Source organism: Lachnoclostridium phocaeense, from assembly GCF_959599685.1.
GTDB classification, from domain to species: Bacteria; Bacillota; Clostridia; order Lachnospirales; family Lachnospiraceae; genus Claveliimonas; species Claveliimonas monacensis.
Window position 1 is genome coordinate 1 of record NZ_CAUGIN010000012.1, and the last position, 87,234, is coordinate 87,234.

Annotated in this window: 93 protein-coding genes and 1 pseudogene; 3 read left to right on the plus strand and 91 right to left on the minus strand. The window is 50.5% G+C overall.

Annotated elements, in window-relative coordinates; translation table 11 throughout:
- Window positions 1-116: 116 nt before the first annotated feature.
- The 23 genes and pseudogenes from Q5911_RS07040 to Q5911_RS07150 form a co-directional block, all read right to left on the minus strand.
- The gene (locus tag Q5911_RS07040; RefSeq protein WP_076780834.1) at window positions 117-299 is read right to left on the minus strand and encodes a DUF4250 domain-containing protein; all 183 of its coding nucleotides are present in this window, start codon (window positions 297-299) and stop codon (window positions 117-119) included.
- A 35-nt stretch (window positions 300-334) separates the two neighbouring features.
- A complete protein-coding gene (locus Q5911_RS07045) occupies window positions 335-895 on the minus strand; it encodes a 5-formyltetrahydrofolate cyclo-ligase (RefSeq protein ID WP_303182006.1) in 561 nt (186 codons plus the stop codon).
- Complete coding sequence (locus Q5911_RS07050; protein WP_076777362.1) at window positions 873-1,094, minus strand: DUF896 domain-containing protein; 222 nt, start codon at window positions 1,092-1,094, stop codon at window positions 873-875. The genes Q5911_RS07045 and Q5911_RS07050 overlap by 23 nt, the downstream gene beginning before the upstream one ends.
- Window positions 1,095-1,142: 48 nt before the next feature.
- Complete coding sequence (locus Q5911_RS07055; protein WP_076777361.1) at window positions 1,143-1,529, minus strand: hypothetical protein; 387 nt, start codon at window positions 1,527-1,529, stop codon at window positions 1,143-1,145.
- A 60-nt stretch (window positions 1,530-1,589) separates the two neighbouring features.
- Window positions 1,590-3,251 carry a putative polysaccharide biosynthesis protein gene (locus Q5911_RS07060; protein WP_076777360.1) on the minus strand — a complete coding sequence of 554 codons (1,662 nt, stop codon included), beginning with the start codon at window positions 3,249-3,251 and terminating at the stop codon, window positions 1,590-1,592.
- A gap of 21 nt (window positions 3,252-3,272) precedes the next feature.
- On the minus strand, window positions 3,273-3,767 hold the full coding sequence (ybeY, locus tag Q5911_RS07065; protein ID WP_226394079.1) for an rRNA maturation RNase YbeY: 495 nt from the start codon (window positions 3,765-3,767) through the stop codon (window positions 3,273-3,275).
- Window positions 3,768-4,766 carry a PhoH family protein gene (locus tag Q5911_RS07070; RefSeq protein WP_076777358.1) on the minus strand — a complete coding sequence of 333 codons (999 nt, stop codon included), beginning with the start codon at window positions 4,764-4,766 and terminating at the stop codon, window positions 3,768-3,770. It lies immediately after the preceding gene.
- Complete coding sequence (locus tag Q5911_RS07075; RefSeq protein WP_303182014.1) at window positions 4,753-6,033, minus strand: sporulation protein YqfD; 1,281 nt, start codon at window positions 6,031-6,033, stop codon at window positions 4,753-4,755. The genes Q5911_RS07070 and Q5911_RS07075 overlap by 14 nt, the downstream gene beginning before the upstream one ends.
- A 19-nt stretch (window positions 6,034-6,052) precedes the next feature.
- Complete coding sequence (locus Q5911_RS07080) at window positions 6,053-6,340, minus strand: YabP/YqfC family sporulation protein (RefSeq protein ID WP_076777357.1); 288 nt, start codon at window positions 6,338-6,340, stop codon at window positions 6,053-6,055.
- A 73-nt stretch (window positions 6,341-6,413) separates the two neighbouring features.
- The gene (locus Q5911_RS07085; protein WP_076777356.1) at window positions 6,414-7,016 is read right to left on the minus strand and encodes a flavin reductase; all 603 of its coding nucleotides are present in this window, start codon (window positions 7,014-7,016) and stop codon (window positions 6,414-6,416) included.
- A gap of 2 nt (window positions 7,017-7,018) precedes the next feature.
- Window positions 7,019-7,618 carry an HD domain-containing protein gene (locus Q5911_RS07090; RefSeq protein WP_303182017.1) on the minus strand — a complete coding sequence of 200 codons (600 nt, stop codon included), beginning with the start codon at window positions 7,616-7,618 and terminating at the stop codon, window positions 7,019-7,021.
- 38 nt (window positions 7,619-7,656) lie between these two features.
- Window positions 7,657-8,217 (minus strand): DUF4854 domain-containing protein, encoded by a 561-nt coding sequence (locus tag Q5911_RS07095; RefSeq protein ID WP_303182019.1) that lies wholly within the window; start codon window positions 8,215-8,217, stop codon window positions 7,657-7,659.
- A 76-nt stretch (window positions 8,218-8,293) separates the two neighbouring features.
- Window positions 8,294-10,351, minus strand: coding sequence for a HelD family protein (locus tag Q5911_RS07100; protein ID WP_303182021.1), 2,058 nt, complete (start codon window positions 10,349-10,351; stop codon window positions 8,294-8,296).
- Between the two features lie 30 nt (window positions 10,352-10,381).
- Window positions 10,382-10,966 carry a hydrolase gene (locus Q5911_RS07105; protein ID WP_303182115.1) on the minus strand — a complete coding sequence of 195 codons (585 nt, stop codon included), beginning with the start codon at window positions 10,964-10,966 and terminating at the stop codon, window positions 10,382-10,384.
- Between the two features lie 236 nt (window positions 10,967-11,202).
- The gene (locus tag Q5911_RS07110) at window positions 11,203-11,619 is read right to left on the minus strand and encodes a pyridoxamine 5'-phosphate oxidase family protein (protein WP_076780828.1); all 417 of its coding nucleotides are present in this window, start codon (window positions 11,617-11,619) and stop codon (window positions 11,203-11,205) included.
- Window positions 11,619-12,053 carry a GNAT family N-acetyltransferase gene (locus Q5911_RS07115; protein ID WP_303182024.1) on the minus strand — a complete coding sequence of 145 codons (435 nt, stop codon included), beginning with the start codon at window positions 12,051-12,053 and terminating at the stop codon, window positions 11,619-11,621. Before Q5911_RS07115 ends, Q5911_RS07110 begins: the two co-directional genes overlap by 1 nt.
- A 115-nt stretch (window positions 12,054-12,168) precedes the next feature.
- Window positions 12,169-13,434 (minus strand): annotated as a pseudogene (locus Q5911_RS07120) (iron-containing alcohol dehydrogenase).
- 69 nt (window positions 13,435-13,503) lie between these two features.
- The gene (locus Q5911_RS07125; RefSeq protein ID WP_076777352.1) at window positions 13,504-13,881 is read right to left on the minus strand and encodes a DUF5655 domain-containing protein; all 378 of its coding nucleotides are present in this window, start codon (window positions 13,879-13,881) and stop codon (window positions 13,504-13,506) included.
- A 23-nt stretch (window positions 13,882-13,904) separates the two neighbouring features.
- Window positions 13,905-14,921, minus strand: a complete 1,017-nt coding sequence (locus Q5911_RS07130; RefSeq protein ID WP_076777351.1) for an aldo/keto reductase — start codon at window positions 14,919-14,921, stop codon at window positions 13,905-13,907.
- Between the two features lie 47 nt (window positions 14,922-14,968).
- Window positions 14,969-15,670 (minus strand): formate/nitrite transporter family protein, encoded by a 702-nt coding sequence (locus Q5911_RS07135; RefSeq protein WP_278320697.1) that lies wholly within the window; start codon window positions 15,668-15,670, stop codon window positions 14,969-14,971.
- On the minus strand, window positions 15,654-16,394 hold the full coding sequence (locus Q5911_RS07140; protein ID WP_303182028.1) for an HAD family hydrolase: 741 nt from the start codon (window positions 16,392-16,394) through the stop codon (window positions 15,654-15,656). The genes Q5911_RS07135 and Q5911_RS07140 overlap by 17 nt, the downstream gene beginning before the upstream one ends.
- A 99-nt stretch (window positions 16,395-16,493) precedes the next feature.
- Window positions 16,494-16,904 (minus strand): RNHCP domain-containing protein, encoded by a 411-nt coding sequence (locus tag Q5911_RS07145; RefSeq protein ID WP_087173878.1) that lies wholly within the window; start codon window positions 16,902-16,904, stop codon window positions 16,494-16,496.
- Window positions 16,888-17,286 (minus strand): RNHCP domain-containing protein, encoded by a 399-nt coding sequence (locus Q5911_RS07150; protein ID WP_226394089.1) that lies wholly within the window; start codon window positions 17,284-17,286, stop codon window positions 16,888-16,890. The genes Q5911_RS07145 and Q5911_RS07150 overlap by 17 nt, the downstream gene beginning before the upstream one ends.
- A gap of 411 nt (window positions 17,287-17,697) precedes the next feature.
- Here Q5911_RS07150 and Q5911_RS14825 point away from each other — a divergent pair, with 411 nt between their 5' ends.
- Entirely contained in the window at window positions 17,698-18,234 is a 537-nt protein-coding gene (locus Q5911_RS14825) for an FKBP-type peptidyl-prolyl cis-trans isomerase (RefSeq protein WP_331592051.1), read from the plus strand.
- An 85-nt stretch (window positions 18,235-18,319) separates the two neighbouring features.
- Here the strand turns inward: Q5911_RS14825 and Q5911_RS07160 are convergent, their stop codons facing one another.
- From Q5911_RS07160 to Q5911_RS07360, 41 genes are all read right to left on the minus strand, one after another.
- On the minus strand, window positions 18,320-19,297 hold the full coding sequence (locus tag Q5911_RS07160; protein WP_303182032.1) for a hypothetical protein: 978 nt from the start codon (window positions 19,295-19,297) through the stop codon (window positions 18,320-18,322).
- A 26-nt stretch (window positions 19,298-19,323) separates the two neighbouring features.
- Complete coding sequence (locus Q5911_RS07165; protein ID WP_226394093.1) at window positions 19,324-19,476, minus strand: hypothetical protein; 153 nt, start codon at window positions 19,474-19,476, stop codon at window positions 19,324-19,326.
- Between the two features lie 38 nt (window positions 19,477-19,514).
- Window positions 19,515-20,396, minus strand: a complete 882-nt coding sequence (locus tag Q5911_RS07170) for an aminoglycoside 6-adenylyltransferase (RefSeq protein ID WP_303182034.1) — start codon at window positions 20,394-20,396, stop codon at window positions 19,515-19,517.
- 29 nt (window positions 20,397-20,425) lie between these two features.
- A complete protein-coding gene (locus tag Q5911_RS07175; protein WP_303182036.1) occupies window positions 20,426-21,133 on the minus strand; it encodes a hypothetical protein in 708 nt (235 codons plus the stop codon).
- 74 nt (window positions 21,134-21,207) lie between these two features.
- Window positions 21,208-21,651 carry a hypothetical protein gene (locus tag Q5911_RS07180; RefSeq protein ID WP_303182037.1) on the minus strand — a complete coding sequence of 148 codons (444 nt, stop codon included), beginning with the start codon at window positions 21,649-21,651 and terminating at the stop codon, window positions 21,208-21,210.
- A gap of 132 nt (window positions 21,652-21,783) precedes the next feature.
- Complete coding sequence (locus Q5911_RS14930) at window positions 21,784-21,897, minus strand: helix-turn-helix transcriptional regulator (protein ID WP_334307016.1); 114 nt, start codon at window positions 21,895-21,897, stop codon at window positions 21,784-21,786.
- Between the two features lie 121 nt (window positions 21,898-22,018).
- Complete coding sequence (locus Q5911_RS07190) at window positions 22,019-22,345, minus strand: hypothetical protein (protein WP_303182039.1); 327 nt, start codon at window positions 22,343-22,345, stop codon at window positions 22,019-22,021.
- A 17-nt stretch (window positions 22,346-22,362) separates the two neighbouring features.
- On the minus strand, window positions 22,363-22,674 hold the full coding sequence (locus Q5911_RS07195) for a DUF7000 family protein (RefSeq protein WP_076777340.1): 312 nt from the start codon (window positions 22,672-22,674) through the stop codon (window positions 22,363-22,365).
- A gap of 329 nt (window positions 22,675-23,003) precedes the next feature.
- The gene (locus tag Q5911_RS07200; protein ID WP_303182040.1) at window positions 23,004-23,378 is read right to left on the minus strand and encodes a DUF3795 domain-containing protein; all 375 of its coding nucleotides are present in this window, start codon (window positions 23,376-23,378) and stop codon (window positions 23,004-23,006) included.
- 39 nt (window positions 23,379-23,417) lie between these two features.
- A complete protein-coding gene (locus Q5911_RS07205; protein WP_303182041.1) occupies window positions 23,418-24,125 on the minus strand; it encodes a GNAT family N-acetyltransferase in 708 nt (235 codons plus the stop codon).
- A 36-nt stretch (window positions 24,126-24,161) separates the two neighbouring features.
- Window positions 24,162-24,494, minus strand: coding sequence for a DUF3795 domain-containing protein (locus Q5911_RS07210; protein WP_076777337.1), 333 nt, complete (start codon window positions 24,492-24,494; stop codon window positions 24,162-24,164).
- On the minus strand, window positions 24,487-24,675 hold the full coding sequence (locus Q5911_RS07215) for a DUF6019 family protein (RefSeq protein WP_076777336.1): 189 nt from the start codon (window positions 24,673-24,675) through the stop codon (window positions 24,487-24,489). The genes Q5911_RS07210 and Q5911_RS07215 overlap by 8 nt, the downstream gene beginning before the upstream one ends.
- A 38-nt stretch (window positions 24,676-24,713) precedes the next feature.
- Window positions 24,714-25,439, minus strand: coding sequence for an AAA family ATPase (locus Q5911_RS07220; RefSeq protein WP_076780823.1), 726 nt, complete (start codon window positions 25,437-25,439; stop codon window positions 24,714-24,716).
- A gap of 307 nt (window positions 25,440-25,746) precedes the next feature.
- Window positions 25,747-25,941: a hypothetical protein gene (locus Q5911_RS07225; RefSeq protein WP_076777335.1), complete on the minus strand. Its 195-nt coding sequence runs from the start codon at window positions 25,939-25,941 to the stop codon at window positions 25,747-25,749.
- A gap of 132 nt (window positions 25,942-26,073) precedes the next feature.
- Window positions 26,074-26,490 carry a pyridoxamine 5'-phosphate oxidase family protein gene (locus tag Q5911_RS07230; RefSeq protein WP_076780821.1) on the minus strand — a complete coding sequence of 139 codons (417 nt, stop codon included), beginning with the start codon at window positions 26,488-26,490 and terminating at the stop codon, window positions 26,074-26,076.
- A gap of 193 nt (window positions 26,491-26,683) precedes the next feature.
- Window positions 26,684-27,154, minus strand: coding sequence for a hypothetical protein (locus Q5911_RS07235; RefSeq protein ID WP_303182046.1), 471 nt, complete (start codon window positions 27,152-27,154; stop codon window positions 26,684-26,686).
- Window positions 27,151-27,603, minus strand: a complete 453-nt coding sequence (locus tag Q5911_RS07240; RefSeq protein WP_303182049.1) for a DUF3990 domain-containing protein — start codon at window positions 27,601-27,603, stop codon at window positions 27,151-27,153. Before Q5911_RS07240 ends, Q5911_RS07235 begins: the two co-directional genes overlap by 4 nt.
- Window positions 27,604-27,625: 22 nt before the next feature.
- The gene (locus Q5911_RS07245; RefSeq protein WP_083582496.1) at window positions 27,626-27,979 is read right to left on the minus strand and encodes a DUF3784 domain-containing protein; all 354 of its coding nucleotides are present in this window, start codon (window positions 27,977-27,979) and stop codon (window positions 27,626-27,628) included.
- A 190-nt stretch (window positions 27,980-28,169) separates the two neighbouring features.
- On the minus strand, window positions 28,170-28,649 hold the full coding sequence (gene rlmH, locus Q5911_RS07250; protein WP_303182053.1) for a 23S rRNA (pseudouridine(1915)-N(3))-methyltransferase RlmH: 480 nt from the start codon (window positions 28,647-28,649) through the stop codon (window positions 28,170-28,172).
- 132 nt (window positions 28,650-28,781) lie between these two features.
- On the minus strand, window positions 28,782-30,170 hold the full coding sequence (gene gltA / locus Q5911_RS07255) for an NADPH-dependent glutamate synthase (RefSeq protein WP_281725460.1): 1,389 nt from the start codon (window positions 30,168-30,170) through the stop codon (window positions 28,782-28,784).
- Window positions 30,170-31,057: a sulfide/dihydroorotate dehydrogenase-like FAD/NAD-binding protein gene (locus tag Q5911_RS07260; RefSeq protein ID WP_076777329.1), complete on the minus strand. Its 888-nt coding sequence runs from the start codon at window positions 31,055-31,057 to the stop codon at window positions 30,170-30,172. The genes gltA and Q5911_RS07260 overlap by 1 nt, the downstream gene beginning before the upstream one ends.
- A gap of 159 nt (window positions 31,058-31,216) precedes the next feature.
- A complete protein-coding gene (locus Q5911_RS07265; RefSeq protein ID WP_281725461.1) occupies window positions 31,217-32,398 on the minus strand; it encodes an iron-containing alcohol dehydrogenase in 1,182 nt (393 codons plus the stop codon).
- 192 nt (window positions 32,399-32,590) lie between these two features.
- On the minus strand, window positions 32,591-33,328 hold the full coding sequence (locus tag Q5911_RS07270; RefSeq protein ID WP_076777327.1) for a tyrosine-type recombinase/integrase: 738 nt from the start codon (window positions 33,326-33,328) through the stop codon (window positions 32,591-32,593).
- A gap of 53 nt (window positions 33,329-33,381) precedes the next feature.
- Window positions 33,382-33,924 carry a stage II sporulation protein M gene (locus Q5911_RS07275; protein ID WP_303182055.1) on the minus strand — a complete coding sequence of 181 codons (543 nt, stop codon included), beginning with the start codon at window positions 33,922-33,924 and terminating at the stop codon, window positions 33,382-33,384.
- 66 nt (window positions 33,925-33,990) lie between these two features.
- The gene (locus Q5911_RS07280; RefSeq protein WP_303182056.1) at window positions 33,991-34,533 is read right to left on the minus strand and encodes an NUDIX domain-containing protein; all 543 of its coding nucleotides are present in this window, start codon (window positions 34,531-34,533) and stop codon (window positions 33,991-33,993) included.
- Window positions 34,534-34,624: 91 nt separating this feature from the next.
- Window positions 34,625-36,178, minus strand: a complete 1,554-nt coding sequence (gene rny, locus Q5911_RS07285; RefSeq protein WP_303182057.1) for a ribonuclease Y — start codon at window positions 36,176-36,178, stop codon at window positions 34,625-34,627.
- Window positions 36,179-36,250: 72 nt separating this feature from the next.
- Window positions 36,251-36,868, minus strand: coding sequence for a regulatory protein RecX (locus Q5911_RS07290; RefSeq protein WP_303182059.1), 618 nt, complete (start codon window positions 36,866-36,868; stop codon window positions 36,251-36,253).
- A gap of 3 nt (window positions 36,869-36,871) precedes the next feature.
- The gene (recA, locus tag Q5911_RS07295; RefSeq protein ID WP_303182061.1) at window positions 36,872-37,909 is read right to left on the minus strand and encodes a recombinase RecA; all 1,038 of its coding nucleotides are present in this window, start codon (window positions 37,907-37,909) and stop codon (window positions 36,872-36,874) included.
- Window positions 37,910-38,231: 322 nt separating this feature from the next.
- Window positions 38,232-39,245 carry a GH25 family lysozyme gene (locus tag Q5911_RS07300; RefSeq protein ID WP_303182063.1) on the minus strand — a complete coding sequence of 338 codons (1,014 nt, stop codon included), beginning with the start codon at window positions 39,243-39,245 and terminating at the stop codon, window positions 38,232-38,234.
- Window positions 39,246-39,344: 99 nt separating this feature from the next.
- Window positions 39,345-40,667 (minus strand): chitobiase/beta-hexosaminidase C-terminal domain-containing protein, encoded by a 1,323-nt coding sequence (locus Q5911_RS07305; RefSeq protein ID WP_303182065.1) that lies wholly within the window; start codon window positions 40,665-40,667, stop codon window positions 39,345-39,347.
- Window positions 40,668-40,723: 56 nt separating this feature from the next.
- On the minus strand, window positions 40,724-42,394 hold the full coding sequence (locus tag Q5911_RS07310) for a formate--tetrahydrofolate ligase (protein WP_076777319.1): 1,671 nt from the start codon (window positions 42,392-42,394) through the stop codon (window positions 40,724-40,726).
- Window positions 42,395-42,449: 55 nt separating this feature from the next.
- Window positions 42,450-44,945, minus strand: coding sequence for an FtsK/SpoIIIE family DNA translocase (locus Q5911_RS07315; RefSeq protein WP_303182068.1), 2,496 nt, complete (start codon window positions 44,943-44,945; stop codon window positions 42,450-42,452).
- Window positions 44,946-45,111: 166 nt separating this feature from the next.
- Window positions 45,112-45,840 carry a ClpP family protease gene (locus Q5911_RS07320; protein ID WP_076777317.1) on the minus strand — a complete coding sequence of 243 codons (729 nt, stop codon included), beginning with the start codon at window positions 45,838-45,840 and terminating at the stop codon, window positions 45,112-45,114.
- Between the two features lie 53 nt (window positions 45,841-45,893).
- Window positions 45,894-47,174, minus strand: a complete 1,281-nt coding sequence (locus Q5911_RS07325) for an O-acetylhomoserine aminocarboxypropyltransferase/cysteine synthase family protein (RefSeq protein WP_076777316.1) — start codon at window positions 47,172-47,174, stop codon at window positions 45,894-45,896.
- A gap of 22 nt (window positions 47,175-47,196) precedes the next feature.
- Window positions 47,197-47,961 carry a CFI-box-CTERM domain-containing protein gene (locus tag Q5911_RS07330; protein ID WP_303182071.1) on the minus strand — a complete coding sequence of 255 codons (765 nt, stop codon included), beginning with the start codon at window positions 47,959-47,961 and terminating at the stop codon, window positions 47,197-47,199.
- A 12-nt stretch (window positions 47,962-47,973) separates the two neighbouring features.
- Window positions 47,974-48,705, minus strand: coding sequence for a YebC/PmpR family DNA-binding transcriptional regulator (locus Q5911_RS07335; protein ID WP_076777315.1), 732 nt, complete (start codon window positions 48,703-48,705; stop codon window positions 47,974-47,976).
- A 47-nt stretch (window positions 48,706-48,752) separates the two neighbouring features.
- Window positions 48,753-49,553 (minus strand): hemolysin family protein, encoded by an 801-nt coding sequence (locus tag Q5911_RS07340; protein ID WP_281725467.1) that lies wholly within the window; start codon window positions 49,551-49,553, stop codon window positions 48,753-48,755.
- Between the two features lie 30 nt (window positions 49,554-49,583).
- Window positions 49,584-49,931 (minus strand): type II toxin-antitoxin system PemK/MazF family toxin, encoded by a 348-nt coding sequence (locus tag Q5911_RS07345; protein WP_076777313.1) that lies wholly within the window; start codon window positions 49,929-49,931, stop codon window positions 49,584-49,586.
- Between the two features lie 80 nt (window positions 49,932-50,011).
- Window positions 50,012-51,181 (minus strand): alanine racemase, encoded by a 1,170-nt coding sequence (gene alr / locus Q5911_RS07350; RefSeq protein WP_303182076.1) that lies wholly within the window; start codon window positions 51,179-51,181, stop codon window positions 50,012-50,014.
- A gap of 3 nt (window positions 51,182-51,184) precedes the next feature.
- On the minus strand, window positions 51,185-52,681 hold the full coding sequence (locus Q5911_RS07355; protein ID WP_303182077.1) for an NAD(P)H-hydrate dehydratase: 1,497 nt from the start codon (window positions 52,679-52,681) through the stop codon (window positions 51,185-51,187).
- Between the two features lie 134 nt (window positions 52,682-52,815).
- Window positions 52,816-53,469 (minus strand): redox-sensing transcriptional repressor Rex, encoded by a 654-nt coding sequence (locus tag Q5911_RS07360; protein WP_076777310.1) that lies wholly within the window; start codon window positions 53,467-53,469, stop codon window positions 52,816-52,818.
- A gap of 185 nt (window positions 53,470-53,654) precedes the next feature.
- On the opposite strand from Q5911_RS07360, the gene abc-f reads away from it, so the two are divergent.
- The gene (gene abc-f, locus Q5911_RS07365) at window positions 53,655-55,574 is read left to right on the plus strand and encodes a ribosomal protection-like ABC-F family protein (RefSeq protein ID WP_076777309.1); all 1,920 of its coding nucleotides are present in this window, start codon (window positions 53,655-53,657) and stop codon (window positions 55,572-55,574) included.
- 36 nt (window positions 55,575-55,610) lie between these two features.
- Here the strand turns inward: abc-f and Q5911_RS07370 are convergent, their stop codons facing one another.
- The 21 genes from Q5911_RS07370 to mgtE all read right to left on the minus strand — a co-directional run bounded on the left by Q5911_RS07370 (window position 55,611) and on the right by mgtE (window position 78,922).
- On the minus strand, window positions 55,611-56,522 hold the full coding sequence (locus tag Q5911_RS07370) for a magnesium transporter CorA family protein (RefSeq protein ID WP_076777308.1): 912 nt from the start codon (window positions 56,520-56,522) through the stop codon (window positions 55,611-55,613).
- A gap of 24 nt (window positions 56,523-56,546) precedes the next feature.
- Complete coding sequence (ppk1, locus tag Q5911_RS07375) at window positions 56,547-58,619, minus strand: polyphosphate kinase 1 (RefSeq protein WP_303182079.1); 2,073 nt, start codon at window positions 58,617-58,619, stop codon at window positions 56,547-56,549.
- 14 nt (window positions 58,620-58,633) lie between these two features.
- Window positions 58,634-59,524: a substrate-binding domain-containing protein gene (locus Q5911_RS07380; protein WP_303182081.1), complete on the minus strand. Its 891-nt coding sequence runs from the start codon at window positions 59,522-59,524 to the stop codon at window positions 58,634-58,636.
- A gap of 206 nt (window positions 59,525-59,730) precedes the next feature.
- Window positions 59,731-60,930 (minus strand): NADP-dependent isocitrate dehydrogenase, encoded by a 1,200-nt coding sequence (locus tag Q5911_RS07385; RefSeq protein WP_226394129.1) that lies wholly within the window; start codon window positions 60,928-60,930, stop codon window positions 59,731-59,733.
- A gap of 60 nt (window positions 60,931-60,990) precedes the next feature.
- Window positions 60,991-61,659: a GntR family transcriptional regulator gene (locus Q5911_RS07390; protein WP_226394130.1), complete on the minus strand. Its 669-nt coding sequence runs from the start codon at window positions 61,657-61,659 to the stop codon at window positions 60,991-60,993.
- Window positions 61,660-61,664: 5 nt separating this feature from the next.
- Window positions 61,665-63,068, minus strand: a complete 1,404-nt coding sequence (locus Q5911_RS07395; RefSeq protein ID WP_076777304.1) for a 2-isopropylmalate synthase — start codon at window positions 63,066-63,068, stop codon at window positions 61,665-61,667.
- 165 nt (window positions 63,069-63,233) lie between these two features.
- Window positions 63,234-64,454, minus strand: coding sequence for a threonine ammonia-lyase (ilvA, locus tag Q5911_RS07400; protein ID WP_076777303.1), 1,221 nt, complete (start codon window positions 64,452-64,454; stop codon window positions 63,234-63,236).
- A gap of 30 nt (window positions 64,455-64,484) precedes the next feature.
- Window positions 64,485-65,426, minus strand: a complete 942-nt coding sequence (ftsY, locus tag Q5911_RS07405) for a signal recognition particle-docking protein FtsY (protein WP_303182085.1) — start codon at window positions 65,424-65,426, stop codon at window positions 64,485-64,487.
- 15 nt (window positions 65,427-65,441) lie between these two features.
- Window positions 65,442-69,023, minus strand: a complete 3,582-nt coding sequence (gene smc / locus Q5911_RS07410; protein ID WP_303182087.1) for a chromosome segregation protein SMC — start codon at window positions 69,021-69,023, stop codon at window positions 65,442-65,444.
- Between the two features lie 7 nt (window positions 69,024-69,030).
- Entirely contained in the window at window positions 69,031-69,726 is a 696-nt protein-coding gene (gene rnc, locus Q5911_RS07415) for a ribonuclease III (RefSeq protein WP_076780815.1), read from the minus strand.
- Window positions 69,727-69,777: 51 nt separating this feature from the next.
- Entirely contained in the window at window positions 69,778-70,008 is a 231-nt protein-coding gene (acpP, locus tag Q5911_RS07420; RefSeq protein ID WP_033124620.1) for an acyl carrier protein, read from the minus strand.
- 31 nt (window positions 70,009-70,039) lie between these two features.
- Complete coding sequence (gene plsX / locus Q5911_RS07425) at window positions 70,040-71,062, minus strand: phosphate acyltransferase PlsX (RefSeq protein ID WP_076777300.1); 1,023 nt, start codon at window positions 71,060-71,062, stop codon at window positions 70,040-70,042.
- A gap of 85 nt (window positions 71,063-71,147) precedes the next feature.
- Window positions 71,148-72,047 carry a tyrosine-type recombinase/integrase gene (locus Q5911_RS07430; protein ID WP_303182091.1) on the minus strand — a complete coding sequence of 300 codons (900 nt, stop codon included), beginning with the start codon at window positions 72,045-72,047 and terminating at the stop codon, window positions 71,148-71,150.
- Between the two features lie 153 nt (window positions 72,048-72,200).
- Window positions 72,201-72,443, minus strand: a complete 243-nt coding sequence (locus Q5911_RS07435) for a hypothetical protein (RefSeq protein ID WP_076777298.1) — start codon at window positions 72,441-72,443, stop codon at window positions 72,201-72,203.
- A gap of 114 nt (window positions 72,444-72,557) precedes the next feature.
- A complete protein-coding gene (locus Q5911_RS07440) occupies window positions 72,558-73,421 on the minus strand; it encodes a YitT family protein (RefSeq protein WP_281725475.1) in 864 nt (287 codons plus the stop codon).
- 19 nt (window positions 73,422-73,440) lie between these two features.
- On the minus strand, window positions 73,441-74,361 hold the full coding sequence (pfkB, locus tag Q5911_RS07445) for a 1-phosphofructokinase (protein ID WP_076777296.1): 921 nt from the start codon (window positions 74,359-74,361) through the stop codon (window positions 73,441-73,443).
- Between the two features lie 76 nt (window positions 74,362-74,437).
- Window positions 74,438-74,617 (minus strand): 50S ribosomal protein L32, encoded by a 180-nt coding sequence (rpmF, locus tag Q5911_RS07450; RefSeq protein ID WP_033124613.1) that lies wholly within the window; start codon window positions 74,615-74,617, stop codon window positions 74,438-74,440.
- A gap of 3 nt (window positions 74,618-74,620) precedes the next feature.
- The gene (locus Q5911_RS07455; RefSeq protein ID WP_303182098.1) at window positions 74,621-75,148 is read right to left on the minus strand and encodes a YceD family protein; all 528 of its coding nucleotides are present in this window, start codon (window positions 75,146-75,148) and stop codon (window positions 74,621-74,623) included.
- Between the two features lie 44 nt (window positions 75,149-75,192).
- The gene (locus Q5911_RS07460; protein WP_076777294.1) at window positions 75,193-76,398 is read right to left on the minus strand and encodes an acetate kinase; all 1,206 of its coding nucleotides are present in this window, start codon (window positions 76,396-76,398) and stop codon (window positions 75,193-75,195) included.
- A 48-nt stretch (window positions 76,399-76,446) separates the two neighbouring features.
- On the minus strand, window positions 76,447-77,463 hold the full coding sequence (pta, locus tag Q5911_RS07465; protein WP_303182102.1) for a phosphate acetyltransferase: 1,017 nt from the start codon (window positions 77,461-77,463) through the stop codon (window positions 76,447-76,449).
- A 121-nt stretch (window positions 77,464-77,584) separates the two neighbouring features.
- The gene (mgtE, locus tag Q5911_RS07470) at window positions 77,585-78,922 is read right to left on the minus strand and encodes a magnesium transporter (protein ID WP_242943726.1); all 1,338 of its coding nucleotides are present in this window, start codon (window positions 78,920-78,922) and stop codon (window positions 77,585-77,587) included.
- A gap of 198 nt (window positions 78,923-79,120) precedes the next feature.
- Here mgtE and Q5911_RS07475 point away from each other — a divergent pair, with 198 nt between their 5' ends.
- On the plus strand, window positions 79,121-80,359 hold the full coding sequence (locus tag Q5911_RS07475; protein ID WP_303182104.1) for a nucleotidyltransferase: 1,239 nt from the start codon (window positions 79,121-79,123) through the stop codon (window positions 80,357-80,359).
- Window positions 80,360-80,400: 41 nt separating this feature from the next.
- Here Q5911_RS07475 and Q5911_RS07480 read toward each other — a convergent pair whose 3' ends face one another.
- The 6 genes from Q5911_RS07480 to polA are packed head-to-tail and all read right to left on the minus strand — an operon-like array spanning window position 80,401 to window position 87,015.
- Complete coding sequence (locus Q5911_RS07480) at window positions 80,401-81,258, minus strand: DegV family protein (RefSeq protein ID WP_303182106.1); 858 nt, start codon at window positions 81,256-81,258, stop codon at window positions 80,401-80,403.
- A gap of 17 nt (window positions 81,259-81,275) precedes the next feature.
- Entirely contained in the window at window positions 81,276-82,640 is a 1,365-nt protein-coding gene (locus tag Q5911_RS07485; RefSeq protein WP_303182107.1) for a PFL family protein, read from the minus strand.
- A gap of 16 nt (window positions 82,641-82,656) precedes the next feature.
- Window positions 82,657-82,929: an ACT domain-containing protein gene (locus Q5911_RS07490; protein WP_303182109.1), complete on the minus strand. Its 273-nt coding sequence runs from the start codon at window positions 82,927-82,929 to the stop codon at window positions 82,657-82,659.
- A 26-nt stretch (window positions 82,930-82,955) separates the two neighbouring features.
- Window positions 82,956-83,753, minus strand: a complete 798-nt coding sequence (locus Q5911_RS07495) for an MBL fold metallo-hydrolase (protein WP_076777288.1) — start codon at window positions 83,751-83,753, stop codon at window positions 82,956-82,958.
- 22 nt (window positions 83,754-83,775) lie between these two features.
- Window positions 83,776-84,387, minus strand: a complete 612-nt coding sequence (gene coaE, locus Q5911_RS07500) for a dephospho-CoA kinase (protein ID WP_076777287.1) — start codon at window positions 84,385-84,387, stop codon at window positions 83,776-83,778.
- A gap of 12 nt (window positions 84,388-84,399) precedes the next feature.
- Window positions 84,400-87,015, minus strand: a complete 2,616-nt coding sequence (gene polA, locus Q5911_RS07505; RefSeq protein ID WP_303182113.1) for a DNA polymerase I — start codon at window positions 87,013-87,015, stop codon at window positions 84,400-84,402.
- Window positions 87,016-87,234: the final 219 nt, after the last annotated feature.

The following is an 87,234-nucleotide window of genomic DNA, read 5'->3' on the forward strand; positions in this document are numbered from 1 at the left end:
TAATGACATATCTTATATCAGTTTTTTCAGTTTACACAAATCTTGAAACGCTCTCAAGCGATGAGAAAAACCACTGTTCAGAGTTATCCTGAACAGTGGCTTTTCTTTGACTTCTCTTATATAAACTGATTTCTGGATCTGTCATATTCGTAATCAATCCCTTTCAGGGCTTTTGTGATCTCCGCCTTATCCACCTGCATGTCGTCGCACAGGTCGTCCAGATCTCTGTAAAAATCCCGCAGCTTTGTATTTACCACACCAAGCATCAGCACCGGATCTCCCGGAAGTTTCTTCATCATCTGTCCTGTCTCTCCTTTTTCATTTTTTGTACGTCTCATCTGTTCTCGATCATTCTTTTGTCTGTGGCGATCACCTGCGCCCTTCTGTCATGGGCCTCATGGGGAATCTCCTCCAGCACCTGGAAATCAAAGGCAACAGCCATGGGCAAAAGCTCCGGGTGGAGCTGCAGATACCTGTCATAGTAGCCTTTTCCGTAGCCTATCCTGTATCCCTTCACATCAAAGGCACTGCCCGGCAGGATCAAAAGCCCCTCTTTTCCATCCGCCATCCGGCACTTCCTCGGATCCGGCTCCCTGACACCGAAATTTCCCGGAGCCGTCTCCTGCAGAGAACGGATATAGTAAAAATCCATTCTCTCCCCGTCAGTCTTTGGCACAGCTACAGACTTTCCCATTTCCCAGGCCTTTTCCATGAGATCTGCTGTCCCGACCTCATTTCGGAAATCCACATAGCAATAGATGGTATTTGCCTCCTGAAACCAGGGATGGGCAGTCACTTTATGAAAGATAGCCGCTGTCTTTTCCCGCCAGTTTAGGCAGTCCATCTCCTCCCTTAGACCCAGGATACGCTTTCTAATTTCCTTTTTTTCTTCCATATTTCTTTCCGAGATCTGTGACAGAGCCGTCTTTTTCCTGTATGGATATGTTGTTCAGCTGTCCTCTCAGATTTTCCCTGACAGATGCGATATACTCCTGACGCAAAAGCTGCTGCTCTTTCTTCTCCGCGTCAGTCAGCCCTTCTGCCTTGGATTTATGGTAGAGTTCATTGATCCGCTTTATCTTGTTTTCATCCATTTTTTCTTCCTCATGTATATTTTTTGTAAATTTGGGAGCGGCCTGCTCCTAGCTCGTGTAATTCTCAAGAAAGCTGTAGAGAAGCTCTGTGCTCTCAATATACTTTCCGTTTTTGACTTCATTTTGCACTGTAGCCGGAAGGGAGGAAACTTCAATGCTCGTGTAATCATAAGCCGTCTTTTTGTCACTCAGGAAAACCACTACATATCCATTGACTTCCATCAGATAGTAAGCGTCCTCCTTAACCGCGTCTCCCTCTGTGGTCACAGTCTGTCCGCTCTGCTGCTCCTCCTCTTCTTCCTCCTGTCCGGCGAGGGCCACTTCCTCCCGGGCCCGCTCCACCGCTCTTTCATAGGTAAAATGATAGGCCGCGGCCAGAATGATAAAGGCTGCCAGAGTGGCAGTGAAAAAACCGATACTCAACTTTCTCTTCATAAGGACAACTCCTTTTTTTAGTAAAGTATCGGCAGATTTTCCACAACTTATACACCGCCCTTAGCGGTATCTTCCCCTGATCAGATGCAGTTTCCTGCATATAGAAACAAGAGTGGCTCCCTTAGGTGCAGCCAGGATCTCCTCTTCTGTAATGCCTCCAAGTCCTACCAGACTGATGCCGTAAGCTATAACTGCCGCGATCACCGCCAGCACAGTGGCCGGCATCTCGCCAATGAACAGCACACCCAGAAGATGCACAAGAAGGGCAACAATACTCATGATCACAGACGCAATGGCCGGTATCACAAACGTCTGCCGCTGCTCCTGCACATATCCGCAGGTCTCCCGCAGGTCGTGGGCATTCAGGATACAGATGGACGCAGCAAATATGATCTTGCTGACAGGAATAGAATAAATTCCCCACTTAAAGACAACCAGCATGATGAACAGGGACGCCACATGGATCACCAGGGAGATAGCTGCATTCTTCACAGGTTTGCTCATCTCATCCAGTCCCTGAAGCGCTGCGTTCGTCACAGTAGACAGGCAGAAAAACACCACAGAGATGCCTCCGATCCTCAGCATGAGTGCCGGAATCGCATTATCCTGGGTAAAATACAAAAGGTCCAGAAGGGGACCTGCCAGGGAAATAAATCCAGCTGCGCAGGGGATCGCGATCATCATGTTAAAACGTGAGACCATATTGATCTTGCTGTGGATCTGCTTCCGGTTCCCGGTCTGGATGGTAGCCACCAGGCTGGGAATGAAGGAGGAAGCCAGGGCGCTTGACACACTCAGGGGGATGTTGGTCATTGTGTCATACTGCCCGTTCAGCATACCCAGAAGGGAGGAGTACTCTCTCTCTGCCATCCCCTGGGCGGACATGATGTTGGAAAACATGGTCTGATCCACAATGTTGCTGATATTGTAGACTGTGGCACTGAGTATGACAGGAGCGATGGTACAGAGGAGTACTTTGTACACCTGCCCCCTCGTCTCCAGCCTCCTGGTCCTGTCTCTTCTCATCTGCTTCTTCAGCCTTGTCTTGTAAGCCGCAAACACGAACAGCAGAAACAACAGTGCGGTCAATGCGCCGATAACCGTTCCCAGCGTTCCTCCGGCAGCGGCAAAGGCAGCGCCGTACATTTCCTTCTCCTCGCCGCTTGCCATAGCCCGGCCTGTCTGCATGAGAAGGTAGGCACCTACAACGCTGACAATGGCATTCATCAGCTGCTCGATCACCTGGGAGACAGCCGTGGGGATCATGGTACCGTAGCCCTGGAAAAATCCCCGCAGGACTCCCAGGAACGCAACGATCAGGATGCAGGGCGCCAATACGCGCAGAGCATAGACGCTCATGCCCATCTTCAGTATATCCGTGGAGATAAATCCGGCACCAAAAAACACAATGGCAGTCACGATGCCGCCGGCTGCCAGGGCAAACACCATCGCCCCCTGGAACACCCGGTAAGCGTTCTTATACTGTCCCACGGCCACTCTGGCGGACACCAGCTTGGACACGGCCATAGGAAGGCTGTAGGAGGTGAGCATCAACGCAAGGCTGTACACCTGGAAAACGACGCCGTAGTATCCGTTCCCCTCGCTGCCCATAATATTGGTCAGGGGGATGCGGTAGGCAAGCCCCACCACCTTGGTGATCATGGCGGCTGCGGCAAGTATCGTCCCCTGTGCCAGAAAGTTCGTTCCTTTTTTCTTAGACATAATATTGCTCCATATCTTTTCCTATCGTAAAATCTGGAGTTGTTCCAGAATATCCCTCTGCTTCTGTTCCATAACGAGCCGCTCCTGCTCCTCGATATGGTCATATCCAGTTAAGTGTAACACAGAATGGGCGATTAAGAAAGCATATTCTCTCTCCGCTGAGTGGCCGAAAGCCTCCGCCTGCTCCAGCACTTTCTCCTTGGAGATTACAATATCACCCAGGACAAGCTCTCCGCTTTCGGGATCAAAGCAGTCCTCTCTCTCTTCAAGGAAATCAAAGTCTCCAGGCTCTGCGTACTCCAACATAGGGAAAGAGAGCACGTCCGTGGGTCTGTCAATTCCCCGAAACTGCCGGTTCATCTCATGGATCTGCTCATTTGTGGTGAGGAGCAGGTTCACCTGCGCCTCGTAGGGGCACCCCACATAGTCCAGGGCCGCCTCAATAACTTTGCCAGCCAGTTCTTCACAGGGAAGAGGCAGTTTTACCGCCCCTTCCTCTTCAAAATAAAGTGACATTTATTTTCTCCTTCTGTCTCTTCCTCTGCTCTTTTTAGACTCCGCTTTTGCCTCATACTCCTCGTAAGCCTTGACGATCCTCTGAACAAGGGGATGGCGCACCACATCCCTGCTGGTCAGATGGCAGATGCTGATATCGTCAATATTCTTCACCACATTGACGGCCACGTCCAGCCCTGAAACCTGGCCGGACGGCAGGTCTTTCTGTGTGGCATCCCCGGTGATCACCACCTTGGATCCAAAGCCGATGCGGGTCAGGAACATCTTCATCTGGGCGGGCGTGGTGTTCTGGGCCTCATCCAGTATGATAAAGGCATTGTCCAGCGTCCGGCCTCTCATATAGGCAAGAGGCGCTACCTCGATGAGCCCTTTCTCTGAATTCTTCAGGAAACTCTCCGCCCCCATGATCTGATACAGGGCATCGTAGAGGGGGCGCAGGTAAGGATCAATCTTGCTCTGAAGATCTCCAGGCAGAAAGCCCAGCTTCTCTCCCGCCTCAATGGCCGGCCGGGTCAGTATGATCCGACCCACCTCGTTATTTTTAAATGCCGTAATGGCCATAGCCATGGCCAGATAAGTCTTTCCCGTTCCCGCCGGGCCCAGGCCAAAGACGATCATCTTCTGCCGGATGGCATCCACATATTTTTTCTGTCCGAGAGTCTTGGGCTTGATGGGCTTGCCCTGGAGGGTATGGCAGATCATGTCTCTGTCTATCTCCAGCACCTGATCCTCCTGATCCTCCATGGCAAGAGAGAGGGTGTAGTCCACATTCTGTTCCCGGATCTCATTGCCTCTACGTGCAAGCTCGGTCAGCTGCGCCAGAACGCTCCTGGCCTTCTGGGCCTGCCCTTCTTCCCCCAGGATCTTCACTGTGTCTCCCCTGGGGATCAGCGTCACGTGAAGTGTGCGCTCGATCTTTTTTGCAAAGCTGTCAAACTGGCCGAATACATGCATCTGATACTCAGCCGGAATATCGATGGTCAGTTCATTCATTCCCATTCGTCTGGTCTTCCCTTTCTGTCTGGTCTTCCGCCTGGGGCTCCGGAAGGATCTGCGTGGGGACTTCCCCCGCCACAGGCCCTCTCACAGTCAGTGTGCCCCGGGCACAGGCCGCATTTTGCTCTGTGTATATTTTAACATCATTCTCTATAATTTCCAGTCCCTTTTTTTCTATGTCCTGGCAGGCCTTCTCAAATCTCCTGCTCAAAAGCTGCTGCAACTGACTGTCCGTGTAGTTTTCCCGGCGGACACTGCAGGGAACGGCCGTCCTTCTTCCCCAGAAAAGCGGAAGGGAAAAATTCTCCCCCACAGTCAGCTGGCTCTCCTCTACATAGTAATCATACTCCTGATAATTGTTCTTCAGCCGCCCAAAAGAAAAAATTCTGTCTCCCGCCCGCAAAAAGAGCTCTTCCTGCCGCACCAGGTTATTCCGTTCATACTGATAGCTTCGTATCTCGAATTCTCTTTCCATGGTGTCCTCATAGGAGATCTGATACTCTCCTGTGATGTCAGCCTGGGCTTTGCAGTACCTGTATCCGGTCACTTCCCCCGCGTCATTTTTCAGATCCAGCCTTCCATTTACGAGAAGATCTCCTTTTTTCACCTGGTCCCCCTCATGGACCAGCGGCGTCCCCTGTCTTGTGACAATGGAGAGAATGGTGCAGTCCTGTGTGGCGGCCAGGTCCGTTCCTTCTGTTTCCTGGGCCCTGCCCCCTGTCTGCGCCGATAAGTGTTCATTTTCCTTCACCTGTATGACAAGCCTGGTCCCGTGCACAGAAGCCGAGACCCACACCAGATCTGCGTATGCGCCCCGCAGGTCATCTGCGATCTGGTCGCAGTCCACGCTCCCTGCTGTCATCCCACAGTAGACATCCCTGGAGCGCAAAAAGGAGAGGAGCGCTTCATCCGTCCTCCTTAAGTTCCCTCTGATGTCTATCTCCCATATAAAGAGGGTGAGAATATAGACAAGGCACACCGCAAGAAAGGCACCTGCAAAGAACAGCTTCCGCTTCCGGTATCTGTGTAAAAAAAAAGGAAGGCCATACCGCCGCCTGACCCTCACCTTTGTCCCGGTCTTCTTTGAAAGAGCTTTGATCTTTCGGAAATCTTTCAGTGTCATGTACATCTCGTAGGCGCCGCCAGCAGAGCGCAGCCCCCACAGTTCAATGCCTCTGTGGCTGCAGGCGTTCAGGAACCGCTCTGGTGAGTATCCCTCCACCCGGATCAGAAGATATCCCTTTATGTATCGGATCATGGACCAGATCAACTGTTCATCCTCCCATCTCTCATTTATATTCTATACTGTTGATCAGCCCGGTGATCTTCATCTCTGTGTTAGTGTAATATTCTATGGACAGGCGCTTCCCTGTCAGGCGGATCTGACCGCTCCTTGTATTGATGCGGATCAGCTCCTGGGTGTATTCCTGTATTCCCCGGTAGTTTTCCACCCGGATCTCCTGTCTGCCCGTAGCTGTGAGGACCGGGAGGGACAAAAGCAGTTCTCTGGGTACTTCCGCCGCACCTGCTATGCGGCTGCGAAGCAGCATATCCTCGTCTTTTCCTTCTCTTTTCATGCCGAATGCCCCACATAGCTTTATACCTAATCTATGCGGGGCATTTATCCTATATGCATATGCTGCTCTCTGATCAGATCTTCTCAAAGTCAGCGGCGCCGTGCTTGCAAACAGGACAGATAAAGTCCTCAGGCAGCACATCTCCCTCGTAGATATAGCCGCAGATCTTGCATCTCCAGCCTTTCTTTTCCTCCTTTGCAGGTGCCGGCTTAATGTTGGAGTGATAGTAGGCATAGGTGGCTGAAGCAGCGCTATCAAGCACCTCCCCGTCTGTAACGTCTGCCAGGAACAGCGTGTGGGTCCCCAGATCCATGGTGTCCACCACTTTTGCGGAGAGGTAGGCATTCGTGCCTTCTGTGATGTAGTACAGTCCATTGGCAGAGCGCTTTGCCGATCCGTAATCTGCGAACTTGTCCACATCCCGGCCGCTCTGGAAACCGAAATGGCGGAACGTGTCAAAAACTGCCTTCTCAGACAGGATGGACACATTGAAGACTCCTGTGCGCAGGATCATGTCGTGGGTATAGTTGTTCTTGTTCACAGCCAGTGTGATCCGATTCGGCGTTGTGGTCACCTGTCCTGCCGTGTTGGTGATACACCCATTGTCCTTTTCTCCCTCTTTTGCAGTCACTACAAACAGGCCATAACTCAATTGAAACATTGCTTTCATATCCATACTTATTTTCCTCCTTTGATCGTTCCCTTCTCCACATTGGGGTCAATCCAATTCTTCCTGGCGTATTCCCAAAGTATTTCCGAACCTGTGTGGGTATTTTGATTCCTGCCCAGGATCTGAGACAACTCCACCTGATGCTCCACCCAGCCCTTCCCGTCTGTGACAGCGTTGAGCATCATGGGTTGGAGGTTGTCCATGCAGCGGGCAAACCTGGCCTCCGGTGTAGCGCAGGCCTCAAATTCCTCCCACAGGCTTTTCAGCTTCTCTCCCTGATCAGAGGGCAGCAGACCGTAGAGTCTCTCCGCAGCCTTTCGCTCCCTCTCCTTCTGTGTCTTCTTCCCCTCCTCGTCGTAAGCGTAGGTATCCCCCGCGTCGATCTCCACGATGTCGTGTATGAGAAGCATAGTCACTGTCCTGAGCACATCGATCTTCTCATTGGCGTACTCCGAGAGGAGAACGGTCATAATGGCCATGTGCCAGGCGTGCTCCGCATCGTTCTCCTTCCTCTCCCCGTCTGACAGATACGTCTGCCTTCCGATAAATTTCTCCCTGTCGATCTCACGGATAAAAGAGAACTGCTTCTCGATTCTTTCCTGATCCATGGCTGTCACCCTTCCTTTTCGTCCTTTCGTATTTCCCGTCACTGGGGATCCTGCTGGGACGTGTATTCCCGGGCAGCGATCTGTGCCCCGTTCATGTCCAGGTACCGCACCACCACGGTGGGCTGCTCCACGTTGACCACATCCTTCAGGGAGTCAGCCACGGACTGCAGCGCATCGGCCTGTTTCTCCAGCTCCTCCTCCAGCACAGGGGGCATCTCCTCTGTCATAGCCAGGGTCTTGTAAGTGTACTCGTAAATCAGGCGGTTGCCCTCCCCCCGGATGGCAAAGCCGATCTCATCTGTTTTGTACTCCTCAAGCGCGCTGTTCACTATGTTCTGCACCAGATCCGAGGACGCATACTCTTCCATGCTGTCGTAGAAATAGTAAATCTCCTGCTCTGCCGTTGCCTGGGCCTGCTCAGCTGCTCTCTGTGCCTCCCGAGCCGCTTCCCTCTCTTCTTCGGCCAGGCGTTCTTCCTCCTCTGCCTGGGCCTTGGCCCTGTCAGACGCCTCATCTTCTGCCCCACATCCTGCGGCCGTAAAAACCAGTACAAAAGCCAATAGCGCGCACAGGAGCTTCCCTGTGCTCTTCCTCCTCATATGCAGTTCCTCCTCATAAAGATATTTGTATTCATCTTATAGCAGAAGAGGTATATTGTCAACAAATTGTATGTTTTCAAAGATAATATTCGGAATTTTCTTCAAACATATACAGTTCGTGGAGAGCTCGTGTTGCGCAGATATACTTTGCCTGCGTAAGAAGGGGGTTTACCTTCTTCTCATTCCACACAGTAAACACCTGATCAAATTCCAGCCCCTTGGCCAGGTAAAAGGTAGTCACTGTGAGCCCCGGCTTAAAGGCGTTGCTGTCCCTGTCAATATAGGACAACGGAAGTCCTCGTTTCTTCAGGAGCTGGCTGATCTCCCAGGCCTCCTCCTCGGTCATGGCCAGCACCGCAGCCGTCTCAAAACCGTCCTCCCCGCTGATCTTCAGGTTCTCCTCCACTTTCTCAAGGAGCTGTTCCATATTTTCAAAAGAGGCCTCCATCACCTCTTTTCCGTGGCGTTCCAGCAGTCCAGGCACTTCGCTTCCATGAATGCCGGCAGCGTAGGCCGCAATCTCCACCGTGTTCCGGTAGCTCTTGTCCATAACAATTTTCCGCACTTTCCTTCCAAATACTTTTGGCAGAAAAGGAAGCACATCCTGTACATGATCATCCATGGTCTGGAACTTGTCCCCCAGGATCGTCATACTGCAGGAAAAAAGCTCTGCCAGGATCAGATACTGGATATAGGAGTAATCCTGCATCTCATCAATGACAAGATGCTTCACCCGCCTGTGGTTCCCTCGTCCCATCAGCCTGTACTTGAGATACAGCATGGGGAAGACATCCTCGTACTCCAGGACCCGCTTTTCACAGGGGACATCCGCAAGACAGGGGTATCTGCAGTCTTCCATAAGCCAGTTATAGATGGTATAGATATCTTTTGTCACATACATGCGGTCAAATTTCTCCTGGACATACTCCCGCTCCTCATCGGAGAGATCCCGGTCCCTGAGCGTCTCAAACTCATCCACAAAATACTCCATCACCGCATCCATTCTTTTCAGCAGGGGAATATCCTGAAACTTAACGTAAAACAGCTGGATCAGTTCACTTTCCGTTTTCTTCAGTCCCTTAAATTCTACATCCTTAAAGTCCATCAGGCTGTCCTCGAGAAGTGCGAGAAATCCCTCTATCTGAGCCGCCATCACTTCTGACTGCTTCTCTTTATAGATCCGTTCCCTCTCCTCATCCGGGAATTTCATGGTCCGCTCCAGATGATGCCACCGGTCTTCACAGTCAGCTGCGGTGCCTTTCAGTTCTTTGTAGGCAAACAGATCAAAGCTCATCTCCTGCACCGGCTCCTCTCCCAGCTCCGGCAGAATATGGGAGATATAGTCTGCAAAGACGCTGTTCGGGGACAGGATCAGCACATCCGAAGATTTCAGATTTTCCCTGTCATGGTACAGAAGATAGGCGATCCTGTGGAGAGCCACAGAAGTCTTGCCGCTGCCCGCCACACCCTGGATAGCCAGGATCTTGTCCTTTGTGTTGCGGATGATCGCATTCTGCTCCTTCTGAATGGTGCTGACAATATTTTTCAGCTTTATATCCCCGTTTGTACCCAGCTCCGTCTTCAATATCTCATCATCGATCTTTGTGTCGCTCTCAAAAGCGTAGATCATCTTCCCTTTTCGGATCTTGTACTGTCTCTTGGCAGTGATCTCGCCCTCCAGGGTACCTGCAGGCGCCTGATAGGAGGCCGGGCCTTTGTCATAGTCGTAGAAAAGCCCGCTAACCGGCGCTCTCCAGTCGTAGATCAGAGGTGTCATACCGGTATCCTCGGCAAAATTCCCGATGCCGATATAAAAGACTTCTGCCTCCTCCTCACCGTCATAGACGAAATCAACACGCCCGAAAAAGGGAGAATCCAGCATCTTTCTGAACCGTCTTCTTTTAAGAAGCAGCTCATTGTTGGCATTTGTCTGACTAAGAAGAGCCTGCTGATTGTCATAATCCTCATAACCGTACTGGTCCATCTCAGTATAGTTCTCCCAGTAGTAGTCATGCATACTCTCAATGTCTTTCTGCCCTGCCAGGATAGACTGGTCCAGCTTTTCTATCCTCTCTTTTAATTTTTCTGTTACCTTTTCTAAAAAGGAAATTCCTTCTGTGTAGCAATAATCCATAAATGTTCTATTCCCTCTACTTTGTCTACCTTACATGCCTGCCATTTCTTCCTGGATCTCCTTCTCGCAGGACTGCATGGCCTGCAGGGTCTTGCCGAACAGATCATTCAGCTCCCAGCCAAGTATCTGCGCCCCTTGCCGTATGATATCCCTGGAGCATCCGGCTGCAAAACGCTTGTCTTTAAACTTCTTTTTGACACTGGACACTTCCATGTCCATTACGCTCTTCGAAGGCCGCATCAGAGCCGCCGCCCAGATCAGGCCCGTCAGCTCGTCCGCGGCAAAGAGAACCTTCTCCATCTCACAGGCAGGCTCCTCATCCGAGCAAATGCCGTATCCGTGGGAACACACGGAGTGGATCATGTCCTCCCCCACTCCTCCTTCTCTGAGAAGTTCCGGCGCCTTCTGGCAGTGCTGCTCCGGGTACAGTTCAAAATCAATATCGTGAAGGAGTCCTGTGATCCCCCAGTATTCTTCCTCATCGCCGTATCCCAGCTCGCGGGCATACCAGCGCATCACCTTCTCCACAGTCAGTCCGTGCTGGATGTGGAAGGGTTCCTTGTTATATGTTTTCAGAAGCTCCAGCGCTTCCTCTCTTGTCACCTTGCTCTTCATCATACTTGCCTGCCTTTCTTCTGTGTAGTCCGGTGAGTTTAAGTTTTATTATACCAGATGCTGACGCTGGTATCCAGATGTATATTATACTCTACATGTAAATGATAGAAGGATAAATACCAGAAGAAGTGGTCTTATAGCAAACACTAATTTTTACCGGCACACATAGCGATCTGTTTTGAAAACCCAAAAAGGCTGTCCTCCATGGACAGCCTTTTCTAAAGTGGACTTCCCCGTCAGATTTCAAAGTCCTCCGACTTCATATTGCTGTAGTAGCGCCCCTTCTCTGCCGTGAATTTGAGCACACAGTAATCCGGGTCCGTCACGCCCTCCTTGTAGAACAGCGTGTCTCCCTCCAGCCAGAGCCGCTCCTTCACCTCCGGGTCCTCCAGTACCTCCACTGTGCCGGACAGGCTGGCGCCTCTGAAATAGCGCCTGTCCATGAAGTAGATGCTGGCCTTCGGGTTATCCCGGAAGCATTTCACCTTGTTGGAGGATGTGTTTGTGGAAAACCAGAATGTCCTGATCCCCTCCCTCTGCCTTGGCTTCAGCATGGCCTTTGTCACCGGAAAGCCCTCTCCGTCCACGTAGCTTATAAAGCAGTTGCCCGCCTTGTCCGCCATATTTCCTATCGTCTTTTCTGCATCCCTCATCATCTTCCTTCTCCTTCCCACACCATCTCATACTCTCTTTCTCCGGTATCCGCATCCAGTCCCTCCTCCCGGATGCGGAACCCGTTTTTCAGATAAAAGTCCACTGCTCTCTCATTCTTCTGGTATACCCGAAGGGCGAGAGCGCTATGGCCTTTTTTAGCGAAGTCCAGCAGGGCGGTGCCGATACCGCCTGACCGCTTTTCACTTCTCACAAAAATACCCTCTATATAATCCCCGTTCAGACCTATAAATCCGTCCGGGCAGTCTGTCTCCCCCTCGTACACATAGAGGGCCGCGCCTGGCAGCAGGCTTCTAACAAACTCCTCCACGTCCTTCCAGTACTGCTCCGGGATAAAGCTGTGGGCCTGCAAATTGCCCGCGAGCCAGAGCTCCATGACCGCTTCTAGGTCCCTCTCCTCAAATTTTCTGACCATCCTCTCTTCACCCACTCCGCACTCAAAAAATCCTCTCTGATGCCATATTATACTGTATCAGAGAGGATTTCTCAACTATCCTATAAGTGTTTCTACTCCTTATACCATTCTGCCTTTACAGGGCTTCCAGGTAGATCCGGGACACTTCCTCCTCTGTGAACACCTTGGGGTGGTTCTGGAGGCCGGCCGCAGAGACCTTGAAGGCATTTTGGGTCATCCATTCCACATCCTCCGCAAGGACCCCCTCCGCCGACAGGGTGGTCCGCAGGTCCAGACGACAAAGGAGCGCCTCGATGACATCCACACAGTCCTTTTCATCCCTGCCTCCCAGACATTTTGAAATGACGGCAAATTTCTCCGGGGCTGCCTCTATGGTGCGCCTGTAGATGACCGGAGTGAGGGCTGCCAGGCCTCTGCCGTGGGTGATATTGCGCATGCCGCTGGCCGGATGCTCCAGCCCGTGGGGAGCGGTCACTCCGGCCTAGTTGATCACCATGCCGCCGTATGTGCTGGCAAGGCATACAGCGCTCCAGGCATCCATGTCCATGACAGTAAGGTCCGTGAGCCCCTTTTTCTTCTCTTCGTAGATTTTCACCAGATTTGCGCCGATGAGCCGGATGCCCTCCAGCGCTATGATTTCCGTGATAGGATCGCAGATTTTGCTCATATAGGCCTCCATACAATGGCACAAGGCGTCATATCCAACGGATGCCAGAACGCGGGCCGGCATAGTCGTCATCAGCTCCGGGTCAACGATGGACGCCCTGGCGATGACTGCATTATCCCGCAGAGACTTTTTGTCCCTCGTCCCGTCGTCTGTGAGCACGGCAAAGCAGTTTCCCTCGCTGCCTGTTCCGCAGGTGGTGGGCACAAGGACAAGGGGCAGGGCCCCGCTTCCTTTCTTTGTGCCGTAGATATAATCAAAAACAGGGCCCTCATTGCAGGCCGAGAAGGCCACCGCCTTGCTGCAGTCCATGATGCTTCCCCCTCCCAGGCCCACGACCACATCACATCCCTTCTCCCTGGCAATGGCGGCCCCTCTCATAGCAGTGGACGCAAGGGGATTGGGTTCCGCCTCGTCAAATACCGTCACTTCTAGCCCCTCTTTTTCCAGCAGTGCCTTTGCCCGGTCCAGCAGCCCGGATTTCTTTGTGCTGCCTCTCCCCGTCACGACCATGACCCTTTTACCGTATCTTGCTGCCTCCTCTCCCAGTACTTCTGCCTTACCGGTCCCGAAGATCAGATTGACCGGGAGATAATGGCTGAATGTTCTCCTCATGATAGCTCTCCATCCTTTCTGTGTCTCATTCTGAAAAATGTAAAAACAGAAAAGGAGCCGTGATATCATCTCACAGCTCCCTTGCCATATTTCCATATTCATTTCTCAATGAGCCTATTATAGATAGCTTTTCTTCCATCTGTCAAGACTCCGTCTTAAAAATCTTCCCTGTCACTTCGCAGCAGAGAAGGCAGCAGCCTCCTCCACCCATCCAAGCAGCTCCTCATCGATCTGCTCTTCCTCCGAAACAAGCACATGGTGGGTCCACCGGTTCGGATAAGGCTCTGTCGCAATGTCGATGCGGGGAGACTCTTTTTTGTATGCCAGCCCAAAAGTGACCACAATGTAGACTGGCGGCCGCTCCTTTGCCTTTCTTACTTTTGCAAAGGAGACACAGGCAAAGACATGCCTGTTGCTGTAGGTGATCTGCGTCTTCTGTACTTTGATGTGCACGTCTTCCACCCGGGAGAGAACTTCTCTTTCAAACTTCTGATACAGGGGAAGGGCCTCCGGCATCTGATCAAAAAACTGCAGCAATTTGTCATCCATTTTTATCTCTCCTGCTCCATCTCCTACTTCAGAAATGTCTTGTAATCCTCATAGTTCTTTGCCAGAAGTTCCGGCGTGTTCAGTCCGTAAGGACATTTGCTCATGCACTGGCCGCAGTGGAGGCAGTTCTCGATCAGCTTCATCTTTTCCTGCCACTCCTCGGAAAGCCATCCCTCCTGGGGAGCACGGCGCAGCATCAGACTCATTCTGGCGCAGTTGTTGATCTCAATCCCTGCCGGACAGGGCATACAGTACCCGCAGCCGCGGCAGAAATCACCGGAGAGCTGCTCTTTGTCCTTCTCGATCTCCGCAAGAAGCTCACCGTCAAGCTGCGGCGGACAGACCTGATAGGAGAGGAACTCGTCCAGCTCCGACTCTCTTTGCACACCCCAGATCGGCGCCACATGGGCAAACTGCGGCTGAGCCATGTAGGCGTAAGCACAGGCCGAATTGTGGATCAGTCCCCCGGCAAGACCTTTCATGGCGATAAATCCCATGTCCGCCTCCCTGCAGGCTTCCACGATCTCCAGATCCGCATCCGCCGCCAAGTAAGAGAAGGGGAACTGCATCGTCTCATAGAGTCCGGACTCTATCGCCTCCTTCGCCACAGCGATCCGGTGGTTTGTGATACCAATGTGACGAATCTTTCCCTGCTTTTTCGCCTCCAGAGCTGCATCGTAAAGGCCGGACTCATCTCCCGGCTTCGGGCAGAAGGACGGATTGTGGAACTGATAGATGTCTATGTAGTCTGTCTTCAGCTTTGTAAGACTTTCGTCCAGATCCTTCCACATATCCTCTGCTGTCTGGGCCGCTGTCTTTGTGCTGATGATGATTTTGTCCCTTGTGTACTCAAAGGCAGCCCCCATCTTTTCCTCGCTGTCAGAGTAGGCCCTGGCAGTGTCAAAATAATTGATGCCATTATAAAACGCTTTCTGCAGCAGGTAGACTGCATCTTTTTTACTAATGCGCTGAATAGGCAGCGCCCCGAAACCATTCTTGTTTACTTCAATCCCTGTCTTTCCTAAAATCACTTTGTCCATGCTCTGTTTCCTCCGTTTCATTTTGTATGTTTATCTTTTGCTGTCTTTTATTTTCTCTCTGAACCGCCGCTGCCCTTTCTCTGATCCAGGCTGCGGACCGCCCAGGCGATAAACATGCCGCCGGCCAGATTTCCTGCCGTGACAAAGGCCAGTACCTTCAAGGCCTCCAGTCCATTGATCCCGAACTGGAGCCAGCAGCAGGACAGGTAAAACATGTCCGCCACAATATGCTCAAACCCGCAGAATACAAAGGCGGTGATAAAAAGCCACACATAGAAGATCTGGGCAAAAGAGCCATTTTCATACCTGGCGCCGATGAGAACGGCAAAGGCCACAAAGAAGCCGCAGAACACAGCCAGAATAAACAGACTCAAAGGCCCGTCCTGGAGTTTTGTCTCGCTGATCCTGGCAAGGGGTTCCCGGATGGTCTCCTTAAATCTCGTCCCCTGCACAGCGGCCGCCACAGCCAGCGTCCCGATGCCGTTTCCCGCCCAGGCAATGGCCACATCTCCCCAGCCATATCTCCCGTCATACACCAGCAGAGGGCAGACCCTTGTCACAAGCATGTTGTGAAGATTAAGGACAAGGAGGATGCCCACCGCAAAAAAGAGACTTCCCACCAACGTATTGGGGATCGCAAGATAGGTCATGGCGCCCATGGAAATGAACACACCCGCCATGATACTGCTCATCCATTTTTCTTTCATCTTATTTTCCTCTTTTGTTTTCCTGTCAGTTCTTCTGTCCAAGAAGGATATCCTTAAGCTTTTTCATATCCATCTGCTCCAGAACATAGTCTGCCTCCGGCAAAGGCTCGTCCGGAGAGATATCGGTCCGCACGTAGACCGTGGCAAGCCCGGCCTGTTTCGCTCCCTCTATGTCGCAGGTTCCGTCATTTCCCGTCATAACCGCTGTCTCTCTGGCTACACCGCAGGCAGAAAGAAGTGTCTCATAAAAAGCCATGTCCGGCTTTTTGCAGCCATACTCCGACGAGATAAAAATGCCGTCAAAAAAGGGAGTGAGTCCCAGGGCCTGCATCTCATACTCCGTAAAAATCTTCTGGGCATTTGACAGAAGGTATATCTTCTTCCCATGTTCCCGCAGAGCCTGGAGCATCTCTTTTGTTCCCTCATAGAGCCGCAGGCGGTCCATGGAAAGGATGCGGAAAAACTGTCCCGCATATCTCACAAGGGGCTCATCTGCCTGCACGCCCTTTGCGCGGAACAGAGCCTCAAAGACATCCTCGATCTGTATCTCCGGGAACGCCTCATGGGCATCTTTTCTAACTCCTCGTTTTCCTGCGCTCAGCTCTTCTGTCAGCCTGCCGTAAGCCTCCCGCAGCTCCCCGGGCGTGTAGAAAGCTCCGTAAAACGCATAGAAGAGAGCCAGTTTTTCCCACAGTTCTTCTTTCTTTTCGTCTGTGTGTATATCCACCAGCGTACCATACAGGTCAAAAATACAGGTCTCGTACATCTTAAGGCTCCTCTCGTTTTGTCTTATTTATTATACCCTCAATTCACGGGATAGACAATATCACTCTCACGCAATCATCTTTTTTCCCGAATCCGCTGCCTAGCTTTCCATGGATACTGTCATATCCCGGATCTCTTCCCGTGAGACAGCGCTGCTCCCAAAGGGCCGCATGGCAAGCGCCATAAGCTTCATAGGATTATCATCTGCCGCAATGCGGTTTGATCCGATCTTTCCGCAGCGCAGACAGCGGTGTATGATGGCCCACTCTCCATTCTTTCTGACCCACACGCCTATGGGCTCCATCCGGCCGTGACAGTCTGATGCCCGGTCTCCCGGCTCCCTGTCCAGATGCAGACTGTACAGGCAGTTGGGACAGTGATTTCTGTGGCTGCTTCCAGCTCCCGCAGGCACGACCGGCCACCCGCACACCTTGCACGTAAAAGGATCCATACAGGGATGCGTCCGGAAATATTTCTTGTCATATTTTCGCTTTTTATTTTCTCTGTTCATTTTTCTTTTCTCCTTCTCTTCTTCTGAGCTCTCCTCGTCCGCCCATGATCCTTGTCAGCTCTTCCAGCCTCTCAATGGGAAAAGGCGGTGAGGACAGAGGTCTGGAGGCAATGGACATCACTTTTATGAGATTGTCTTTCTCCGACATCTCCACAGTGGTCATCTCTCCGCAAAACCGGCATCTCTCCACGATCTCCCAGGCATCGTTCTCTCTCACCCAGATCCCCACCGGCTCCAGTATACCGCCGCATGGCTCTCCCTCCTCGTCTGCACTGTGTATGCCTGACAGGCAGTTGGGGCAGTGATCCGGCCAGGGTTCTTTATCCTGTAAGTCTGATATCCAGCCGCAGCAGGGACATCTGTATTCTTTTTCTTCTTTCATGATCTTTCTCCTCTGATTTTGTATTCTGCATCTTTTATGACCACAAAAAAAAGACAACCCTTCCATCCGGGTTATCCGCATATCTGTCCTGTTCTGTATCAGACTTCACTTTTCCACAGTAAATAGAACTGCCTTTTAATCAAAAGCCAGCCTGATGCCACTATCCGCAGACAGATACAACAAATAAACCCATCTCCATAATATAGATGAGACAAAATCCGTTGTCCTTTTTATTAGCGAATAGCCGACATCAAGCCACCTCCCTTATTTTGCTTTTTCCATCATAGCACAGCGCTCCTCCACGCACAAGCCCTGATTTTTCTTATTTTCCTCCCGGAAATCACAGATTGATCATATTTTCCCTGTAAAATAATAAAAGACATTTTTAACGAAACGAGGTAAGAGTACACAATGAAAAAAGAAAATCGAAAAATGGCACAGCAGCGCAGAGCACAGGAACGCCGCAAAAAAGAACGCATACGCAAGCTCAAAAAATTCCTCACCATAGCAGTTCCCTGTCTTGCCGTCATCCTTCTCATTGCAGTCATAGCCCTCTCTTCCCGCTCATCCGGGGACGACTCATCTTCCGGCAGAACCGCAGAAGGCACCTCCGGCACAGACACAGCGGACACCAGCAGCGATGAGACGGGCAGCACCTCCTACTCAACTGACACATCACTCACTGTAGAGAGTGGCGACACAGTCAACATTGACTATGTAGGAACGGTGGACGGTGTGGAATTTGAAGGCGGAAGCACAGACGGCGCAGGCACAGACCTGGTGATCGGCTCTGGCTCCTACATTGACGGCTTTGAAGACCAGCTCATCGGTGCCCATCCGGGCGACACAGTGGAAGTCAATGTCACCTTCCCCGAGGACTACGGCGTAGAGGACCTGAACGGAAAGGCTGCTGTGTTCACGGTGACTATCAACGGGATTTACGAATAATCACACTTTTTAAAAGCCATATACCACCGCATTTTCCTATGCCTGGTATATGGCTTTTATATCCTGCTTTTGAAGAACTCCTTCTTTATGGCTGCTCTGGCAGTGCGCTTTTCTCCTGCTCACCCGCATGCAGCACAATCTGCTCCAGTTCCTGTGCCAGGTTCTCCTGCCTGGCCCCACAGGTCTCCACCACCCGAATAAGGCTATCCATGGCATTACCAATCCGTCCTCTGGTCCGGCGTGCCCGGTCCAACCCTTCTTTGATTTTGTCGTGGACGACCCAGTCAACAAGGAGACCGTCAAAGAAGTAGTCGGCAAAGGTAAGGAAACCTCCCAGATCTATCTGGATATCTCCGGAAATCTCCTCTTTCACGTCCGCCAGTTCTGTCCGAAAGCCCCGCAGGGCTCCCTGGAGTTCCTTTGTCATTTCCTGTATCTCATTCAGCCCGTTGTATTTCACAACATCTGTCAGAATGCTCCCGCCGATCAGGTCAACTGTACTCCATCCCTTTACATGCTCCAGTTTATCCACCACCTGCTCCGCAATGTCGTAAGCCTTCTGTCCTGCTTCCAGAGCCTCACTCACTTCTCTTTGCTGGTTTTCCAGGAACGCAAGCCGCTGCTCCAGCTCCAGGATCCTGGCCGCTGCACCGTCTCCTCGCTCTTTGATCTGTTTCTTTTTTTCTTCCAGCAGCCGGTCATACTCTTCCCTGGCCTTCCGAATCTGGGAGAGAGCTCTTTCACAATGATCAATATCCTTCTTTACCGCCTGCAGTTCACCATATGCCGCATCAAATTTCAAGGCAGCAGCCCGGGCCTCCTCCTCTTCTTTGGAAAGCTTCTCTTCCGCCCTGCCGGAAACCCTGTAAAAGAATGCCGCCAGGCTTCGCCCGTTCAGCCTGTCCACATCCTCCTGCTCGTCCAGCATGATCTTTTCAAGCTCCGCAGTCCGCTCTTCCAGTTCTTTCTGCTGCTCCAGAAGATCTGCATATTTTGCATCCAGCCTCTTTTTCTCCATGATCTTCTGCTGCAAGCGCTGCAGATCACTGTCATAGCAATTCATATCCGCCCCTCCTTTATTTTATCTTTTCATTCTTTTTTCCCGCTTATCACGCATCCAAATGCAACTCCAAGCGCAAGCCCCAGTGCCAGATTGTCTGTCAGCAGCCCGAAAACAAGGCCCAGACTAATCCCGATTGCAATGCCGCTGTCAGAATTTTTGTTTTCATCCATTTTCTTCATCGTGCAATCTCCTATATTCTCTTTACAGGTCCATCGGGTTAGTAGTCTGCTCCGGAGCCGCCGGACACTGCTTTCACATAGGTTATGAAGCCCTGCTCGTACTCCTCCGGATATACCACGCCAAGGCTCTCTGCCACCAGAACTGCCGTTTCGCGAAACAGACGGCAGGAAGCGTCCATGGACTTCCAGAAATGCGCATAGCTGCTGTCAGGGAACGTCTGCTGGTATAGCCGGTAGATCGTTTCCGGAAGATACCGTTTAAAATATTTATTCTGCTTGCCGCAGGAGACCGAATAGTCTGTCCTGCTCCCTATATACCACCCCAGCATAATTTCAAGCATATGGTGGGGCTGTGCATAATAGGTCGTCATGGCAAAGGGAAGTTCATCCCGGAAGATCCCCTTTGCCACATCACAAAGAGACCAGAAAAATTCATTGCAGCATCCCCGAAATTGCTCCTCTCCGGGCTTTCGGACATAAAAGTCTTCATCTGTCGGTGGCGGCAGCTTGGGAAGACATCCTGTTTTATCCAGAAGCGGGAGAAAAAGCTTGTTTCTGTTGCTCCCTTCCCGCATGGCCTCCACTGTCTCGACGCCGATGTCAATGCGGTTGCCGTCTTCAAATATGAGCAGCCAGGAATATGTCTTATCATAGTGGCTGCGCAGGCCAAAGCGATCGCCGTATCCAAACACATCATCCTGCTCCTGCTTCAGAATGACCTTGCCAAAGGGATCCATCCACGACAGATTCGCGCGGAAACTTTCCGTCTCCTTCACCACATACATAATATCAAAATCCTGGTAAATGTCCCTGAGAACATTGGGGTTTGCCCTTGATCCCTTCAGATACGCCGCCAGCACACGGTCGTCGGACCTGGCAGTGTTGATAATGATATGAAACATTTCTTCCTCTGTGCGCATATGTTCTTCCCTCACTTACAGCTCATCTGTCATTTCCTTCTCTTCGTAATGATTTTATCCGGATCGGTATGCCGCAAAAAATATGCGTCCATATCCTCGATTCCTGTCATATTGTCATTTAGTGACATATGTCTGGTTTTTGTGTAAACTTTGATCTTTTTCATTGTCTCCCAGCCGGAATCTATCCTGGTCTTCCGGATGATCCTGGTCACTTCATCCACATGGAAAGTGTATTCTCTTCCTGCTGTGGGTCTGACAGTTACAATGGCACCCTCAGTTGTTACCCGGAACCGCCATATCCGGAATCCCCAGGCAAGAAACGGGCTGGCCAGCAGAACAGATACACTGGCGAATACTATAGAAAACATCAGACTTGCAATATCCAGCACTGTAATCAGCACCACCGGGAAAATAAGAGAGAAAACTGCCACAGCCACAATGACATAATAGGTTTTTGACCAGTATACTTCCGTTTTTAGCCCGAGTTCCGTTTCAAACAGGACTTTACCGTCATCATCAAAAAAGAGTACTTTTTTACCACAGTTCTTTCCATACCGGGTAGCTTTATAGATCAGATCAAGCCTGTCCTGATCCGTCGCCTCTCCCGCATGCCGGATCCAACGGACAGAATCAGCGTATGCATAAAAGCTCCCAAGGCAGGCTTCCCCGTCAAACCTTGCAATGTTTCCATTATCATCTTCAATCTGCACGTATCCCTTCGTACCTGTAACCTTCAACTTACACCCGCCCCTCAAAGGCATTCTCTGCCATGAACAGACCTTTCACAGCCCCCGCTCTTAACGCTGTCTGATCATAAAAGCCCCATTTCTTCCAGTTCTTCGGCATCCTTCAGATTGCATATAATGACTGCAAAGTTCTCCGCAACAAATTCTGGTTCCTCATAAATATTTTCATTGATGCTTTCATCATAGTATCCTGTGGAAGTCCTCAGCAGAACATGTCCATATGTGTCTTTGTCAGAATTGCAGCTTAGTACAACAGTGCAGCCACAGCTCTCCAGCACAGGCAGCTGATACTCCTCTATCATTTTTTCCTCCCGGCAGTTTTTATATATTACCGGTATGTTGTCCGGCGTGAACCATTCTGATATTTCCAGCGCATTCCCTTCATCAGTGACATAGTATTTTCTTCCTGCTGGCTCAGGCTCACCCTTCTCTAAAAAAGAGAGATATTCTTGTGGAATCGGATAGCCAAACTCCCGGTCTGCCCAATCCTTAAAATTCTGACGCATCATATTCCACACCACCTTCCGGCGTATAATAAATGTATATTTTGTAATAACGACTTTCTCATCTGCATCTAATAATGGTGCGGACTGCTTTTCTCTATTATATCATCTGATTATTCCCCTGTCATTTTCATTCTCCTAATTTGAAATGGTCTGCCTTGATACAGAAACTCTTTCTGACAGTTCTTCCTGTGACAGATTTACTTCCGCCCGATATTTTTTTATCTGTTTACCAAGCTCCATCTTTTTCATCTCCTGGTATCCAAATCATAATTAAAGTGATGTTATATATCAATCAAATTTTGTTGACATACCAGTAAAAATGCTGTCAAAATCCTTTGACAGTAATACAAATAAGGCAATTCATTCCAACTCAGCTTACAAAATATGTTTCTTCTATTTTATGATACCTCCAGACAATCACAGCGATGCCCACAGTACAGGTCAGCGCAAAGATCAAAACCGAATAAGCTGGTGAAAAGAACGCAATAATCCCTCCTATAAACAGGGGGATGGCACAAACGCACCACATCTTACCTATTGCATGATTATAGGCTCTTACATCCTTTATCTTTGATTCAGGAATTTGAACACCGCCCCAAAGCCACATGGGCTTTTTCCTGTTCATGGCATAAATACCAATGAGTATAAACAGTACGGCTGCTGACCACATGATGATGAAATATATTCCATTATTCATAACCACTCCTCCAATCCTCAAGATCCCGATCCTGCGCGATTAATGACATTTTGGGTCATATTTTCTTTATCGCTAAAATCTATTTTAGTTTCTAAAATCACTTCTAAAACAGAATATTTTAGATTTTTATTTTTCAAATAGCCATTAGTGAAATAAAAATATGTATAGTAGAGATAACCAAATGCAACACTGCTCGTCGTATACGCTTTGGGGAAATTTGCTTTTAGCTCTGCAACATACTTTGTCAAAGTTACGTATGCCACTCGTATATAGCCATTATTGAGTTGCTCTTGGTATATCTCTAAACACTTTTGAATATCATCTGCCATTTTCAACCCCTCTATAAATTAGGATTCATAAATTAAGTTTCATATATATGGAAGTATCCATAGGGCTGTCATTATAGCTGTTTATCTCATAAAAACCAGTTAAACGGATTTAATAGTTCCAGGAAAAAATGCAGGAAAGTATCCTTGAACTTTTCTTTGGCATTTGCCTTCCCTTTCCTGGTACTAAAAAGTGCGCGTATGAGTGAAATCAATACAATTACTGGAATATATATAATCAGTACAAGAATGATAATTTGAATCAATTCCATAATTCCCCTTCTGATCAAAAGCTGTTACCTGCCTTTGTCCATACAAAAGCAATTCCAGATCTATCTATGTCCGGTTTTTATATATTCTATCAGCGCGTCCATGTCATCGAAATCGTCATAATCACCATTTATGCCTTCGCGGTGATAAATCACTCCATTTTTCTCATTCCTTTCAAGGCAGTCCAAAAGGTAATCCTCTCCATACCTTCTGGCAAATTCTGTGAATGCAAATGGTTTTATTTTACTTAACAAGCCTTTTGTGCATTTATCCTTGCACTCATAACAATGCTCAATCCCTTTAGAAATTGAACATTTCCTGTTTTCACACCACTCCTTATCCGGACATTCGCCCGAATCGCAGCCGGCACACGTCTCATTTTCAGAGCACAAACAACAGGCAAGGCCACAGCGGGCAATTCCTAACTCTCGTCTCATAAAACACCTCTCCATTTCAGATCTAAACTTTTATTCCTGCTATTTGCAAAATGAAATATCCCGAACACCAAATGTATCCGTCCATAAAGGCATATAACCGCTTCGGATGGCAACTGCCTGTGATGCGATATTGGTTACTGAAGCACTGTAAAACGGTATTTTCCCTTGTTTCAATATTTCAACAGTCAGATTACGTACCAGTAGAGAAGCCAGTTCTTTCCCTCGAAACTCCTTCTTAACATCAATTCCAACTTCCCGCAGTTCGCTATTTACATAGGACGCCCCTGCTAATGCAATAATATCCTTATCTTTCTTAGCGTAGAGAACAATGCATGTCGAAGTATTGCCATTTTCATCGAATGACAGTGAATTATCAAATCCTTTTATCCCATATAGTTTCCGTATTTCATCGGCAACGACTAATTCATACGTATAGCCTTCAATAAAAGGCAATCGTTCCATCTGGTTCATATCCGGGACATAATAAAGTGTCTGACCAAACACATAATGACTTTCATATAGCTCATCCCGGCTTTTTCCGTCAAGGTGCCTCTTTCCATCAGAAAACATATCTGAAGACAACGTAATAATATCTGTATCTCCAACACTGAGAATTTTTATATACTTCTCTGGTTTCGTAGCATCCTCAATAAAAACCGTTTCACCCGTATGTAAATCCTGCATGCTGCAATTCATTTGTTCCGCAATATATCTATAAACTGTCTCTCTGATATCCTGTCGCCGCATCTTCTGTCCACTCCCTGTCCAAAGACTTTGCTTCATTCATTCTTTCAAATTCTTCAAAGCAGCCGGATTGTTCTCCAGGATCGCTCCAACAGTAGGACAGCTTTCTAAATCCAGACAGTCGCCACAAGTAGCAACGCCCTTTTTCAATGCACACTGACGAATACCGCACATACTATCACAAAATACAGTTTTCGCTCCGTCGACACGACACCCCTGGCAGTTAATATGTTCGGGAAGAATAGGTGCATGATTCAGTTCAGCCCATTGCTTTGCCGTTTTTATTCGCAACTCCTGGTCATCATTAATTGTCGCAAGATATGCATCACAGTTTTCACAATTCAGTCCACAATATGCAATCATTTTATTCATTGTCTTCACCATTCTCTTTTTTCAGTAGTGCTTCAAGTTGTAAATCTTCTGATAGCTTTTTACCTGTTATATTTTTATAAGCTTCTTTTATTCCATTTTTTACAGCCCATTTAATAACAAAATATAATGCAATCAGTACAATGATCGCTGTACCGGCACTAATTCCTAATTCTTGAAACATTTTTATTTATCCTCCACAATTCCAGGTTTTCTGATTCTTTATAAGCTGTCCCTCTTTAATAGTCTGTCCAGTAATAAAAGTCTATTGTTTATGAACATTTCTGTAACTTGATAACTTTCTGTTTCCTCGTACTCACATAAATGTATTCTTCCATTGTCAAAACTGTATATATCGGCATCGGGTATCCCTAATAGAATGGGGGAATGCGTAACTATAAAAAACTGTGCCCCTTCCTTTGCGCACCTATGTATTTCCATTAACAATGTAAGCTGTCTCTGAGGAGACAATGCTGCTTCCGGCTCATCAAAAAGATATAAACCATTTGCCCGCAGATTATTCTGCGCTAGTGCCAGGAAACTCTCTCCATGTGACATTTTGTGATATTTAGCTGAGGGGTGACTTGCATCTGCATACTCCTCTTCCTGCGTTGCAACATTATAGAAGCTTTCAGCCCTAAGGAAATAGCCCCATTTTTCTTTCCTGTATCCTCTGGAAATGGTTATTGCATCATACAATTCTGAGTGCGTATCATATGTAGAAAAAACATAATTCTTTGTTCCACCTTCTGGATTAAATCCATAGGCTACAGCAAGGGCTTCCAGTAATGTTGATTTACCACTGCCATTTTCTCCAACAAAAAAAGTAACCGGCTTATTAAAATCAAGTCTCTCAATTCCCTTAAACGCTTCTATTTTCTTCAAGTAACTGTTGTTATCAATTTTATCCCAATTGAAAATCACCCTTTGTATAAACTGATTATTCATCGAGCCACCTTCTCTCCTGGAAAACGAAATTTCCAGTTCATGCAAATATAAAGGATCAATATCAATATAATCTTGTGTGCAGATAAATTCCAAGTTGTCAAGCCACTTTAGCTTATTATAACACTCTCTGTATTTCCCTGTCATTTTATTTCTCACTCATACAAAAAGGGAGTGGAACTTCACCTGTCCACTCTCTTCCAAATCCATATAAATACGCCAATCCCTACTTATTATATTTCATCATTGTACACCCGAATATTCCATCGATATAATTCTTCATCCTCTGCATTAAGCGAAAATGTCCCTGTCACCTTGGATATCGGTATTCCATAAGAAGCGCATATATACTGCCATATTCTTTTTCAGAAAGCATCCCGCCCCTATAATCAGAATATGCTTGACGGGATAATTCGTCTAATTCTTGTCTATTCTCTATTCCTGTTTTTTTCACTCTCTCCAAATAATTGATCGCCTTATCAGAAAATCTTTTATCATAGTTCACTTCATATCATCCTTCACAAAATTCTATTTGCTTTTGTCTAGTTTGCTAAACTGATTTTTTCATAAGTTCTTCTAACATTTCCAATCATATAATGAACATTTATCACTTGCCATACAAACCGAAAACCGAAGACTAAAACTCATACCTTATTCCATGTGAAAGTAACAGTCCATCTGTTAATTCTATGCATAAAATTATAGTATTCTCATCATCAAAATCATTATGTCCATTGTCGATCCACTCAGAAAACACATTTTTCAATTTGTCGGCAATCCAATTATTTTCCTCTTTACCAAAATATCCCAAATTGATACTCTTTCCATGTGCCGTGAACCATTCACCAGCTATTGCAACAGTAGAGTTGCTTTCCATTTGCTTCATTTTATTTGAAAGTGCATATGTAATAATATAAAATGCACCATTCTCATAATAAGCATTTACATAACGCGCAAAGGGTACCTCATTTTCCACTGTTGCCAATGCAATGATTGTATCTTTTCCAAATCGTTCCGCCATTATTTTTTCAGCGTCTTCACTTAATTTTTTCACAAGCTCATCCCCCTTACCCATTCAAATCAGCCGACTGATTTTTCTTCATTATACCATTCGTTTATTTCCCTGTCATTTCATTTCTAGTTCCTACGAAAAGAGAGCGGAACACCATCTGTCCACTCTCTTTCCAAATACTTTACATGCCTTACTATCTCACACCATATCACTTCCAAATGCGATCATCTGCTCTTTAAAATCCTCCATTATTATAGGCTCTTGTTATTACATAAGACGGTTCATAATATGCACTGCTGTTGTAATTATCAATCGTGTCACATATTTCATCATTATATACTCGGATCATTCCATCAATATAGTCTTCCTCCGGCTGTAGCGTTGACAGAATCAGTCTTGTATATACTTTCCCCATCTGTATTTCTGATGGGATCTCGTCTACCAGTTCCAAATCCACATTCGTTATATCAAAATTTCCTTTTACCAGCTTATACTCTTCAATCCATTCATCTTCAATTTTCAGAGGATTCTCACAATGGAGTACATTAGCCAGGCTGATCAGACGCACCCACTCATCTTTCGTTATAGAATTAACAACATATTTGTTTTTCTGATGCAATTTCCTTGCAACACGTTCTATCATATAACATAGAAAATAAAGATCATTCTCGGTTATCTGCTCTTCCGGGAAAAATTTGTTTGTCATAGCGAATAACTCCCTTCAAATTTGATAGTCTGTAATGCCTTCTCTGTACAGAATACAATCCGATGTGTCGGATACTTAAACTTAACCAGTTCCCAGAAAGCCTCTTTCGAAATTTGTTCAGTCATATAATCCTCAACATAATCCCAGATTGTATCATCCGCCATTGGTCCCTCAACAATGTCATAATCATGTTTTAAACCGAGCCGACAGTTTACAACAAATTGCAGCCACTCCTCTGTCATCTCACTAAACTTTTTTATGTTCAGGTCCTTATCAGGTAAATATTCATAAAAACTCACAATATGCTTTCTTCGTTTTGTCAAAGCCCAGCGTTTTGCCTGCTTTTCTAAAATTGTACAGTAAAAACCGTATCCAAAATCTTTGTAAAAACCATTTCCCAATATCTGCGGTTCTTGGACTATAACATTGCTTCCATGATATAAAATCATATACTTTTTACTCCTTTACAAGTTAGGATTTGTACTGACGATATTTTTTAGAATTTATCTTTGGTATTATAATTGATAGAATAATCATTATTGCAATTATACCAAGTCCAACACATAAAATATAATCATTGTGATTAAAGCTCCCATATAATAAAAGAAATGCTCCTATTCCACAGAAAACAACACATTTTCCAAACAAATGACATATTGCTTTTTCATTGTATGCTGCTTTTTCTTCTTTACTCATTGTATTCCATCCAGCAAGAAACCAAGTACCCTTTTGATTATAAATATTCACGCCCCATACTACTGCACCCAAAGAAATTGCCAATGTAAGTACTATCTCAAAGAAATTCATACTTTCAACTCCTTTCATAAAAACACCTTGATAACTTCCAATCTGTCGTCCCAGTTTACTTCATTATACCATTCGTTTATTTCCCTGTCATTGTCTTTCTTACCCATACAAAAAGAGCGGAACATCATCTGTCCACTCTCTTTCCAAATCATTTATAAATTATCCATTACCTCACGCCATATCGCACCCAACTGCGAAAAAACCGCACTTATTTATGATATGGTGATCCACTGATGATCCTGTAACTCCGATACACCTGCTCCAGCAGGATCACCCGCATAAGCTGATGCGGGAATGTCATTTTTGAAAAACTGAGTGCATAGTCAGACCTTGACAGCACTTCTTTTCCCAGGCCTATGGAGCCGCCGATCACAAAGGCTATGCTGCTCTTTCCCGCAAGTCCAAGGGAGTTGATCTTCTCTGCCAGCTCCTCGGAGGAGAGCATCTTGCCGCCAATCTCCAGAGTGACCACATACATATCATCTTTTATGTACTTCAGGATCCGCTCTCCTTCTTTTGCCCTGATCCCCTCCTCTACAGTCTCGCTGGCCTGGTCCGGTGTCTTCTCATCTGCCACCTCAATGATCTCCAGCTTACAATATCGGCTAAGGCGCTTGCTGTATTCGGCAATGGCATCCTTCAGATATTTTTCTTTTATTTTCCCCACTGTGATCAATGTGATCTTCATCTGCTCTGTTCCTCCTTAAGCGCCTGACTTTCCGGGACAACACCTGAAATCCAGTATATACAAAAGGGAGAGGCCCGGTACAAACCCGATCCCTCTCCCGATCAGCTCTTTTCTTATACTGCCTTTTACTTTTTATTTCTGTGACAGCAGCTCGTGGATACCTTTGGCTCCTGCTTTTCCTGCGCCCATGGCAAGGATAACTGTGGCTGCTCCTGTCACTGCATCTCCGCCGGCAAATACACAGGCTTTGGAAGTCTGTCCGTTCTCTTCCTCAGCCACGATACATCTTCTCCTGTTTGTCTCCAGACCCTCTGTAGTAGAAGCGATCAGCGGATTCGGAGATGTTCCAAGAGACATGATCACTGTATCTACCTCAATCTCGTATTCGGATCCCGGGATCTCGATGGGGCGGCGTCTTCCAGATGCATCCGGCTCACCAAGCTCCATCTTGATTACTTTCATGCCTTTTACCCAGCCGTTTTCATCTACGAGGATTTCTTTTGGATTTGTCAACAGGTTAAAGATAACGCCCTCTTCTTTTGCGTGGTGAACTTCCTCTACTCTGGCCGGAAGTTCTGCCTCGCTCCTGCGGTATACAACATGTACTTCAGCACCCAGGCGAAGCGCTGTCCTGGCTGCATCCATAGCCACGTTTCCACCGCCCACAACAGCCACTTTCTTGCCGGCCGCGATGGGTGTATCGTAAGAATCGTCAAACGCCTTCATCAGATTGCTTCTTGTCAGGTACTCATTGGCTGAGAACACGCCGTTGGCTGTCTCTCCCGGAATGCCCATGAACATGGGAAGTCCTGCTCCGGAACCGATAAATACAGCCTCGAAATTCTCTTCTTCCATCAGCTGGTCAATTGTTGTGGATTTTCCGATCACAACATTTGTCTCAAACTTAACGCCCAGCTCTTTTACTTTCTCGATCTCTTTCTTCACAACCTTTTCTTTTGGAAGACGGAACTCAGGAATGCCGTACACAAGCACGCCTCCAAGCTCATGGAGAGCCTCAAATACAGTCACCTCATATCCCAGCTTGGCAAGATCGCCGGCGCAGGTAAGACCTGACGGGCCGGAACCGATGACAGCTACTTTATGTCCGTTCATCTTCTCGGCTTTCTGGGGCTTGATATCATTTTCAAGGGCATAGTCAGCCACAAAACGCTCCAGCTTTCCGATGGAGACGGGATCTCCCTTAATGCCCCTGACACATTTGCACTCGCACTGGGACTCCTGCGGACATACACGTCCACAAATCGCCGGCAGGGCAGAGGACTCACCGATCACCTTGTATGCGCCCTCAATATCGCCGTCTTTTACCTTTGAGATAAATCCCGGGATATTGATAGATACCGGACATCCCTGGATACACTTTGCATTCTTACAGTTGAGGCAGCGAGCTGCTTCCTCCATTGCCTCTTCTTTATTATATCCGTAACATACTTCCTCAAAGTTTGTCGCCCTTACTTTCGCATCCTGCTCTCTGACAGGAACTCTTTTAAACATATCAGCCATTATTCGTCACCTCCACAGTTGCCGCATCCGCCATGATGGGTATCGCCTTCCTGCAATTTCAGCATCGCACGGCCCTCCTGGGTCTTGTACATCTGCTGTCTCTTCATGGCCTCGTCAAAATTCACAAGATGTCCATCAAACTCCGGACCATCTACACAGGCAAATTTGATCTCATCGCCCACGTGAAGACGACAGGCGCCGCACATTCCTGTTCCGTCTACCATGATGGGATTCATGCTGACAACAGTCGGGATCCCCAGTTTCTTTGTGAGCAGACAGGTGAATTTCATCATGATCACCGGTCCAATGGCAACACAGAGGTCATACTTATTGCCTCCATTTACCAGCTCCTCGATCATGCTTGTGACCATGCCTGCATGTCCATATGTGCCGTCATCTGTACATGGATAGTAATTCCCGGACACAGCCTTCATCTCATCTTCCAGAATGAGCATATCTTTTGTCTTGGCTCCGATGATGACATCTGCGTCAACACCATGCTCTTTCAGCCATTTTACCTGGGGATAGACAGGGGCAGAACCCACGCCGCCTCCCACAAAGAGGATCTTTTTCTGCTTCAGGCTCTCTATATCTTCATGGACTAATTCAGAGGGACATCCGAGGGGTCCTGTGAAGTCCTGAAAAGCATCCCCTGCCTTCAGAGCTGCAAATTTCTCTGTAGATGCACCAACCGTCTGGAATACAATGGTGATGGTCCCTTCCTCTCTGTCATAGTCGCAGATCGTCAGAGGAATTCTTTCTCCCTTTTCATCCAATTTCACTATCACAAACTGCCCTGGCTCACAGTGCCTTGCGACACGCGGCGCCTCTACATCCATAAGATAGATCTTATCAGCCAGTTTTTCAGCTTTCCGTATCTTATACATCTCGCATCCTCCTAATCATCAAACTTATTTTATAATAATCCAAATATGGAGAAATAGCAATGATTTATCCCTTATTTTGTTTTAATAATTTAAAATGAGACAGGCGCCTTTTGGAGGGCGCCCGTCCGCATGATCTTGTATAGCTGCTGTAAGATTATTTTAGAAGTCAACTTCTGTTCCATAATATGTACATGTGAGCAGTTTCTCCATGGCAGCCGGATCAATGGCACGCGGATTGGAACCTGTACATGCATCGCCCACAGCCAGCTCTGCAATATTCGCAACTTTCTCTTTGAACTCATCTTCATTGATGCCGAACTCTTTCAGCGTCTTCGGAATGTTCAGTCTGACATTGAACTCATCGATCTTCTCACACAGACTGTTGATGAGCGCTTTCTCAGATGTTCCCGGCAGTCCCATTCTCCGGGCGATCTCTGCATATCTCTTGGCCGCTGTCGCATCCTTTGCGTTGTACTTGATCACGTAGGGCAGATAGATAGCGTTTGCGCAGCCGTGCGGAATATGTCCTGTGGAGAAGGCAGCCCCTGTCTTGTGTGCCATAGAGTGAACAATGCCGAGGAGTGCATTGGAGAATGCCATTCCGGCCAGGCACTGTGCATAGTGCATCTGCTCTCTCGCCTCCATGTTGCAGTTGTAGGATGCAGGCAGATAATCCAGCACCATCTCAATCGCCTGCAGTGCAAGAGGATCTGTAAATGGTCCGTGGAGTGTGGACACATATGCCTCGATGGCATGTGTCAGCGCGTCCATACCTGTGTATGCAACCTGTTTTACCGGAAGTCCGGCTACCAGATCCGGATCAACAATGGCGATATCCGGTGTGATATTGAAGTCAGCCAGCGGGTACTTCACACCAGTCTGATAGTTTGTGATAACGGAAAATGCTGTCACCTCTGTAGCCGTTCCTGATGTAGAGGGGATAGCTGCAAATTTTGCTTTCTGTCTCAGTTCCGGGAAGTTAAAGGGAACGCAGAGATCCTCGAAAGTTGTATCCGGATACTCATAGAAAGCCCACATGGCTTTTGCAGCGTCAATGGGTGATCCTCCGCCCATGGCAACGATCCAGTCCGGCTCAAAAGCTCTCATTGCCTCTGCACCTTTCATAACAGTCTCAACAGACGGATCCGGCTCCACGCCTTCAAATGTCTGAACTTCCATACCGGCTTCCTTCAGATAATTGACCGCTCTGTCCAAAAAACCCTGACGCTTCATGGAACCGCCGCCCACTACAAGGATCGCTTTTTTGCCTTTCAGGTTTTTCAGTTCCTCCAGGCTTCCCTTTCCGTGATAAATGTCTCTTGGTAAACAAAATCTGCTCATTGTTCCTGCATCTCCTTTTCTGTGATTTGCTGTTTTGATTCAGCTTTGTTAATTATTTATCAATATTATAACTCTATTCTTGCGTACATGCAACAGGTTTCACACATATTTTCATTTTTCTCACATACATATAACAAGACCGGCCGTCTGCCGACTGCCGGTCCTTTACAAGAACTTTCTTGTTTGCTTTTATTAAGAATGACGGAGCATACTGGGAGTAATTGTCCCCTCAATACCAGCCTTGGCTGCATACCCCTTCAGAATCTTCCAGAATCCCTGACGGCTCATCTTCCTGCCGCTGATATTGGGGAAGAGCACATCTGATCCATGTCCCTTCAGCAGAGGCTCGCGTCCATTTTTCAAATACGCTTTCATAGCCTTCAGTGCCTGTTTGTCGATCGGATATGCGTTCTGGTTTCCAGGGAAATGACACTGCAGATACCCCATCTCCAGATTCACATCCTGTATCTTAAGACTTACGAGCTCTTCCACCATGATACCTGTGGAATACAGCAGTTCGATCATAGCCTTGTCCCGCAGAAGCTTGGGAGTCTTCCCGTTGGGAACAGCAAGAACCTTCTCCACGTCTTCCTTTGTGGCACTCTTGGGCTCTCTGCGCTCAATCTTCGGACTGGTCAGCCCCTCTGATACGTCTTCTTTTATATATTTTTTCTTAAACAGATAGTTAAAAAATCCCTTGATCGAAGCTACGTTTCTCGATATGGTCGTATTGGTGAGCTTCTGCTTCTCCATGTGAAGCATATAGGAATTTAGATTTGTCGCAGTAATCTGCCCCACTTCATGAATTCCCTGCGAGTCGAGGTAACGGACAAGCTTCATAAGGTCACGCCTGTATGCCATCTCCGTGTTCAGAGAAATTCCCTTCACTTCTTTTAAATACTCTACATACTCTAATACTATTTTTTCCATACTTTTTATCTCCCATCGTATACTCTAAATTATACGAAGAAATAACAAAAAAATCAAATTGTTTTTAGAAATATTTTCAGAAAAATCGGAGTTAAATAACTTTCCGATATAATTCCAACTCCAATCGTCAGAATAGTACCTATGGTTTTAGCAGAATTCCATGCTGAGCCCGGATAGGAGTAAAAATACCAGAGGACAATCCCGTACCCCGCTATATAAAATGAGGCCTGCGGAAGTATGGCTGCCAGGCAGAACACGATCCCCATCGGGCCCATCTTGATCACTGCTGCTGTGAAAAAGAGGCCGCCGAGGAAGCCTGTCCAGACCAATGCTGCAGACACGATCCACCTGCGTATCCTCTTCATCTGACCCAATAGCGCGATGACCGCCAGCAGCCCGGTGCGGACTGACAGTATATACCAGAAATAGTCCTGCGTCTGGATTTCCGCCTGGGCGTACTGTTCCAGGAAATAATCACTGAATATTCCTGTTGCCAGTATGTAATCCCGCGCCCCCATGTTGGCGTACAGGATCCCTGCCACAAAACCTGTCAGACATAAAAACAGGAATATCCTCCCGTGACCGCGCATACCCACTCTTCCTTCCTCCTGTCGCAAAGATATTTCATTATATGCCCGTGAGGAAGAAATATGCCCTCTGTCCTACTCTTTATTGTACTTTACCGCATATGCGAGAATAGCTGCCACTGTCTTTGAGTCCTGTATCTCTCCTGCGAATATTTTCTCTTTCAGTTCTGCCAGCGTGCAGGCCTGCAGATCTATAAATTCATCCTCGTCCAGGTGCTGCTTTGAAGGGATCAGATCTCTGGCTGCAAAGACCTCTATCCTCTCATTGCAGAACGCCACGGTTGTCCGAAGCACAAGCAGAGGCTCCAGGTGCTCACACCGGTATCCGGTCTCCTCCTCCAGCTCCCTGGAGGCACAGACAATCCCCTCTTCATGGGGATCGTCCAGTTTTCCGGCAGGAATCTCCAGCGTATATCTGTCAAGCGCATTTCTGTACTGTTTTACCATCAGTATCCTCCCGTCCGAAAGTACAGGTATCACTGCCGCTGCGCCGTCATGATGGATATAGTCCCATTTGGCCGTGTGCCCGTCCGGGAACTGGACTGTATCCTGGTAGACATTGATCACGGCTCCCTCATATGCCAGTTTTCGATCTATTCTTGTTATCTCTTTACTCATACTTTTCTCCTTTCGCTTTTACTGCTTTCATCAGATCTTCCGCAAAAAAAGACCAGCCTTTTAAGGCTGGTCTTCTGCTTTCGGTTTACATTTATTTGGCGTAATCTGTCACCCTGGATTCCCGGATAACATTCACCTTTATCTGCCCCGGATATTCCAGCTCATATTCAATCTGCTTGGAAATATCCCTAGCCAGTAATACCATATCTGCATCAGATACTTGCTCTGGAACTACCATAATACGAATCTCTCTACCTGCCTGAATAGCAAAAGATTTTTCAACACCCTTGAACTGGTTGCTGATATCTTCTAATTGTTTTAACCTGTTTGTGTATGTCTCAATCGTCTCTCTTCTCGCACCCGGTCTTGCCGCAGAGATCGTGTCTGCCGCCTGGACAATGCATGCGATCAGGGATTCCGGCTCAACATCGCCGTGATGTGCTTCCACTGCATTGATAACGGTCGGTGATTCTTTGTACTTTCTGCACAGTTCAACACCGATCTGAATGTGTGATCCTTCCACATCGTGGTCAATGGATTTGCCAATATCATGTAAAAGCCCTGCCCGCTTCGCAATGCGGACATCCAGTCCGATCTCCCCTGCGAGAAGCCCTGACAGCTGCGCAACTTCTATAGAATGTTTCAGCGCATTCTGTCCATAGCTGGTCCGGAATTTCATTCTTCCCAGAAGCCGTATCAGTTCCGGATGAATTCCGTGTACACCGACTTCAAGCGCCGCCGCCTCTCCTTCCTCACGGATCACTGCTTCTACTTCTTTCTGGGCCTTCTCCACCATCTCCTCAATTCTTGCCGGATGAATACGCCCGTCCACGATCAGCTTTTCCAGTGCGATCCTTGCAACTTCACGTCTGATCGGATCGAACCCGGATAATACAACCGCTTCGGGTGTATCGTCAATGATCAGCTCTACACCGGTGAGTGTTTCCAAAGTACGGATATTTCTTCCTTCACGTCCGATGATCCGCCCTTTCATCTCGTCACTGGGGAGCTGCACGACTGAAATCGTAGTTTCTGCCACATGATCAGCAGCGCATCTCTGGATGGCGGTGACAACGTATTCTTTCGCCTTCTTGTCCGCCTCCTCTTTTGCCTGCGCTTCCAACTCTTTGATCATTTTCGCAGTGTCATGTTTAACATCTTCTTCAACAGTTTTTAACAGATATTCTTTTGCCTGTTCGGAGGTTAGTCCTGAGATTCTTTCTAGTTCCTGTACTCTTTGTCTGCTCAGCTCCTCTACTTTCGCTTCGCGAGCTTTGAGCTGTTCTTCCTTTGCTGTAAACCCTGCTTCTCGTTTCTCCATGGCATCGGACCTTTTGTCCAAAGCCTCCTCCTTGGAGAGGACTCTCTTTTCATAACGCTGTAACTCTGCTCTTCTTTCTTTTGTTTCTTTCTCGAGCTCATTCTTTGTTCTGATAGATTCTTCCTTAATTTCCAAGAGGGATTCCTTTTTCTTGGCCTCTGCTGTCTTGACCGCGTCATCAATGATCTCGCGAGCCTTTGTCTCCGCACTTCCAATCTTTGACTCTGCATTGTTCTTCAGATTGGAGACTGTCACGAAATGACTGATAACCGCTGCTGCTATCACGAGAACCACAGCCACAGCAATGATTATAACATTCGGCACAGGAGCACCTCCTTATTAAATTTTCATTGTACAAATACAACAGTTAAATTTTATACTGTTTTCACAAAGATGTCAAGCATTCCAGTCAGAAACTTGTATCACTTGACGGACGTCCTCATAGCGGAAGCCTTTGCGCACAAGATAGGCGCATATTTTCTGCTTTTCCTGGGGTGTTGAACGCTCCGGATCATAGTGCTTTTTCTCCGCCAAACGCCGGATCGCCTCCTTTGCGTCGTCCTGTGTATAGGACTTTTCAAGTGCCTCCTGTGCCTGCTCCCTGGAAAGTCCCTTTCTGAGGAGGAAGGCCTGCAGCTCCGCCCTGCTCTTCTGTCCTTTGCGGCTGGCCACGATATGGTCCGCCAGACGTCTGTCATCCACATAGCCGAAAGACTTCACATAGGAAAGGGCATTTTCTACGATCTCCTCCGGGTATCCGCCGTCTGCCAGCTTCTTTCGCAGTGCTTCCTCCGAGCGGTCCGACATCTCCAAAAGCTTCATAGCCCGCATTCGGGCACGTTTTATGAGCATGTCACGGATATCCCCGTACTCTTTTTCTCCCAGGGGATATCCTTCCCGTATATGATAGTGGGACAGCTCGCCTTTGTATAAAACAAAGGCAGGCTGTCCGTCAAGATACACTCTGTATTTGGATTTCGATCCGAACATGGCTTCTATCTGTGTGACTGTCATCTTCTATTCCTCTGCCTCAGAGCTCTCCGCAGTCTCTTTTTCACTTCCGTCGATATGATAGTAAGCCCTCACTTTCGCCTCCAGCTCAGCCATCACCTCCGGATGCTCCGTCAGATAACTCTTGGCATTCTCTCTTCCCTGTCCGATCTTATCCCCATTGTAGGCATACCAGGCACCGCTCTTGCTGACAAGGTTAATGCCTGTGGCAAGATCCAGTATGTCTCCCTCCCGGGAAATTCCTTTTCCGAACATGATATCAAACTCTGCCTCTTTGAAGGGAGGTGCGATCTTGTTCTTCACGATCTTCACGCGCACGTGGTTTCCTACGATCTCTCCGCCCTGCTTCAGAGTCTCGGTCCTTCTCACATCCATGCGGACGGAAGCGTAGAACTTCAGCGCGCGTCCGCCTGTCGTGGTCTCTGGATTGCCAAACATAACGCCAACTTTCTCCCTGAGCTGGTTGATAAAGATCACCACACAGTTGGACTTGCTGATGACAGGAGTCAGCTTTCTCAGCGCCTGGGACATAAGTCTCGCCTGCAGGCCAACATGGCTGTCTCCCATATCTCCCTCTATCTCCTGTCTGGGCACAAGAGCGGCCACAGAGTCAATGACAATGATATCCATAGCTCCGGAGCGGACCATGGTCTCTGCAATTTCCAGTGCCTGGTCACCGCTGTCCGGCTGGGAAATATAAAGTTCATCAATGTCCACGCCAATATTCTTTGCGTACACCGGATCAAGGGCATGCTCCGCATCAATGAAACCTGCTATGCCTCCCCGCTTCTGCACTTCCGCGATCATATGCAGAGCCACGGTGGTCTTACCACTGGACTCCGGTCCATACACCTCAACCACACGGCCTCTGGGCACACCGCCAAGCCCCAGCGCGAGATCCAGGCTCAGAGAGCCTGTCGGTATGGTCTCCACATGGACCTGGGCCTTCGGATCGCCCAGCTTCATGACCGTGCCTTTCCCAAAATCTTTTTCAAGTTTTGCTATAGCGGCATCCAGTGCCTTCTTCTTATCTTCACTTGCCATAATCTCTTTCTCCTTATCAACACGAACGGATGTTCGCTCCTATGTACAATATAGTATTATAGTTACCCCCAAATGTCAATAAAGTTTTGACATTTTCTTTTTCTTCCGTCTGTCTTATTCTCTGTTCTGTGGAGCTCCGGAATTATGCCGCGCGATCACGCGCAGAAGACGCAGCAGTGCACTGCCGGTCAGAAATAAGATATACTGCCGGAATGAATTTCCGGCTGATCTGTAAACTGAGTATATCACAAGATTTCCCTATATGTCAACTCTGTTTTTAAAGCCAGAAGGCAGACAGCGGAGGTATATTCCTCCGCCGCTTTTAATGAGAATTCAGCCAGGACTGCCAGGCGGAAACCGTCTTCGGCCCCATACTGCCATCCCGGGCAACACCCAGAAAGGCCTGCATATGAAGGACCGTATCCCGCCCGGCCCAGCCGTCCACGGCCGCGCCGAATGCTCTCTGCATGGCCCGGACCATCTCTGAGCCGGGGCCATAACCTGTCTTCAGAAACTGCCAGCATCCCTCATAGGCAGAATGAAGGTACTTTTTGTTGGACATTGGCTGAAAACTCACAATTCCGTCTGCCACTGTCCCAAAATACTCCTGTGTCCTCCGGACTGTAGCCGGCCCGAAAGAGCCATCTACTTTCAGTTTTCCCGCATTCCCCGGTTTTACTGCCGGGGGAACGGACGGCTCCCCGCCGGCTTTGCCCGGACTGGCATACCGATCCCAGGCCGCCTCATCCATGTAGGCAATGTTCAGATCCAGATTGCCGCTATATCCATCCAGTCTTCCCGTGGAGCTGTACTGATAGACTGCCATTGCAGGGAAGGCGCCCATTCCCTTCTCATCTGTCCAGGGGGATTCCTGATATCCTGTAGGATCACTGTCTGCATACTGGGCGCACCACAGTCCATAGTCTCCGCCGGCTACGGCGCTCCAGTCGTATGTCCTGCACACGCTTTTACTCATATAGATCAGCGCCTTGACTCCTGTCAGTTCCCTGAGAGAGTCCAGAAACTCCAGCGCATAGGCAGGCCCTCTCTCCACGGCTCTCCCCTCCCAGTCCAAAGCCAAAAGAGACGTTCCCACATAGCCTTTGATCTGTCTGTAGAAGTAAGCTGCCTCTTCCCTGCCGGAGCTTTTTCCTGTGGCGTAGTGATACACACCTGTCTTTCTTCCTAATCCAAGCGCTGTCTGTATAAATCCATCACAGTATCTGTCCACAAAGCCGGTCCCTTCCGTGGCCTTGCAGATCACAAAGTCAAACGGAACCCTGGCAAGGTCGATGCCTGCCTGGTGGTTGCTGATATCGATACCTTTCATGCTCATCTGATCAGCTCTTTTTTATTTCGTCACATTATTTTATGCAGTTTCGCCTGTTTTTGACAAATATAGCGGAGGCAGTCTGTCTGCCTCCGCCGTCAGATACTAGTTCAGCACCAGCTCATAATTTCTTGTTGTAACACCTGTCAGCCTTCCCTTGCCATTGACCAGCACTGCTTTGAAAATGGTATTTCCCTCCGGCATGTCAATGGGGCCTGTATACTTCGTGGATTTTTCCGTAGGATCACTTTTGTCCATCGTATAGTAGGCTGTGTAGCCCTCCGGTACCTGAATTACGATCTGTGTCTGCTGCTCGTACTGACCCGTGGAGGGTGTCACTGCCGGCGCATCCTCTATAGGGAATTCCACTGTGTACTCTTTTACCACCGGAAGACTGGGAATGCCGGCTGCATTTACAGAGATAGCAGATACTGTGGTTGTTCCTTCCGGGATCTGGATCGGTTCTGAGTACTTCTGACTGGATGTGTCCGGGTCACTGCCATCGGTGGTATAATAGATAGCTTCCCCGTCAGACTCCAGAGACAGCTGCTGTACATCGTCGAACACTTCGCTGTCATCCAGGCTGAACGTCGGACCTTCTGAGACATACTCGCTCAGCTCGCTCCGCACATCCTCCGGGGCGTCTTCCAGGATTGCAGACACCTCCTGCGGCTGTTCTGTATCTACATAAAAAGCAATGCACGCCTCGTAGACAGGCACTTCGTCCGGATAGGACTCCAGGGCATTCAGAAACAGCTTCTCAGCTCCGTCCTCATCATCCCTGGCAAGATACACTTTGGAGAGAGCTGTGTAAGCCTCTCCCCGCTTCGGCTCCTTGTCCACTGCACGGTTAAAAAAGTTTTCCGCCTCCTCGTAGTTTCCTTCCGAGAAAGCCCGGTTTCCCTGCCTGATCTGTCCTGCATAGGAATTCCGGTACAGGAAAAAGACCGCAGCGGCCAGCGCCGCGATCAAAATAATAAACCCGATAATGATCTTTCTTCTCAGTCTCTTTTTCATTTCCCGCTTTTTTTCTGCCATCCGGCGCCGTCTCTCCCGGTCCGGATTCATATTCCCGGTTCCCTGGGAAGCCCGTCTTCCCGCGGTACCGGTACCGCGGGAGACCCGCCCGGTTCCAAAAGTCCGGGCGGTCTTTCCGCTCATGGCAGATGTATGGCGCATGCTGCGTGTCTGCTCTTTTTTCCTTCGCTCCGCTCTCTGCGCCTCTCCCCTGCGCAGATCAGATGTATAGGATTGCTCGTAATCGTAATCATCCAGAGGCCTCTCACCTCCGTCAATTCCTCCCTTTACCTGAGCTGTAAGGACATCGTCAAGAGGATTATAGTCCGGCACGATGCGGATTTCCCTGCCGCATCTTTTACAGTACAGCTCACCGTCCGGTATCTCATAGCCGCAGTTTGTGCACCTCATCTTGCGATACCCCCTATTATTATACTACTTTCCCACTGGGGCATTTTTATCTCTCCTTAAAACAGTCCTGTAATGTGCCCGTCTTCTGATACGTCGATGCCGTTGGCCGCAGGCACCCTCGGGAGGCCCGGCATAGTCATGACAGCTCCTGTGAGGGCTACTACAAATCCCGCGCCGGCATTCACATAGACCTCTCTGATATGGATATCAAAGTCTTCCGGACGGCCCAGCCTTGTGGCATCGTCGGACAGAGAGTACTGATTTTTCGCCATGCAGACAGGGAGATTGCCAAATCCCATGCCCTCGATCTTAGCCAGCTGCTTTTCTGCCGCAGGGTCATAGACCACTCCCCTTGCACCGTAGATCTCTCTTGCGATGGTCTCGATCTTAGCCTTCAGACAGAGATCATCTTCGTACAATGTATGGAAATGGCTCTCTTTGTTCTCCAGAGTCTCCAGCACCTTCTCCGCCAGGGCAATGCCGCCCTCTCCGCCTTTCTCCCAGACTTCTGACAGGGCAAACTCGCATCCCCTCTCCTCGCAGAAGCGGCGAACGTAAGCAATCTCTTCCTCTGTATCTGTGACAAAGGAGTTGAGCGTTACAATGACAGGTACATCATATTTCTGTACATTTTCTATATGTTTCTCAAGATTTACAATTCCTTTTGCAAGCGCTTCCAGATTCTCTCCGGACAGCTGATCTTTTGCAACTCCTCCATTATACTTCAAAGCCCGGACAGTTGCAACCAAAACTACTGCATCCGGTTTAAAACCTGCCATGCGGCACTTGATATCCATGAATTTTTCAGCGCCAAGGTCCGCACCGAAGCCTGCTTCGGTGATGGTAATGTCACTCAGCTTCAGGGCCATCCGTGTGGCGCGCACGCTGTTACAGCCGTGGGCGATGTTTGCAAAAGGTCCGCCGTGCACAAGAGCCGGTGTGTGCTCCAGAGTCTGGATAAGATTGGGCTTAATGGCGTCCTTCAGAAGCGCTGCCATGGCTCCTGTGGCGTGGAGATCATCTGCTGTTACAGGCTCCCCTTTGAAATTGTAGGCTACGATGATCCTTCCCAGCCTTTCTTTTAAGTCCTTAATATCATCTGCCAGGCAGAGGATAGCCATGATCTCAGATGCAACGGTGATGACAAAGTGGTCCTCCCTCACCATACCGTCGGCTTTTCTGCCAAGTCCGATGACAATGTTCCGGAGGTTTCTGTCGTTCATGTCCAGACACCTCTTCCAGACAACCTGTCTCGGATCGATCCCCAGCTCATTTCCCTGCTGGATGTGGTTGTCCAGGAGGGCGGCCAGCAGGTTGTTGGCAGAAGTAATAGCATGGAAATCACCTGTAAAGTGCAGGTTCAGATCCTCCATGGGAACCACCTGGGCATACCCGCCTCCGGCAGCTCCGCCCTTAATGCCAAAGCAGGGGCCAAGGGAAGGCTCTCTGAGGGCGATGATGGCTTTCCGGCCAAGCTTTGCCATGGCCTGTCCCAGTCCCACGGTAGTGGTCGTCTTTCCCTCTCCGGCGGGAGTGGGATTGATGGCGGTCACAAGGACGAGCTTCCCGTCCTTTCTGTCCTTGATCTCTTCCCAGAGTTCATCAGAGAGTTTTGCTTTGTACTTTCCGTAGAACTCCAGGTCCTCCTCCGGGATACCGATGGTGGCAGCCACATCTTTGATGTGCATCATTTCTGCTTCCTGCGCGATCTGAATATCTGATTTCATACGATCCATTCCTTTCCTTTTGTATTTTATTTTCAAAGACACACTGTGTCTTTTCTCACATGTTTTCTTCTATGTAGGCTTCAAATTCTTCCATGGACATCAGCACTTTCCGGGGTTTTGTCCCCTCCTCAGACCCTACCACGCCGGCCTCACAAAGCTGGTCCATGATCCTGGCCGCCCGGTTAAAACCTATGCGGAACATGCGCTGCAGCATGCCGATGGAAGCCTTTTCTTTTTCGATGATAAATCTTCCCGCCTCCGCAAAGTAGGCGTCTCTTCCGTCTCCTCCGGCAGAAGCGTCGCCGGAAGGAGCACTCCCTAAGCTGGAGGCAGTGGAATTGACTTCCGTGACAATCTCCTCACTGTAGGAGGCCTCGCCGTTCTGTTTCTTCAAATATTCCACCACAGCCTGCACTTCTTTGTCGGAAACAAAAGCTCCCTGAACCCGAGCCGGTTTCTGGTAGCCGGATGGGTAAAAGAGCATATCTCCCTTGCCCAGCAGCTTCTCCGCCCCATTCATGTCAATGATAGTCCGTGAATCCACTCCGGATGACACGGAGAAAGCAATCCGGGAGGGCATGTTGGCCTTGATCAGTCCGGTGATAACATTGACTGAAGGCCTCTGGGTAGCTACTACCAGGTGAATGCCTGCCGCCCTGGCAAGCTGGGCCAGCCGGCAGATAGCTTCCTCCACCTCCCCGGGCGCAACCATCATAAGATCCGCCAGCTCGTCCACAATGATGACGATCTGGGGCAGCTTTCCAGGCTTTCCTTCCCTCTCCTCCGGGGTCATATTCTCCGTCTTCTCGTTAAATCCCTTGATATCCCTGACATTGTATTTTGCAAAAAGCTCATAGCGCTTCATCATCTCCGCCACAGCCCAGTTCAGAGCGCCGGCCGCCTTCTTGGGATCTGTCACCACAGGGATCATAAGATGAGGAATGCCGTTATAAACGCTCAGCTCCACCACCTTGGGATCGATCATGATGAGCTTCACATCCTCCGGGGAAGCCTTGTACAGGATACTGATGATCATGGTGTTGATGCAGACGGATTTTCCCGAACCGGTAGCTCCCGCCACGAGAAGGTGGGGCATCTTCGCAATGTCCGCCACCACAGGCTTGCCGGCAATATCCCGCCCTGCCGCAAAGGCGATGGCGGACTTGCTGTTCTTAAATTCTCCTGACTCAAGAAGGTCCCTCAGGTGCACCACCGCGTTCTCCTTGTTGGGCACCTCGATGCCCACCGCCGCTTTTCCGGGGATAGGCGCCTCGATCCGGATATCTGCCGCTGCCAGGTTCAGCTTAATGTCGTCTGTAAGTCCCACGATCTTGCTGACCTTTACCCCCTGCTCGGGCTGCAGCTCATAGCGCGTCACCGCAGGGCCGCAGCTGACATTGGTGATGGTCACGTTGACGCCGAAATTGTGAAGGGTCTCCTGCAGCTTTCTGGCGGTCTCCCGCAGATGAGCATCCGAGTCTCCCCCTGTATTCTTCCCTTTCGTCAAAAGAGAGATGGGGGGCGTCCTGTACTCCTTCTTCGGAGCCGCATCCGCCTCGGCGGCCATCTGTCCTACCTGGGCAGCCTCCATGGCCACAGCCTCGGCCCCCATCTTAGTCCTGCGGGGCTTTTTCTCCTCTGCGGCAGCGGTCTCCCCGGAGATCTCCGGCTGTTCTTCCCGAACAGTCTCCTCAGGCATCTGTGCCCGGTTGATCACAAAGGACGGTTCCTCCGCCTGTACTGCCTCTTTTGTCTCCTCAAAGGGCAGCTCCATGTCTGCCGCCTCCTGGGCAAACAGATCCTCCCCTGCAGGGGGCGTGATCTCTTTTACATCGGGAGACTTTCCTTTCTCTCCCAGAGTCGTGTCAAAGGAGACGCCGGAAACATGTCTGTCTTTGCGGCGAAGGCTCTCCTTTTCTTCCTTCTCCAGGGCTTTTGCCTCTTTCTTAGCCTCCTCCAGCTCCCTCTGGGCCTCTTTCTGGCGGATCATCCGCCTTGTCTGGGCCAGCTCCTTGCGTCTGGCCGCGTCTTCTCTGGCTCTTCCGTAGGCCTGTCCGCCTCTCTCCTTCACGCCCTTGAGGGCTGACTTTCCGGTAATGATCACAGCACAGATGATCATCAGGATCACGTCCACCACATAAGTGCCTGCCGTCCCTATGGCTGGAACAAGAACGCCTGTGACCGCTCCGCCAAGGATTCCTCCTTCCTCCAGGAGCAGCTCCAGGAATGTCGTAATAAGGACAAACAGCAGGATGGCCGCGCCTGTCTTTACATAGGCCGCTTTATTCCCCCTGTTGGACAGGACGAAGGTCACAGCCCCAAACAGCAGGAATGGAACAAGGTATGTACTGTAACCAAAGAGATCAAACAGGACAGCGGATACAGCCCCTCCTGCGGCCCCTCCAAGCCCGAAGATGCTGAGCAGAAGAAGGATGCTCGCTGCCAGCGTCAGCCAGATGATGATCTCATCCGCCACAAAGCTCTGCTGAACATTATTCTTTTTTCTCCCCGTTGTCTTCTTTCTTCTTCCGGTCCGTGACTTAGATGCCATTTTCTCTCCCCCTTGTTGTTTCTTACCTGTATACTCTGCGGCAGGCCTCTCCCTTATCAATGCCTGTGGCAGAAAAAGCCGGGCCGCATTTTTCAAAGCGGCCGACTATCATATGCATATACATTCTTAGTATAACATTTCAAAAAAAAACTGTCATCAGCTATTTTCATGGTTTTTCCCTGCCGGATCTTCTCAAATCTATCATTTCATGCAATTTCCCCAGTGCGTCGGAAAGTCCCCCCACCTCGTCGATAAGGCCTTCGCGTACAGCCTCCTCCCCCTCCAGGAGAGTCCCCACATCCTTCACAAGCTGAGTGGAATTGAGCATCAGCTCCTCGATCCGCTCCTGGCTCATGTGGGAGTGCCTGGCCAGAAATCCTGTGATCCGATCCTGCGTCCTCTCCATATTTCGGAAACTCTGCATGACACCGATGAACATGCCGCTGCTGCGCACCGGATGGATGATCATGGTACCGCTGGGCACAATAAATGAGTAGTCCGCTGAGACAGCCAAAGGTCCGCCGATAGAATGGCTTCCTCCCAGCACAAGTGAGACCGTAGGCTTGCTCAAAGAGGCGATCACCTCCGCAATGGAGAGCCCCGCTTCCACGTCTCCTCCCAGTGTATTCAAAAGGATGAGCAGCCCGTCAATGCCGGGACTGTCCTCAATCTCCGCCAGCATGGGTAGCAGATGTTCATATTTTGTCGCCTTGGTGTTCCCTGACACCGCCTCGTGGCCTTCTATCTCCCCTATGATAGTGATCAGCTTGATCCTGTGGGGATCTCCCCCCTGCCCGTCTCCCTCTTCCAGATCCACGGTGCCCATCTCTTTGATCTCTTCATTTTTCTCTTCCTGGGTTTTCTCCGCCTCGCTGCTTTGTCCTTTTATCTCCATAAAAAAGCACCTCCATAATAATTAGTATGGAAGTGCCTTTCTGTTTTTATGCATTAAATCTGGGCAAGCGCCTGCTCTACATCGGCGATAATATCCTCTGCGTTCTCGATTCCAACGCTGAAGCGGATCAGTTCAGGCTGTACACCTGCCTCCCGCAGCTCCTGGTCATTCATCTGACGGTGGGTATGGCTTGCCGGGTGCAGGACACAGGTCCTGGCATCAGCCACATGGGTCACGATGGCTGCCAGTTTCAGATGATCCATCATCTTCTCCGCAGCAGCTCTTCCGCCCTTCAGTCCAAAGGTGAGGACACCGCATGTGCCGCCGGGCATGTATTTCTGTGCCAGCTCATAGTAGGGATCTCCCTCCATGGACGGGCAATGTACCCAGTCTACCTTTTCATGGTCTTTCAGATAGCGTGCCACCTTCAGAGCATTCTCACAGTGTCTGGGCACACGCAGATGCAGGGTCTCCAGGCCGATGTTCAGAAGGAAGGCATTCTGGGGAGACTGTATGGATCCCAGATCACGCATGAGCTGGGCTGTCGCCTTTGTGATGTAGGCACCCTTTCCGAATTTCTGCGTGTATACGATCCCGTGGTATGTCTCGTCGGGCGTGGTAAGTCCCGGGAACTTCTCTGCATGAGCCTCCCAGTCAAAGTTTCCGCTGTCAATAATAGCTCCGCCCACGCAGGTAGCATGACCGTCCATGTATTTTGTGGTGGAGTGAGTCACAATGTCAGCTCCCCACTCAAAAGGCCTGCAGTTGATGGGCGTGGCAAATGTATTGTCCACGATCAGCGGTACCCCGTGGGCATGAGCTGCCTTTGCAAATTTCTCAATGTCAAGGACAACAAGAGCAGGATTCGCGATAGTCTCACCAAAGACCGCCTTTGTGTTGTCCTGGAACGCCGCGTTCAGCTCCTCCTCGGTGCAGTCCGGGTCTACAAAGGTCGCCTCCACGCCCATCTTCTTGATGGTGTGGGCATACAGGTTGTATGTACCTCCGTAGAGGGCGGAAGCGCACACAATGTGGTCTCCCTGCTGGGCAATGTTCATGACAGCGTAAAAGCTGGCCGCCTGTCCGGAGGAGGTCAGCATGCCCGCATATCCTCCTTCCAGGTCGCAGATCTTGGCTGCCACAGCGTCGTTGGTGGGGTTCTGGAGTCGTGTGTAGAAATAGCCTGACTCCTCCAGGTCAAAAAGTCTTCCCATCTGCTCGCTTGTCTCGTATTTGAATGTTGTGCTCTGGTAAATGGGAAGAACTCTCGGCTCCCCGTTCTTCGGTGTGTATCCGGACTGGATACATTTTGTCTCTATCCTGTAATCGCTCATGTTTCCTTCCTTTCCTGCTTTTCTATGAAAACAAATATTTTTTCTCCAGATCCTCCACCATGGACGCATACACTTCCCTGCACTCCTCCATCTCGTCCGCCCGGATCAGCTCAATGCAGCGTCGCAGATAAGAACTGTATATATCGTCGTATATCCGGGCCGCATCCTCCTGCCTGTTGATGCGGTTGACAATGGTAGGAGCCACATTGTAGTACTCCTCCACGATCCGCTCTCCCTCTTCTGTGGAGCTTAGATAGTGGTCTCTGTAATCCCGCAGAAGGTTCAGCTCATAGCAGTTGTCCCCCTGGTTCCTGCTGGCGCAGACAGCCGTTGTGATGTAACAGGGGTGGGACTTAAAGCCGCTTTGTAGGCTCTCAAAGTCGGAGCGGCTGATCTTCATGGTCACCGGAGGCTCATTCCACCTCTCCACCATCCGGTCGATGACTCTGCTGCAGTACACATTTTTAGCGTAATCCAGCACAGGAATGACAAATGTGACCATCGTCATATTGTAGTCAATCTGCAGTCCTTCCTTCTTATTTTTGCTCTTTACGCTCTCGATCTGTCCGTGGGCATAATCGGGGATCGCACCCGCCAGTGTCTCCACCGCTTTTTCCTGATCGTCAGCTTTCTCGCAAGCCTCAGCAATATCTGCCACCAGTCCTCTGTGCTTCTCATAGCATTCCTTAAAGGTGTCTGCGTAGAGCTTTCTCTTAAAAAACTGACGGTAATCCTGCATCTCCACAAAAAAATCAATTAACTTCTGCTGTAATGCTTCCAATTCCATAGTACATCCCGCCTACATATCCCAGTTATGGTATACATTCTGCACATCGTCATCATCGTCCAGAAGATCCAGTGTCTTCTGGATGTTCTGAATATCCTTCTCGTCAGACAGTTCCACCCAGGTCTGAGGGATCATCGTCACTTCCGCCTGAGCCATGGGGATGCCCGCCTCTTCCAGTGCAAGACGCACACCGCTGAAATCATCTGGATCTGTGATGATCTCATAGCTGTCCTCTTCCTCGGCAAAGTCCTCGGCGCCTGCATCCAGAGCCTGCATCATCAGCTCGTCGGGATCTCCCTCGTACTCTTCTTTTGCCACAAGGATCTGTCCTTTCCTGTCAAACATAAAGGACACACATCCGGGAGTTCCCACGTTTCCGCTGCCCTTTGTAAATGCGCTCTTTACGTTGGAGGCTGTACGGTTTTTATTGTCCGTCAGCGTCTCCACGATGATGGCTGTGCCGCCGGGGCCGTATCCCTCATATGTAATGTGCTCGTAGTTGGACGCATCTGCATCCCCTACAGCCTTTTTGATATTTCTCTCAATGGTATCGTTGGGCATATTGTTGGCCTTCGCCTTGGCGATCACGTCCCGCAGCCTGCTGTTGTTGGCCGGATCCGCGCTGCCGCCTTCCTTGATAGCCACTACAAGTTCCTTCCCTATCTTTGTAAAGATCTTCCCTTTTGCCGCATCATTTTTTTCTTTCTTATGCTTAATATTGGCAAATTTTGAATGTCCTGACATTTTTCTCTCTCCTTGTATCTTCTATAATTCGCACTTTTTCTATTTTATCACTCCCCGTCCGTTTTTTCAATCCTGACTGACTGGATGGCATTATTATCAACCTTCAGTACGGTAAACCTGTATCCTTCAAACTCCACCACACAGTGCTCGTCCTCCCCGGGGATCCGGTCCAGCTGGCCGGTCAGGAAGCCGTTGAGAGTTTCATACTCCTCCGTATCCAGAGAAATGCCCAGCATATCTTCCAGGTCTTCCAGGTCTGCAAACCCGCTTGCCGTCACTGAGCCGTCTGCCTGTCTGATGATGGTCTCCTCCTCCTCATCGTACTCGTCCAGGATATTGCCCATGATCTCCTCCAGGATATCCTCCATAGCCACGAGCCCTGAAGTCTGTCCGTACTCGTCCAGCACGATGACCAAATGCTTCTTTTTGGCCTGCATTTCTTTAAAAAGTGTATCAATGCTCTTGGACTCCGGTATAAAAGTGACCGGACGTATGTACTCTTTCAGCTCACTAACCGGCTTGTCCCGCAGCTCCTCATTCATGTAGCAGACCATAGCTTCCCGCAGATGCATGGTACCGATGATCTCATCGATATCTTCGTGGTAGATGGGGAAACGGGAATGATTTTCCTCCAGCATAAACTTCAGTGCGTCTTCCAGTGTCTCTTCCCCGTCAATGGCCACAATGTCTCTTCTGTGGGTCATGATATCCCTGGCATCTTTATCCATATACCGGAAAATGTTCCGGATGAGCTCCGTTGCCTCCTGGTCCAGCTCAGGCTTTTCCTTCAGGCCCTCGTCCTCCTGAAACATCTGTTTCATCCTCTGAAACAAGCTTCCTTCTTCCATAATCTCTTCTCTATCGCTCCTTTACTGTGTCTATGTATGAAGCTCAAAGCTGATCTTCAGCGCTTCATCTACTTTATCCATGAGTTCCCTGTCAAGATGGCAGACCATATCCTTCAGCCTGCGCTTATCGATGGTGCGGATCTGTTCCAACAAAATGACCGAGTTCTTGACGATCCGGTATCTGCTGGCATCGATCTCCACATGGGTGGGCAGTTTTGCCTTGTTCATGCGGGATGTAATGGCGGCACAGATGACAGTAGGGCTGTGCCTGTTCCCAATATTGTTCTGTATGATCAGCACCGGGCGGACCCCGCCCTGCTCAGAGCCCACCACAGGGCTCAGATCTGCATAATAAATATCACCGCGTTTTACCTGCACTTTTTGTCACACTCCGATTTACTAAAGATACTGATAGTATTTCCATCTTTCTCGGATGTATTCCAAAGAGTGCCCGGCCGCTACTCAAAATAGTCCATCTGCTCTATGACCCGGCCGTTCCGGACATATTCCCTGGGCACGCGTTTCCCTATATTGCACACAAACTCGTAGTTGAATCTGCCGGACAGATCCGCCAGCTCATCAATAGAGACGCGCACTCCATCTTCTTCCCCCGCCAGCGTGATGCGGTCTCCAAACTGTACGTCTTCTATGTCTGTGGCATCCACCATAAGCTGATCCATGCACACTCTGCCCAGTATGGGGGCTTTCTTTCCGTGTATCAGCACATATCCTTTGTTGGAGAGGCTCCTGGGATACCCGTCCCCGTAGCCCACCGGCACGGTGACGATCCTGGTCCTCCTGTCTGTGACATAGGTTCCCCCATAGCTGACATACGTCCCCGGCTCCACCCACTTTACATGGGCCACGTGGCTGATCAGCTCCATGGCCGGCTTCAGGGGAACCAGCTCCTTTTTCACTTCCCCGGAGGGGTACATCCCGTACATGGAAATCCCTGCCCGGACAAGGTCCATGGCCGCCTCCGGCATATCGATAATGCCTGCGCTGTTGGAGCAGTGCCAGAATGGGAAGCGGATCCCCCTGGACTCCAGCTGTGTTTTCATCCACAGATATTTTTCTATCTGATTCTTTGTAAAGGTTTTGTCTGTCTCGTCCGCTTTGGAAAAGTGTGTGAAGATCCCTTCTGCTTCAATGCCTGGAAGTTCCGTGATCCGGGCGATGGTATCGGCGCTCTCCTCGCTGATGAGGAAGCCGAGCCTGGACATACCTGTGTCCAGCTTGATATGGATCACTGCATTCTTCCCAAGTCTCTGCGCTCTCTCGGAAATGTCCTGAGCCATCTCCCAGGTGTAGCATGTCATGCGGATGTCTTTGCGGATCATCTCATCCCTCTGCTCCGGGAAGGCACAGCCAAGGACAAGAATCGGCTTTTGTATCCCTTTTTTTCGGAGCAGAGCGGCCTCATCCGGTGTGGCGGCCGCGTAGCCCCAGACATAATCCTTTTCCTCCATGACGGATCTGGCGATCTGGGCTGCCCCGTGTCCGTAGCCGTCCATCTTGATGACGCCGATCATCTTCGTGTCGGAGGGAACCCTTCTTCTCATCATCTCCAGATTGTACTCGATCGCATCCAGGTCGATCCTGGCACAGATCCTGGTGTATTCCTTCATGCTCTATTCCTCCAGTCTTTTCAATACCGTCCCTACTGCGTCTGCCAGATCTCTTGCCAGCACACTGTATATTCCTTTTTCTTCCCTTGCCGCCTCCCCTGCAAGTCCGTGCAGGTACACGCCCAGCACTGCCCCATCAAAGCAGGTCATCCCCTGGGCGATCAGTCCTGTGATCACGCCTGCCAGCACATCGCCGCTTCCGGCCTTTGCCATGGCAGCATTCCCGGACAGGTTCACATAGGGATGTTCTCCCTGCCTGCATATACAGGTCCTTGCGTCCTTCAGCACACATGTGATCCGGGCCTCTCCGGTGAACTGGGTCAGGATCTCCATTCGGTTCCTCTGCAGCTCCTCCACAGGTTTTTTCACAATCCTGGACATTTCCTTCATGTGGGGAGTAAAGACAAATTGATCGTGGGGCAGCCTGCTCAGATATCGGCTGTGCTCCGCCAGCAGATTCAGGCCATCTGCATCCACAACGCAGGGAACCTGTACATTTTCCAGTGTGGTCTGCAGGATACGCCGGGATTTATCACTTGTGCCCAGCCCAGAACCGATGCTGACCACATCAGCCCAGTTCAAAAGCCGCAGCAGCTCCTTCTCATCAAAGAAGTCATAGCAGCGGATGATGGCCTCCGGCAGCAGGGTCTGCAGGATCGTCCGGTTCTCCTCAGGCGTGTAGATCTGCACAAGTCCGGCTCCGGTCCTGTAGGCTGCCAGAGCGGCCAGGTAAGCGGCCCCTGCCATGCCACGGCTGCCCGCTATGATCAGCGCTTTCCCGTAATCTCCTTTGTGGGAGTTGGGCCGCCTCTTGGGGAGCATGGTTTTTATATCCTTCTCCTCCAGCGCGTAGGCAGCCTCCCTGTCTCCCTCCAGCACGGAAGTGTCGACTCCGATATCTGTCACGGTTACCTCGCCGGCATAATCTCGCCCGGGGTAGAGGACGCAGCCCAGCTTTGCGCACTGGAAACTCACTGTCAGATCTGCTCTAAATGCGCTGGTAGCTACTTCTCCGGTAGTGGTGGAAACTCCTGACGGCACATCCACCGCCAGCTTTACGCCTCCGGAGCGGTTCATGGCCTCTATGCAGGCCAGATAATCTCCCTCCACACGCCGGCTTAATCCTGCTCCGAATACAGCATCTATCAGTATACTATATTCTCCCTCTTCAAAAGAGTTTCCTACCGTCCCTCCGGCCTCTCTGAAAAGCTCCATCTGCCGCAGCGTCTCCTCTGTACAGTGGTCCGGGTTCCCGGCCATCACTGCAGTCACGCAGCCGCCTTTTTCCAGCAGCAATCTTGCGATGGCAAAACCGTCACCCCCGTTGTTTCCTGAGCCGCACACCACACAGACGTTGGACAGATCCATTTTCCTCTCCATCACGGTCTCCACAAAGGTGCGGGCCGCCCGCTCCATCAGGATCAGCGACGGGATCTTCTTTTCCCGTATCGTATAGCTGTCCGCCGCTTTCATCTGTCTTCCATCAGGCAAAAATAGCATAAAATCACCTTCCTTCCCCATGGCGTAAACAGGACACGCCGCCCGGCTGCCGGCTTTGCGGCCTACGGCAACGCAAAAGACGTGTAAAGAAGGCCTGCCTTACACACGCCGGCTTTACACGTCACAAAGTCCTGTTACTTCTCTGATTTTTTCTGTTCCTCATTGTATCTGCTGATATTGTAGGACAGCCTCATCAGGCTCTCTGACAGGTGGACATTTTCAACGATCACATCATCCGGAAGATTGAGATCCGTATGTGCGAAGTTCCATATTGCCTTTACTCCGTACGCCACCAGCTGGTTGGCAACCTCGATCGCCTTTGTTTTCGGGATCGTCAGGATGCCGATCTCTATATTGTTTTCCGTAACAAACGCTTCCAGCTCATCCATCATATGGATGGGAACGCCACGGATTGTCATCCCTTTCAATGTGGGGTTCACATCAAAGATACCTTTGAGCACAAAACCTCGTTTTTCGAACGCTGCATAGTTTGCCAGCGCATGTCCAAGATTACCTGCCCCGATAATGACCATGTCATGGTCTTCCTCCAGGCCAAGTATCTTACCTATCTCTGTGTAGAGATATTTTACATTATATCCATACCCCTGCTGACCGAAGCCGCCGAAGTTGTTCAGATCCTGCCGTATCTGGGATGCTGTCACATGCATTTTCTTGCTGAGATCATTGGAGGAAATGCGCTCCACGCCATTCTCCAGCAGCTCCCCTAAATAGCGGTAATATCTTGGAAGTCTACGTATGACTGCCTGCGAAATTTCTCTGCCTTCCACTTTATCCACCTTCCATTTCAGTTTCTCAGATTTATTATATAGAATTGTTACAATAAAGTCAATTTATTGTTCCTAAAAGTTCTGCAAATCAGAAACCTCCGTCTTCTGGAAATTGACACGCCACGGGTTCCCCGATATAATAGATAATGCTGTAAAATACGCGGCTTTTACACAGGAGGTACACCATGATACTGGCATGTCACAATATAGAAAAATCATTTGGGGAAGAAGTCATTGTAAAGGACGGCTCCTTCCATATCGAGGATCACGAAAAGGCGGCTCTCGTTGGCATCAACGGGGCCGGAAAATCCACTATCCTGAAAATGATCGTGGGGGAACTGCCCCTGGACGGTGGAACGGTCACCCTGGCCAAGGGTAGTACCCTGGGCTATCTGGCCCAGCACCAGGATCTGACAGGGGGGAACACCATCTACGAGGAGGTAAAGACTGCCAAAGCCCAGATCATTGCCATTGAAAAAGAAATACGGCAGATTGAGGCGGATCTTCCCTCCCTGCAGGGCGATGCCCTCACAGAGAGACTGAACACATATCACCGCCTCACGGAGCAATTTGAACGGGAAAACGGGTACGCCTACGAGAGTGAGATCACCGGCGTCCTCAAGGGTCTGGGCTTTGGCGAGGAGGATTTTTCCAAGGATGTAGACACACTCTCCGGCGGCCAGAAGACCCGGGTCTCCCTGGGAAAACTTCTTCTCACCAGACCGGATGTGCTGCTCCTGGACGAGCCCACCAACCACCTGGACTTAAATTCCATCTCCTGGCTGGAGACCTATCTTCTGAATTACCCCGGGGCCGTGCTCATCGTATCCCACGACCGTTATTTTCTGAACCGGGTGGTAACAAAGGTGGTGGAGATCGAGCAGGGACAGCTCTCCACCTACCTGGGGAATTATACTGCCTATGCAGAAAAGAAAAAGCAGATCCGGGATGCCCGGCTGAAGGAATACATGAACCAGCAGCAGGAAATTCGGCACCAGGAGGCTGTTATCGAGAAACTCCGCTCTTTTAATCGCGAAAAGTCCATCAAGCGCGCAGAGAGCCGTGAAAAAATGCTGGACAAGATGGAGCGCATAGAGAAGCCGGCTGAACTGAAAACAGACATCCATCTGACACTGGAGCCCTCCTGTGTCAGCGGAAACGATGTCCTTTCTGTAGAGCATCTGAGCAAATCCTTTCCGGACCAGACTCTCTTTACAGATATCAGTTTTGACATCCACAGAGGTGAGCACGTGGCCGTTATCGGGGACAACGGAACTGGAAAGACCACGCTTCTTAAAATCCTGAACGATGTGCTCCCCGCAGACAGCGGCAACTTTACTCTGGGCGCCAATGTCCATGTGGGCTACTACGATCAGGAGCACCATGTCCTTCACATGGACAAGACTGTGTTCGAGGAGATCTCCGACGATTACCCGGACCTGACGGGCACCCAGATCCGCAATATGCTGGCCGCCTTCCTCTTTACAGGGGACGATGTGTTCAAGCGGATCGGTGACTTAAGCGGCGGGGAGAGGGGCCGTGTGTCCCTGGCAAAGCTGATGCTCTCAGAGGCCAATTTCCTGATCCTGGACGAGCCCACCAACCATCTGGACATCGCCTCAAAGGAGATACTGGAAAACGCGCTCAACAATTATACCGGCACCGTCCTCTATGTGTCCCATGACCGGTACTTCATCAACCAGACTGCCACCCGCATCCTGGAGCTTGTAAACCGCAAATTTGTCAACTATATCGGCAATTACGACTACTATCTGGAAAAAAAGGAGGAGCTGACCGCCGCCTATGCCTCCCCCGCCACGGCGAAAGCAGGGAAAGCCGCCTCCGCTGAGCCTGTATCCGAGGCCAAGCAAAGCTGGCAGGAACAGAAAGAGGCACAGGCCAGGGAACGCAAAAGGCAGAATGATCTGAAAAAGACCGAGGAGCGGATCACCTGCCTGGAAGAGCGTGACGCACAGATCGACGAGCTCATGGCTACGGAGGAAGTCTACACCAACTCTGTAAAATGCCAGGAGCTGGCACAGGAAAAGGCTGACATAGCCGCCCAGCTGGAAGAGCTGTATGAAAAATGGGAGGAACTTGCGTAAGGCAGGCTCCTCCCATTTTTTTGCGAACGTGCATGTTTACAATATTTTCTTTCTCTTGAAGATCAGGATGCAGACGATAATGACGATAAGACTCAGCACGATGACACCAGGATATCCATTTTTCAGCTCCGGCATGTTCTGAAAGTTCATGCCGTACCAGCCGGTGATCAGCGTCAGGGGAAAGAAAATGGTGGATAGCACAGTCAGAAACTGCATATTGTTGTTCTGCCTTGCGTCCACCTGGGATTGATATACATCCCTCACCTGCTGTGCGTATTCCAGAAGGTGGGAAGTGCGGCTCATAAGGCGGTCCGCCCGGTCTGACAGTGTTCCAAAGTATTTGAGCTGCTTTTTGGCAAAAAAGCCATTTTCATTTTCCTCCAGCTCACGCCCCATATCCATCATCTCATCGTAGTAGCTGCGCAGGTTCAGAAGTTTTCTCCTGATGGGCATCAGCTCCTGCTGGAACCGCTCGATCTTCCCCTGCATGGCGTCCTCCTCCATCCCCATCAGGGTCTTCTCGTACTGCATGAGAAGTTCCTGGTCCCTGCTCATAAACTCTGCAATATAATTGTAGATAAATCTCTCTTTCGTCTCACCCTGATGAGTCTTTTTTCTCTTGATCCTGCGGATCAGACGCATGGAAAAGTCCTCGTCATCCACAAGAACTACGTGATCCTGATTGATGAAAAAATAGATCCGGTAACGGCTTCCAAGCACATCCAGCAGCTTGGGAATACACAGGGTTCCCACCAGGCACTCCTGCTGTGTCTCCAGCTTACAGAAGCCGATCTGCCCCAGCTGGATGTCATTTTCGTACTGGATCCCGGCCAGGTCCAGTACTTTTCTGGCGTTCCGGGAGTCTGTCAGGAAGACGGCCGGGCACCCCTCCGCCTCCCACTCCCCCTGGTCAAGCTCCTCCAGCCGCTCGCCAAGTCTCCATATCATGTCTCTCAACACCTTTTCTCTATGTTACACTTTTCCCGCCTTCTCATAGGCCTCCTGGTAAAAATACTCCTGGGAATTCAAAAGCTCTTCGCCTGACTGCGGAACCACATGCCTGTAATCCCCGTCACTGCAGGCTTCTCTGGCCTTCTGGTTGTCATGCAGCATAGTGTCAAAGATCATCTGCAGCCGCTCTTTTAAATTCTCCTGCAGAACAGGAGCTGCCACTTCCACTCTGCGGACTGTGTTTCTTGTCATAAAGTCAGCGGAGGCAATGTAGTACTTTGCCCTCTCGCCCCGGCCAAAGATGTAGATCCTGGAATGCTCCAGAAATCTTCCCACAATGCTGATGATCCGGATATTCTCTGTACTTCCCTCCACGCCCGGTATAAGGCAGGCAATGCCGCGGATGATCATGTCGATCTTCACGCCCGCGCAGGAGGCCTCGATGAGTTTGTCGATAATCTTTTTATCTGTCAGCGAGTTCAGCTTCAGTCCGATGTAAGCCTCCTCACCGCTCTGCGCGAGTCTGATTTCCTCGTCGATCATATCCAGCACTCTGTTCTGCAGACACTTGGGCGCCACCAGGAGCTTGTCCGATTTTTCCACGACTTCGCCCTTGGAGAGAGCCTGGAACACAGCCGACGCCTCCAGTCCAATGTCCACATTCGCTGTCATAAGAGACAGGTCTGTGTAGAGACGGGAGGTTTTCTCGTTGTAGTTTCCGGTTCCGATCTGGGTAATGTATTCCACCTGTCCCTCTGTTTTTCTTGTGATGAGACAGAGTTTAGAGTGTACCTTGTAGCCCTCCAGGCCGTAAATGACCTGACATCCGGCCTCCTCCAGGCGTCTGGACCACTCGATATTGTTTTCCTCATCAAACCGTGCACGCAGCTCCACAAGGACAACCACTTCTTTTCCGTTCTCTGCCGCCTCGATCAGGGCCTCCACTACCTTGCTCTGCTTTGCCAGGCGGTAGAGCGTCATCTTGATGGAGATGACATTCTCATCCTCCGCAGCCTCATTCAGCAGCCGCAGGAAAGGCCGGATCGATTCGTAGGGATAGAAAAGGATCTTGTCCTCTTCTTTGATCTGCTCTATAAGGCTTCTTCCCTCCTGGAAAGAGGGGGATTTCTGAGGCACCCTCTTCTCATAGAAGAGTTCCGGGTTCTTCCGCAGGATGTCCTGGATCTGGAAAAGGAAAGACAGATCCAGGGGCGCCTGGCTCCGGAATACATGAGTGGAGTCCAGATCCAGATATTTGCAGAGAGTCTCCACCACGTCGCCGTCCATCTCCCTAGAGAGCTCCAGACGGACAGGGGAGAGTTTCTTTCTGCGCTTGATCAGGTCCGCCATGAACTCGCGGTAATCCAGGTCCTCATCATAGAGAGCGTCCGCGTCTATATCTGCGTTTCTTGTCACCCGGATCAGAGATTTCGCCTTGATCTGATATCCGCTGAACACCCGGGGAATGTAGTGCAGGATCAGCTCCTCTGCAAGCATGTAGCATCCCTCCTGCCCCCTCACAGGGATCAGTCTCTCCACCATGGTGTTGGTACACGGAATGATACCCAGCCTCTGTTTTTTGTTTTTAGTCTCCAGCACGGCCACTGCATAAATTTCCTTGTTGCGCAGAAACGGAAATGGCTGCCTTTTTCCCACAACAGTGGGGGAGATAAGGGGAGCGATCTCCATCTGGAAAAATTTCAGCAGGCCGTCTTTTTCTTCATCCCTAAGCTTGCTAAAGTCTGTCAGCCGCACGCCGTAGGACTCCAGATTTTCCATCAGGGCGTGATAAGTCCTGTCTCTTCTCCCGCTCAGTTCCCGCACTTTTTCCAATATGTTGTCGATTTGCTCGTCTAAGGTCATATGGGTCTTATTGTCCCGGATCTTTTTGCCCAGCAGCATCTGATCCTGCAGGGAGCCCACCCGGACCATGAAGAATTCGTCCAGATTGCTCTGGTAAATGGATGCAAAGCTGAGCCGCTCACAGAGAGGCACCCTCTCGTCTTCCGCCTCTTCAAGCACACGCTCGTTGAATTTCAGCCAGGACAGTTCCCTGTTCATAAATACCTGTTTCTTTGCCTTCTCTTTTTCCATTGTCTCCTCCTATATTATTCTTCTTTTGTATCTGCCCAATTGGCAGTGTCTCCGCTGTATATATCCGCCAGCATGTCCGCTGTAAGGTCCTCAAGTGGATTGTCCGCCTGCACAATGACACGGATCCCGTCCTTTGCCACAGGAACCGCCTGGAGCACATCCTGTTCATACTGGTAAAGATCTCTGGAAACCATAGCCATGTCGCAGACGCCTGTCAGCACGTCGGTAATGCCCTGGGAGGAGTCTGACGCCTCCACCTCAATGACAGCGTTAGGATTCGCCTCCTGATATGCTTCCGCCAGCGCCTCTATAGCCGGAGCCAGGCTGGTAGAGCCGTGTATCCGCAAAGTGCCGGACGGCTGTGCTGACAGAAACACATCCTTCGTCTCTTCTGCCGGCACAAAGAAATCTCCCACGATCTCCTGGCCTTTTCCAGTCACATACGTCAGAAAATCCTCTTTCAGCTCATTTCCATCCTTTGCAGCGGCAAGGTAGAGCGTGCGGCTCAGAGGATACTGACTGCTCTCGATGGTCGTCTCTTCTGCTGGCACTCCGTCCACAGCCAGCTCCTTTACGCTGTCACTTTCCGAAATGTCTGTCCCCCAGCTCACATAACCGACAGAGCTTTTATCCTCTCCTACAGCCTGGATCACTTCTTCGCCGGAAGTCACCGTCTGTGCTGTCTCTGTGATGTGATCCTTGTCATCCACGCCTTCTTCATCCAGCCCCAGAGCCTGAGCAAAACTGCTGCGGGTACCGGACCCGCTCTCTCTTGTGACTACTGTAATCTGGCCAAGGTCAGCCAGTTCCTTATCCTGCTCCGGGCTTGCCGGCTCACTGTTGCCGCAGGCGCCAAGAAAACATGCTGCCCCGACTGCCACTGCGAAGCATCTCCAATTTTTCATTCTCATACCTTCTCTGTCCTTTTTTTATAATACATATTCTTCCCTATTATAAATGTTTTTCGTGTATTTGTAATCCGGATTTATGTTAAATGTATGTAAAATTGACGCCGGCAGGTTCAATTCTTTCCGATGGCATACACAATTACACACCAGTTATAATAATTTCGGACGTAATACTTTTAAAAAGTATTACGTCCGAAATTAAATTACGCCAGCTTTTCTGCAATTGCCAGAATAAATTCTTCACTGTTCAGCACAGTGGGATTTTCCAAAGTGGTGATCAGCGCCAGATCTTTGGTCATCTTGCCTTCCTCAATGGTGTCGATAGTAGCCTTCTCCAATTTGTCGGCGAATGCCATAAGCTCCTGGTTGCCGTCCAGCTCGCCGCGCTTTCTCAGTGCACCTGTCCACGCGAAGATGGTGGCCACGGAGTTGGTGGATGTCTCCTCTCCCTTCAGGTGCTTGTAGTAGTGGCGCTGCACGGTTCCGTGAGCCGCCTCGTACTCGTAATACCCTTCCGGGGATACGAGAACAGAAGTCATCATAGCCAGGGAACCGAAGGCGGAAGACACCATATCGCTCATAACATCCCCGTCATAGTTCTTGCAGGCCCAGATGTAGCCGCCCTCAGACTTCATAACACGGGCCACAGCATCGTCGATAAGGGTGTAGAAATATACGATGCCCGCTTTCTCAAACTTCTCGGCATACTCGTTGTCGTAGATCTCCTGGAAAATATCCTTGAAAGTGTGGTCGTACTTTTTGGAAATAGTATCCTTTGTGGCAAACCACAGATCCTGCTTTGTATCCAGCGCATAGTTAAAGCAGCTTCTGGCAAAGCTCGCGATAGAGTCATTGACATTGTGCATACCCTGCACAATGCCTGCGCCTGTAAAGTTGTGCACAAGCTCTCGCTCCTCGTGGCCGTCCTCTGCTGTATAGACAAGTTCTACCTTCCCGGCTCCCGGTATCTTCATCTCGGTTCCCTTGTACACATCCCCGTAGGCATGCCTTGCAATGGTGATAGGCTTCTTCCAGTTCTTCACGCAGGGCTCGATCCCCTTTACAACGATGGGAGCGCGGAACACGGTCCCATCCAAGATGGCGCGGATCGTCCCGTTGGGGCTCTTCCACATTTCCTTCAGGTCGTACTCTGTCATGCGGGCCGCGTTGGGCGTGATCGTGGCGCATTTTACCGCCACTTTATATTTCTTTGTAGCATTTGCAGAGTCAATCGTCACCTGGTCATTGGTCTCATTGCGGTGCTCCAGGCCCAGGTCGTAGTACTCTGTATTCAGCTCGATAAATGGCTTCAGAAGGTGTTCTTTTATCATCTTCCAGAGGATCCTGGTCATCTCATCTCCGTCCATCTCTACGATTGGGGTGGTCATCTTGATCTTTTCCATGTTCGCATTCTCCTTTTCTTTTTCGTTTATTTCGTCATTAAAAATAATTGACTGGCTCATCTACTCTTCTATATGAAGATTTTCCATGACTTTCATAATATGCGCATTGGCCAGGCGCTCTGCCAGCTCCTCATCCCTTGCCTTGATGGCTTCCAGAATAGCCCGATGCTCTTCTATGGACTTCTCCGCCCGGCTCTTCTCCTCCACAGACATGGTTCGCGCCATTTTCACATATTTGTGAAAATCCGACAGTACATGTTCCAGTATACGACTATTGGAGGCGTGATACAAGACTTTGTGAAATTTTCCATCCAGCTCAGATACCTGCTGGGCTTTCTCCCCGTCTTTCCCCGCTGTGCTTTTCTTCTTCAGATGGAACTCGGAGAGAAGGATCACCTCCTCCAACTCCTCGATCTGCTCCTCTGTGATATACCTGGTCGCCCACCGGGCGCAGAGCCCCTCCAGCATAGACCGGATCATATAGATATCGTGCACGTCCTTCAGGGAAATGCCGGTCACATAGGCTCCTTTATTGGGAATGATGGACACAAGGCCTTCCAGCTCCAGCTGGCGCAGCGCCTCCCGCACCGGAGTCCGGCTGACCCCCATCTCCTCCCCTATGCTTATCTCTTTGAGTTCCTCATTTTCCTTGTACACACCGGATAGAATGTCCTCCCGCAGCCTGCGGAACACTTTTCCCCGAAGGGACTGGTCCTGGTACTCTTCCATTTGTTTTACTCCTCCTGCGCCGTCAGTCTGACGCCTGTCTTTTTACATGCCTCATCAATGACTGCCAGAAGTTCCTCGTCTGTCAGCACAGTGACGCGGCCGCTCTCATATTCCTGATCCACCCACTCTTTCACCATGGCTACAAGTTCGGTATTCTTATCTACCTGCCTTCCTTCGGGCAGATGGAAATAGGTGTTGATCCAGTGGGCGATGCCCGCCAGCCCGGATGTGTTTGACACGGCTACAAGCGGCGGTCTGTTCAGGAATTTATCTGTGTCAAATATATTGTAGATCTCCTCGTTTTTCAGCAGTCCATCGGCGTGGATCCCGGCCCTTGTCACATTGAAATTCTTGCCCACAAAAGGTGTCCGCGAGGGAATGTGGTAGCCGATCTCCTTCTCATAGTACTCTGCCAGCTCGGTGATGACGGTGGTGTCCATGCCGTCCAGCGTCCCTCTCAGCTGGGCATACTCAAAGACCATGGCCTCCAGAGGCGTGTTCCCTGTCCGCTCCCCAATGCCGAAGATGGAACAGTTTACGCCGCAGGCCCCGTAGAGCCAGGCTGTGGAAGAATTGCTGACTGCCTTGTAAAAATCATTGTGTCCGTGGAACTCAATCAGCTCGCTTGGCACACCTGCATGGACGCGGAGACCGTATATGATACCCGGGATGGACCTGGGGATCACCGCGCCGGGGTAGTTGACACCGTAACCCATCGTATCACAGACACGGATCTTCACCGGGATCTGGTACTCTTTCATCAGGTTCATAAGCTCCAGGCAGAACGGAATGACAAAACCGTAAATATCCGACCGGGTAATATCTTCCAGATGACACCTGGGACTGACACCGGTCTCAAGGCATTCCCTGATAACAGAAAGATAATGCTCCATAGCCTGTTTTCTTGTCATCTTCAGCTTGTAAAAAATGTGGTAGTCCGAGCAGCTGACAAGTATGCCTGTCTCTTTCATGCCGATCTCTTTTACAAGTTCAAAATCCTTTTTGCTGGCCCGGATCCAGCTGGTGATCTCCGGGAACTGATATCCCTTCTCCATGCACTGGTATACAGCGTCCCTGTCTTTCTTGCTGTACAGGAAAAATTCACACTGCCGGATCTTTCCGTTGGGTCCGCCCAGTCTGTGGAAATAATCGTAAATATCTACAATCTGCTTTGTGCTGTAAGGCGCCCGGGACTGCTGTCCATCCCGGAATGTCGTGTCTGTGATCCATATCTCATCCGGCATGCTGTGGGGTACGATCCTGTCGTTGAAGGCAATCTTCGGCACCTCGTCATAGTGAAAAAGATTTCTGAATACATTGGGTTCTTTCACATCCACCAGTGGGTACATATGCTCCTCAAGCTGAAGCAGATTTGTGTGTTCGTCAAGGTAAACTTTCCTGTCCTGCATGTGTCATCTCTCCTTTTCTTTTCTCGTATAATTGTATACAATTATACAAACCATGTCAATAAAAAATCCACCTGAAATTTTCCGTATAAAAAAGGCCGTCCCGGCAGGACGGCCTCTGTAATACGCAAAATTCTGAAAATCCGCAGATCTGATTCACTTGTGTTCTTAGTACAGCTTTGCCCCAATCTCCCTGGGCTCATATCCCACGTCTCTGAGAGCCTGCATGATCTGATTCTTGTGCTCTGTGCCAAAGGCCTCCAGCGTAATACGAAGCTCCACGGCTGCATTTCGATTGGTACTGACAAACTGGTTGTGCTCCAGACGGATCACATTGCCCTGAGCATTCGCGACAGCAGAGGCCACCCGCACAAGCTCGCCCGGCTTGTCAGGCATGAGAACGGAGATGGAGAAGATCCTGTCTCTCTGGATCAGTCCGTGCTGGACAATGGAGGACATGGTGATCACATCCATGTTGCCGCCGCTTAAGATGCAGACTACTTTTTTCTTTTTTACATCCAGCTGTTTGAGGGCTGCTACCGTAAGGAGACCGGAATTCTCCACGACCATCTTGTGGTTCTCCACCATATCCAGGAAAGCTCCGACCAGATCGTCGTCCTCCACTGTGATAATGTCATCCACATTTTCCTTCACATAGGGGAACACCTTGTCGCCCACCCGCTTCACAGCCGTGCCGTCCGCAATGGTGTTGGCGCTTGGCAGTGTGACAGGCTCTCCTGCCTCGAGAGCAGCCTTCATGCTGGCCGCAGCAGCAGGCTCCACACCGATCACCTTGATCTTGGGATTGAGCATCTTAGCCAGTGTGGCTACGCCTGTGATCAGGCCGCCTCCGCCGATGGGTGCCAGAATATAGTCCACGGTAGGAAGCTCCTGCACGATCTCCATAGCGATAGTTCCCTGTCCTGTCGCCACATCCAGATCATCGAAAGGATGCACAAACGTCATCCCCTGCTCCTCTGCCAGCTTCAGCGCGTAGGCACAGGCGTCATCGTACACATCCCCGTGGAGGATCACGTTCGCTCCATAGCTCTTTGTGCGGTTCACTTTGATAAGAGGGGTGACTGTGGGCATGACGATCGTAGCCTTGCAGCCGAACTTCTGGGCCGCAAAAGCAACGCCCTGGGCATGGTTGCCGGCAGAAGCCGTGATGAGCCCCTTCTCCCGCTCTTCTTCTGTCATGGTACTGATCTTATAGTAGGCACCTCTTACCTTGTACGCCCCTGTATACTGCATGTTCTCCGGCTTCAGATATACCTTGCCGCCTGTCTGGGAACTGAAGTACTCGCTGTATACAAGATCTGTGGGGAGGGTCACCTTCTTTACAAGTTCACTCGCCTGCTCAAAATTTTCCAGTGTCAGTTTGTCCATCATGATCTCCTGCCTTTCTTTTTCTTCATTTTATTCTTCTTTTTCCTCCGGAACTGCAAAAAGTGCATCTACAAATGTGTCCGCATCAAATTTCTGCAGATCGTCTATGGTCTCTCCGACGCCAATGTACTTCACCGGAATACCAAGCTCCGCCTGGATGGCTACGGCAATGCCGCCCTTGGCCGTCCCGTCCATCTTCGTCAGGATAATGCCCGTAATATCAGCCACATCTTTGAAATCCTTGGCCTGCTGGAGCGCATTCTGGCCGGTGGTGGCATCAAGGACCACCAGAGTCTCCCGGAAAGCCTCCGGGTACTCCCGGTCAATGATCCGGTTCATCTTCCGCAGCTCCTCCATCAGGTTCTTTTTATTGTGAAGTCTGCCGGCTGTGTCACACAGCAGCACATCTGCATGGCGGGCCTTCGCAGCCTGCACTGCATCGTACACCACGGCAGCCGGGTCGGACCCTTCCTGCCCGCCGATGAGCTCTGCCTGAGCCCTGTTTGCCCACTCCTTCAGCTGCTCTCCCGCCGCAGCCCGGAAGGTATCTGCCGCAGCCAGAATCACTTTTTTGTTCTGAGCCCGCAGCTTGCCTGCCAGCTTGCCTATGGTGGTTGTCTTTCCCACGCCGTTGACGCCTACCACCATAACCACGGAGGTCCGGCCCTCGAACTCGTAGGCCGTCTCTCCCACATCCATCTGCTCCTTAATGCTGTCGATGAGGATCTGCCGGCAGTCGGAGGGCTCCTTGATATGCCGCTCCTTCACCTTTTCCCGCAGATCGTCCAGTATATCTTCTGTGGCCTGAACTCCCAGATCTCCCATGATCAGGACTTCCTCAAGCTCCTCATAGAAATCTTCATCAATGTGTGAAAATCCATGAAAAATGCTGTCCATGCCGGACACAATATTATCTCTTGTCTTTGTAAGGCCCGAGACGAGCCTTTTGAAAAATCCCTTCTCTTCTGCCATAATCCTGCTCCTTTTTTATTCTTGATGCTGCTTCTCCATCTCGTTCAGCTCATTTTCCAGAAGACTGACAGAAACCATGGTGGAGACACCCTTCTCCTGCATGGTGATTCCATACAGCCTGTCCGCCGCTGTCATAGTCCCTCTTCTGTGGGTGATGACGATAAACTGCGTGTTTTTCGTCAGCTTGTGGAGGTACTGGGCAAAACGGGTCACATTGGAGTCATCCAACGCCGCCTCGATCTCATCCAGCAGACAGAAGGGGGATGGCTTCAGATTCTGGATGGCAAACAGGAGGGAAATAGCGGTCAGCGCCTTCTCTCCACCGGAGAGCTGCATCATATTCTGCAGCTTCTTTCCCGGCGGCTGGGCGATGATGCGGATGCCTGCCTCCAGGATATCCTCGTCCTCCATCAGCTCCAGCGTTCCCTTTCCGCCTCCGAAGAGCTCCTTGAACACTTTATCAAACTCCCCGGCAATCCTTGCGAACTGCTCGGTGAACTGCCTGCGCATGGCCTCGTCCAGCTCCGCGATGATCTTCTCCAGGGTGGCTTCCGCCTCCACCAGATCTTCATGCTGTCCCTTCAGGAACTCATATCTCTCGGACACGTCTTTGTAGTCCTCAATAGCATTTACATTGACGGAGCCAAGCCCCTTGATATCACTCTTGAGTGTCTGGATCTGCCGGCGCATGTAGGCCAGGTCTGTGAGATTTTTGTCCCGCAGCTCCAGAGCGTGACTGTATGTGATTTCATACTCTTCCCACATATAGTTGATCTGCTTCTCCGAGGCCTCCTCGTAGCCTTCTTTTCTGCTCTCCAGACGGAAGATCTCCTTATCCAGATCTGCCATATGCCTGGAGAGTTCCTCCCGCTTTCCAAGGAAGGACTTATGCCTCTGGCTCAGCTCTTCCCTCTGCTTCACATTTTCCTGGATCTGCTCCTCGATCTCCTGGAAGAGCTCTTTGGATTCCTCTATCGTCTGGCGAATTTTCTGGATCTGCTCCTCTTTCTCCTGGATCTCCCGGGAAGCATCCTCTTTGTTCTCACCCAGCTCCTGCTGTTCTTCCTCGAACTTGGCGATCTCCTCCTGGATACGTTCTTCATTTTCCAGGATAAAGGTGTGCTTCTGTTCCAGACCCGCAAAAGCCAGCTGTGCCTCCTCGGAAGCCTTCTGGCAGCGAAGTTCCTCTTCCTTTTCCTGCTCCAGAAGTTTCTGGTCTCCCTCGGTCTTACGGGTGATCTCCTGCTCCAGGGCAGTGGAAGTATCCAGCTCCACAGTGATGGACTCCTGGTTATTGCTGATGTCCGTGATCTGCTGATCCAGCTCCTGGTTCTCCCGCTGGATAGCCTGGGATGTCTCCATGGAAACCTGTATCCGCTCCTGGCACTGATCCAGATTGATCTTCGCCGTGTTCTGGATGACATAGGCCTTCTGCAGCTTCTGCTGGATCTCATCTATAGCCTCATAGCAGGCAGCTCGCTCCCGGCGGAGACTGGCTGCCGATGCCTCCATCTCCTCCATCTCCTTTTTCAGATGACGGACCGTCTTCTCAAATTCCTCGATCTCCCGCCTCCGGCTTAACAGGTTGCTGGAGTTTTTAAAAGCGCCTCCTGTCATGGAGCCTCCGGGGTTCAGCAGTTCGCCTTCCAGGGTAACCAGTCGCAGCGTCTGCCTGTATTTCCGTGCAATGGCAATGCCGTGGTCGATATTGTCCACAACAATGGTCCGGCCAAGCAGATTCTCTGCCAGGCCCCGGTACTGTTCTTCCACCTTGACCAGGGTGTTGGCAAGACCCACAACGCCCTTCTCCTGCAGCGCCTCCGGCCTGGACATCCCGCGGCCTCCGCCGATGCCGGTCAGGGGAAGGAAGGTGGCTCTGCCGTACCGGTTTCTCTTGAGGAAATCGATCATCCTTTTCGCCGTCTCCTCCGTGTCGGTGACGATGTTCTGGATGCTGCCTCCAAGCGCGGTCTCAATGGCGATCTCATACTCTTTGTCCACCTTGATGATATCCGCCACCACGCCCAGGATGCCCTTCTCCTTTTCCCTCTGCTCCATGACTCTTCGGATACTGCCGCCGTATCCGTCATACCGCTCTGTGATATTTTTCAGTGACTCCAGCCGGGACTCCTCCCTGTGGTAGGCTGTCTGGCCCACCCGCAGCTTCTCTGTCTGGCTGGACAGCTCTTTTTGCAGTCTCTCTATCTTCTGCTCGTACTCTTTATTTTTCTCGGTCAGGCTGCGGATCGTGTCAGAGATCTCCTCCAGGCGGGCACTGTGCTCCCTGGCGTTCTTCTGCTCTTCTTCCGCCTCACTGCGGGCCTTGATGAGCCGCTGGTTCATCTGGGACCTGCGCACCTGGATCTGCTCCATCATGGTGTCGTAGCGCTGGATCTTAGCCTGGGTGGAAGCTCTGTTGTTGAGAATTTCAATTATATCATTCTTGTTTTTCTCCACCTGGTCCGTCAGTCCCGCAATGCGGCTCTGCACCTCGATGAGCAGGTCTCTTGCCTGTTCCCTGGCAGCGGATTTCTCCCGCAGTTCTCCTGCGATTTCTTCCCTCTCCTTCTGGAACAGGAGAAGCTGATCCTTTCTCTCACGGATCTCATTCTGGATCGTCTGATAGCGCTGTCCAAAATGTTCGTCCGTCATGCGGGCACTGTTGATCTGCTCCTTCAGAAGCTCGATCTGGTTCTCCAGCTGCTGTTTCAGGAGGTTGGTCTCCGCCCGCTGGCTTTTAGCCTTCTCAATCGAGTCGTCGATCTCGTCTACCTGCGCCTCGATGGCCTCGTACTCCTCCTTCATGGCTCCATATGAAGCGTCCGCTTCCTGGAGCTCCTCACGGGAGACGGACAGCTTGTCCTCTGTCTCTGCGATCTGCTCTTTTAACCGCTCGGTCTCCAGAAGGAACATGTTGATGTCAAAGGTCTTCAGCTGTTCCTTCTTCTGCAGGTACTCTCTTGCCACCTCGGCCTGCTTCTTCAAAGGCCCGATCTGTCTCTCCAGCTCGGAGAGGATATCATTGACACGGAGAAGATTCTGCCTCTCATCCTCCAGCTTTTTGACAGACATGTTTTTTCTCCGCTTAAATTTCACGATGCCCGCCGCCTCGTCGAAGAGCTCCCTTCTGTCCTCCGGCTTGCCGCTCAGGATCTTGTCGATCTGTCCCTGTCCGATGATGGAGTAGCCCTCCTTGCCAATACCAGTGTCGTAGAACAGCTCATTGATATCCTTCAGGCGGCAGGGACTGCCGTTGAGCAGATACTCACTCTCGCCGGAGCGGTACAGCTTTCTCGTGACAGTGACCTCCTCGTAATCCACAGAAAGCTGATGGTCAGAGTTGTCAAGCGTGATGGCCACAGAAGCGTAGCTCAGAGGCTTTCTGTTCTCTGTGCCAGAGAAGATGACATCCTGCATGCTGCCGCCCCGCAGCTGCTTGACGCGCTGCTCTCCCAAGACCCAGCGCACAGCGTCCGCCACATTGCTCTTGCCGCTGCCGTTTGGGCCCACGATCCCGGTGATCCCGTTATGAAAATCAAATACGATCTTGTTTGCAAAAGATTTAAAGCCCTGTATCTCTATACTTTTTAAATACATGTAACACCTACTTTATATTCCTTTTGTGCAGGATCAGGATCGTCCTGTAAGCCGCCTCCTGCTCGGCTGCCTTCTTGGTCCTTCCGCTCCCGGCGCCGTAGACATCCGCGCCGATGTGCACCTCCACGTGGAAGGTCTTGTCGTGGTCCGGCCCCTCTTCGCCGGTGAGCTCATAGGCCACAGGCTGGTCAAACGCAGCCTGTACCAGCTCCTGCAGGATAGTCTTGCTATCGTAAAAGAGTTTCTTGTTCTCCAGGTCATTCAGCACAAACCTGTGTATAAACTCTTTTGCACTAGCAAAACCACCGTCTGAATAGATGGCCCCGATCAGTGCTTCCATGGCGTCCGATGTGACGGAATCCCTCTTTCTGCCTCCTGTCATATCCTCGCCTTTTCCCAGCAGAAGATACTCTCCGAGACGGATCTGGCGGGCACAGAAAGCCAGCGCCTGCTCACAGACCATGGCCGCCCTTGTCTTGGTCAGCTCTCCCTCCGGCATTTTCTCATTTTCATGGAATAAAAATTCACTGGACACCAGCTCCAGCACAGCGTCTCCCAGGAATTCCAGCCGCTCGTTGCACTCGTACTTGGGCAGATGCTTCTCATTCACATAGGAGCTGTGCATCATAGCCCGGCGGAGCAGCCTGGGATCCTGAAATGTATAGCCGATCTGCTCTTCCAGTTCTTTTAGTTTTCGACTCATATAAACCCTCATAAAAGAAAAAGCCCGCATCCGGGCTTTTTCTCCTTTCTGCTAGTTTGTTGCATTTTTGATCTGCTCTACAGCATCTCCTACTGTCACGATCTTCTCTGCGTCATCATTGTCGATCTCGATATCGAATGCTTCCTCAATCCCCATGATAATCTGGAAGATATCCAGAGAGTCCGCTCCCAGGTCATCTACAAACTTTGTCTCCATTGTGATCTCATCTGCGTTCACATTAAGTACGTCAGCTATAATTTCCTGTAATTTCTCAAATTCCATTTTTTTCATCTCCTTTTATATTGCTTTATATCTATTCATCGGACGAGTCATCCGCCTGAATACACTCCTGGATCTTCTCGTTGATCCTCTGTTCCCGGAAAGTCAGGCACTGAAGGATGGAATTGGATACCTCCCTGGCCTTGGAGCTTCCGTGGGTCTTCACCACAAGACCTTTCAGTCCCAGCAGCGGAGCGCCGCCGTACTCGCTTGTGTCAAAACCTTTCAATGTCTCCTTGAGGGCCGGCTTCACGAGCAGGGCTCCGATCTTGCTGCGAAGGCTGCTCATCATGCCTTCCTTGACCTTGCTGATCAGCACCGCTCCCACACCCTCGAACAGTTTCAGGATGATATTCCCGGCAAAGGCCTCGCAGACAATGACGTCCGCCTGGCCGTGGGGGATCTCCCTTGCCTCAATGCTTCCGGTAAAGTTGATGCCCTTCGCCTCTTTCAGGAGAGGAAATGTCTCTTTCACAAGGGCATTGCCCTTCTCCTCCTCGGCTCCTATATTGACGATCGCCACTTTGGGGTTCTTCACGCCCATCACATGTTCCATATAGATGGAACCCATCTTGGCGAACTGGACCAGATGGGAGGGACGTGCGTCCACGTTTGCCCCGCAGTCGATCAAAAGAGAAACGCCCTTCTCTGTGGGAATAAGCGGTGCAAGAGGCGGTCTCTCCACGCCCTTAATCCTGCCTACAATGGTCTGGCCCCCTACAAGGATGGCTCCTGAACTTCCGGCAGACACAAAGGCATCGGCCTCCCCGGATCTGACCATCTTCATACCCACCACGATAGATGAGTCTTTCTTTTTCCGGATGGCGTTAACCGGAGGCTCCGCTGTCTCAATGACCTCTGTGGCGCCCACGATCTCTATCCTGTCCTTATCATACGTATATTTTTCCAGCTCTTTCCTGACAACTTCTTCCTGTCCTACGACATAAACCTTGATGCTCTTCTCTCTGGAAACCGCATCAACCGCGCCTTTGACCATCTCCACCGGGGCATTGTCGCCGCCCATGGCGTCAAGGGCAATTTTTGTAAGTTCTGCCATTTTTCTTTCCTCCATAACTACTAGAAATATTCTACTAGACATTATCCCAAAAATCAATATTTTGTTTGCGGGAACAGCAAAAGAGCTAGAGCGGTCTCTCCACATGGATTTTCACAAGATTTCCGGCAGCCCGGGAAAGCTCCTCCTTATACGCCAGTTTCCTGTACCTCTTCACATGGGTGTCTGTGACCCCCATCTGGGCCGCCACCTGTCCCGGGCTGGCCTTGTAGGAAAAAAGATTGTAGGCGCATGTATTTCGCAGCATCTGGCTGCTGTAAGCCGGTATGCAGGCAAGAGCCGTATACTTTTTCATCATCCTGGAAATATACATCGTGTTCAGAGGATTTCCCCTTCTGTTATAAAAGAGTGTAGGCCTCTCCTCCCTCTGCCCCATATAGCTCTCCAGTACAGCCATCGCGTCCTCAGGAATAAACACACCGCTCTGCCGCTCCCGGGGCGTGACATAGGCGCCGTTTTCATAGATCCCTATATCCTCTGCCTCCAGATCACAGATCTCCGTGGAGGAAAGTCCCACCCTGTACATGAGCACAAAGATAGTGTATGCCATCCGGTCTTTCTCCGCTGCCTTCAGCAGGCGGTCCACATCCTCCACAGGCATGACCCGGGCATACTTTTCCTGCTTAGAAAGAAACGGCAGATAACCGTAGAAATGATCCGCAAAAGAATCCGGCAGCCCGTATCTCTCCCTCTCTCTGCAGATAAAGTCCGAAAAAGAGTGGAGCTCCCGGAACTTCTTTGCCGGGGTTCCCGGCTGCAGTTCTCCCCGTTTCACCTTCTCCGTCATGATCTGATAATATCTGCGCACATCCTCCGCACCGGCCCGGGTGATATCTTTCTCTACAATCTGAGCAAATTCACACAGGTCGCTCCAGTAGGAAGCCCGGCTTGTGCTGCTCTTAAAGTGAGCCGCAAAATCGGGCCACAGAATGAATTTTGTCTTTTCAGATAAGTAAGCACTGTCCATGTCCTGTCCTCTCGCCTTGTCTGCATTTTCCGCGAAGCGGAACCTAAATTTATGTTATAAGTATACTTCATACTATAACATTTTGGTTATAAAACAGATTGCGCACCAGGCGCAATCTTATTTCGGTTTCATCTGTTTCTGGCGCGTGATCCTCTATGCCCCTGCGTAGGCAAATCCGGCAAAACTCAGATCGCATCCCCCGCCTATGCGCCGGCAGATGTTTACTGCCCGGTTCATAACTTCAGGGAACAGTCCGTTCTTTGTCTCAACCTTCAGCAATGAAAGGTCCTCTGAAAAACTTACACTTTTTACATTTTCGAGCTCCTGCAGCTCTCTCAGGATTTCCTGCGCCATCTCATCTGAGATCTTTTTAGTTAATCGATAATATCTTCCCATGATGGAACCCTCTTTCTTTCTTGCTTTTGCCGTGGGTTAGAATTTTCACATATTCTGATTTTATTATACACTATTTTCATGGAATTTCAAACAATTTAGCGCCTCAATTTTTTCCTATATGCGCCGGGCATGCCCTCTTGTGTTCCATGTGCCCGCCACCTCACTGACAGCGGTCACCGTTAAAAAGGCGTCCGGATCCGTCCTTCGGACGTATGCCATCAACTGCGCGTACTCGGTTTTCGTCAGGATCGTCACCAGCTCCGGACGCTCCTTCCCCTCAAATCCGCCCACAGCCTGGTAGACAGTCACCCCGCGGCTGAGCTTGTGGAGAATATACTCCTTGATCTCCTCATGCCGGTCCGACAGGATGCAGACTCTCTTTTTCCTTGAAAACCCACTGACAAACTCATCTACCACCACGCCGTTCAGATAAGTCCCCAGTATTCCCACGATCATAGTGCGCAGATCATAGACAAGAACAGAGCTGACCACTGTGACCAGCCCGCAGACTGTGACCGCTTTGCCGATGTCAATGTGAAAATATTTATTCAGGATTTTGGCAGGCACATCCAGTCCTCCGGAGGAGGCATTGACGTGAAAGAGAATGGCCTGTCCTGCGCTCACCAGGAAAATAAAGCACAGAAGGTCAAGCCATGTATCACCGGTCATAGAGGCCAAATCCGGTAAGACCATATCTATGCCCCAGACAAGCGCCGGATACAAGACAGAGGCATACACAGTCTTTGCCCCGAAGCTTCGCCCCATAAAGATAAATCCCAACAACAGGAAGAGAATATTCAGTATCATGTTCAGGGTCGCCACCCGCAGAGGAAGCACCTGCGAAAGCACCATGGCCAGTCCGGCCACGCTTCCAAGCACCAGGTCTCCCGGCACCATAAAAAATCCCACAGCCGCCGCTATAAGCACCGATCCGGCTGTGATCAAACCATATTCTCTCAGCGTCTCTGTATTTTTCATTCTTGTTCTCCCAACCTCTCTACAGGCCATAGCTGTCTGCCGGTCCATCCAGCAGGGCCTTAATGCTCTCTCTTTCCGCCAGCCAGTAGGCGAAAGCTGTGGCGCTTCCCGCCGCCTGCCCCAGTCGGAAAGCCTTCTCAAGGCTGCCTGTGCCCAGGTAGCCGGCCAGAAATCCGGCCACCATAGAGTCACCGGCTCCCACGGAGTTTTTCACGTCTCCTTCACTGGCCTTCTCCTGGATCACGGTGCCATCCTCTGCCACCAGGATGGCGCCGTCCCCGGCCATGGACACAAGCACATGGCGTGCCCCCATATCCTGGAGGAGTTTTGCGTGGGCAATGATCTCCTCCCTGGTTTCCAGAGTCTTTCCAAACATATCCCCCAGCTCGTACTGGTTGGGTTTGATCAGGAAGGGGTGGTACCTCAGCACATTAAAGAGGAGTTCTTTGGTCGCATCCACTATACAGTGCACGCCTCTTCCCTCCAGCCGCCCCAGTATCCTCTCGTACATGTCTGAAGGGAGAGAGCGGGGAATGCTGCCTGCCAGCACAAGGTAATCTCCCTTTTGCAGCCTGTCCAGCTTCCTGTAGAGTTCTTCCACTGCTTCCTCAGGGATCTCAGGTCCCTGCCCGTTGATCTCTGTCTCCTTCCCCGCATTGATCTTCACATTGATCCTTGTCATTCCCTCATTGAGATGGATAAAATCTGTCCGGCACCCGGACTGGTCCAGCATCTCTCTTAGCATCTTCCCGGTAAATCCCGCCTCAAATCCAAGGGCAATGCTGTCGTATCCCAGGTTAGCCAGGACAACAGACACATTGATGCCTTTTCCTCCCGGATAGACATGTTCTTTCTTTGTCCGGTTGATCCGCCCCGTTTCCAGTGCGTCCAGAGCGATCACATAGTCCAGGGACGGGTTAAATGTCACTGTGTAGATCATTTTCTATTCCACCTCCGCAAATGTCAAAAAATAAAGGAGACCATCTCTGATCTCCTTCATTTGCCTAAGCTCTTGATTAGTCCTGAGCGATGATCTCCCTCTTGTTGTAAGAACCGCATGCCTTGCATACTCTGTGGGGCATCATCAGCTCGCCGCACTTGCTGCATCTTACCAGGTTCGGTGCGCTCATTTTCCAGTTAGCTCTTCTTTTATCTCTTCTGGCTTTTGATGTTTTATTCTTTGGACAGATGGACATACTTTACACCTCCTTAAACTTGCTGAATATATCTTGAAAGGCTGCCATCCTCGGGTCTAATACCTCTCTGTCACAGCCACATTCACCATGATTGAGATTAGCACCACAAATGCTGCACAGACCTTTGCAGTCTTCTTTGCACAGCACCCGAATTGGCCAGTTGACCAGGAGCTCGTTGCATATCAGCACATCCGTGTCAAGACAGTTTCCTTCCATGAAGTTGTACTCATCATCGGACTGTCTGCGCCCTTCCTCGTCGAGCTTCAAATCCACTTCCCGCTCAAAGTCGAGATCAAAAATCTGCTCCACGCCCTCCAGGCATCTGTCGCACGGAATGACGGTCTTTATTTTTGCACATCCCTTCACCTGCACCTGCTTTTTCCCGAGATTGGTGATCTCGAACAGAGCCGGTTCCAGTTCCTCAAGCCGGTACTTTTTGCCGGATACTTCCATATCCTCCAGCTCAAGATGTGCTTCCTGCCGGATGACCTTGTCATCCTGCTCTAAAACCTTTGTCAGTTCAATCAGCATAACGCTCTCCTAACCACACTTTATAAAGTATATCTTTTCAGCCATTATTTGTCAAGGTTTTTCTTTACCAGTTCCACTGTTTCTTCACAGATGGCGATCTCCTCATTTGTGGGGATCACGCAGGCTGTGATCTTGGACTCCGGTTTTGTGATGATGACCTCTTTGCCACGGCTGTTATTTGCCTCATCATCGAATACAAGACCCATGTATCCAAACGCCTCGCAGATTGTCTTTCTCAGCGGGATGGCGTTCTCGCCGAGACCTGCTGTGAAGGTGATCACGTCCACGCCGCCCATGGCTGCGATGTAGGAGCCGATGTACTTGATGATGCGGTACGCGTAGGCCTCCAGGCAGTTGATGGCATCCTGGTTGCCCGCCTCTGCTGCGGCAGATACATCACGGTAGTCGCTGGAGATGCCTGTCATACCCAGCATACCGGACTTCTTGTTGAGGATGTTCAGCACCTCAGACACAGACAGGTTCTCTTTGTTGCAGAGATACTCCACAAAGGCCGGATCAATATCGCCGGATCTTGTGCCCATGATCACACCCTCAAGAGGTGTAAGTCCCATGGATGTGTCCACACATTTTCCGTCCTTTACTGCGGACAGGGAAGCACCGTTGCCCATATGGCACACGATGATCTTCAGATCCTTGATATCTTTTCCGAGGAACGCTGCTGTCCGGGCAGATACATATTTGTGTGATGTGCCGTGGAAGCCGTACTTACGGATGGCGTATTTCTCGTAATATTCTTTCGGGATCCCGTACATGTAAGCCTTCGGAGGCATTGTCTGATGGAAAGCAGTGTCAAAGACAGCCACATTGGGAACGCCCGGCATCAGCTTCATGCAGGCGTTGATACCCATCAGGTTGGCCGGATTGTGGAGCGGTCCTAAGTCCGCGCACTCCTCGATCACTTTAATGACCTCCTCGTCGATGATAACGGAGTTGGTGATCTTCATGCCGCCGTGGAGTACACGGTGTCCGATAGCATCGATCTCCTCCAGGGATTTCACAACTCCTGTCTTCTCATTCACAAGAGCGTCCAGGACCATCTGGATAGCGGTTGTGTGATCCGGCATAGCAGCCTCTGTCACTTCCTTCTCCCCGCCCTTTGGCTCATACACGAGACGGCCGTCGATGCCGATACGCTCGCAGATACCTTTTGCCATGACATCTCTGTTATCGTAATTGATCAGCTGGAATTTCAGTGAAGAACTTCCGCAGTTTACTACTAATACATTCATCTTCTTTTCTCCTCCGGAATTTTCGTATACTTTTTTATCTATCAGGATCTACTGATTCTGGGCCTGCACTGCTGTGATGGCTACCACGCCCACGATGTCCTCTGCGGAGCATCCGCGGGACAGATCGTTGACCGGAGCTGCGATGCCCTGTGTCATCGGTCCGTAAGCCTCAGCTTTTGCCAGTCTCTGCACCAGTTTGTATCCGATATTTCCCGCATCCAGATCCGGGAATACAAGCACGTTGGCATGTCCTGCAACCGGGCTTCCGGGAGCCTTGGACTCTCCCACGCTTGGAACGATGGCTGCATCCAGCTGCAGTTCGCCGTCCACCATAAGGTCCGGATTGGCCTCTTTTGCAATCTTCACTGCCTCTACCACTTTATCTACGTCAGCATGCTTTGCGCTTCCCTTGGAGGAGTGGCTCAGGAAAGCAACCTTCGGCTCTGCTCCCACCAGCATGCGGAAGGACTCTGCAGATGACTCTGCGATAGCTGCCAGCTCTTCCGGAGCCGGATTCTGGTTCAGTCCGCAGTCCGCAAATACGAACACACCGTTCTCGCCGTACTCGCAGTCCGGAACACACATTACGAAGAAGGCAGATACCAGCTTTGTGCCGGGCTTTGTCTTCAGGATCTGCAGGCAGGGACGAAGTGTGTCTGCCGTGGAGTGACATGCTCCGGAAACCATTCCGTCTGCATCTTTCATCTTCACCATCATAACGCCATAGTACAGGTAGTTTGTCAGCAGGATCTCTCTTGCCTGCTCCTCTGTCATACCTTTCTTCTGGCGAAGTTCCACAAGTTTTGCGATGTAGGCTTCGGTCTTGTCGCTTGTGGCCGGGTCTACGATCTGCGCGCCGCTGATGTCGTAGCTTCCTTTATTCTTTGCCACTTCTTCCTCGCTTCCGACGATGACTACGTTGGCAATCTCCTCTTTCAGAACAGCCTCAGCGGCTTTGTAGGTGCGCTCGTCCTCTGACTCAGGCAGAACGATCGTCTTTTTGTTTGCTCTTGCTTTTGCTTTCATCTCATCTATAAATCCCATGACTGAAAGACTCCTTTCCATTTTTTCTCACTGCTTTCATTATAATACAAAGAACCCTTGCAAACAAGGGCTCTTTTGGCAATCAGATGTCTCTTTTGGAGTACAATCCATGTTAATTTTCTATCAGATGTTCCTCTTTGTTTTACAGGGAAAACACAGCGCTCACGATAGCGAAATACACGCTGATCGTGCTGATATCCACCAGTGTGGAGATCAGAGGCGTGGCCATGATAGCCGGGTCCAGCCCCACTTTCTCGGCCAGAAGAGGCAGGGTACAGCCCACTACTTTTGCAATCACGATAGTGCAGGCCATCGTCAGGCCGATGGTCACAGCGATCATCACATCTCCCTGTCCCATGATGATAATGCGGATCCCATTCACCACAGACAGGATCAGACTGATCAGCACCGCCACTCTCACTTCCTTGAAGATTACCTTGAAGAGATCGCCAAACTCGATCTCTCCCACAGAGATCCCCCGGATCACAAGGGTGGAACTCTGGGAGCCGCAGTTTCCGCCTGTACCGGTCAGCATGGGGATAAATCCCGCCAGCTGAGGCATGACTGCCAGGGCGCTCTCATAGTGGTTCATGATCATCTGGGTCACCGTGGCGGACAGCATCAGAAACAGAAGCCAGGGAAGACGGCTTTTCACATGCTCCAGCACCGAAGTCTCAAAGTAGGAGTCGTCGCTTGGATTGACACCGGCCATGATGCTGATATCTTCCGTCGTCTCCTCCTCCAGGACCTCCATAGCGTCGTCTACTGTAACAATACCCACCATACACATCTCATGGTCCACAATGGGGAGGGCAATAAGGTCGTACTTGCTGATGATCTGGGCCACTTCCTCCTGGTCGTCCGTCGTGTGGGCGTAGAGCAGGTTCGTGTCCATAATCTCTTCAATGGTCTTGGACTCGCTGGTTGTCAGAAGCTCCTTGACATCCACCATACCGATGAGCTTTCTCTTCTCCGTCACATAACAGGTGTAGATCGTCTCTTTGTTGAGACCTACCTGCCGGATCTTGAGGATGGAATCCGCCACTGTCATCTCCTTGCGCAGGGCGATGTAATCCACGTTCATCACACTTCCGGCACTGTCTTCCGGGTACTGGAGAAGCTGATTGATCTGCTGGCGGGTCTCCTCGTCTGTCGCCATGAGAAGACGGTCTACCACATTGGCAGGCATCTCTTCCAGCACATCCACCGTATCATCCAGATACATCTCCTCCATGACTTCCTCCAGCTCCGAGTCCGTCAATCCGCCGATCAGCATCTCGCGCATGTCGCTGTCCATCTCAGCGAAGGTCTCGGCAGCCTCCTCCTTTGCCAGGAGGCGGAACACCATGACCAGCTGCTTCTGGGTGAAGTCTTTCATCAGCTCAGCCAGATCCACCGGGTACATATTGTTCTCCAGCTCCTCTTTGAGCTCTTTGAACTTCCTCTCATCCAGCATCTGGAGGATACGTTCTTCTGTCAGTTCTTCCCGCTCTTCATTCTCATACGTATACTCTTCTCTCTCATCGTTTTTTTCCATACGCATCCTCCTTTCCTTCTGCTGCCATCCTGCGACACATCTGCAGTATTGCGGCCGCAAAAAGACGCACATTTCCGGCTGTTGCCGCAAACATCTTCATATAGTATAATCAATTTCAAAAAGATATACAAGGAGATTTCCATGAAAATTGTCGGACTGATCACTGAATATAATCCGTTTCACAACGGCCATTTATACCACATCCAGGAAGCGCTCAGGGCCACCGGATCGGATGCCGCAGTCGCCATTATGAGCGGCAATTATGTACAGCGGGGAGCCCCCGCCCTCATGCCTAAACATCTGCGCGCCCGCATGGCTCTGGAGGCAGGGGTGGCTGCCGTCATCGAGCTGCCTGTCTGGTGCGCCTGCGGCAGCGCCGAGTACTTCGCCGCAGGGGCCGTCTCCATCCTGGACCGGCTGGGCTGTGTGGATATGATCTGTTTTGGCAGCGAGTGCGGCGATGTCTCCCTGCTGGAAAAAGCAGCCCGGATCACCGCACAGGAGCCGGAGGCCTACAGAGGCCTGCTGAAAGAAGGTCTGAGAGATGGCCTCTCTTTCCCCAGAGCCAGGCAGAAAGCCCTGTCCCTGTTTCTGGGAGACGATAGGGCCGGCGAGGTCCTCGCAGAGCCTAACAACATCCTGGGGGTGGAATATATCAAGGCCATCCTGCAGCAGAAAAGCTCCCTGGGCTTCTGCACGATCCAGCGCCGGGAGTCCGGCTATCACGACATGGAGCTGTCCGACACATACAGCTCTGCCTCCGCCATCCGACATCATCTCAGGCAGGCGGACCAATCCGGCATCCCCGCGCAGCTGGAGGGACAGATGCCCTCTCCCGCCATCTGCACGATGAAGGAGGCATATCACGCAAGATACCCCGTGTACGCCAACGACTTTTCTCTTCTTCTAAAATACCGCCTTCTGGGAGAGACAAAGGAGACCCTGCCCCGGTATGCAGATGTCACCCAGGACCTGGCCAATCGGATCATAAGACACAGAAACGAGTTTTTCTCTTTTGAGCAATTCTGCGGACTATTGAAGACAAAGGAGCTGACCTACTCCCGGATCAGCCGGGCGCTGCTTCACATTCTCCTTAACATCACAGAGGAGGACATGACAAGCTTCAAAAAGGAGGGAGGCTGCGGATATGCGCGCCTGCTGGGTTTCAGGAAGGATGCTTCTCCCCTTCTTGGCCTTGCAAAAAAAAGCAGCTCCATTCCCCTCATCACAAAGCTGCCCCGCACCGGAACCAAAGAAGGTACCGCCAGGAAGATGATTGACTGTGATATCCTTTCCGCTGATCTGTACGAGTCAGTGATCACAGAAAAATACCGCCGGGATTTTATCCCTGAATACAGACAGCAGGTCGTCATCATCTGACGCCTGCTGCCATGTTTTTTCAAAATTTTTCTGTTATGAAACTAATACTCGATATACCTGCTGCACGCCACTGCCATGGCCCCCGGTCCGATGTGGCAGGCAACGCTGAGAGAAAGGGCATCCATGTGGATCTCATAGCCCGGGAAATATTCTTCCAGTTCCTTTTTCCACTCCTGCGCCTCTTCGTGGGTACAGGTATAGGCCGCCTCCAGATGAACCTTCTTTCCCCCGAAGCGCTCTTCCAGATCTTTCTTCATAGCTTCCTTCATCACTTTTTTTGCGGATTTCAGCCCCCGCACTTTTGCGAAGGCATCCAGCTTCTCACCTTGTATCGTCAGTACCGGCTTCAGGTTCAGCACTGTTCCAAGAGCTGCGCCCGCAGGTGTCACGCGCCCGCCTTTTTTCAGATACTTCAGCGTATCCACAGTGATATAGATGCTGGCCTCCAGCTTTTCCTTCATCAGAATGTCGTGGATCTCCTGTCCGGATTTGCCGGCTTCTGCCAGCTCAAGGGCATCCAGCACAGCCTGGCGCTGTGTGACAGAAATACGCTGGTTATTTACCACAAAAACTTTTCCGTCAAAATCTTTCGCCAGCATCATGGCTGTCTCACAGGAAGTGGACAGGCCGCTGGACATGGGGATATGCACCACCTCGTCATACTCTTCCAGAAGTTCTTCCCAGATCTCCATTACATCCGCAGGGGACGGCTGAGAGGTGGAAATGTCCGCATTTCCGGAAAGCTTCTCATAGAATTCTTTCTGGGATAGCGTGATATCTTCGTAATACAGTTCGCCATCAATATAGAATGGCATAGGAACCACCCGGATCCCCAGTTCCTTTGCTTCTCTCTGAGTAATACCACTGTTGCTGTCCGTCACGACCGCTACTTTTTTCATACTGAATTCTTCCTTTTCTAATTTTTAAAGCTGTGCATAGGCGCGGGAATCCTTCCCTGCCTGTTTATAAACGCGCTGCAGTCCGCCTCGTTCACAGGGATAATGGGTGCGTAACCAAGAAGTCCTCCAAACTGCGCTGTCTCCCCCACATCTTTTCCGATCACCGGGATCAGACGCACGGCTGTTGTCTTCTGATTTACCATACCGATCGCCATCTCGTCCGCTATGATACCGGAGATGGTAGCTGCGCTGGTCTTTCCTGGTATGGCGATCATATCCAGTCCCACGGAGCAGACACAGGTCATGGCCTCCAGCTTCTCCATGGTCAAAGTTCCCGCCTGCACTGCGTCGATCATGCCCTTGTCCTCGCTGACCGGAATAAACGCGCCGCTTAAGCCTCCCACATAGGAGGAAGCCATGACTCCGCCTTTTTTCACCTGGTCGTTGAGCATGGCAAGGGCCGCTGTGGTACCCGGCGCCCCCACCTGGGACAGGCCGATCTCCTCCAGGATCTCTGCCACACTGTCTCCCACCGCCGGGGTGGGTGCCAGAGAAAGATCGATAATTCCAAAGGGGATACCCATTCTCTTTGAGGCCTCGCCTGCCACAAGCTGGCCCACACGGGTGATCTTGAAGGCAGTCTTCTTGATGGTCTCGCAGAGCTCCTCAAATCCCTTCCCGCGCACTTTCTCAATGGCATGCTTCACAACGCCGGGGCCGCTGACGCCCACGTTGACAACCGCATCCCCCTCTGTCACACCCAGGAAGGCGCCCGCCATGAATGGATTATCGTCAGGAGCATTGCAGAACACCACCAGCTTGGCACATCCCAGGGAATCCCTGTCCTTGGTAGCCTCAGCTGTATCCTTCACGATCTGGCCGCAGAGGCGCACCGCATCCATGTTGATGCCGGTCCTCGTAGAGCCCACATTGACGGAGCTGCAGATCCGCTCTGTACATGCCAGCGCTTCCGGTATGGAACGGATCAGGTCCTCGTCACTCTTTGTCATAGCTTTTGACACAAGGGCCGAGTAGCCGCCGATAAAATTCACACCCACCTTCAGGGCCGCTCTGTCCAGAGTCTTTGCTATACTCACAAAATCCTCCGGACTTTTGCAGGCGGACGCGCCCACAAGGGCAATGGGAGTCACAGAGATTCTCTTATTGACAATAGGAATGCCAAACTCTTTCTCAATCTCCTCGCCCGTCGACACAAGATTCTCTGCCAGGGTGGTGATCTTCCGGTAGATCTTCTCGTTCAGTCTGTCCAGATCTGTGTCCACGCAGTCCAGAAGGCTGATGCCCAGTGTAATGGTGCGGACATCCAGATTTTCCTCGTCTATCATCTGATTTGTCTCGTTTACTTCGTATATGTTGATCATAGTCAGGTGTCCTTTCTTACAGTCTGTGCATCTTTTCAAATATTTCCGATCTCTGGCAGCGGATGATAAGTCCCATCCCCTCTCCCAGCTTGTCCAGATCCTCTGCATATACAGAAAAATCTCTGTCTGCCGCCGAGACGTCCACTACCGTCATCATATTGAAGTATCCGTCCACAATCGTCTGGGAGATATCCAGAACATTGATGTTCGCCTCCGCAAGATAATTGCACACTTTGGCAATGATCCCGACCTGGTCTTTTCCCACAACTGTGATAATACATTTTCTCATTCTTCTGTCCTCCATACTTTTGTCTCTTACACTGTCACTGCCTCTGAAACAGCATCCCGCCCTGCAACCATGATAGGAATGTCCTCCCCCCTATAAGGGTTATCCCCCACAGTCACCTCCAGCTTTACGGTCTCGTAAGCCAGCTCCGCATAATTGTTCTCCTTGCTCAGATGCCCCAGTATGACATGCTGCAGCTTATCGTGCAGTATATCACAGAGCAGCTGGCCTGACAATTCATTTGAGAGGTGCCCTTTATCCCCCATGACCCGCCGTTTCAGCGGATAGGGATAGGGCCCCACCTCCAGCATATGTATATCATGGTTTGCCTCCAGAAGCACCGCATCTAAATTTTTCAGATTCTCCACTGTATATGCATCATATATTCCCAAATCTGTGGCCACTGCCACTGTCTTTTCCCCGCAGGCGATCCGGTATCCGGAAGGCTCGTAGGCGTCGTGGGATATAGCAAAGGGATGGACACGCAGATCGCCCAGGAGGAAATCCGTATCCGTCTGTATCTCGTGGAGCAGACCCTCCGGCATCTTTCCAAGACTTCTGTACTCCATAATGCCTTTCAGTGTCCCTTTCGTGGCGTACACCGGAATGCCATACTTTCTGCTGAACACTCCCAGCCCCTGGATATGGTCTGAATGTTCATGGGTGATCAGAATGCCTGACAGTTCCTCCCCCTTAATTCCCAGTGTGTGGAGCCCCTCATCGATCCGCTTTTTGCTGATCCCCGTATCCACCAAGAGGTGGGTGTGATCGCTGCCCACATAAATACAGTTGCCGCTGCTGCCGCTTGCTATGCTGCAAAGTCTCATCGTCTGTCATCTCTCCTGCCTGTTATTCTTCTCTCTTCTTTATTCCCAGCTGTTCCATGACATCGTCAATCTCACCGCAGGCCTCCTGGAAGGAATTGCAGTTGTCAATTGCCCTGTCACAGTATGTAAAGAAGTCTGAGGAGGGCATCTGGGAGGCGAAAATCCCCTCGATCTTCTCCTCGCTGTAGCCCCTTGAGGCCATCAGTCGTCTTTTCCTCGTCTCCTCATCTGCATAAATATACCACACTTCGTCACACAGCGCACCATAATTTTCTTCTATAAAAAGCGCCGCCTCCAGGACAAAGACATGGGTTCCTTTCTTCTCTTCCTTCTGGATGATCTCCCTGAGCTTTTCCTTCACCGCAGGGTGCACGATCTCATTCAGAATACGGAGCTGAGCCTTATTGGAAAAGACAATGCCTGCCAGCTTCGGCCGGTCCAGCCTGCCGTTCTCATCCAGTATGTCCTCGCCAAAATGTTCCACGATCCTTCTGTGGCACTTTGTCCCCTTCTGCTGAAGTCTCCTGGCCACCTGGTCTGCCTGACAGCAGGCAGCGCCATAGGCCTCCTCCAGATACGAAAGCACCTGGCTTTTTCCTGATCCGATCCCCCCGGTAATTCCTATGATCTTCATCTTTTGTCACTCCTATTTCGCTTCATACCAGCTCATGCCGGTGTGCATATCTACCTCCAGCGGCACCTCCAGGGACGCCGCATGCTCCATTTCATCTTTCAGTATCTTCTTTACTTCCTCTATCTCCGTCTCATGGGCCTCCACAAGGAGTTCGTCGTGCACCTGCAGGACAAGGCGTGAGCGCATATGGTTTTCCTTCAGCCGTCTCTCCACGCCGATCATGGCAATCTTCATAATATCTGCCGCCGTCCCCTGTATAGGAGAATTCATGGCCACCCTCTCCCCGAAAGAGCGCTGGGCGAAATTGCTGGAGGAAAGCTCCGGCACAGGGCGCCTTCTTCCAAAAAGAGTGGTCACATACCCCATTTCTTTCGCCTGGGCCACCGCGTTATCCAGAAAGACTTTGATGCCCGGATAGGTTTTGAAATACTGCTCTATATACTGGGACGCCTCTTTCCGCGTGATACTCAAATCCTGGCTGAGCCCGAAAGAGCTGATCCCGTAGACGATACCGAAATTCACAGCCTTGGCGTTCCTTCTCTGCAGGTCTGTCACCTGGTCAAAAGGCGTGTGAAACACCTGGGACGCTGTGATCCTGTGGATATCCTTCTCCTCCTGATAGGCCTCGATCAGCTGCCGGTCGCCGGAGCAGTGGGCCAGCACCCGCAGCTCGATCTGGGAGTAGTCCGCATCCACGAACACATATCCATCCTCCGGCACAAACACCTTCCGGATCAGCCTGCCAAGCTCCATACGCACCGGAATGTTCTGCAGGTTGGGCTCTGTGCTGCTGATCCGCCCTGTGGCTGTAATGGTCTGGTTGAATTTCCCGTGTATCCTGCCATCCTCCCCTATAAAGGCCGCAAGCCCGTCCGCATAGGTGGATTTCAGCTTTGCAAGCTGCCTGTACTCAAGGATCTTTGCCACAAAGGGATGCTCCGGGGCCAGCTTCTCCAGCACGTCCGCCGCTGTGGAGTAGCCTGTCTTTGTCTTCTTTCCGCCCTTCAGTCCCATTTTCTCAAAAAGGATCACTCCAAGCTGTTTCGGAGAGTTGATATTGAACACCTCACCCGACTCTTCATAGATCTCTTTTTCCAGCTTTTCAATCTGGACAGCCAGCCTGTCGCCGTACTCTTTCAGCTCGGCCGCCTCCACTTTCACCCCGTTCTGCTCCATGTCAAACAAGGCAAAGACAAGGGGCATCTCTATCTCCTCAAAAAGGTGCAGCATCCCTGTCTCCTGCAGCTTCTCCAGCAAAAGAGGCCTTGCCTTCCAGGCTGTGTAGGCCTCGTAGCAGGCTTTTACCTGATCCTCCGCCTTATCCTCCACCAGAAGGGAAAGCTGCTCCCTGGCCACATCCTCAAATGTATAGTCACTTTTCAGAGGGTTCAGAAGGTATGCTGCTATGATCCCGTCAAAGCAGTTCTCCCTGTTGCCGGGAGTAAAAAAGGACATAGCCTCCTTCAGCCCGAACATGGAAAAACTGCCGGCCCGGGCGGCTGTCTCTCCCAGCTTTTCCAGAATCTCCTCCGCCGTCAGGTCTTCTTCTGCACAGATGCAGAAAATCTCCTCCTCCCCAAAGCAAAGAGCCACGCCTCCGGCCTGTGCCTGGGAGGCAAAAAGGGGCAGTACGTTTTCCGTATCTTTAAAGATGGCTGCGCCCACCTCACCGGCCCGGGAAGCCCGGTCAAAGATCTCCTCCGCCGGTTCTCTTCCCCGTATGATCCGGAAGTGATCCTCCACTGCATTTGCAGGGCCTGTCACATCAAATTTTCCCAGCAGATTTTTAAACTGAAGCCGCTGGAACAGTGTGTAGGCCTCCTGGGTAAATATATTTTCTATCTTCGCCTGGCTGATGTCATACTCTATGTCCGCATCCACACAGATGGTTGCCAGCGTCTTGCTCATGACTGCCATGTCCCAATGCTCTTTCAGTGCTTTGGAAGCCCTGGGCGGCTTCAGCTCATCCGCGTGCTCGTAGGCGTTTTCGATGGAATGATACGCAGCTATGATCTTTGACGCTGTCTTCTCGCCGATACTGGGAACTCCGGGTATATTGTCGGAGGCGTCCCCCATGAGGGCTTTCATATCAATAAACTCCGACGGCGTCACCCCGTACTTTTCCTGCACATCCGCCGCATAGTAGTCCTCTATCTCTGTTCCGCCCCTCTTTGTCTTGGGAATGCGGATCTTTACATGGTCCGTGGCAAGCTGCAGAAGATCCCTGTCTCCGCTGATGACAGAGACTTCCATCCCCGCCTCCTCGCACCTTCTGGACAGGGTGCCAAGGAGATCGTCCGCCTCCAGCCCGGCTCTCTCAATGATCCGGATGCCCATAGCCTGAAGGACTTCCTTCATCACCGGCACCTGCTGGCGAAGCTCCTCCGCCATGGGCTTTCTCGTCCCTTTATAGTCCGCGTACATTTCATGGCGGAATGTGGGAGCGTGTACGTCAAATGCCACGGTCAGATACTCCGGCTTCTCCTCGTCCAGTATCTTCAGCATGATATTCAGAAAACCGTAGATGGCATTTGTGTGGAGTCCCTCTGAGTTTGTCAGATCCGGAATCCCGAAAAACGCCCGGTTCAATATACTGTGTCCATCGATCAATACTATTTTTTCAGCCATTTTTTCACTCCATTTTCATGTAAGTTCCTGTCTGTTGCGACACTACTGCTTTTTATCATACAACAAACTGCCATTTTTTGAAAGGCATAACTTAAAAAATGATTGTAATCCCTTTTTCCGTATGCTATAATTTATTTCGGTCTCTTCTGAAGATCATCGCACACGCCGCTGTGGCGGAATTGGCAGACGCATACGACTCAAAATCGTACGGGAAACCAT

What these genes read in the sequence shown, in the direction of transcription:
- Q5911_RS07040 (WP_076780834.1), bottom strand. Translation starts at nt 299, where the DNA reads ATGATGAAGAAACTTCCGGGAGATCCGGTGCTGATGCTTGGTGTGGTA.
- Q5911_RS07045 (WP_303182006.1), bottom strand. Translation starts at nt 895, where the DNA reads ATGGAAGAAAAAAAGGAAATTAGAAAGCGTATCCTGGGTCTAAGGGAG.
- Q5911_RS07050 (WP_076777362.1), bottom strand. Translation starts at nt 1,094, where the DNA reads ATGGATGAAAACAAGATAAAGCGGATCAATGAACTCTACCATAAATCC.
- Q5911_RS07055 (WP_076777361.1), bottom strand. Translation starts at nt 1,529, where the DNA reads ATGAAGAGAAAGTTGAGTATCGGTTTTTTCACTGCCACTCTGGCAGCC.
- Q5911_RS07060 (WP_076777360.1), bottom strand. Translation starts at nt 3,251, where the DNA reads ATGTCTAAGAAAAAAGGAACGAACTTTCTGGCACAGGGGACGATACTT.
- ybeY (WP_226394079.1), bottom strand. Translation starts at nt 3,767, where the DNA reads ATGTCACTTTATTTTGAAGAGGAAGGGGCGGTAAAACTGCCTCTTCCC.
- Q5911_RS07070 (WP_076777358.1), bottom strand. Translation starts at nt 4,766, where the DNA reads ATGGGAATGAATGAACTGACCATCGATATTCCGGCTGAGTATCAGATG.
- Q5911_RS07080 (WP_076777357.1), bottom strand. Translation starts at nt 6,340, where the DNA reads ATGAAAAGAGAAGGAAAAGACGAGGATATGCTGCTTCGCAGCCGCATA.
- Q5911_RS07085 (WP_076777356.1), bottom strand. Translation starts at nt 7,016, where the DNA reads ATGGATATGAAAGCAATGTTTCAATTGAGTTATGGCCTGTTTGTAGTG.
- Q5911_RS07090 (WP_303182017.1), bottom strand. Translation starts at nt 7,618, where the DNA reads ATGGATCAGGAAAGAATCGAGAAGCAGTTCTCTTTTATCCGTGAGATC.
- Q5911_RS07095 (WP_303182019.1), bottom strand. Translation starts at nt 8,217, where the DNA reads ATGAGGAGGAAGAGCACAGGGAAGCTCCTGTGCGCGCTATTGGCTTTT.
- Q5911_RS07100 (WP_303182021.1), bottom strand. Translation starts at nt 10,351, where the DNA reads ATGGATTATTGCTACACAGAAGGAATTTCCTTTTTAGAAAAGGTAACA.
- Q5911_RS07105 (WP_303182115.1), bottom strand. Translation starts at nt 10,966, where the DNA reads ATGAAGAGCAAGGTGACAAGAGAGGAAGCGCTGGAGCTTCTGAAAACA.
- Q5911_RS07110 (WP_076780828.1), bottom strand. Translation starts at nt 11,619, where the DNA reads ATGAGGGATGCAGAAAAGACGATAGGAAATATGGCGGACAAGGCGGGC.
- Q5911_RS07115 (WP_303182024.1), bottom strand. Translation starts at nt 12,053, where the DNA reads ATGGTCAGAAAATTTGAGGAGAGGGACCTAGAAGCGGTCATGGAGCTC.
- Q5911_RS07125 (WP_076777352.1), bottom strand. Translation starts at nt 13,881, where the DNA reads ATGGATGACAAATTGCTGCAGTTTTTTGATCAGATGCCGGAGGCCCTT.
- Q5911_RS07130 (WP_076777351.1), bottom strand. Translation starts at nt 14,921, where the DNA reads ATGGACAAAGTGATTTTAGGAAAGACAGGGATTGAAGTAAACAAGAAT.
- Q5911_RS07140 (WP_303182028.1), bottom strand. Translation starts at nt 16,394, where the DNA reads ATGTACGAGACCTGTATTTTTGACCTGTATGGTACGCTGGTGGATATA.
- Q5911_RS07145 (WP_087173878.1), bottom strand. Translation starts at nt 16,904, where the DNA reads ATGAACAGAGAAAATAAAAAGCGAAAATATGACAAGAAATATTTCCGG.
- Q5911_RS07150 (WP_226394089.1), bottom strand. Translation starts at nt 17,286, where the DNA reads ATGAAAGAAGAAAAAGAATACAGATGTCCCTGCTGCGGCTGGATATCA.
- Q5911_RS14825 (WP_331592051.1), top strand. Translation starts at nt 17,698, where the DNA reads ATGAAAAAAGAAAATCGAAAAATGGCACAGCAGCGCAGAGCACAGGAA.
- Q5911_RS07160 (WP_303182032.1), bottom strand. Translation starts at nt 19,297, where the DNA reads ATGAATTGCTATGACAGTGATCTGCAGCGCTTGCAGCAGAAGATCATG.
- Q5911_RS07165 (WP_226394093.1), bottom strand. Translation starts at nt 19,476, where the DNA reads ATGAAGAAAATGGATGAAAACAAAAATTCTGACAGCGGCATTGCAATC.
- Q5911_RS07170 (WP_303182034.1), bottom strand. Translation starts at nt 20,396, where the DNA reads ATGCGCACAGAGGAAGAAATGTTTCATATCATTATCAACACTGCCAGG.
- Q5911_RS07180 (WP_303182037.1), bottom strand. Translation starts at nt 21,651, where the DNA reads ATGATGCGTCAGAATTTTAAGGATTGGGCAGACCGGGAGTTTGGCTAT.
- Q5911_RS14930 (WP_334307016.1), bottom strand. Translation starts at nt 21,897, where the DNA reads ATGAAAAAGATGGAGCTTGGTAAACAGATAAAAAAATATCGGGCGGAA.
- Q5911_RS07190 (WP_303182039.1), bottom strand. Translation starts at nt 22,345, where the DNA reads ATGAATAATGGAATATATTTCATCATCATGTGGTCAGCAGCCGTACTG.
- Q5911_RS07195 (WP_076777340.1), bottom strand. Translation starts at nt 22,674, where the DNA reads ATGGCAGATGATATTCAAAAGTGTTTAGAGATATACCAAGAGCAACTC.
- Q5911_RS07200 (WP_303182040.1), bottom strand. Translation starts at nt 23,378, where the DNA reads ATGAGACGAGAGTTAGGAATTGCCCGCTGTGGCCTTGCCTGTTGTTTG.
- Q5911_RS07205 (WP_303182041.1), bottom strand. Translation starts at nt 24,125, where the DNA reads ATGCGGCGACAGGATATCAGAGAGACAGTTTATAGATATATTGCGGAA.
- Q5911_RS07210 (WP_076777337.1), bottom strand. Translation starts at nt 24,494, where the DNA reads ATGAATAAAATGATTGCATATTGTGGACTGAATTGTGAAAACTGTGAT.
- Q5911_RS07215 (WP_076777336.1), bottom strand. Translation starts at nt 24,675, where the DNA reads ATGTTTCAAGAATTAGGAATTAGTGCCGGTACAGCGATCATTGTACTG.
- Q5911_RS07220 (WP_076780823.1), bottom strand. Translation starts at nt 25,439, where the DNA reads ATGAATAATCAGTTTATACAAAGGGTGATTTTCAATTGGGATAAAATT.
- Q5911_RS07235 (WP_303182046.1), bottom strand. Translation starts at nt 27,154, where the DNA reads ATGACAAACAAATTTTTCCCGGAAGAGCAGATAACCGAGAATGATCTT.
- Q5911_RS07240 (WP_303182049.1), bottom strand. Translation starts at nt 27,603, where the DNA reads ATGATTTTATATCATGGAAGCAATGTTATAGTCCAAGAACCGCAGATA.
- Q5911_RS07245 (WP_083582496.1), bottom strand. Translation starts at nt 27,979, where the DNA reads ATGAAAGGAGTTGAAAGTATGAATTTCTTTGAGATAGTACTTACATTG.
- rlmH (WP_303182053.1), bottom strand. Translation starts at nt 28,649, where the DNA reads ATGAAGATCACATTGATCACAGTGGGGAAAATAAAAGAAAAATATCTG.
- gltA (WP_281725460.1), bottom strand. Translation starts at nt 30,170, where the DNA reads ATGGCTGATATGTTTAAAAGAGTTCCTGTCAGAGAGCAGGATGCGAAA.
- Q5911_RS07260 (WP_076777329.1), bottom strand. Translation starts at nt 31,057, where the DNA reads ATGTATAAGATACGGAAAGCTGAAAAACTGGCTGATAAGATCTATCTT.
- Q5911_RS07265 (WP_281725461.1), bottom strand. Translation starts at nt 32,398, where the DNA reads ATGAGCAGATTTTGTTTACCAAGAGACATTTATCACGGAAAGGGAAGC.
- Q5911_RS07270 (WP_076777327.1), bottom strand. Translation starts at nt 33,328, where the DNA reads ATGGAAAAAATAGTATTAGAGTATGTAGAGTATTTAAAAGAAGTGAAG.
- Q5911_RS07280 (WP_303182056.1), bottom strand. Translation starts at nt 34,533, where the DNA reads ATGAGTAAAGAGATAACAAGAATAGATCGAAAACTGGCATATGAGGGA.
- Q5911_RS07290 (WP_303182059.1), bottom strand. Translation starts at nt 36,868, where the DNA reads ATGACAGTCACACAGATAGAAGCCATGTTCGGATCGAAATCCAAATAC.
- recA (WP_303182061.1), bottom strand. Translation starts at nt 37,909, where the DNA reads ATGGCAAGTGAAGATAAGAAGAAGGCACTGGATGCCGCTATAGCAAAA.
- Q5911_RS07300 (WP_303182063.1), bottom strand. Translation starts at nt 39,245, where the DNA reads ATGAGCATGAAAGGTATCGATATCAGCAACCACCAGGCAGGCATCGAC.
- Q5911_RS07305 (WP_303182065.1), bottom strand. Translation starts at nt 40,667, where the DNA reads ATGAGGTGCACAAACTGCGGCTATGAGATACCGGACGGTGAGCTGTAC.
- Q5911_RS07310 (WP_076777319.1), bottom strand. Translation starts at nt 42,394, where the DNA reads ATGAAATCAGATATTCAGATCGCGCAGGAAGCAGAAATGATGCACATC.
- Q5911_RS07315 (WP_303182068.1), bottom strand. Translation starts at nt 44,945, where the DNA reads ATGGCATCTAAGTCACGGACCGGAAGAAGAAAGAAGACAACGGGGAGA.
- Q5911_RS07320 (WP_076777317.1), bottom strand. Translation starts at nt 45,840, where the DNA reads ATGGAGATAAAAGGACAAAGCAGCGAGGCGGAGAAAACCCAGGAAGAG.
- Q5911_RS07325 (WP_076777316.1), bottom strand. Translation starts at nt 47,174, where the DNA reads ATGAGCGATTACAGGATAGAGACAAAATGTATCCAGTCCGGATACACA.
- Q5911_RS07330 (WP_303182071.1), bottom strand. Translation starts at nt 47,961, where the DNA reads ATGGAATTGGAAGCATTACAGCAGAAGTTAATTGATTTTTTTGTGGAG.
- Q5911_RS07335 (WP_076777315.1), bottom strand. Translation starts at nt 48,705, where the DNA reads ATGTCAGGACATTCAAAATTTGCCAATATTAAGCATAAGAAAGAAAAA.
- Q5911_RS07340 (WP_281725467.1), bottom strand. Translation starts at nt 49,553, where the DNA reads ATGGAAGAAGGAAGCTTGTTTCAGAGGATGAAACAGATGTTTCAGGAG.
- alr (WP_303182076.1), bottom strand. Translation starts at nt 51,181, where the DNA reads ATGAAGGAATACACCAGGATCTGTGCCAGGATCGACCTGGATGCGATC.
- Q5911_RS07355 (WP_303182077.1), bottom strand. Translation starts at nt 52,681, where the DNA reads ATGCTATTTTTGCCTGATGGAAGACAGATGAAAGCGGCGGACAGCTAT.
- abc-f (WP_076777309.1), top strand. Translation starts at nt 53,655, where the DNA reads ATGATACTGGCATGTCACAATATAGAAAAATCATTTGGGGAAGAAGTC.
- Q5911_RS07370 (WP_076777308.1), bottom strand. Translation starts at nt 56,522, where the DNA reads ATGATATGGAGACTTGGCGAGCGGCTGGAGGAGCTTGACCAGGGGGAG.
- ppk1 (WP_303182079.1), bottom strand. Translation starts at nt 58,619, where the DNA reads ATGGAAAAAGAGAAGGCAAAGAAACAGGTATTTATGAACAGGGAACTG.
- Q5911_RS07380 (WP_303182081.1), bottom strand. Translation starts at nt 59,524, where the DNA reads ATGAAAAATTGGAGATGCTTCGCAGTGGCAGTCGGGGCAGCATGTTTT.
- Q5911_RS07385 (WP_226394129.1), bottom strand. Translation starts at nt 60,930, where the DNA reads ATGGAAAAGATCAAGATGACCACCCCAATCGTAGAGATGGACGGAGAT.
- Q5911_RS07390 (WP_226394130.1), bottom strand. Translation starts at nt 61,659, where the DNA reads ATGGAAGAGTACCAGGACCAGTCCCTTCGGGGAAAAGTGTTCCGCAGG.
- Q5911_RS07395 (WP_076777304.1), bottom strand. Translation starts at nt 63,068, where the DNA reads ATGCAGGACAGGAAAGTTTACCTTGACGAACACACAAATCTGCTTCAG.
- ilvA (WP_076777303.1), bottom strand. Translation starts at nt 64,454, where the DNA reads ATGGACAAACTGACACTGGAAAATTTTGAGCAGGCGAGTGAACTTGTA.
- ftsY (WP_303182085.1), bottom strand. Translation starts at nt 65,426, where the DNA reads ATGGCAGAAGAGAAGGGATTTTTCAAAAGGCTCGTCTCGGGCCTTACA.
- smc (WP_303182087.1), bottom strand. Translation starts at nt 69,023, where the DNA reads ATGTATTTAAAAAGTATAGAGATACAGGGCTTTAAATCTTTTGCAAAC.
- rnc (WP_076780815.1), bottom strand. Translation starts at nt 69,726, where the DNA reads ATGAGTCGAAAACTAAAAGAACTGGAAGAGCAGATCGGCTATACATTT.
- acpP (WP_033124620.1), bottom strand. Translation starts at nt 70,008, where the DNA reads ATGGAATTTGAGAAATTACAGGAAATTATAGCTGACGTACTTAATGTG.
- plsX (WP_076777300.1), bottom strand. Translation starts at nt 71,062, where the DNA reads ATGGCAGAACTTACAAAAATTGCCCTTGACGCCATGGGCGGCGACAAT.
- Q5911_RS07430 (WP_303182091.1), bottom strand. Translation starts at nt 72,047, where the DNA reads ATGGACAGTGCTTACTTATCTGAAAAGACAAAATTCATTCTGTGGCCC.
- Q5911_RS07435 (WP_076777298.1), bottom strand. Translation starts at nt 72,443, where the DNA reads ATGGGAAGATATTATCGATTAACTAAAAAGATCTCAGATGAGATGGCG.
- Q5911_RS07440 (WP_281725475.1), bottom strand. Translation starts at nt 73,421, where the DNA reads ATGAAAAATACAGAGACGCTGAGAGAATATGGTTTGATCACAGCCGGA.
- pfkB (WP_076777296.1), bottom strand. Translation starts at nt 74,361, where the DNA reads ATGATCTACACAGTGACATTTAACCCGTCCCTGGACTATGTGATCGCT.
- rpmF (WP_033124613.1), bottom strand. Translation starts at nt 74,617, where the DNA reads ATGTCCATCTGTCCAAAGAATAAAACATCAAAAGCCAGAAGAGATAAA.
- Q5911_RS07455 (WP_303182098.1), bottom strand. Translation starts at nt 75,148, where the DNA reads ATGCTGATTGAACTGACAAAGGTTTTAGAGCAGGATGACAAGGTCATC.
- Q5911_RS07460 (WP_076777294.1), bottom strand. Translation starts at nt 76,398, where the DNA reads ATGAATGTATTAGTAGTAAACTGCGGAAGTTCTTCACTGAAATTCCAG.
- pta (WP_303182102.1), bottom strand. Translation starts at nt 77,463, where the DNA reads ATGGAAAGGAGTCTTTCAGTCATGGGATTTATAGATGAGATGAAAGCA.
- Q5911_RS07475 (WP_303182104.1), top strand. Translation starts at nt 79,121, where the DNA reads ATGAAAATTGTCGGACTGATCACTGAATATAATCCGTTTCACAACGGC.
- Q5911_RS07480 (WP_303182106.1), bottom strand. Translation starts at nt 81,258, where the DNA reads ATGAAAAAAGTAGCGGTCGTGACGGACAGCAACAGTGGTATTACTCAG.
- Q5911_RS07485 (WP_303182107.1), bottom strand. Translation starts at nt 82,640, where the DNA reads ATGATCAACATATACGAAGTAAACGAGACAAATCAGATGATAGACGAG.
- Q5911_RS07490 (WP_303182109.1), bottom strand. Translation starts at nt 82,929, where the DNA reads ATGAGAAAATGTATTATCACAGTTGTGGGAAAAGACCAGGTCGGGATC.
- Q5911_RS07495 (WP_076777288.1), bottom strand. Translation starts at nt 83,753, where the DNA reads ATGAGACTTTGCAGCATAGCAAGCGGCAGCAGCGGCAACTGTATTTAT.
- coaE (WP_076777287.1), bottom strand. Translation starts at nt 84,387, where the DNA reads ATGAAGATCATAGGAATTACCGGGGGGATCGGATCAGGAAAAAGCCAG.
- polA (WP_303182113.1), bottom strand. Translation starts at nt 87,015, where the DNA reads ATGGCTGAAAAAATAGTATTGATCGATGGACACAGTATATTGAACCGG.